General features: G+C 63.2%; 106 protein-coding genes, 2 tRNA genes, 6 pseudogenes and 1 other annotated feature (1 of these 115 running past the window's edge). Of the genes and pseudogenes, 62 read left to right on the forward strand and 52 right to left on the reverse strand.

The window, feature by feature from the left end:
* Positions 1-87 precede the first annotated feature (87 nt).
* Positions 88-2892, reverse strand: coding sequence for a hypothetical protein (locus tag ESZ60_RS05530; protein WP_134679436.1), 2805 nt, complete (start codon positions 2890-2892; stop codon positions 88-90).
* A gap of 365 nt (positions 2893-3257) precedes the next feature.
* On the opposite strand from ESZ60_RS05530, the pseudogene ESZ60_RS21035 reads away from it, so the two are divergent.
* Positions 3258-3359, forward strand: a pseudogene (locus ESZ60_RS21035) (IS5/IS1182 family transposase); the annotation flags it as partial.
* A 326-nt stretch (positions 3360-3685) separates the two neighbouring features.
* On the opposite strand, the gene ESZ60_RS05535 reads toward ESZ60_RS21035, so the two are convergent.
* Positions 3686-3850 carry a type II toxin-antitoxin system CcdA family antitoxin gene (locus tag ESZ60_RS05535; RefSeq protein ID WP_134679437.1) on the reverse strand — a complete coding sequence of 55 codons (165 nt, stop codon included), beginning with the start codon at positions 3848-3850 and terminating at the stop codon, positions 3686-3688.
* 150 nt (positions 3851-4000) lie between these two features.
* Complete coding sequence (locus ESZ60_RS21240; protein ID WP_245155586.1) at positions 4001-5125, reverse strand: helix-turn-helix domain-containing protein; 1125 nt, start codon at positions 5123-5125, stop codon at positions 4001-4003.
* Positions 5126-5202: 77 nt separating this feature from the next.
* Between ESZ60_RS21240 and ESZ60_RS05545 the strand changes: the two genes are divergently transcribed.
* Genes ESZ60_RS05545 through ESZ60_RS05560 form a run of 4 tightly spaced genes read left to right on the forward strand, consistent with a single transcriptional unit; the run spans position 5203 to position 10602 of the window.
* Complete coding sequence (locus ESZ60_RS05545) at positions 5203-5922, forward strand: hypothetical protein (protein ID WP_134679438.1); 720 nt, start codon at positions 5203-5205, stop codon at positions 5920-5922.
* The gene (locus ESZ60_RS05550) at positions 5915-7855 is read left to right on the forward strand and encodes a Mu transposase C-terminal domain-containing protein (protein WP_134679439.1); all 1941 of its coding nucleotides are present in this window, start codon (positions 5915-5917) and stop codon (positions 7853-7855) included. The genes ESZ60_RS05545 and ESZ60_RS05550 overlap by 8 nt, the downstream gene beginning before the upstream one ends.
* A 3-nt stretch (positions 7856-7858) precedes the next feature.
* On the forward strand, positions 7859-8818 hold the full coding sequence (locus ESZ60_RS05555) for an ATP-binding protein (RefSeq protein ID WP_134679440.1): 960 nt from the start codon (positions 7859-7861) through the stop codon (positions 8816-8818).
* Positions 8815-10602 (forward strand): TniQ family protein, encoded by a 1788-nt coding sequence (locus ESZ60_RS05560; protein ID WP_167620072.1) that lies wholly within the window; start codon positions 8815-8817, stop codon positions 10600-10602. Before ESZ60_RS05555 ends, ESZ60_RS05560 begins: the two co-directional genes overlap by 4 nt.
* Before the next feature lie 19 nt (positions 10603-10621).
* Here ESZ60_RS05560 and ESZ60_RS20700 read toward each other — a convergent pair whose 3' ends face one another.
* On the reverse strand, positions 10622-10771 hold the full coding sequence (locus ESZ60_RS20700) for a hypothetical protein (protein WP_167620073.1): 150 nt from the start codon (positions 10769-10771) through the stop codon (positions 10622-10624).
* A gap of 33 nt (positions 10772-10804) precedes the next feature.
* Between ESZ60_RS20700 and ESZ60_RS05565 the strand changes: the two genes are divergently transcribed.
* From ESZ60_RS05565 to ESZ60_RS05585, 5 genes and pseudogenes are all read left to right on the forward strand, one after another.
* Positions 10805-11059 carry a hypothetical protein gene (locus ESZ60_RS05565; RefSeq protein ID WP_134679442.1) on the forward strand — a complete coding sequence of 85 codons (255 nt, stop codon included), beginning with the start codon at positions 10805-10807 and terminating at the stop codon, positions 11057-11059.
* A 189-nt stretch (positions 11060-11248) separates the two neighbouring features.
* Positions 11249-11800, forward strand: a complete 552-nt coding sequence (locus tag ESZ60_RS05570) for a hypothetical protein (RefSeq protein ID WP_134679443.1) — start codon at positions 11249-11251, stop codon at positions 11798-11800.
* 96 nt (positions 11801-11896) lie between these two features.
* Positions 11897-12802: a zinc-dependent alcohol dehydrogenase family protein gene (locus ESZ60_RS05575; protein WP_134679444.1), complete on the forward strand. Its 906-nt coding sequence runs from the start codon at positions 11897-11899 to the stop codon at positions 12800-12802.
* Between the two features lie 101 nt (positions 12803-12903).
* Positions 12904-14081 (forward strand): annotated as a pseudogene (locus ESZ60_RS05580) (IS3 family transposase).
* An 88-nt stretch (positions 14082-14169) separates the two neighbouring features.
* Positions 14170-14272, reverse strand: a sequence feature (AL1L pseudoknot).
* 674 nt (positions 14273-14946) lie between these two features.
* On the forward strand, positions 14947-15657 hold the full coding sequence (locus tag ESZ60_RS05585) for an outer membrane protein (protein ID WP_245155587.1): 711 nt from the start codon (positions 14947-14949) through the stop codon (positions 15655-15657).
* A 9-nt stretch (positions 15658-15666) separates the two neighbouring features.
* Here the strand turns inward: ESZ60_RS05585 and pdeM are convergent, their stop codons facing one another.
* Genes pdeM through ESZ60_RS05610 form a run of 5 tightly spaced genes read right to left on the reverse strand, consistent with a single transcriptional unit; the run spans position 15667 to position 21801 of the window.
* Complete coding sequence (gene pdeM / locus ESZ60_RS05590) at positions 15667-16371, reverse strand: ligase-associated DNA damage response endonuclease PdeM (protein ID WP_134679446.1); 705 nt, start codon at positions 16369-16371, stop codon at positions 15667-15669.
* A complete protein-coding gene (locus ESZ60_RS05595) occupies positions 16368-18767 on the reverse strand; it encodes a ligase-associated DNA damage response DEXH box helicase (RefSeq protein WP_134679447.1) in 2400 nt (799 codons plus the stop codon). Before ESZ60_RS05595 ends, pdeM begins: the two co-directional genes overlap by 4 nt.
* The gene (locus ESZ60_RS05600; RefSeq protein ID WP_134679448.1) at positions 18764-20308 is read right to left on the reverse strand and encodes a cisplatin damage response ATP-dependent DNA ligase; all 1545 of its coding nucleotides are present in this window, start codon (positions 20306-20308) and stop codon (positions 18764-18766) included. The genes ESZ60_RS05595 and ESZ60_RS05600 overlap by 4 nt, the downstream gene beginning before the upstream one ends.
* Positions 20305-21294 (reverse strand): ligase-associated DNA damage response exonuclease, encoded by a 990-nt coding sequence (locus ESZ60_RS05605; RefSeq protein WP_134679449.1) that lies wholly within the window; start codon positions 21292-21294, stop codon positions 20305-20307. Before ESZ60_RS05605 ends, ESZ60_RS05600 begins: the two co-directional genes overlap by 4 nt.
* Positions 21295-21324: 30 nt before the next feature.
* On the reverse strand, positions 21325-21801 hold the full coding sequence (locus tag ESZ60_RS05610; protein WP_134679450.1) for an Lrp/AsnC family transcriptional regulator: 477 nt from the start codon (positions 21799-21801) through the stop codon (positions 21325-21327).
* Between the two features lie 91 nt (positions 21802-21892).
* On the opposite strand from ESZ60_RS05610, the gene ESZ60_RS05615 reads away from it, so the two are divergent.
* Positions 21893-23296, forward strand: coding sequence for an aminotransferase class V-fold PLP-dependent enzyme (locus tag ESZ60_RS05615; RefSeq protein ID WP_134679451.1), 1404 nt, complete (start codon positions 21893-21895; stop codon positions 23294-23296).
* Here ESZ60_RS05615 and ESZ60_RS05620 read toward each other — a convergent pair.
* Positions 23274-23978, reverse strand: a complete 705-nt coding sequence (locus ESZ60_RS05620) for a helix-turn-helix transcriptional regulator (protein WP_134679452.1) — start codon at positions 23976-23978, stop codon at positions 23274-23276. The genes ESZ60_RS05615 and ESZ60_RS05620 overlap by 23 nt on opposite strands.
* Positions 23979-24038: 60 nt before the next feature.
* Between ESZ60_RS05620 and ESZ60_RS05625 the strand changes: the two genes are divergently transcribed.
* Complete coding sequence (locus ESZ60_RS05625; RefSeq protein WP_134679453.1) at positions 24039-24632, forward strand: glutathione S-transferase family protein; 594 nt, start codon at positions 24039-24041, stop codon at positions 24630-24632.
* On the opposite strand, the gene ESZ60_RS05630 is transcribed toward ESZ60_RS05625, so the two are convergent.
* From ESZ60_RS05630 to ESZ60_RS05640, 3 genes are all read right to left on the reverse strand, one after another.
* Positions 24587-25507 (reverse strand): DMT family transporter, encoded by a 921-nt coding sequence (locus tag ESZ60_RS05630; protein WP_134679454.1) that lies wholly within the window; start codon positions 25505-25507, stop codon positions 24587-24589. The two genes, ESZ60_RS05625 and ESZ60_RS05630, sit on opposite strands and share 46 nt — an antisense overlap.
* 137 nt (positions 25508-25644) lie before the next feature.
* On the reverse strand, positions 25645-25944 hold the full coding sequence (locus ESZ60_RS05635) for an HU family DNA-binding protein (RefSeq protein ID WP_134679455.1): 300 nt from the start codon (positions 25942-25944) through the stop codon (positions 25645-25647).
* Positions 25945-26098: 154 nt separating this feature from the next.
* Positions 26099-27583, reverse strand: a complete 1485-nt coding sequence (locus ESZ60_RS05640; RefSeq protein ID WP_425331306.1) for an AMP nucleosidase — start codon at positions 27581-27583, stop codon at positions 26099-26101.
* Between the two features lie 96 nt (positions 27584-27679).
* Between ESZ60_RS05640 and ESZ60_RS05645 the strand changes: the two genes are divergently transcribed.
* Both ESZ60_RS05645 and ESZ60_RS05650 read left to right on the forward strand, forming a co-directional pair.
* Complete coding sequence (locus tag ESZ60_RS05645) at positions 27680-28666, forward strand: LLM class flavin-dependent oxidoreductase (RefSeq protein ID WP_134679456.1); 987 nt, start codon at positions 27680-27682, stop codon at positions 28664-28666.
* Complete coding sequence (locus tag ESZ60_RS05650) at positions 28663-29514, forward strand: SDR family oxidoreductase (RefSeq protein WP_134679457.1); 852 nt, start codon at positions 28663-28665, stop codon at positions 29512-29514. The genes ESZ60_RS05645 and ESZ60_RS05650 overlap by 4 nt, the downstream gene beginning before the upstream one ends.
* Here ESZ60_RS05650 and ESZ60_RS05655 read toward each other — a convergent pair.
* From ESZ60_RS05655 to dapF, 7 genes are all read right to left on the reverse strand, one after another.
* Entirely contained in the window at positions 29511-30266 is a 756-nt protein-coding gene (locus tag ESZ60_RS05655; protein WP_134679458.1) for a COG3650 family protein, read from the reverse strand. The genes ESZ60_RS05650 and ESZ60_RS05655 overlap by 4 nt on opposite strands.
* Before the next feature lie 8 nt (positions 30267-30274).
* Entirely contained in the window at positions 30275-32200 is a 1926-nt protein-coding gene (gene dxs, locus ESZ60_RS05660) for a 1-deoxy-D-xylulose-5-phosphate synthase (protein WP_134679459.1), read from the reverse strand.
* Between the two features lie 22 nt (positions 32201-32222).
* On the reverse strand, positions 32223-33086 hold the full coding sequence (locus ESZ60_RS05665; protein WP_134679460.1) for a polyprenyl synthetase family protein: 864 nt from the start codon (positions 33084-33086) through the stop codon (positions 32223-32225).
* A complete protein-coding gene (locus ESZ60_RS05670) occupies positions 33086-33322 on the reverse strand; it encodes an exodeoxyribonuclease VII small subunit (RefSeq protein ID WP_134679461.1) in 237 nt (78 codons plus the stop codon). Before ESZ60_RS05670 ends, ESZ60_RS05665 begins: the two co-directional genes overlap by 1 nt.
* Positions 33319-34236 (reverse strand): histone deacetylase family protein, encoded by a 918-nt coding sequence (locus tag ESZ60_RS05675; RefSeq protein ID WP_134679462.1) that lies wholly within the window; start codon positions 34234-34236, stop codon positions 33319-33321. The genes ESZ60_RS05670 and ESZ60_RS05675 overlap by 4 nt, the downstream gene beginning before the upstream one ends.
* 189 nt (positions 34237-34425) lie before the next feature.
* Positions 34426-35691: a tRNA (N(6)-L-threonylcarbamoyladenosine(37)-C(2))-methylthiotransferase MtaB gene (gene mtaB, locus ESZ60_RS05680; protein ID WP_134679463.1), complete on the reverse strand. Its 1266-nt coding sequence runs from the start codon at positions 35689-35691 to the stop codon at positions 34426-34428.
* The gene (gene dapF / locus ESZ60_RS05685) at positions 35688-36515 is read right to left on the reverse strand and encodes a diaminopimelate epimerase (RefSeq protein WP_134679464.1); all 828 of its coding nucleotides are present in this window, start codon (positions 36513-36515) and stop codon (positions 35688-35690) included. The genes mtaB and dapF overlap by 4 nt, the downstream gene beginning before the upstream one ends.
* Before the next feature lie 98 nt (positions 36516-36613).
* Here dapF and ESZ60_RS05690 point away from each other — a divergent pair.
* From ESZ60_RS05690 to ESZ60_RS05725, 8 genes are all read left to right on the forward strand, one after another.
* Positions 36614-36689: transfer RNA gene (locus ESZ60_RS05690), tRNA-Lys, on the forward strand.
* Between the two features lie 54 nt (positions 36690-36743).
* Positions 36744-36819: transfer RNA gene (locus ESZ60_RS05695), tRNA-Lys, on the forward strand.
* Positions 36820-36932: 113 nt separating this feature from the next.
* The gene (locus ESZ60_RS05700) at positions 36933-38330 is read left to right on the forward strand and encodes a cryptochrome/photolyase family protein (protein ID WP_134679465.1); all 1398 of its coding nucleotides are present in this window, start codon (positions 36933-36935) and stop codon (positions 38328-38330) included.
* A 67-nt stretch (positions 38331-38397) separates the two neighbouring features.
* On the forward strand, positions 38398-38976 hold the full coding sequence (locus tag ESZ60_RS05705) for a DUF1269 domain-containing protein (RefSeq protein WP_134679466.1): 579 nt from the start codon (positions 38398-38400) through the stop codon (positions 38974-38976).
* A 45-nt stretch (positions 38977-39021) separates the two neighbouring features.
* The gene (mtgA, locus tag ESZ60_RS05710) at positions 39022-39780 is read left to right on the forward strand and encodes a monofunctional biosynthetic peptidoglycan transglycosylase (protein WP_134679467.1); all 759 of its coding nucleotides are present in this window, start codon (positions 39022-39024) and stop codon (positions 39778-39780) included.
* A 63-nt stretch (positions 39781-39843) separates the two neighbouring features.
* Entirely contained in the window at positions 39844-40533 is a 690-nt protein-coding gene (gene fzlA, locus ESZ60_RS05715) for an FtsZ-binding protein FzlA (RefSeq protein ID WP_134679468.1), read from the forward strand.
* Positions 40514-41557, forward strand: coding sequence for a tRNA epoxyqueuosine(34) reductase QueG (gene queG / locus ESZ60_RS05720; RefSeq protein ID WP_134679469.1), 1044 nt, complete (start codon positions 40514-40516; stop codon positions 41555-41557). The genes fzlA and queG overlap by 20 nt, the downstream gene beginning before the upstream one ends.
* Positions 41554-42498 carry a DMT family transporter gene (locus ESZ60_RS05725; protein WP_134679470.1) on the forward strand — a complete coding sequence of 315 codons (945 nt, stop codon included), beginning with the start codon at positions 41554-41556 and terminating at the stop codon, positions 42496-42498. The genes queG and ESZ60_RS05725 overlap by 4 nt, the downstream gene beginning before the upstream one ends.
* 6 nt (positions 42499-42504) lie before the next feature.
* Here ESZ60_RS05725 and ESZ60_RS05730 read toward each other — a convergent pair whose 3' ends face one another.
* The 9 genes from ESZ60_RS05730 to cysQ all read right to left on the reverse strand — a co-directional run bounded on the left by ESZ60_RS05730 (position 42505) and on the right by cysQ (position 52777).
* Positions 42505-43899: a sulfotransferase gene (locus tag ESZ60_RS05730; RefSeq protein WP_245155588.1), complete on the reverse strand. Its 1395-nt coding sequence runs from the start codon at positions 43897-43899 to the stop codon at positions 42505-42507.
* Positions 43899-45620 carry a beta-1,6-N-acetylglucosaminyltransferase gene (locus ESZ60_RS05735; protein ID WP_245155589.1) on the reverse strand — a complete coding sequence of 574 codons (1722 nt, stop codon included), beginning with the start codon at positions 45618-45620 and terminating at the stop codon, positions 43899-43901. Before ESZ60_RS05735 ends, ESZ60_RS05730 begins: the two co-directional genes overlap by 1 nt.
* Positions 45617-46648: a glycosyltransferase family 2 protein gene (locus ESZ60_RS05740; protein WP_134679472.1), complete on the reverse strand. Its 1032-nt coding sequence runs from the start codon at positions 46646-46648 to the stop codon at positions 45617-45619. The genes ESZ60_RS05735 and ESZ60_RS05740 overlap by 4 nt, the downstream gene beginning before the upstream one ends.
* A 6-nt stretch (positions 46649-46654) precedes the next feature.
* On the reverse strand, positions 46655-47923 hold the full coding sequence (locus tag ESZ60_RS05745; RefSeq protein WP_134679473.1) for a glycosyltransferase family 4 protein: 1269 nt from the start codon (positions 47921-47923) through the stop codon (positions 46655-46657).
* On the reverse strand, positions 47913-48911 hold the full coding sequence (galE, locus tag ESZ60_RS05750) for a UDP-glucose 4-epimerase GalE (RefSeq protein WP_134679474.1): 999 nt from the start codon (positions 48909-48911) through the stop codon (positions 47913-47915). Before galE ends, ESZ60_RS05745 begins: the two co-directional genes overlap by 11 nt.
* Entirely contained in the window at positions 48912-49802 is an 891-nt protein-coding gene (locus ESZ60_RS05755; RefSeq protein WP_134679475.1) for a UTP--glucose-1-phosphate uridylyltransferase, read from the reverse strand.
* A gap of 147 nt (positions 49803-49949) precedes the next feature.
* Positions 49950-51158 carry a glycosyltransferase family 2 protein gene (locus ESZ60_RS05760; protein ID WP_134679634.1) on the reverse strand — a complete coding sequence of 403 codons (1209 nt, stop codon included), beginning with the start codon at positions 51156-51158 and terminating at the stop codon, positions 49950-49952.
* Positions 51158-51958 (reverse strand): 3-deoxy-manno-octulosonate cytidylyltransferase, encoded by an 801-nt coding sequence (locus ESZ60_RS05765; protein WP_134679476.1) that lies wholly within the window; start codon positions 51956-51958, stop codon positions 51158-51160. Before ESZ60_RS05765 ends, ESZ60_RS05760 begins: the two co-directional genes overlap by 1 nt.
* A gap of 21 nt (positions 51959-51979) precedes the next feature.
* Positions 51980-52777, reverse strand: coding sequence for a 3'(2'),5'-bisphosphate nucleotidase CysQ (cysQ, locus tag ESZ60_RS05770; protein ID WP_134679477.1), 798 nt, complete (start codon positions 52775-52777; stop codon positions 51980-51982).
* Positions 52778-52896: 119 nt separating this feature from the next.
* Here cysQ and ESZ60_RS05775 point away from each other — a divergent pair, with 119 nt between their 5' ends.
* From ESZ60_RS05775 to uvrC, 11 genes and pseudogenes are all read left to right on the forward strand, one after another.
* Positions 52897-53718, forward strand: a complete 822-nt coding sequence (locus ESZ60_RS05775; RefSeq protein WP_134679478.1) for an ABC transporter permease — start codon at positions 52897-52899, stop codon at positions 53716-53718.
* A 196-nt stretch (positions 53719-53914) separates the two neighbouring features.
* The gene (gene dnaK / locus ESZ60_RS05780; protein WP_134679479.1) at positions 53915-55828 is read left to right on the forward strand and encodes a molecular chaperone DnaK; all 1914 of its coding nucleotides are present in this window, start codon (positions 53915-53917) and stop codon (positions 55826-55828) included.
* Positions 55829-55911: 83 nt separating this feature from the next.
* Entirely contained in the window at positions 55912-57072 is a 1161-nt protein-coding gene (dnaJ, locus tag ESZ60_RS05785) for a molecular chaperone DnaJ (protein ID WP_134679480.1), read from the forward strand.
* Positions 57073-57132: 60 nt separating this feature from the next.
* Positions 57133-57915 carry a RadC family protein gene (radC, locus tag ESZ60_RS05790; protein ID WP_134679481.1) on the forward strand — a complete coding sequence of 261 codons (783 nt, stop codon included), beginning with the start codon at positions 57133-57135 and terminating at the stop codon, positions 57913-57915.
* A 208-nt stretch (positions 57916-58123) separates the two neighbouring features.
* Entirely contained in the window at positions 58124-58696 is a 573-nt protein-coding gene (petA, locus tag ESZ60_RS05795) for a ubiquinol-cytochrome c reductase iron-sulfur subunit (protein ID WP_209021246.1), read from the forward strand.
* Between the two features lie 10 nt (positions 58697-58706).
* Entirely contained in the window at positions 58707-60029 is a 1323-nt protein-coding gene (gene petB / locus ESZ60_RS05800; protein WP_134679483.1) for a cytochrome b, read from the forward strand.
* Positions 60030-60659: 630 nt separating this feature from the next.
* Positions 60660-61394: pseudogene (locus ESZ60_RS21770) on the forward strand (cytochrome c1); the annotation flags it as partial.
* Positions 61395-61506: 112 nt separating this feature from the next.
* Positions 61507-62382 (forward strand): ribokinase, encoded by an 876-nt coding sequence (locus ESZ60_RS05810; RefSeq protein WP_134679485.1) that lies wholly within the window; start codon positions 61507-61509, stop codon positions 62380-62382.
* Positions 62383-62422: 40 nt separating this feature from the next.
* Positions 62423-63220 carry a S49 family peptidase gene (locus ESZ60_RS05815; RefSeq protein ID WP_134679486.1) on the forward strand — a complete coding sequence of 266 codons (798 nt, stop codon included), beginning with the start codon at positions 62423-62425 and terminating at the stop codon, positions 63218-63220.
* A 106-nt stretch (positions 63221-63326) separates the two neighbouring features.
* Positions 63327-64073: an SDR family oxidoreductase gene (locus ESZ60_RS05820; protein WP_134679487.1), complete on the forward strand. Its 747-nt coding sequence runs from the start codon at positions 63327-63329 to the stop codon at positions 64071-64073.
* Between the two features lie 304 nt (positions 64074-64377).
* Entirely contained in the window at positions 64378-66249 is a 1872-nt protein-coding gene (gene uvrC, locus ESZ60_RS05825; protein ID WP_134679488.1) for an excinuclease ABC subunit UvrC, read from the forward strand.
* 13 nt (positions 66250-66262) lie between these two features.
* Here uvrC and ESZ60_RS05830 read toward each other — a convergent pair whose 3' ends face one another.
* A complete protein-coding gene (locus tag ESZ60_RS05830) occupies positions 66263-66925 on the reverse strand; it encodes a ZinT family metal-binding protein (RefSeq protein WP_209021247.1) in 663 nt (220 codons plus the stop codon).
* A 138-nt stretch (positions 66926-67063) separates the two neighbouring features.
* Here ESZ60_RS05830 and pgsA point away from each other — a divergent pair, with 138 nt between their 5' ends.
* The 4 genes from pgsA (at position 67064) to ESZ60_RS05850 (ending at position 69402) form a co-directional block, all read left to right on the forward strand.
* The gene (gene pgsA, locus ESZ60_RS05835) at positions 67064-67693 is read left to right on the forward strand and encodes a CDP-diacylglycerol--glycerol-3-phosphate 3-phosphatidyltransferase (protein WP_134679490.1); all 630 of its coding nucleotides are present in this window, start codon (positions 67064-67066) and stop codon (positions 67691-67693) included.
* Positions 67689-67934, forward strand: a complete 246-nt coding sequence (gene moaD, locus ESZ60_RS05840; protein WP_167620078.1) for a molybdopterin converting factor subunit 1 — start codon at positions 67689-67691, stop codon at positions 67932-67934. The genes pgsA and moaD overlap by 5 nt, the downstream gene beginning before the upstream one ends.
* Position 67935: 1 nt before the next feature.
* Complete coding sequence (locus tag ESZ60_RS05845) at positions 67936-68370, forward strand: molybdenum cofactor biosynthesis protein MoaE (protein ID WP_134679492.1); 435 nt, start codon at positions 67936-67938, stop codon at positions 68368-68370.
* Between the two features lie 75 nt (positions 68371-68445).
* The gene (locus ESZ60_RS05850) at positions 68446-69402 is read left to right on the forward strand and encodes an acetyl-CoA carboxylase carboxyltransferase subunit alpha (RefSeq protein WP_134679493.1); all 957 of its coding nucleotides are present in this window, start codon (positions 68446-68448) and stop codon (positions 69400-69402) included.
* A 57-nt stretch (positions 69403-69459) separates the two neighbouring features.
* On the opposite strand, the gene ESZ60_RS05855 is transcribed toward ESZ60_RS05850, so the two are convergent.
* The gene (locus tag ESZ60_RS05855) at positions 69460-70728 is read right to left on the reverse strand and encodes a 4-aminobutyrate--2-oxoglutarate transaminase (RefSeq protein ID WP_134679494.1); all 1269 of its coding nucleotides are present in this window, start codon (positions 70726-70728) and stop codon (positions 69460-69462) included.
* Between the two features lie 120 nt (positions 70729-70848).
* Between ESZ60_RS05855 and ESZ60_RS05860 the strand changes: the two genes are divergently transcribed.
* Positions 70849-71568, forward strand: a complete 720-nt coding sequence (locus ESZ60_RS05860; protein WP_134679495.1) for a rhomboid family intramembrane serine protease — start codon at positions 70849-70851, stop codon at positions 71566-71568.
* Here ESZ60_RS05860 and mnmC2 read toward each other — a convergent pair.
* Entirely contained in the window at positions 71542-72219 is a 678-nt protein-coding gene (mnmC2, locus tag ESZ60_RS05865; RefSeq protein ID WP_134679496.1) for a tRNA (5-methylaminomethyl-2-thiouridine)(34)-methyltransferase MnmC2, read from the reverse strand. The genes ESZ60_RS05860 and mnmC2 overlap by 27 nt on opposite strands.
* A 45-nt stretch (positions 72220-72264) precedes the next feature.
* On the opposite strand from mnmC2, the gene ESZ60_RS05870 reads away from it, so the two are divergent.
* Positions 72265-73281, forward strand: coding sequence for an NAD(P)/FAD-dependent oxidoreductase (locus ESZ60_RS05870; protein WP_134679497.1), 1017 nt, complete (start codon positions 72265-72267; stop codon positions 73279-73281).
* Here ESZ60_RS05870 and ESZ60_RS05875 read toward each other — a convergent pair.
* The gene (locus ESZ60_RS05875) at positions 73265-73774 is read right to left on the reverse strand and encodes an NnrU family protein (protein ID WP_134679635.1); all 510 of its coding nucleotides are present in this window, start codon (positions 73772-73774) and stop codon (positions 73265-73267) included. The two genes, ESZ60_RS05870 and ESZ60_RS05875, sit on opposite strands and share 17 nt — an antisense overlap.
* 90 nt (positions 73775-73864) lie before the next feature.
* Here ESZ60_RS05875 and ESZ60_RS05880 point away from each other — a divergent pair, with 90 nt between their 5' ends.
* A complete protein-coding gene (locus tag ESZ60_RS05880) occupies positions 73865-74425 on the forward strand; it encodes a DUF4202 domain-containing protein (RefSeq protein WP_134679636.1) in 561 nt (186 codons plus the stop codon).
* A complete protein-coding gene (locus ESZ60_RS05885; protein WP_245155590.1) occupies positions 74418-75107 on the forward strand; it encodes a sirohydrochlorin chelatase in 690 nt (229 codons plus the stop codon). The genes ESZ60_RS05880 and ESZ60_RS05885 overlap by 8 nt, the downstream gene beginning before the upstream one ends.
* 35 nt (positions 75108-75142) lie before the next feature.
* Here ESZ60_RS05885 and ESZ60_RS05890 read toward each other — a convergent pair whose 3' ends face one another.
* The 6 genes from ESZ60_RS05890 to ESZ60_RS05915 all read right to left on the reverse strand — a co-directional run bounded on the left by ESZ60_RS05890 (position 75143) and on the right by ESZ60_RS05915 (position 81385).
* Positions 75143-78235, reverse strand: a complete 3093-nt coding sequence (locus tag ESZ60_RS05890; RefSeq protein WP_134679498.1) for a valine--tRNA ligase — start codon at positions 78233-78235, stop codon at positions 75143-75145.
* A gap of 61 nt (positions 78236-78296) precedes the next feature.
* Complete coding sequence (locus ESZ60_RS05895; RefSeq protein WP_134679499.1) at positions 78297-78965, reverse strand: glutathione S-transferase family protein; 669 nt, start codon at positions 78963-78965, stop codon at positions 78297-78299.
* Complete coding sequence (locus ESZ60_RS05900; RefSeq protein ID WP_134679500.1) at positions 78965-79597, reverse strand: glutathione S-transferase family protein; 633 nt, start codon at positions 79595-79597, stop codon at positions 78965-78967. The genes ESZ60_RS05895 and ESZ60_RS05900 overlap by 1 nt, the downstream gene beginning before the upstream one ends.
* Positions 79598-79600: 3 nt before the next feature.
* Positions 79601-80236, reverse strand: a complete 636-nt coding sequence (locus ESZ60_RS05905) for a YceI family protein (protein WP_134679501.1) — start codon at positions 80234-80236, stop codon at positions 79601-79603.
* Positions 80233-81021 (reverse strand): VOC family protein, encoded by a 789-nt coding sequence (locus ESZ60_RS05910; protein WP_134679502.1) that lies wholly within the window; start codon positions 81019-81021, stop codon positions 80233-80235. The genes ESZ60_RS05905 and ESZ60_RS05910 overlap by 4 nt, the downstream gene beginning before the upstream one ends.
* Before the next feature lie 10 nt (positions 81022-81031).
* A complete protein-coding gene (locus ESZ60_RS05915; RefSeq protein WP_134679503.1) occupies positions 81032-81385 on the reverse strand; it encodes a DUF1428 domain-containing protein in 354 nt (117 codons plus the stop codon).
* 90 nt (positions 81386-81475) lie between these two features.
* On the opposite strand from ESZ60_RS05915, the gene ESZ60_RS05920 reads away from it, so the two are divergent.
* Positions 81476-82189, forward strand: a complete 714-nt coding sequence (locus ESZ60_RS05920) for a winged helix-turn-helix transcriptional regulator (protein WP_134679504.1) — start codon at positions 81476-81478, stop codon at positions 82187-82189.
* On the opposite strand, the gene ESZ60_RS05925 is transcribed toward ESZ60_RS05920, so the two are convergent.
* Positions 82123-82605, reverse strand: a complete 483-nt coding sequence (locus ESZ60_RS05925) for a peroxiredoxin (RefSeq protein WP_134679505.1) — start codon at positions 82603-82605, stop codon at positions 82123-82125. The two genes, ESZ60_RS05920 and ESZ60_RS05925, sit on opposite strands and share 67 nt — an antisense overlap.
* A 76-nt stretch (positions 82606-82681) precedes the next feature.
* Between ESZ60_RS05925 and ESZ60_RS05930 the strand changes: the two genes are divergently transcribed.
* Both ESZ60_RS05930 and rsmD read left to right on the forward strand, forming a co-directional pair.
* Positions 82682-83881, forward strand: coding sequence for an NAD(P)/FAD-dependent oxidoreductase (locus ESZ60_RS05930; RefSeq protein WP_134679506.1), 1200 nt, complete (start codon positions 82682-82684; stop codon positions 83879-83881).
* Positions 83881-84447, forward strand: a complete 567-nt coding sequence (gene rsmD, locus ESZ60_RS05935; protein WP_134679507.1) for a 16S rRNA (guanine(966)-N(2))-methyltransferase RsmD — start codon at positions 83881-83883, stop codon at positions 84445-84447. Before ESZ60_RS05930 ends, rsmD begins: the two co-directional genes overlap by 1 nt.
* On the opposite strand, the gene ESZ60_RS05940 is transcribed toward rsmD, so the two are convergent.
* Positions 84444-84875 carry an Lrp/AsnC family transcriptional regulator gene (locus ESZ60_RS05940; RefSeq protein ID WP_134679508.1) on the reverse strand — a complete coding sequence of 144 codons (432 nt, stop codon included), beginning with the start codon at positions 84873-84875 and terminating at the stop codon, positions 84444-84446. The two genes, rsmD and ESZ60_RS05940, sit on opposite strands and share 4 nt — an antisense overlap.
* A 137-nt stretch (positions 84876-85012) precedes the next feature.
* Between ESZ60_RS05940 and ESZ60_RS05945 the strand changes: the two genes are divergently transcribed.
* On the forward strand, positions 85013-86170 hold the full coding sequence (locus ESZ60_RS05945; RefSeq protein ID WP_134679509.1) for a type III PLP-dependent enzyme: 1158 nt from the start codon (positions 85013-85015) through the stop codon (positions 86168-86170).
* Between the two features lie 42 nt (positions 86171-86212).
* Complete coding sequence (locus ESZ60_RS05950; RefSeq protein ID WP_245155591.1) at positions 86213-87262, forward strand: DUF2235 domain-containing protein; 1050 nt, start codon at positions 86213-86215, stop codon at positions 87260-87262.
* Positions 87263-87265: 3 nt separating this feature from the next.
* Here ESZ60_RS05950 and metF read toward each other — a convergent pair whose 3' ends face one another.
* Complete coding sequence (metF, locus tag ESZ60_RS05955) at positions 87266-88129, reverse strand: methylenetetrahydrofolate reductase [NAD(P)H] (protein ID WP_134679510.1); 864 nt, start codon at positions 88127-88129, stop codon at positions 87266-87268.
* Between the two features lie 91 nt (positions 88130-88220).
* On the opposite strand from metF, the gene ESZ60_RS05960 reads away from it, so the two are divergent.
* From ESZ60_RS05960 to ESZ60_RS05980, 5 genes are all read left to right on the forward strand, one after another.
* Complete coding sequence (locus ESZ60_RS05960) at positions 88221-89144, forward strand: LysR family transcriptional regulator (RefSeq protein ID WP_134679511.1); 924 nt, start codon at positions 88221-88223, stop codon at positions 89142-89144.
* A gap of 75 nt (positions 89145-89219) precedes the next feature.
* Positions 89220-90323, forward strand: a complete 1104-nt coding sequence (locus ESZ60_RS05965) for an MlaE family ABC transporter permease (protein ID WP_134679512.1) — start codon at positions 89220-89222, stop codon at positions 90321-90323.
* Positions 90320-91087, forward strand: coding sequence for an ABC transporter ATP-binding protein (locus tag ESZ60_RS05970; RefSeq protein WP_134679513.1), 768 nt, complete (start codon positions 90320-90322; stop codon positions 91085-91087). The genes ESZ60_RS05965 and ESZ60_RS05970 overlap by 4 nt, the downstream gene beginning before the upstream one ends.
* A gap of 4 nt (positions 91088-91091) precedes the next feature.
* The gene (locus ESZ60_RS05975) at positions 91092-92351 is read left to right on the forward strand and encodes an MlaD family protein (RefSeq protein WP_134679514.1); all 1260 of its coding nucleotides are present in this window, start codon (positions 91092-91094) and stop codon (positions 92349-92351) included.
* Between the two features lie 8 nt (positions 92352-92359).
* Complete coding sequence (locus ESZ60_RS05980; RefSeq protein ID WP_134679515.1) at positions 92360-92992, forward strand: ABC-type transport auxiliary lipoprotein family protein; 633 nt, start codon at positions 92360-92362, stop codon at positions 92990-92992.
* Positions 92993-93032: 40 nt separating this feature from the next.
* Here ESZ60_RS05980 and ESZ60_RS05985 read toward each other — a convergent pair whose 3' ends face one another.
* Positions 93033-94127: a transglutaminase-like domain-containing protein gene (locus ESZ60_RS05985; RefSeq protein ID WP_134679516.1), complete on the reverse strand. Its 1095-nt coding sequence runs from the start codon at positions 94125-94127 to the stop codon at positions 93033-93035.
* A 451-nt stretch (positions 94128-94578) separates the two neighbouring features.
* Here ESZ60_RS05985 and ESZ60_RS21040 point away from each other — a divergent pair.
* A pseudogene (locus ESZ60_RS21040) lies at positions 94579-95034 on the forward strand (ABC transporter substrate-binding protein); the annotation flags it as partial.
* Positions 95035-95046: 12 nt separating this feature from the next.
* A pseudogene (locus ESZ60_RS21045) lies at positions 95047-95635 on the forward strand (integrase core domain-containing protein); the annotation flags it as partial.
* A 963-nt stretch (positions 95636-96598) separates the two neighbouring features.
* Here ESZ60_RS21045 and ESZ60_RS20705 read toward each other — a convergent pair.
* From ESZ60_RS20705 to ESZ60_RS21830, 8 genes and pseudogenes are all read right to left on the reverse strand, one after another.
* Positions 96599-96772: a hypothetical protein gene (locus tag ESZ60_RS20705; RefSeq protein ID WP_167620074.1), complete on the reverse strand. Its 174-nt coding sequence runs from the start codon at positions 96770-96772 to the stop codon at positions 96599-96601.
* A gap of 148 nt (positions 96773-96920) precedes the next feature.
* A complete protein-coding gene (locus ESZ60_RS05995; protein ID WP_134679517.1) occupies positions 96921-97148 on the reverse strand; it encodes a hypothetical protein in 228 nt (75 codons plus the stop codon).
* 1046 nt (positions 97149-98194) lie between these two features.
* A complete protein-coding gene (locus ESZ60_RS06000) occupies positions 98195-98581 on the reverse strand; it encodes a hypothetical protein (RefSeq protein WP_134679518.1) in 387 nt (128 codons plus the stop codon).
* Positions 98535-99110, reverse strand: a complete 576-nt coding sequence (locus tag ESZ60_RS06005) for a hypothetical protein (RefSeq protein WP_134679519.1) — start codon at positions 99108-99110, stop codon at positions 98535-98537. Before ESZ60_RS06005 ends, ESZ60_RS06000 begins: the two co-directional genes overlap by 47 nt.
* Before the next feature lie 832 nt (positions 99111-99942).
* The gene (locus ESZ60_RS06010; RefSeq protein WP_134679520.1) at positions 99943-100425 is read right to left on the reverse strand and encodes a CHC2 zinc finger domain-containing protein; all 483 of its coding nucleotides are present in this window, start codon (positions 100423-100425) and stop codon (positions 99943-99945) included.
* Between the two features lie 306 nt (positions 100426-100731).
* Complete coding sequence (locus tag ESZ60_RS06015) at positions 100732-100920, reverse strand: hypothetical protein (RefSeq protein WP_134679521.1); 189 nt, start codon at positions 100918-100920, stop codon at positions 100732-100734.
* 1913 nt (positions 100921-102833) lie between these two features.
* The gene (locus ESZ60_RS06020) at positions 102834-103805 is read right to left on the reverse strand and encodes a tyrosine-type recombinase/integrase (RefSeq protein ID WP_167620075.1); all 972 of its coding nucleotides are present in this window, start codon (positions 103803-103805) and stop codon (positions 102834-102836) included.
* Positions 103806-103958: 153 nt separating this feature from the next.
* Positions 103959-104123, reverse strand: a pseudogene (locus tag ESZ60_RS21830) (DUF6538 domain-containing protein); the annotation flags it as partial.
* A 283-nt stretch (positions 104124-104406) separates the two neighbouring features.
* Between ESZ60_RS21830 and ESZ60_RS06025 the strand changes: the two are divergent.
* The 9 genes from ESZ60_RS06025 to ESZ60_RS06065 all read left to right on the forward strand — a co-directional run bounded on the left by ESZ60_RS06025 (position 104407) and on the right by ESZ60_RS06065 (position 111135).
* Positions 104407-105669 (forward strand): tyrosine-type recombinase/integrase, encoded by a 1263-nt coding sequence (locus ESZ60_RS06025; RefSeq protein WP_134679523.1) that lies wholly within the window; start codon positions 104407-104409, stop codon positions 105667-105669.
* Positions 105642-106235 (forward strand): hypothetical protein, encoded by a 594-nt coding sequence (locus ESZ60_RS06030; RefSeq protein WP_134679524.1) that lies wholly within the window; start codon positions 105642-105644, stop codon positions 106233-106235. The genes ESZ60_RS06025 and ESZ60_RS06030 overlap by 28 nt, the downstream gene beginning before the upstream one ends.
* A 90-nt stretch (positions 106236-106325) precedes the next feature.
* Positions 106326-106499 carry a helix-turn-helix transcriptional regulator gene (locus tag ESZ60_RS06035; RefSeq protein ID WP_134679525.1) on the forward strand — a complete coding sequence of 58 codons (174 nt, stop codon included), beginning with the start codon at positions 106326-106328 and terminating at the stop codon, positions 106497-106499.
* 12 nt (positions 106500-106511) lie between these two features.
* Positions 106512-106745: a hypothetical protein gene (locus ESZ60_RS06040; protein ID WP_134679526.1), complete on the forward strand. Its 234-nt coding sequence runs from the start codon at positions 106512-106514 to the stop codon at positions 106743-106745.
* Positions 106742-107008, forward strand: coding sequence for a hypothetical protein (locus ESZ60_RS06045; RefSeq protein WP_134679527.1), 267 nt, complete (start codon positions 106742-106744; stop codon positions 107006-107008). Before ESZ60_RS06040 ends, ESZ60_RS06045 begins: the two co-directional genes overlap by 4 nt.
* Positions 107005-107892 (forward strand): DUF7146 domain-containing protein, encoded by an 888-nt coding sequence (locus tag ESZ60_RS06050; protein ID WP_209021248.1) that lies wholly within the window; start codon positions 107005-107007, stop codon positions 107890-107892. Before ESZ60_RS06045 ends, ESZ60_RS06050 begins: the two co-directional genes overlap by 4 nt.
* Positions 107889-109334, forward strand: coding sequence for a DUF3631 domain-containing protein (locus tag ESZ60_RS06055; protein WP_134679529.1), 1446 nt, complete (start codon positions 107889-107891; stop codon positions 109332-109334). The genes ESZ60_RS06050 and ESZ60_RS06055 overlap by 4 nt, the downstream gene beginning before the upstream one ends.
* Positions 109334-109621 carry a hypothetical protein gene (locus ESZ60_RS06060; RefSeq protein WP_134679530.1) on the forward strand — a complete coding sequence of 96 codons (288 nt, stop codon included), beginning with the start codon at positions 109334-109336 and terminating at the stop codon, positions 109619-109621. The genes ESZ60_RS06055 and ESZ60_RS06060 overlap by 1 nt, the downstream gene beginning before the upstream one ends.
* Before the next feature lie 311 nt (positions 109622-109932).
* Positions 109933-111135 (forward strand): phage major capsid protein, encoded by a 1203-nt coding sequence (locus tag ESZ60_RS06065; RefSeq protein WP_167620076.1) that lies wholly within the window; start codon positions 109933-109935, stop codon positions 111133-111135.
* Between the two features lie 813 nt (positions 111136-111948).
* On the opposite strand, the gene ESZ60_RS06070 is transcribed toward ESZ60_RS06065, so the two are convergent.
* Positions 111949-112073, reverse strand: the 3' end of a protein-coding gene (locus ESZ60_RS06070) for a DUF3892 domain-containing protein (RefSeq protein ID WP_134679532.1). It continues 166 nt past the right edge of the window; only the last 125 of its 291 coding nucleotides appear in the window; its start codon lies off the right edge, out of view; it ends in the stop codon at positions 111949-111951.

The raw sequence follows: 112073 nt of genomic DNA on the forward strand, positions 1-112073 counted from the left end.
TGGCTATGGACTTACAACAACGAGCGCCCCAACATGGGCATCGGCGGCATCACACCCGCCCAGAAACTGAAAATGGCTGCCTGAGGTCTACTTCTGCGCCCCGTTAAAACGGGGAGGATTACCGACGCACCTGCTTCTCACATCCACATTTACGCCCTTCATTTCACTCTTGTCTTTGGCCATTCGCGCAAGTTTTCGGAACCCGCTTTTACCTTCGGTGACGAGTGCATTATCTATGTCTCCCTCAAGCGCTGCTTGGATGCTTGCCATGACCTCTTCCTCCGTGTCCTCATCGCGAATTTCCGATGACACGAAGACGATTAGCTCTGGCTTATTCTGCACCGCACTCGTGACGATGAAATCATAGGTGAGTGAGCCAGACTTCTTCCCATGCTTCGCAGCGTTGTAGAGAACAACATAGAGCGCATCATACACAAGCTGATATGCCCCACCCGAAAGTGTTATCTCTTGCTTGGGTGAATTATCATATAATGGTTGGTAGTCGCCGAAAGCCTCTTGGACCTCAGACATCACAGCATCGAACAGCAGAAGGAGTGGGGCCGATGGAGAGAGGTTGGTCGGTTGTTTGAACCAACTTACCACAATGCGAAAGCGTTCATCCACGAGATGCCCTAGTTCTCGAACAAAGTTTCGGCCAATTGCCTCGACTGCTCCTGGCAATACTCGCCTCAGGTCTGAAGCGTTGCCCCAAGAGTGACGGCAGTTCCCAACATGGTCCCTGATGCGCTTCAAGTCCAACTCTGCCATCCGCCAGCAATAACTGTAAAGTAATGCATTGACGCTGGGATAGGACTGAGTGCTGTCAAAGGTATCGATTATGTCAATCATCGCCGCGCGAACAATGTCGGCTCTGTCTTTTCTGAAAATATCAGTATCCAAGAGTCCCTTTGGCTTCTTGCTGGAATGTACTTGCAGATACTCAGCGGCGAGGTGGTCGATTCCCGAAACGTAATTCAGATACCAAGTATCGAAAGCATGTTTGAAGTCGTCATTCTCGAATAGTTGGGCAAATCTCTGATCCGCTCTCAGTGTCGCAACTGGGCTAGCCATGACACCTTTCAGTGTTCCGTGGCGTATTCTTCGTCCCAGATAGGATGCTATTCCGAAAATTGTGTTTGCGCAGAACTCCTTATAGGCCTCGCCAATTACGAGTGCCAGTCGGCGCTCCGGGGTGTCTTGATGCGGCAGTTCTGCGCTGGCTTCCTTCAGAAGAAGGAGGTTAAACGCTATCGCAACCTTAAGCCGCAAGACGCCACTTATCTCAACGAATAGTCGGTCATGGACCCATTCAATGAAGCGACTTGGATCGACATATATACGAGTATCGTCTATCTCGCCGCGAAGTTTTTTGAGTTTGAGGTCGACGCGAAGCGCATTCGCCCTCTGAGCATAGACGGGCTGGTCTCTGTTCTTTCCATACCACTCGTGTAGTGCAGCTCTGGCCTCAAAGAAGTCGTCAGTTTCTTTGTAGATTCTGAAAAGTTGACTTAAGAATGTCTCGTCGCACAGTTCATACACGAAGTCAGCTGCTGCTGGCGCGATTCCCTCAAGGAAGTCGAGAAATTTGACCAGATTTCCATCAAATCTTGAAAGCAAAATACATTGAAGCAGCCGTCTTAGGACGAATGTGTCTGAATCACGTCGAGACTTCCGTGAAATCAAGCAGGTTACGATGAAAGACTTTAGATCGTCCTCCTCCTCCTTAGAAAAGGCCTCAAGGTAGAGCCTATTTCCGATGTTGGCGAGGTCTCTAGTTTTGTTCATCAACTCTAGGAACTCTTCCGCGGTGGCTTTGGATCGACCCTCTGTCCGCTCAAGAACGTATAGGAAGGCAATGGTGCGGACGAAGGTCCCGACGTGACTTGGATCATAGATGTCGAGTCGGAGAGGATCTTTACTGTTCGGGACAAGAAGGTCTTGGACGGATTTTATCCTCGAGAAATATCGACTCTTGTATGAAGCGGCATCAAACGAACTCGCTCTAGCGACATCCGCCGCCATCTCCCTATCGGAGAAGTAGGGGTCGACAGCATTCCGGAACTGAGCGATCTCCTCGTGCTCGATCCACGTGATGCTTCGCCTGTAGAACATGTAATCGTCCGCGCAGAGAGGCTCGAACTCTGCACGGTGGGCGACGAAGAGACTTCGCCATGTGCTAGAAAGCGTTTCGGTTAGAAGTTGCGCTGCCGCTTCTTCACGACTTGATGAGAGCTTGAGCTTGACATTCAAATATTGAATGCAGAAGTAAATTACGGCATCTACGAGGGAATACTGAGAGAAGCTCTGGAGTGTTGAGAGTCGTTCCTCTGATGTCTCGGCAAAAGGGGTGTGGACGAATCGGGCAATGTCCCTTGTGAATTGATTATCCTTACCGCGATCTTTGATGGCGTGAACGCCCTTTTTAATTGTGAACGTCTCGTAGCTCTCACCCAGCGTGTCCAATAGCAAAACTACGATCAAATTCTTGCGCTCCATCCCGCTCGTGCGTAGGTGCTCTACGCAAAATGCGTGTGCGTCGCCGGACGTGTCACTGATGGTCGCGACCAGCGATATCCTCCGCAGGAGCGCGAACGAGTATCCATACTCCTGATAGATCGTCTTCATCAGCTCAGTTGCTGACGTGAGCTCGTCGGCAAGGATGAAATCGTCTATTGCTCTAAGCCCTGAAAGAATCTTGGATATGGCTTCATAGTTGCGGGTGACGCGTAGCCGTAGGGCGGTGAGTTCGTTCTCGATGGCTTGGGGCGTAAGGCGGATATACTTTTCGAAGTTCGGCGGCGCCTTAGGGAATTCCGGCGGGAGGGAAAGATGCGAATATAGCGGGGCTTCCCTCAGAAGGTTTTCGACGGCCCCGCACTCTTGTGCGGTCATCAGCTTTCGCAGATTATTGTGGGCGGTGATTTGTGACGCATTGTGCGACCGGTCCTGCATCGCACGCAACAGATTCTTGACTTTCGGCCTAAGCAACACTAACCCCTATCGAATCTTATGAGCCGGTTTCTCGCAGCCCTTTGTTGCGCTGCAATCTAACGTGACGCACTTTGCGCGTCACTAATGAACCGCATTAGGTTCAGGGCTTCGCTAACGGGGGTGTTTTCGTCAAGCGGTTTGGCGCACAGATGGTCAGCCGCTGTAGCGGGGCATCTCCTTCTTTGTGCACATAGCTGACGGAGAGGTGGCCTTCTGCTTTGGATCCCCCGGGTGCATACTTCGTTCCGTGGGGTAATCTGACCTTGCCCCGTGATCCCGATCGCCAGACCGCCGAGATCCACATCCGCATCGCGATCATGAACCGCGCCTCGGCCCTCGGCAGGGCCGAGATCGAGGCCGTTGCCTGAAGGTGAACGGGGAAGGGCATCGTTTGCCCGACCGGCCATTTGTCCAACACCCAGAGGCGCCACCGCGGTGCCGCAAGGGGACAATGTCCTCCCATTTCCGCGCGGCGGACAGTTCTGAGAAGGTGCCCACCTCGCTCTCGCAGTCGTGGGGATAAGTTCCCGCCGCCGGCACCGACGCGCGCTCGAGCGGGTCACGTGCATTCGGATGATCAGATTATAGCGAACTTCACCCATCCCTGCGGCGCATATGGGGGGCTGCCTCTCGACGTCACTCAGGCGAAAGCGCCGCCCGACACTTCGTCGCCATACATGTTCAGCTGAAACGCTTATTCAGCGCCGCCCCGTCCGCTTTGCAGGCGATCGATCGATGCCAGCCCGATATCAGCGCCGGGAATGCCGTTTTCTTCGATATACTTGGCTTCGGCGGCAAGCGCGGCCTCATTCTCACGAAACCATGCGGCTGCCCGCTCCTTGGCGCTTTCTGATGTCATGTCAGTGCCCTCGATGCGAGATCCTGCACTGACAACTTTAGCGGGTGCGCGCGTGCGATGGAAGGTACTGTGGGCTGGGTGCTGCAGCAGGTGAACAGGGCATCGAGATGCTTGGCTGGCGGAGCCCGGGGGTTGACCAACGCGACCAAGTCACACCTTGCGTCGTGGAGAGGGCCGCTTGCGGGAAGTGCGTGACTTGGGGCCGTCCAACTCGTCAAGCGTTCGAGGCGGTGCAGGCGGAAAGAGGCTATGAAGCCGGTCAGTGACCTCCAGCACATCACAGATCGCCAGCAGACTCGCGAGGGTAACCTCGCCCGAGGTTTCAAAACGCCGAATGGCCGACAACGGCACCCCGCTGCGTTCCGCCAGGTCCTGCTGCGATAGATTGAAACCGAGCCGTCGCGCCCGCGCGCTTGTGGCCAGTTCGATTGCCGTCAGGGGCTCCTTCCGGAGCGGCCATTCCGGCTCAACCATCGTCAGGGCGCCAGCCCCATGCTCATCATCCTCGAACAGCGCGAAATTGACATTCATCATGTGAGCATCGGCCCGCAGAGCGACCAACTCATCCATCGAATCTCGCCACGATCCTGCAACGATCAGCAGCATTGCCGGAAACTGACGCGCTGATAATCCCAACCGCCCGAGCACGTCCATCAAGTAGCGGCGATGCAGTTTCTGACGCGATTGCTTGATCTGGATTGCCATGACGACCTGGCTCCCAACCATTACCAGGAGGTCTGCGCCACCATCCCCCGAGGAGCCTGCATCCTCGATCCTGGCATTCGCCCCGAAGCCAAGCACTTCAATGTTTTTTTGAAGATAGGAATGTACCGATCGTACGAAACGTTCCGCCTGCCAGAAACGCTCGTGCGCGGCGAGCCCACGACCGCCAGACTCCTGCTTCGCAGCTTCAAGCGCAGCCTTGAGTTCGTCGCGGTTGATTTGGCCAGAAATAAACCTCGGCTGCATGCGTCTGGCTAAGCCACTGTCAATGCGCCAAATTTGGGCGAACAAAAGCAGGCTCACCATACTCACAGGCGAAACTTCCGTCACATCCGTTTCCGGGAAGTGCGCTGCGTACCAACGTTCTGCCGCGAGAGGGTTTCGTAGGCTTGCCACCTGAACGCCGCGCAATCGCGCGACTTCACGCAGCAGGTCGTCGGGATTCTCGAAACCGTAGCCCGAGCAGTTCCGCATCGCAATGCGGAGGGCTTTGGCAAATGTGAGCCAATCGGTTTTGGAGGCAATCTCGCGAAGGGAGGCGTCTGAAATCATGCGGTGAGCATAGCAACAAACGGCTCAGAGAGTCGGGCGATCTGTGTTAGTATCGCTAACGGAAAGGGTGGCGCAAAATGCGCATCGACAGCAAGGCAGAGCCGGTGGCCCGGCGCATCCATAAGCGCGGCATGAAGAAGAAGGCGCATTGGGTTGCGCCTCCTAAATGCAAGGGGCTGATCCAGACCGAGAGCCGGCTGGAGGCGAGTGCCGCCATCGCCATCGGTCTCGATCCAAGGGTCACATCCTTCCGCCCCCAGCCCGCGAGTTTCGACCTCGCCACCGGTCGAAAATATCGCTCTGCCAAAGCCCTTTCGGAGGCGACCAGCGGTAAAGGGCGATGCTACACGCCCGATTTCGAGGTCAAGCTGGGCAGGGCCATCGTCTATGTCGAAGTGAAGCACTCCGCCCTGATCAGGAAGTACCCCGACACGCTCCTGCTCCCACGGATGTTCGCAGGCTTCGGCTGGAAACTCATCCTGGTCGATGAAAACCTGCTCTGCGATACCTTCGTGCAGAATACGCGGCTGATATGGCCATGGTACGGTCACGCTGTCGCCGACCAGACCGTCCAGGCGCTTCAGGAGGAGTGCCGAGAGCCGCGGAGCTTCGCGTCTCTCACCGAGGGCGGAAGAACTCAGGCGGACATCCTTTCCCTGCTCGCCAGCGGCCATTTGGCAACCGATCTTGCCGGTGCGCGATTGAACTCGAGATCCCTCATCATCACAGCCGCCGGCGTTGCAACGGATCTGATGCGCCTGCCCTTCCCGATCACTGCGGAGAAGCCCCATGCTTGATTTTGACGGAACTTCCCAAGCACCGATGGCCTTCGTCGCGCGCAAGGGTGCCCACGTCCTTCTGCGCTGTGGCGATGGAGCGGAGGTCGAGGTCGAGTACGATCGATACCGCGAGATGATCGCCAATGGCCAAGCCCTTCGGCCAGGTGACGACGGGAACTCTCCCCCGATCCATGACGAGCATGCTCGCAACTACCAAGCAATGATCCAGCATGCGATCACCCGCGACAAGCAACTTCGCCGCAGCGGTAGAAGTGCAAAGGAAGCGCATCGGGTCCTCAGCGAAGAATTGAGATCTCATCCAGTTTTTGCAGCCTATGCGCCGGCCATGTTCAGCCTCCGGACACTGCAAAACTGGAAGACGAAACTTGCCCGCGAGGGCAAGGCGGCGCTCACGCCCAAATTTGCCGAACGTGGCAATCGGGGCGCCCGATACGACGAGCTTTACAGGAAGACTGTCTTCGATGTCCTTGAGCGAAACTACTTGCAGAATGACAGGCTGGCGATCTGGAATATCGTGCCCCAGGTAAGACGAAAATACGAGGTGGCCTGCAAGGCAGAAGGCCGGGAACCCGGCAATTGCGATCGACGCTGTCTCGAAGCGGTCATTGCGACGATCCGTGCCGATGACGTCGTCTCGGCAAGGCACGATTCGCAGACCAGCAAGAAGTTCCTCCTGCAATCCCAGTTCTATCACCGCGTCCATGCGCCGCTGGACCTTGTCGAAATCGACTGCACGAAGGGCGATATCCATCTCGCCGATGCGAAGGGAAATTGTGTCGGCAGGCCTTTCATCTGTGCAGCGGTATGTGCGGCGACCGGATTTCCTTGGATCCGCGCCTCACTCGACGCACCGAACGAGACCCTTGTCATCCAGACGATCAGGGATGTGATGACAATGCGCGGCTGCGAATACTTTGATTTTCACGAAATACCACCAGAGAATCGCATTGAAGCATTCGGCACGCCGAAGGTCATTTCTACCGATCAGGGAAGTGAAAACAGCGGCAGCAATCTCAACGTCGTCGTTGAGAACGCCCATATCGAATTTGCCAAGAACATACCCGGATGCCCGGAGAAGAAGCCCTTCGTCGAGCGGTTTTTCCGGGAGTTGAACCGATTCCTGCAGACCCTCCCTGGATCCAGCCACTCAAAGGATCTGCCCAACCGGCAGCGAACCGCCAAGGGCATGAAGGAGGCCACGCTCACGCTGGACGAGTTGCAGAAGATGCTCGTCCTCTGGGTCTATAACAGCTACATCCACAAGATCCGGCGACTGATCCATTCCCCTCTTCGGCAGGCCGAATCGCCAGCTGCAAGCTGGAATCGGCTGGCCAGGGAGGTGACGTATCCCAGTTCACCGCGCGACCTTGACGCGATCTTCATGATCGAGTCCAGAAATCGAAAGGTGCATTCCTACGGTATCGCAGTCGGCGGCATCCATTATCACTCCTCGGAGTTACGTGACCTCATCGGCCAGCACGGCATCGGGACCAACGTCACGATCCTCCATGACCCCACGAATTCCGGCCACATCATGGTCAAGGACCCTTTGACCGGACAGTACTTCGCGGTTCCAGCAAAGGCCGATGAGGCTACCGGTGTCAGCTTGGAGGAAGGCAAGGCGCGCCGCAAAGCCGATCCTGCCGCGAAAGAGAAAGATCGCCAGGCACGTGAGTATGCCGCTGATCTCGCGGACAATGGCCAGAACATGGCCAAAGCCCGCGGCAAGGCCAAACCTTCCCGGGCTCTCAAGGACATCCGCAAAGCCGAGCAACGCCGGCAGCGGCACAAGGAAATCAACGCGACCCGGAATTCGGGGCAGGATTCATCCAAGACTTCCGCGATCGACAAGGCGAACCGATCTACCCCGAGACTGCCGATCCGCCTGCAGAGCAGCCTGCCGGAGATCGACAAGGTCCATCAGGAGTAGAAAATGAAGACTGCGAACCCCACCCCGCTCATCCGCCATGGCGCATTTTGCGACGCGGAACAGAGTATCCGGGCGCATCTCGCCACGTGCCCTCCCGGGCAAGGCAGCATCATCCCCTTGCTGGGCCCGACGCGCGTCGGCAAGTCCGAGCTTATTCACCGCCTGATCGAGACGTCGCCACAAGGAAAATCTCTGGCGCCGCAGAGGACGTTCGCCCGAGTCGATGTGCCCGCATCTGTCACTGCGCGGGGGCTCTATGCCGCCATCCTCTCTGCCCTCGGCTACAAGAGCGGTTTCTCGGAGCGGACGAACGACCTTCGCGACAGGCTGTTTCGCGTGATCGACAGCTTTGGCATCGAGGTCATCGCACTCGATGAATGCAGCCGCATCGTCGAAAAGGCATCGAAGCTTGGCATCGGCGCCGCCGCGGACTTGTTCAGGTCCATCGCCGATGGAACCGGGGCTTCGCTGATCCTGTCCGGGCTTCCGAAGTTTCAGGCCGCCATCGATCATAATGAGCAACTGCGTGACCGGGCCACCAGCACCGTGCTGTTCAAGCCCTATGACTGGCAGAACGACGATGATCGAGACGCGTTCGTGGGCACCGTACAGGTGGTGCTGAACAATCTCGAAACTTCCGGCATCCGGGTAGACCTCGATGTCGAGGACTTCGTCCGTCGTCTGTACGGCGCCTCGGGCGGGAGGATCCCGGTCATCACCAGGCTTGTGGGCGCCAGCCTGGCCGACACCCCGTCAGCGATCCGCCTTGCCGATCTGCGCCGTGGTGCCGCGGCGATGCAACAATCGGGAATTCGGGTCTCATCCTTCTTCGAGTCCAATGAGCCGGACGAGACAGATCTCGTCCGATCCTACGCAATCGTCATGCACGAGGCAGGTCTGAATTTCGAGCTGTCGACGGATGTCGGGTTGAAGGCCTATTGGGACATGGAGATGTCGTCGTGAAGCTGGTGACCACGCCCCTGCCCGAAGAGAGCCTGGACGGCTTCCTGCGCCGCCACGCTGAAGCCGAGTTCCGGGATGAAGTCGGGGATCTGCTGCGCGGCGTCGGCTTCGACTTTGGCCGGCCCCTGATTGAGCGCGCCTCTGAACTCGAGCAACTGCTAGACCTGCCCGCCGGAACACTCGATCCCATGCTGCCAAGGGCATCTTCAAAAATCCCCGGGCTGACATGGGGCTTCCAGCGGCGGCATTCGGCCCCGGTCTGTCCCGAATGCCTTGCCAGCGGAAATCCCCGCCACCAGGCATGGCAGCATTGCTTCGCCACCGCCTGTCCCGAGCATGCGCTGGTTCTCGTGGATTTCTGCCCGATCTGCGCCGAGACGATGCAGCCCGGTCATGGCGGCCACGCAACCTGCCGCTGTGGGCACTATCTGACCCACTGCAGGCGCGAAGCCGCCAGTGACTGGGAGGTCGCGGTTTCCGCGTTGATCGCAGGGCAGATGCATCCGAGCCGGGGCAGCCTGCCGCCCTCGCTCACCTTCCAAACGCCGTCCGATATCAGTTCCTTCCTGCTCTTCCTCATCGCAAGCCAGACCGCACCCGTCACCGGGAAACATGGCAAGATCGTCCTGCCGAAGACTGTCGAGCAGGCCCGCGGCCAACTGCGCAGCATCGAGCCTCTGCTAAGCAACTGGCCCGAGGCATTTGAGCAGGATGTCTCCTTGCGCCTGCGACAGAGTGATCAGGAAAAAGCCTCGGCCCCTGCACGGCTGGGCAAGTGGTATCAGCGCTTCATGCGCTTCCGGCATCCGGCCTACCGGGTGTTCCATCAAGCCTTCGAGCAGGTCGTTCGCCAGGAATTCGACGGCAGGTATTTTGGTGCTCCCCAAGCCTCGCGCTCCGTGGACAGGCGCTGGATCAGCGCTGCCGAGGCAGGGCGGCGGATCGGTATCAGGGCCGGACGCATCGTCGAGGCAGTCGCGGCAGGGGCCATCGCAGGCAGAACCTTCACGAGTGGCTTCGGACACCGCCACACGACCATCGATCTGGAAACCGTCGAGTCCATCATCACCAACCGCCAGCGCTTCATCGACAAGACCCACGCACGGGATTTCCTCGGCATTTCGCGCAAACAATACGATCTGCTTGCCGAGGCCGACATATTTGCCGCGAGCCTACCGAAGGAGCTGCCGCCGCTGGTCGATGGGCCACATGACTTCGATGCGCTCGAGGCCATGGTGGCTGGCATCGCGAAGAACGCGACCCCCGTCCCCGGAAAGACGATCGCGCTGCAAGACCTCAACCTGCGCTACACGACCGATCGGTCGGGTCTCACCTCCGTCTTTCAGGCCATCGCCGAGGGCGCCCTTCCCCCGTGCCCTCACAGCATCTCCGGCGCATTCGGCAAGTTCCGGTTCCCGCTCGAGGAAGTTCAGATGCTGCTGGGCAAGGCCAGACGCGGCACCGGGCTGACCGTTCAAGAACTTGCACGGCAGACCGGCTGGAAGGAGCAATGTATTTCGGGTTGGTGCCAGCAGGGTCTGATCGAGCACGAGACCACAGAACATGCTGGCGGGCTGAAGCGCGTGATCAATACCGCCGCACTTGCCCGCTTCCAGATGGCCTACGTCCCGGTATCCGTCCTCGCGCAGCAGGCCGACACATCATCGCGCAGTATGCTAAAGAAGCTCGCGGGAAAGGAGATCCAGACGACGGGCGCAACTCAGGATGGAACCGCCTGGCGCGGCCATCTGGTCGCGATGCCCGATCTGGCGAAACTCATCTAAAAGCATTGAAATTAGATAGTTAGACGTCGTCGCCGTCGCCGCTCATTCTCATGAACTCCTCCAGCATCTCGCGACGGTGACGATTTTCCCGAGACAGGCCGACTAGAAGACGCGCGAGCGGCCAACAGCAAAGCACCGTTACGGTGATCGCGGCGAGGATGTTGAGCATGGCGACTCCCCTTGTGCTGTGCCAGTATAGCACATGACCCTGTCAGACGCAGCTGATCGCTCCATCACGCATCGCCGCGAGCTCATAGCCAAGCTCGGCGAAATGCTCCCGGGCTTGGAACTTGTCTTGATGGCGTATGAGGAATACGACCCATGGGTGATCCTCGACATCTTGCTCGCGCCCGACAGCGCCTTGGGTGGACGAACATTGCTCGAAGCAATTCAAGAGGGCGATGAGCGAGCCATTGCCCGGCATATCGCCCAAGCGAGGGGCGACGGGTTCGCTTAAGCAGCCAGGGAACGCCACGCAAAATCGGGATTCTGGGCGGCATGCATTCCTGCCGATCCAGGCCGGAGGATCCGGAACCCGCAGGCTCCGACCCAGCTAGTCCGATCCACTTACGCCCGACGTCAGCGGCACACGGCAAAGCGGGTATTCAACAGGTTGCGAGAGGACCAAGGCTTCACCGGCGGCTACATGATCATCAAGGGCTATGTCCGGGAGCGAAAACAACGCAGCCAGAAGTGCGTTCAGCGTGGCGACTCGCCTTGCCCTGTGAGACTATGGCACATGACCCAGTCAAAAGCCGCTGATAGCTCCATCACACATCGCCGCGAGCTCATAGCAAAGCTTGGCGAGATGCTTCCGGGCCTCGACCTTGTTTTGATAGCGCATGAAGACGACGATCCATGGGTGATCCTGAATATCCTGCTCGCCCCCGACAGCGCGCTGGGTGGGCGATCATTGTTCCAAGCGATCCAAGAGGGCGATGCCAGAGCCATTGCCCGCCATGTTGCCGAAGCGAAAGGGTACGGGCCCGAGACCAAACCGAAAACTGCGCGGGTCAAATTCGGAATTCTGGCCGGAATCGTGCCGCCGCCGCCCACCGCGTTTTTCGAGGACCTTGATCCCGCAGATTTTGCCCAACCTAGTCCGGATCGTTCAATCCCAGACCCCAACTCAAAAATTGCTGCAAAAGCAAAGTCGTCAGTTCGACCGCGGGCGAAGAAATCAACTGAGCAAAACTAAGTTATTGATAATTAACATATAAATTGCGGTCATAGACGCGCAACTTTATGCGCTAAGTCCGCGCAACTTTATGTGCGAAGTAGGGTGGCTAAGTCATTGATTTTACGTAAACGACGCGCAACTTTACGCGCTACCCTTCAGTTCCGCCGCAACAATTATATCGAGAAGGCGGAACTGCCCTCGCGCCTTGGCTTCGAGGCCTCGGGCCGGGTGACGGCACTTGGCGAAGGGGTCGGCGGTTTCCAGATCGGCGACAGGGTCTGCGTCGTACCCGGCGCGCCGCTCGGGGCCCATGGCACCTGCGCGGACTGGGTCAATGTTCCGGCCTCGCGCGTCCTGCCTTGCCCGGCAGGGCTTAACGACGCAGAGGCCGCCGCGCTCTGGATGTCCTATGTCACGCCCTACGGCGCGCTGATCGAGATCTGCCGGATCCGCGCAGGCCAGCATGTGCTGATCACCGCGGCAAACAGCACTGTGGGACTGGCCGCGATCCAGATTGCCCGCGCGGTCGGAGCTTTCCCGATCGCGACCGTCCTCAGCGAAAGCCTGCGCCAGCCGGTGCTGGAAGCCGGGGCCGGGGCGGTGATCGTGATGGAAAGTGAAGATCTGGCCCAAGGCCTCGCCTGGGCTTCTCCGGTTGGCATCGACGCGGCCTTCGATGCAGTCGGCGGCCCTCAGGTCGCACAGATCGCCGAAGCGATGCGCCCGCGTGGAAGCATCGTCATTCATGGCGCGCTGAGCCCGGAGCCGACGCCTTTCCCGCTGAAGCTCGCCCTGCGCAAGAACCTGTCCCTGCGCGGCTATTACTACACCGAGGTGACCGACGACCCGGAGGCCCTGAGCCGGGCGCAGGACTTCCTCAACAAGGCCATCACCGCAGGTCATGTGGTCCCGAAAATCGATCGCAGCTTCGGTCTGGAGAATATCGCCGAGGCCCATGCCTATCTGGAAAGCGGGCGACATTTTGGGAAAGTCGTGGTCCTAACGCAGCCAGGAAAATGATTGCTTTCCCTGCACCGCCGCCGAGGGGCTGAGGTCGCCGTTTGAATAGCCCCATATTTTGTGGACGCCTTCTTCGCTAATTTTGAGGCAAGGAGGCCATGATGGGCACGGGCAATTTCACTGACGACTTCAAGCGCGATGCTGTCGTGCAGATCACGGAACGGGGCTACCCGGCGAAGGATGTTTCGGAGCGGCTCGGCGTCAGCACGCACGCGCTCTATGCCTGGAAGCGCAAGTTCGCGAAGGCGATGTCGGGTGACACGGAGAAGGATGCCGAGATCCGTCGGCTGAAGGTGAGCTGGCGCGGGTGTCGGAGGAGCGCGACATCCTAAAAAAGGCCATCGCGTATTTCGCCAGGGATGCAAAGTGAGATACGCGTTCGTGGCCGAGCATCGAGGTCAGTTTTCGGTGCGGGCGATGTGCCGCTGCCTGCGTATCCAGCCGAGCGGGTTCTACGCGTGGCTGAAGACACCGCTGAGCCAGCCGGCGCAGGAAGACAGGCGCCAGACCGAGCTACTGCGTAAGGCTTGGGCGGAGAGCGGCAAGGTCTATGGCTACCGCAAGCTGCATGACGATCTGGTCGAACAGGGCTAAATCATCTGTCCGAACCGCGTTTCCCGGCTGGCGCAGCTTGCGGGGATCAAGGCACAGATCGGCTACAAGCGCCGCCCCGGCAGCTATGGCGGCAAGCCGTCGGTCGTGGTCGACATCGAGCCGGTGAACGCCACCGGTTCGAGAGAACCGGCGAGGGCTCGACCGGCAGTTTGATGTCGAGGTTCCGGACAAGGCTTGGGTAACCGACATCACCTACATCCGGACGCAAGAGGGGTTCGCTTCCCTCGCGGTGGTCATCGACCTGTATTCCCGGCGCGTGGTCGGCTGGTCGATGCAAAGCAGGCAGACGACAGATGTCGTTTTGCAGGCGCTGCTCATGGCTGTGTGGCGGCGAAAGCCGAAGAACAAGGTGCTGATCCACTCGGATCAGGGCAGTCAGTTCACCAGGATGGATTGGGCTGCGTTCCTGCGCGCCAACAATCTGGAGCATTCCATGAGCCGCCGTGGCAACTGCCATGACAACGCCGTTGCCGAGAGCTTCTTCAACCTGCTCAAGCGCGAGCGGATCAGGCGCAGGACTTACCGGAACCGCGAAGACGCAAGGCGGGACGTGTTCGATAACATCGAGATGTTCTACAACCCGAAGCGCAAGCATGCGAGGAACGGGATGCTGTCGCCTGTCGAGTTCGAGCGGCAGCAGATGATGAGACGTGAAGGCGTCTAAGAAACTCGAGGCTATTCACTGGGCCTGCGTAAAACGTGACTTCTTCATCGGAACGCCATCCTTCATCCTGCCGTTCGTAGCAGATGGAAGAGGCGATCCGCAGCAAACCACAGATCGGCTCGCCCACATGCGAAATTCGATGCGCCTCAATAAACCGCCGACCGTCGGTCGAGCTCCGCCATCGCAAGGCGATCACGTCATGCCACCGGTTAAAGTGGCGAGATCGACGCGCTCGCCTGACGAAGAATTTCGTGCGCCCGACGCAACTCCCGGCTCTCCCCGTCCAGCGCCTTCACCTTCTCGGCCATTTCGGTTGGGATGCCCGCGCTTGCCGCTGTCGCCCTCCGCCTTCCTGGCTCCCTCGTTCAGGTCAGGGGCGCACAGCCGATCTTCGCGGAAATCGACCTCACTGCCTGCCACCGCGATCCGCGTTGACCTTGGTCAACGGGGACCGGCCGCTATGCGCGGTCACGAACGTCAGGGAAAACTTGTTCTCGCGGATCGGCAGTGTCTCACGCGGCGCCATCCACCGGGTGATATTCAAAATTCCCCTGGATCACTCGCCTCTGGGAAATTTGAATCAGAAGCCAGCCAGAGCGCGAATCCCGCGCGTGCTCGGGCGTGACTCAGGATTGACCACTTTTCTGGAGGCAGGCCAGATCAAGTGCGAGATTTGTGCAAAAACACCATTTCTCGACAATCTTGCCACATCGGCAAAAGATTAATTTGCACGGGCAAAGATTAACGCTTGGATTTCGCGCGGACGGGTAGTTTTCTTCTTCGTAGCTGGCGCGAATTGCCGCCTGGCATTCTGGATCGCCCGGTCGACGGATCGGCGCATTGCCCTCTGGAGAAGAAAATGAGCATGAAGAAGATCACTGTAATGGCGACCTCCCTCACTCTCGGGGCGAGTGCCGCCGCCTATGCTGGTGGTTACACGCCGCCTGTGACAGAGCCCATCATAGCCCCCGTCATCGAAGAGCCGATCGCCGATTGGTCCGGCGGCTATTTCGGCGGTACGCTGGGCTATGCATTTGGCGGATCGGATGAGGTCGGCATCAGCGACAGCACGGACACGCTCCTGGGCAATATCGGCGAAGTCGAGGTCAATGGTGCCAATATCGGCCTGCGGGTCGGTTATCGCTGGCAGCGCGACAAATGGACCTTTGGACCGGAGCTTGGCTATGAATTCGCCGATATCCGGGATGAGACCAGCGCGGATATCGTCGTCGACGGCGATTCCGTGAACATTGGCGCGGATGCCAAGGTCGAGAATATCCTGGCCCTGCGCTTCAAGACCGGCTACATCGTCCGCCCCGACACCATGGTCTATGGTATCGCCGGCTGGGCGCGGGCGAGCGTCGATTACGAGATCTACGACACGGATGTCAGCTATGACGCCGATGGCTACATCGTCGGTCTGGGCGTGGAACGGATGATCAACGACCGGATGTCCGTCACAGGCGAATGGGAATATGCCGATTTCGGCAAGGAAACTCTCGAGGCCGAGGGCCTGAGCACCCGGGCCACGATGGATTATCACAACTTCAAGATCGGTGTGAACTACAAGTTCTGATCGGTCTGATCACCGCAAGCCGGGGCGCCATTGGCGCCCCTTTTTCGTGTTCCAACCGGACGCATCCCCCCGGATCGGCAAGGCATGGATCTGTCGGCCGCAAGCCAGCGCCAGCCCCTCGGGCACCAGCCGCCGCAATGCCGGGTCGTCATAGGGCAAGCCGCCGGTGTAGGCCCCGAAGGCGGGAAGGATAAGGTGCTGATCTCCGACAAGAAATGTTCGTTTCCTTTCACCTGCAAGGCGTAGAACGGGATGGAAATGGCCCGATATGTCCGGACCATCGCCCGAAACCGCCTCATGTCGCAGCAGGACAGCGCCGAGGTGAAACACCGCCTCGGCCTCACCCGGATGCCCCTCCGGGCAGGACGGGTCATGGTTGCCGCAAAGCCAGAGCCAGTCCCGCCCATGGGCCAATCGGCCAAGGGCGTGACGGATGATCGGATCCGCCTGGCGGCCCGCAAGATCGTCGTCGAACCCGTCGCCCAGGCTGACGATTCGCAAGGGATCAAGCGCGGCGACCTCCTGGCCCAGCCGATCCAGCGTGGCGATGCTTTCATAGGGCGGCAGCAAGGGACCGCCGCGCCGCGCCATGCGCTCGGACTTGCCCAGATGCAGATCGGCGACCAGCAGCCAGCGGCCTTCGGGCCACCACAGCGCGCCCGAAACCCGTGCCTCAAGGCGCAGGCCGTGAAAATCAAAGCGCCAGCCAGTCATGCAATCTCCATCAATCCTGCCGCACGCATCAGGGTTTCGGCCTCGATCCGGGCCAGCCTTTCGCGACCCTCGCCCCGGATCGGGACCTTGCCGACCTCGATCAGCAGCGGCGCGGCGAGGGGCGAGACCCGCTCAAGCATGAGGTGTTCGCGACGTGGGGAACGCGCGAGCATTTCCTCGATCCGGCCGAAATCGACAAGGCCGCGCCCGGCTTCCTCGGCGGTCACCCGCAGCATGAGGTGATCGGGGTCGTATTTCCTGAGCGTATCGTAAAGAATATCGCTGGAAAACGTCGCCTGCCGCCCCGATTTCCGCAGCCCCGGCATGTTACGCTGGATCAGGCCCGCCACGATCGCGACATTGCGGAAGGTCCGCTTCATCACCGCATTCCCGGCCAGCCAATCCCCCAGACCTGCGCGCAGTCTTGCCGTCTCGAGCAGCGGCGCGGGATCGAGCAGCGGATCCATCGACCAGATGAGCAGCGCGTAATCGGTTGAAAGAAAGCCCAAGGGGCCAAGCCCCTCCTGCTCCATTTCGCGGGTCAGAAGCAGTCCGAGGGTCTGCAAGGCATTGCGCCCGGCAAAGCCGTAAAGCGCGAAATGCCACAATCCCGCATAGGGAAAGCTTTCCGACAATAGCAGCCCCGGCTCGGGCAGTCGCGAGATCTGGCTTTGCAGGGACAACCAGTCGCGGGTCTGGACCGGCAGGCTTGCATGTCGCGCCGGATCCCCGATCAGCGCCAGAACGCGATGGGCAAGCTGGGTCGACATGGCCAGCTTAACGCCGGAATAGACCGCGATCTTGGGCTGGGCATTGGGCTGGGGCGAGACCTCGATCACCATCTCGCGCATCGCATCCATCCTGACCACCCGACCGCCGATCAGGAAACTGTCGCCCGGCGAGAGGCTGGCCGCAAACGCCTCTTCGACCTCGCCCAGAGGTGCGCCGCCGCGGCCACGCAGCCTGACACGGACCATCTCGGCCTCGGTGATCGTGCCGATATTCATCCGCAGCAGCCGGGCGGCGCGTGGGTCGCGCAATTGCCACAGCCCGTCGCGCAGCATCAGCCGCTGCCAGCGGTCATAGGCCCGCAGCGCGTAGCCTCCGGTCGCCGCGAAATCGAGGCAGGCATCGAAATCCGCGCGGGCGAGCCCGCGATAAGGCCCCGCACTCGTGAACTCGGAGTAGAGACTGTCGGCGTCGAACGGCCCGGCACAGGCGGTCAAAAGGATATGCTGGCACAGCACGTCCAAAGGCCCCGGCCCGCGCGGCTCGCCGTCCAGGTCGCGCGCCCGCACGGCCTCAAGCGCGGCCACGCATTCGATCTGCTCGAACCGGTTCGCCGGCACGATCCGCGCCTTTGACGGCGCATTGTAGCGATGATTGGCGCGACCGATGCGCTGGACGAGCCGTTTCACGTTCTTGGGCGCGCCAACCTGAATGACAAGGTCGACCGCGCCCCAATCGATCCCCAGATCAAGGCTGCCGGTGGCGACGACCGCGCGTAACTCGCCCGCGGCCATCGCCGCCTCGACCCGTGCGCGGCTTTCACGGGCCAGACTGCCATGGTGGAGGCCGATCGGCAGGTTCTCGTCATTCTCGGCCCAGAGCGCCTGAAAGAACAATTCGGCCTGCGCGCGGGTGTTGATGAAAATGATCGTGGTGCGGGCCTGCCGGACCGCGTTCAGGACTTCGGGGATCGCGTAATGCCCCCCTCCCCCGGCCCAGGGCGCGGGCCGCGCCGTCGGCAGCATGGCGATATCGGGATCGGGGCCGGGATCGGCGAGGATGACCTCGACCGGGGCCTCTCCGGCCATGAAACGCGCCAGCGATGCGGGATCCTCGACGGTGGCCGAGAGTCCCGTCACCCGCAGCCCGGGGGAAAGCCTGCGCAGCCGCGCCAGGCACAGCATCAGCTGATCACCGCGCTTGCTTTCGGCCAGCGCGTGAAGTTCATCCAGCACCACCCGCCGCAGCCCGCCAAATATCTTGGGCGCTTCGGGATAGGACAGCATCAGGGCAAGGCTTTCCGGCGTCGTGAGCAGGATCTCGGGCGGATCGGTCCTCTGGCGGCGTCGCTGCGTCTGGCCGGTATCCCCGGTTCGGTCCTCGATCCGGATCGACAGACCAAGATCCGCGACGGGACGGGCCAGATTGCGGCCGATATCCGCCGTCAGCGCCTTGAGCGGCGAGACATAGAGCGTATGCACCGAGCCCCTTGTCGTGGCCTGGCGCAGTTCCACCAGCGAGGGCAGGAAACCGGCCAATGTCTTGCCCCCGCCCGTGGGCGCTATGAGCAGCCGATCCCCTTCGGCTGCCAGCAGGGCCAATTGATGCGGATGCGGTTCCCAGCCTTGCCGGGAAAACCAGTCCTGAAATGCGGCCGGAAGCGTCACAGCATCGCCTCCAGCGTGGCAAGGTGGTCGGCCTCGGCGGCGGGCTTGTCCCAGCGGATGCGACTGATGCGCGGAAACCGCATCGCCACGCCGGATTTATGGCGGGTCGAACGGTTCAGACCTTCAAAGGCGACCTCGACCACCAATTTTGGCGAAAGCTGGCGCACCGGGCCGAAACGCTCGGTTGTGTTGGCGCGGACAAAGCGGTCCAGCTCGCGCAGTTCCGCATCGGTGAAGCCGAAATAGGCCTTGCCGACGGGAACCAGTTCCGCGCCATGCCACAGGCCAAAGGTGAAGTCCGAGTGGAAACCCGACCGCTTGCCATGCCCGCGCTGCGCATAAAGCAGCACCGCATCGACGACCATCGGGTCGCGCTTCCACTTGAACCAGGGACCGCGCGGCCGACCGGCCAGATAGGGGCTGTCGCGGCGCTTGATCATGACGCCCTCGATCACCGTGGCGGGCGGATCGGCGCGCAGCGCGGCAAGCTCGTCCCAGGTCGTGAAATCGAGCAATGGCGAGACGTCTATCCTTGCGCCCAGATCGAGGTTTTCCAGCAGGTTCCGCCGGATATGCAGCGCTTCGGGCCGCAGATCCCGCCCCTCCCACAGCAGGACATCGTAAAGCCGCAGGCCTGCGGGATGGCTGGCCAGCAGCGCCTTGCCCACCGCCTTGCGGTTCAACCGCTTTTGCAGATCGCCGAATGGCGCGATCTCGGCATCGCGGCGGACCAGCAGTTCGCCGTCCAGCGTGCCTTCGAAATCCATCGCCTCGATCACATCGGGAAAGGCATCGGAAATATCCTCGCCGGTGCGCGAATAGAGCCGCCGCACGCCCCCCTCACTCGCCGCCTGAACGCGGATGCCGTCCCATTTCCATTCCGCGAAATAATCCTGTGGAGAAAGCGCGGCCAGTTCCTGCGGATCCGTCGCCGTGGAAAGCATCACGGGACGAAAGGGCGCAAGGGCGGCGGAATCGGGTCTCGCGCCGCCCGCGATCCAGCCGAACAAGGGACCGTAAGGCGGGGCGAGCCCGTGCCAGATCTCTTCGATCTCGGTGACCGACGGACCGCCCATCCCGGCAAGCGCCATCCGCGCCATGCGCGCCGAGACCCCCACCCGCAGGTTTCCGGTCGCAAGCTTGAGAAAGGCCAGACGCTCGGACGGGCCGAGCCGGTCGAGCATGGCCGCGATCACTCCGGGCAAGGCCGCCTTGCCCGTGCCCTGCAAGAGGGCGACGGCCGTGGACAAAGGCGGATCGTCCTGCGCCCCTTCGGGCCAGATCAGCGCGATCGTTTCAGCCAGATCGCCCACGAAATCATAGCTCAACGCCAGAAGCTGGCTGTCCACCCGCTCTGCCGCCAAGCCGCGCAGCAGGCTGGGGGTGACGGTGCGCAATTGCAGGTCTCCGGTCAGCGCCGCGAGCGCCCAGCCCCGGTCGGGATCGGGGATCCGCTCCAGATAATGCTGCAAAAGCTGCAATTTCGCGTTGCGCGCAGGGGTGAAGGCCAGCCGTTCGAGCAATGCGGCAAAGGCTTTCATTCCGCCTCGTCCTCATAGCCCACCAGCCGCAAGGGCCGGGCGGGGATCTGGGCCATTTCGCACCAGCGCATGACGCCGTCTTCCGCGCCATGCGTCACCCAGACCTCAGCGGGCGCGAGCTCGCTCAGCGTGGCGGTCAGGGACGGCCAGTCGACATGATCGCTGATGATCAAGGGCAGTTCCACGCCGCGTTGACGCGCCCGCGCCCGCACCGCCATCCAGCCCGAGGCAAAGCCGATGACGGGGTCGCGGAACCGCTGCACCCAAAGGCTCGCGAATGCCGAAGGCGGGGCCAGAACCAACTGGGCGGGCACCTGATCCGCCGTCGCGGGGATCAACTCTCCCAGCGCCACGCCCTGCGCGATGTAATAGTCGCAGATCGCCTGCAACCCGCCATGGATCGCGATGGGCGCGTCATAGCCCGCCTGCCGCATCAGCGCGAGCACATGCTGCGCCTTGCCAAGCGCATAGGCCCCGATCAGATGCGGTCGATCGGGAAACTCGTCCATGCTCGCGATCAGCTTGGCGATCTGACTGGCCGGATCGGGAAAACGAAACACCGGCAGGCCAAAGGTCGCTTCGGTGACGAAGACGTCGCAGTCCACGGGCTCGAACGGGGCGCAGCTTGGGTTTGGGGCGCGCGCGTAATCCCCCGACACGACGATGCGGCAATCCCCCGCCGTGACCGAGATCTGCGACGAGCCCAGCACATGGCCCGCCGGATGGAAATCGACCTCGACGCCGCCGATACGCTGCGGCCCTGCGGCGATCTGCGTGGCGGCGGCGAAATCGGGGCCCATCCGTAGCCGCATGATGTCCAGCGTCTCGGCCGTGGCCATGACAGCGCCATGACCGGAGCGGGCATGATCGCTATGGGCATGGGTGATCAGGGCGCGTTCGACCGGGCGCAGCGGGTCGATGTGAAACCCGCCCTCGGGGCAGTAGAGGCCGGCTTCGGTCGGGCACAGGAGGGATTGCGCGCGCATCTTTCCAAGGTCCAGAGCATGTCATGCAAATCAACCAGGCGCGACCAGCGGCCGCCCCTCGAAGATCGGTTCCATCGAGAAAACGCCCGTCACGCGCTCGAGGTCCATGCCAATGATCAGACGTTTGTAAAGCGCGTCATAGCCGGCCATGCCCTGCGTCACGGCCTTGGCCATGTAATCCCATTCGCCGCCGATGCGATGGAATTCGATGATCTCGGGCTGGGCCTCGATCCGGGCGCGGAAACGTCTGGCCCAGGAATCGTCGTGATGCCGCGTGCGGATCATGATGAAGACGGTCAGGTCCAGGCCCAAGGCGGCCCCATCGACGACCGCGCGCCTGCCCTTCAGGATACCGGCCTCGGTCAACCGGCTCATGCGCCGCCAGCAGGCATTCTGCGACAACCCTACGCGATCGGCCAGATCGCGCTGCGACAGATCGGCATCCTGCTGCAGAAGCGCCAATAGCTTGTTGTCAATTTCATCAAAATTCTGGGACTTGCTGCGCATCTGACAACCATTTCTTGGAAAACCCTGCAAAAAGCAAAATGCTTATAGCAGGAACAAGGATCAAGATGGCGTGAGATCACGAGAACGAACCATGCCGCCATTCCAAAGCTTTATCGAACGTCTGGGCAACGACCCGCTGAACACCATCCATCAGCATCTGATCGGTCGCGATGCCGTCATCCGGGGGCCGTTCGGGCCGCGTCCGCTGATCTATGCGGATTACATTGCCTCGGGCCGGGCGCTGCGTCCGCTCGAGGACTGGGTGATCGAGAATGTCCTGCCCTGGTATGCAAACAGCCATACCGAGGCCAGTCATTGCGGCGGCATGATGACCCGGATGCGCCGCGCCGCGCGGGCCGAGATCGCCCGACTGACGAAGGCAGGGCCGGAACATGCCGTGATCTTTACCGGTTCGGGGGCGACGCAGGGCATCAACAGGCTGGTCCATCTGCTCGACGCTGGGCCGGGCATCACCGTGCTGATCGGACCCTATGAGCATCATTCCAATATCCTGCCCTGGCGCGAAAGCGGCGCGCAGGTCATCGCCCTGCCCGAAGCCCCGTCAGGCGGGCCGGATCTGACGGCCCTGCGGGCGGCGCTGGCAGAGGCACAGGGACCGGTCATCGGCGCATTTTCTGCTGCTTCCAACGTGACCGGGATCCTGACCGACGTGGCGTTGGTGACCGCGATCCTCAAGCAGGCAGGCGCGCGCGCGGTCTGGGACTATGCGGGCGGCGCGCCCTACCTGCCGATTGACATGGGGCTGGGGATGGATGCCATCGTCGCCTCGCCGCACAAGTTCATCGGCGGACCCGGCGCGTCTGGCGTCTTGATCCTGCGCCGCGAGGCGGTCGTGGCGCAGCGGCCCAGCCTGCCCGGCGGAGGCACGGTGCGTTTCGTCTCGCCCCTCGGGCAAGATTACGCAACATCACTCGAGGCGCGGGAAGAGGGTGGCACACCGAATGTCGTCGGAGACATCCGCGCCGCGCTGGTCTTTCTGACCAAGGAGGCGGCAGGACAGTCCGGAATCGAGGCCAGACATGCGCAATGGCTGCGGCTGGGTCTGGACCGGCTGGGGGACCATCCCCGGATCGAGTTGCTGGGAAATCCCGATGCCCCCCGCCTGCCCTTTTTCAGCTTCCGCATCCGCGACGGACAAGGCGGTTTCATCCATCAGCAGCTCGCCACCCGGATGCTTTCGGATCTGCACGGAGTTCAGGCGCGCGGCGGCTGCGCCTGTGCCGGGCCCTATGTTCACGATCTGCTGGGGCTGGACGCTGCGGCCTCCGATCGGATGCGCGCGGCGATCCTCGCCGGAGACGAACATGAAAAGCCGGGCTTCGTGCGGCTGAACCTGTGCTGGGCCGCACCGCGCTCCGAGATCGAGGCCATTCTCGCAGCCGTGATCAGCCTCGCGGATCACGGGCCAGATCATCTTGCACAATATTCCTGCGACCGCGCGACCGCGATCTTTACGCCCGTGGCGGCGGAATAGCGCGCTCTTTCGCAAGATATTCGCGCAGCAAGGCGACGCGGCGCGGCCGGAAACTGGTCGCGCCACGCTCCATGAGCCGGATCCGCGGCACATGAAAGACGCGGAAATCGTCGCGCAGGCGGCAATGCGCGAGCAGCATCACGCTCTGGTCGCTGTAGCTTAGCCCCAGCGGCCAGATCTCGCGCCGGCTGTGGTGGTCCCGAAGATCAAGATACTCGATCACCAGACTATGCTCCTCCCACAAAGACTGGCGCAACAGGGTCATGTCCACCCCCGGCACGGGGCGCGTCGCCCCCACGGGCCGGAACAGGCGCATCGTCGCATGCATGGCGTGGCGTCCCTGCGACTCGGGCAAGGTCGCGATGATGCGGGCCATCGCGTCTTCGCCCGCGCGGCTCAGAACCTCGTCCCCCAGCCCGCGCAGGCCCGAGACCGCAAGAAGCAATGCCTCGATCTCGAGCCGAGAAAAGCTTTGCGGCGGCAAGGCCGGATCCTCGGTCAGCGCATAGCCCACGCCCGCCTCGCCGTCGATCAGCGCACCGCCCGCGCGCAGGGTCGCGATGTCACGGTAAAGCTGGCGCAGGGAAACGCCGGTCTCTTGCGCCAGCCGCGCAGCCGTCACCGGCGCAGGCAGGCGGCGCAGGGCATCCATCAGTCGCATCAGCCGGTCGGTGCGGGACATGCTGCCACCTTTTGTCAGCAGGCTCGGCGCATCCTGACCTTATCGCAACAGGAGGCCAAGATGCTAACCCTATACCATGCGCCGCAGAGCCGCTCGGATGTCATCGTCGAACTGATCGAGGAAATGGGCATTCGCGACAAGGTCACGATCCGGCAGGTGACGATCCCGCGTCAGGATGGCTCGGGCGGGCGCGATCCCGCCAATCCGCATCCCGAGGGCAAGGTTCCCTATCTGGTGAATGGCGAGGACCATGTCCGCGAGCGCGGCGCGATCATCACCTATCTGACCGACATGTTCCCCGAGGCCGGCCTTGCCCCGCTGCCCGGAGATCCCAGGCGCGGGGCCTATCTGGCCTGGCTCTTCTGGTATCAGGGCGTGCTTGAGCCAGTCGCAATCTTTCAGTTCGCGGAGTTGGAGCATCCCGTCCTGACCGCGACCTTCCGCGATTACGACACCGCACTCGCCGAATTGGACGAGGTCCTGCGCCGCCAGCCCTGGCTGCTTGGCGATCGGTTTTCGGCGGCAGATCTGCTGATCGCGGGGCCTTTCAACTTCTTCAAGGATCAGATGCGCTCGACCCCGGCCATCGCGGAATGGGTGCAGCGGGTCTATTCGCGCCCGGCCATCGCCCGCGCAGCCGAGGCGGTCGCCTGAGGGCCTTCGACCGGCAACCTGGCCAGTTGCACCATGAGGATGCCCGCCGCGACGATCAGCGCCCCGATCACGTCCGAGACACCAAAGCGCTCGCCCAGCATCGCCGCGGCAATGACCACGCCAAAGATCGGCGAGAGGAAATGGAAGGTCGCGGCCCGCACCGCGCCAACGCGACCGACCAGCAGGAACCAGATCCATGTCGCGCCGATCCCCGGCGCAAGGACGGTGTAAAGAAACGCCCACAGCAAGCGTGCATCCCACTGGATCGGTCGGCCCCATTCCATGAGAGCCGCGGGAATAGCCAGCGTGACGGCCCCCACCGCCATCTGCGCCGCGACAATGGTCATCATGTTGCGACTGCCGCCGACGCCCCGCGCGGCAAGGGTCGCAGCCGCCAGGGCGACGACCGCCACAAGGCACATCATCATGCCCGGCACATTCAGGCCATGTTGCAGCCGGATCCCCATGATCAGGCAGACGCCGATCACCCCCAGCACCAGTCCCGCCACCGCCATGGGGCGCAGCCTTTCGCGGAAGAAAAGCCATCCGAGGAATGCCACCGCCAGCGGCATCATCGAGGCGATGATCGCAGCGGCCGAGGCCTCGACCTGTTGCATCGCGATCCAGTTCAGCCCCAGATACAAGGCGTTCTGGCAGATGCCAAAGATGATGACGGTTTTCCACTCGTTCCGGCTGAGCCGCAGGCTTTGGCCCATGGCCAGCGCCATCGGGACGGCAATCACCGCAGAAAGGGCAAACCGCAGCACCAGCGCGGTCAGCGGCGGCGCGGCCATGACGATGATCCGGGTGGTGGTGAAGGCCGAGGACCAGAACAGGGCGAATCCCACCCCCATGGCAATGGCCCGCAAATCCATGTCCGCCCCCGCGTCAAGCTGCCCCGGACTGGCTACCATACGAGGGGGTATGTGCAAGTCAATTCCTTGGCAGGTCCCCGGACATGAAAAAGGGGCCGCGCAAGCTGCACGACCCCCTCAGCGGATCAGTCCTGAAATCAGGCGTTGACGCTGTCTTTCAGCGCTTTCGCGATGGTGATCTTGACCACCTTGTCGGCGGGCTTGGTCATCATTTCCTGGGTCTGCGGATTGCGGACCTGACGCTCGGGGCGGGCGCGGCAAGCGACTTTGCCGATGCCCGGCAGGGTCAGAGCGCCGCCCTCGGCGACGGTCTTGGCGACGACGGCCGAAAGCGCGTCCAGCGCAGCGGTGGCAGTTTTCTTGTCGCTGCCCATTTCTTCGGCCAGCGTGGCAACCAGCTGGGTCTTGGTCATCGGTTTCGAAGCGGCCTGAGCCATAGTCTGTCTCCTCGTTGTTTCCCGTTCGGGAAATTTTCGAACGCCACCTTGGCGGCATGATTTCCGCTACACAAGCTTTTTGACGTGGGTGCAAGCCAATTTTGGCCATTTATCCCCAGCAAACGCAGCGAAACGGACCGGCGTCCACCCGGAATTACAGGAAGGCGGTCTCGTTGAACGAGCGCAACTTCCGCGAGTGTATCCGATCGAGCGGAGTTGCCCGAAGCTTCTCCATCGCCCGAATTCCGATCAGCAGATGGTTGGCGACCTGCGTCCGGTAGAAATCCGTGGCCATCCCCGGTAGCTTCAACTCACCATGCAGCGGCTTGTCCGAGACGCAAAGCAGCGTGCCGTAGGGAACCCGGAAGCGGAAGCCGTTCGCCGCGATGGTGGCGCTTTCCATGTCGAGCGCAACGGCGCGCGACTGCGACAGGCGCTGCACCGGGCCGGACTGGTCGCGAAGCTCCCAGTTGCGGTTGTCGATCGTGGCGACGGTGCCCGTCCGCATGATGCGTTTCAGCTCATAACCATCCAGCTGCGTGACCTCGGCCACGGCCTCTTGCAGGGCCACCTGTACCTCGGCCAGAGCCGGGATCGGGACCCAGATCGGCAGGTCGTCGTCCAGAACGTGATCTTCGCGCAGATAGGCATGTGCCAGCACGAAATCGCCAAGCGACTGGCTGTTCCTGAGGCCAGCGCAATGGCCGACCATCAGCCAGGCATGCGGCCGCAGCACCGCGATATGGTCCGTGGCCGTCTTGGCGTTCGACGGCCCCACCCCGATATTCACCAGCGTAATCCCGTCGCCATCGGGGCGCTTCAGGTGATAGGCGGGCATCTGCGGCGTCTTGGCCCCGGTGACCAGCAGATCCTCGGGGCGTTCGAGGATCTGGTTCCCCGGCGCGACGAACTCGGTATAGCCGGAATCCGGGTCGCCGAGGGCGCGGCGGGCAAAGGCCTCGAACTCGTCCACATAGAACTGGTAGTTCGTAAACAGCACGAAATTCTGGAAATGCTCGGGCAAGGTCGCGGTGTAATGCGAGAGCCGCGCCAGCGAGTAATCCACCCTTTGCGCGGTGAAGGGCGCAAGCGGCTGGCTGCCATCCGGGTTCGGCCCCGAAGTGCCGTTCACGATGTCATCGTTCATCGTGTTCAGGTCCGGCACGTCAAAGACATCGCGCAGCGAAAAGGCCAGCACACCTTCCTGCGGCACGTTCAGGTCGCTTTGCGTCGCCACCGCGAAATGCACCGGCATCGGCGTGTCACTGTCGCCCACCGCGATTTCGACGCCGTGGTTTTTCATCAAGAGTCCGATCTGCTCGGTCAGGTAGCCGCGGAACAGATCGGGCCGCGTCACCGTCGTCGCATAGCTGCCCGGCAGCGCGACATGGCCGAAGGAAAGCCGCGAATCCACCTTGGCATGGCTTGTCACGATCATCCGCAATTCGGGATAAAAGGCGCGATAGCGCGCCTTGGGCGGATCGCCTTTCAGCGTCGAAAGAAAGCGGTCGAGCAAGAAATGCGAGGCCCGCTCGTATAGCTCGATCAGCTTCTCGACAGCTTCTGCCGCATCGCTGAAATAGGCTTTTCCGGCGGGTTCCGGCGTCTCGAGAGGCAATAGCCGGCGGTCGGTCATCATGCGCGCTGCTCCTGTTTTAAGAAACTCTGGCATTGCGACCGGGGACTGGCAAGCGCCGTCGGGCCGCCCTATCTGGCACCCAAAGGAGTATTTCCGATGCAATTTTCGATACTGGATCTGGCGGTTGTCGCAGAGGGCTCCGATGCCCGTAAGGCTATCGCCAATTCCGTCGCGCTGGCGCAGGCCGCCGAGGGCTGGGGTTATCACCGGTTCTGGCTGGCCGAGCATCACAATATGCCGGGGATCGCCAGCGCCGCGACTGCGGTGCTGATCAACCATGTCGCCGCCCAGACCAAGACAATCCGCGTCGGCGCGGGCGGCGTGATGCTGCCGAACCACGCGCCGCTGGCGATCGCCGAGCAATTCGGGACGCTTGCGACCATCCATGGCGACCGCATCGATCTTGGCCTTGGCCGCGCCCCCGGCGGGGACGGCGCGGTCATGCACGCGCTTCGCCGCAGCATGTCGCGCAACGAGGATTTCCCGAATGATGTGATCGAGCTTCTGCGCTATTTCGGCCCGGCCCAGCCCGGCGCGACGGTCGCGGCCCATCCGGGGCAGGACACCAATGTCCCGGTCTGGATCCTCGGCTCGTCGCTTTACGGCGCGAGCTTGGCCGCGGCACTTGGCCTGCCCTATGCCTTTGCCAGCCATTTCGCGCCCGGCGATCTGGATCAGGCCGTGCCGCTTTACCGCGAGCGCTTTCAGGAAACGCCCTTTGGCAGCCGCCCGCGCTTCATGCTGGCAGTGAATGTCATCGCCGCCGAGACCGATGCCGAGGCGCAGCGCCTGCGCACGAGCCAGATGATCAGCTTTGCCCGGCTGCGCACCGGGCATCCCGGCCTCCTGCCCCCGCCGGTCGATGACATCCACGCGGCGGTTCCGGCCGCTATTTTGCCCGGCGTCGAGCATGCCCTGTCGGTCAGCGCGGTGGGCGCACCCCAGACGGTGGCGGCGAGACTCGAGGACCTGATCGCCCGCTACCGCCCGGATGAATTGATCCTTGTCGGCAATATCTATGACCAGAAGGCGCGGCACCGTTCCTTCGAACTCGCCGCCGAGATCCTGCGGGCGCGCGGATGAGGGCGCTGGTCCTTGGTCATGGCTATAGCGCGGGATTCCTGACCCCGCTTCTGTTGGCTGAAGGCTGGGAGGTCACGGGCACGACCCGTGCCCATCCCGAGCGTGTTGCGCAGAGCGGCGCGCGCCCGATGCTTTGGCCCGGCCATGAGGCAACCATCAGAGAAGAGATTGCCCGCGCCGATGCCATCCTGATTTCGGCCGGGCCGGGACAGGGCCACGACCCCGCCCTGGCGGATTTCGCCGAGGACATCGCCCAGGCCAAGCCGCTTTGGCTGGGCTATCTTTCGACGACCGGGGTCTATGGCGACCATGCGGGCGGCTGGGTGGATGAGGAAACGCCCCTGACGCCCTCGACCAAGCGCGGCCATGAGCGCGTCGCGGCTGAAACCGCATGGCAGGCCTTGGCCCACGCGCATGACCTGCCGCTGCATATCTTCCGTCTGGCCGGGATCTATGGGCCGGGGCGCGGGCCTTTCGCCAAGGTACGTTCTGGCACGGCGCGGCGCATCGTGAAGCCCGGTCAGGTCTTTTCGCGCATTCATACCGAGGATATCGCACAGGTCCTACTGGCCTCGATCAAGGCCCCGCGCCTTGGCGCGATCTACAACCTATGCGACGACGACCCTGCCCCGCCCGAGGCGGTCATCGCCCATGCCGCAGAGCTACTGGGCCTGCCTCTCCCGCCGGAGGAAGACTTCGCCACGGCCGAAATGACGCCGATGGCGCGATCGTTCTACGCGGAAAACAAGCGGGTCTCGAACGCACTGATCAAGCGCGAGCTTGGCATCAGTCTGCGCTATCCCGATTACCGCAGCGGCTTGGCGGCGCTGCTCGCCGCCGAGGCCTAGCGCGCGAGCGTGCAGCAGCCGGTCAGCATCCGCGAGGGCGTCTCCGCGCCGTCGAGAATGACCGAGATCGCAAGGCCATAAGCCCGGTCCGACATGCCGTCCCAGCATTGCGCGGGGCGGACAAAGCCAGTGAGGCGACCCTTGTCATCACCCGCGATCAGTCCTCGGGTCGGCTCGCCCTCGATGCCGCGATCCATGACGCGGCGCAGTTCAAGCTGGCGATCCTCGTGATCCGGCTCGGAAAAGACCACGCCGGATTTCGCCGCCTTGAGCGACCAGAAGGGTTCGGTCCCGGCGCAGCTCAGACTTTGCGGCAGGGCTTCGGTCTGCCAGACGCCGGTCTCGGGCTTGAGGAAGCGCAAGGCGACCCAGCCGCTTTTCTCGCCGACATTGACCTTGCCCCATTTCCCTTCGGGATCGCGGGCGATCAGCTCGACCCCGGTCGCGGTGGCGGGCAGGGTCGCGATGACCTTGGCCTGTCCGTCCGGGCGCTCGCGCACATTCAGCGTGTCCCAGGTCTCGACGACAGTGACATCATAGAGATTGGGCAGGTATTCCGGCGGTTTGGCCGCGGCGGGCGCAGGCGCGGGGGCCGCGGCGGCGGGCTCGGCTGGCTTTGCCTCGACGGCCGCCTCCGGAGCCTTGGGCTGTTCTGCCGCGTTCGGGGCCGGTTGTGCTGGCGCGGAGGGGTCTTGCGCCAAGGCCGAAAGCGGTGCGCTCAGGGCAAGCCCGGTCAACAGGATTCGCAGCATCTTCAACCTCACGCGCGTTTCGCCACGGCCACGTTCAGAACCTCCAGCACCTTGGCCTTGATGTCGGGGGCGGACATGCGCGCCTCGCGATACATGGCCTCGGGGCTTGCATGGTCGATGAACGTATCGGGAAGCACCATCTGGCGGAAGCGCAGCCCTTTGTCGAACACGCCCTCATCGGCAAGAAGTTGCGCGACAAGGCTGCCGAAACCGCCGACTGCGCCCTCTTCGATGGTGATCAGCGCCTCATGCGTGCGGGCAAGGCGCAGGATAAGATCGCGGTCGAGGGGCTTGGCAAAGCGGGCATCGACCACGGTCGGCTGCACGCCAAGGGCCAGAAGTTCCTCGCGCGCACGCATGACCTCGGCCAGGCGCGTGCCAAAGGACAGGATCGCGACGCGCTTGCCCTCGGCGATGACACGGCCCTTGCCGATCTCCAGCGGCTCGCCGCGTTCCGGCATCTCGACGCCCATGCCCTCGCCGCGCGGGTAGCGGAAGGCGATCGGGCCCGCATCGTGGGCGGCGGCGGTGGCGACCATATGCACGAGTTCCGCCTCATCGGCAGCGGCCATGACGACCATGCCGGGCAGGTTCGCGAGGAAGGCGATGTCATAGGCTCCGGCATGGGTCGCGCCATCGGCACCGACCAGCCCGGCGCGGTCGATGGCGAAGCGCACCGGCAGGCGCTGGATCGCCACGTCATGCACGACCTGATCGTAGCCGCGCTGCAGGAAGGTCGAGTAGAGCGCGCAGAAGGGTTTCATCCCCCCCGCCGCAAGGCCCGCCGCATAGGTCACGGCATGCTGCTCGGCGATGCCCACGTCGAAGCAGCGGCGCGGGAAGCGCTCGGCGAAAAGGTTCAGGCCGGTGCCGTCCGGCATGGCGGCGGTCACCGCCACGATCTTGTCGTCGCGCGACGCCTGATCCAGCAGCGCGCGGGCAAAGACCGAGGTATAGCTCGGCGCATTTGACTTGGCCTTGGCCTGCGTGCCGGTCGCCACGTCGAATTTCGCCGTGGCATGGCCCTTGTCCGAGGCGCGCTCGGCCGGGGCATAGCCCTTGCCCTTCTTGGTCACTGCATGGATCAGCACCGGGCCGGTCGCGCGTTCGCGCAGCGTGCGCAGAAGCGGCAGAAGCTGGCTCAGGTCATGGCCATCGACCGGGCCGACATAGGAAAAGCCCAGCTCCTCGAAAAGCGTGCCGCCGATGGTCATGCCCTTGAGCATCTCCTTGGCGCGGCGCGCGCCCTCTTGCAGGGTCGGCGGCAGGAAGCCCACCGCGCCCTTGGCCATGGCCTTGAGGTCCTGCAGCGGGCGCTCGGCGTAAAGCCGGGTCAGGTAGCGCGACAGCGCCCCGGTCGGCGGCGCAATGGACATTTCATTGTCGTTCAGCACGACGAACAGCCGCTTGCCCAGATCGCCCGCATTGTTCAGCGCCTCGAAGGCCATGCCAGCGGTCATCGCGCCGTCGCCGATCACCGCGATCGCATCGCCCGGATCGCCGCCAAGTTCGCGCGCCATGGCAAAGCCCAAAGCCGCGCTGATCGAGGTCGAGCTATGCCCCGCCCCGAACGGGTCATAGGGGCTTTCCGAACGCTTGGTAAAACCGGAAAGCCCGCCCTCGGTGCGCAGGGTGCGGATGCGGTCGCGGCGTCCGGTCAGGATCTTATGCGGATAGCATTGATGGCCGACATCCCAGATGATCTTGTCGCGCGGGGTTTCAAAGACCGCATGCAGCGCCACTGTCAGTTCGACGACGCCCAGACCCGCGCCCAGATGGCCGCCCGTGCAAGAGACAGCCGAGATCGTCTCGGCGCGCAGTTCGTCGGCAAGCTGGATCAGCTCGCGGTCGGTCAGAGCCTTCAGGTCCGAGGGCAGGCTGACACGGTCAAGCACCGGCGTCGCGGGGCGGTCGGGGTGATCGGTCTGGCTCATGGCTGACCCTTTCGTCGGAAATTCAGGCGTCGCGTTCGATGATAAACCGCGCAAGCGCGCGCAGGTTTCCGGCATTTTCGCCATAGGGTTCAAGGGCGGACTCGGCGGCACGGACCAGTTTTCGGGCCTTGTCCTGCGCACCATCCAGCCCCAGCAGCGACACGAAGGTGGCCTTGTTCGCGGCACCGTCCTTGTTCAGGCGCTTTCCGGTCTGATCTTCGCTGCCGGTCACGTCAAGGATATCGTCCTGAATCTGGAAGGCCAGACCGATATTGCGGGCATATTCGGTCAGAGGGGCGGCGTCCTCACCAGCCATGAGCGCCCCGGCCGTGGCCGAGAAGACGATCAGCGCGCCGGTCTTGGCCCCTTGCAGGCGCTTGATCGCCACGAGGTCGAGCGGCTGAACGGCGTTCTCGGCGGCGATGTCGAGGGCCTGTCCCCAGACCATGCCCCGCGCGCCGACCGCCTCGGCGAATGCGCGGATCAGACTGATGCGGGTCTCGGGGCCGCCGATCTGCGCCTCGGTCAGAAGGCCGAAGGCCAGCGTTTGCAGCGCGTCCCCGGCAAGGATCGCGGTCGCCTCGGACCATTGGATATGACAGGTCGGCAGGCCCCGGCGCAAATCGTCGTCATCCATGGATGGCAGATCGTCATGGACGAGGCTATAGGCGTGCAGCGCCTCGACCGCCGCCGCGACCGGCAGCGCATCGCGGTCGGACAGGCCGAAGAGCCGCGCCGATTCCATGACCAGAAACGCCCGCAGCCGTTTGCCACCGATGCAGGCATAGCGCATCGCGTCGGTCAGTTCGCCCGGCGGCAGGTTGGCCATGGCCTCGTCGAGCGCGGTCTGGACCTGCGCCTTCACATCCTCAAGTCGGGCTTGCATCACAGCCCCTCGACGGGAACCGTGCCCACCGGCTGACCATTGGCCGCGAGGGTGATCTTCTCGACCCGCTCCTCGGCGGCGCGCAGCACCTTGTCGCAATGCGCGCGCAGAAGCGCACCGCGTTCGTAAAGCTTGATCGATTCCTCGAGCGAGGCCTCGCCATGCTCGAGCTTGCCGACGGTCGCCTCCAGCTCGCGCATCGCCTCTTCGAAGGACATGTTTTCGATCTCGGTCATGGCGACGTCTCCCTCAGAACCTGGACATGGGCGCGCGCCGAGCGGCCCAGAGCCGCAAGATCATAACCACCTTCGAGCACCGATACCACAGGGGCCGAACATGCGAGCGCCGCGTCGCAGATCATCCGCGTAATCGCCGCGAAATCGGTGTCATCCCATAGAAGCGAGGCCAGCGGATCATCGGCATGGGCGTCGAACCCCGCCGAGACGAGGACGAGTTGCGGCTGGAACGCGCTCATCCGGGCGCAAATCTCCTGCCATGCCGCCCGCGCGACAGTCCCATCCGAGCCCGCCTGCAGGGGCACGTTCAGGATCTGGCCATGCGCGCCGCGCTCAGTTGCCCCGCCGGTGCCGGGATAGAGCGGGTATTGATGGGTCGAGGCGAAAAAGGCGCGCGGCTCGTTCCAGAGCAGGTCCTGCGTGCCATTGCCGTGATGGACATCGAAATCAAGGACCGCGACCCGGTCGAGCCCGTGATGATCCAAGGCCCGCTGCGCGCCAATGGCGATCGAGTTGAAGATGCAGAACCCCATCGCCCGCGCGCGCTCGGCGTGATGGCCGGGGGGGCGCATGGCAACAAATGCGCTGCCCGCCTCGCCCGCGAGCACCGCATCCACCGCCGCGCAGACGCCGCCGACGGCATGGGATGCGGCTTCGAGACTGCCCGGCGACAGGTAGGTGTCGGCATCGAGCATGGTCCAGCCCTCGCTCGGCAGCTTGCGCCGCACCATCGAGAGATAGGCCGGTGGATGGCAACGCAGGATATCCTCATCCGTGGCGTCGGGGGCCTCGCACCGATCCAGCTCGAGTCCGGCCAACGCGTCGATCACGGCGTCAAGCCGTGCCACGCGTTCCGGATGGCTGGGTGGCGTAACATGCCGAAAACCCGACGGATGTGTATAAAGAAGCGTCATGCCAAAACGATTAGAAGGCACTTCCCGACCGGGCAAGTGATAGTTCCGCGACCTGCCGAAATGGACGGGTCGGGCTTCGGGGATTGCCTATCCCTGACGCATCACCCGCGCAGGATGTGCGGGGCCGGGGGATGCCCGGCCGCCGGATCCGGCGCGCCGGACGCGCGCGCAGGATCGGATGGAGAGGCTTCAGGCCACCAGGCGTTGGCCGTCATGCCCGAGAATGGCCACCTCGATCAGCGAGCCCTCGGGCATGTCGCGGTCGAAGGCGACCTCGGTGAAATGCTCGGTCCGGGCGAGGCGCGGGCCTTCGGTCAGAACCAGGCGGGTCTGCCCGACCTGCGCCTCAAGATGCGAGACCAGCGCGGCGTCGCCCTTGGCGCGCAGTCGGGCGGCGCGGTCCTTGATCGCGGGACCGGCGACGCGCGGCATGCGCGCGGCGGGCGTGCCCTTGCGCGCCGAATAGGGGAAGACATGCAGGAAGGTCAGGCCGCAATCATCGACCAGCTTCAGGCTGTTCTCGAACATCTCCTCGGTCTCGGTCGGGAAACCGGCGATGATATCGGCGCCGAAGACGATGCCGGGACGCAGCTTGCGGGCATCCTCGCAGAAGCGGATGGCGTCGTCGCGCAGGTGGCGGCGCTTCATCCGTTTCAGGATCATGTCGTCGCCCGCTTGCAGCGACAGGTGCAGATGCGGCATCAGCCGCGGCTCGCTGGCGATGGCGAGCATCAGGTTCTCATCGGCCTCGATCGAATCGATCGAGCTGATGCGCAGGCGCGGCAGGTCGGGCACCAGCCGCAGGATGCGCATGACCAGATCGCCAAGCTTGGGCTGGCCCGGCAGGTCCGCGCCCCATGAGGTCAGGTCGACCCCGGTCAGCACCACCTCGTTGAAGCCGCGATCGCGCAGGCGCTTGATCTGGTCCACGACCACGCCCGCCGGGACCGAGCGCGAATTGCCCCGGCCGTAAGGGATGATGCAGAAGGTGCAGCGGTGGTCGCAGCCGTTCTGGACCTGCACATAGGCGCGGTGGCGGCCGAAGCCGTCGATCAGGTGGCCGGCGGTCTCCTTGACGGACATGATGTCATCGACCTGCACCTTTTCGGTCTCGCCGATCAGGTCGGGGGCCTGAATGCTGGCCCATGTCTGGGGCTGCATCTTTTCATGGTTGCCGATGACGCGTGTGACCTCGGCCATGGCGGCGAAGGTCTCGGGCTCGGTCTGGGCCGCGCAGCCGGTGACGATGACCGGCGCGCCCGGATTCTCGCGCGAGAGGCGGCGGATTTCCTGACGCGCCTTGCGCACGGCCTCGGCGGTCACCGCGCAGGTATTCACGATCACGGCGCCTTTCAGCCCCGCGGATTCGGCCATTTCGCGCATGGCCTCGGTTTCATAGGCATTGAGACGGCAACCCAGCGTCGCAAAGACCGGGGCCTGAGACTGATCGGTCATGAGCGCCAGACCCCGTCAAAGACATGCGCGGTCGGGCCGGTCATCCAGACCCCGTCCTCGCGCCAGTCGATTTCCAAGATGCCGCCGGGGACATTGACCTTGACCTTGCGGTTCGTCAGGCCGCGCCGTGCCGCCGCGACGACCGAAGCGCAGGAGCAGGAACCCGAGGCCAAGGTGATGCCGGTCCCGCGCTCCCAGATGCGCAGGATGATCTCGTCCGGCGAGACGATCTGCACCACTTCGATATTGGCTCGCTCGGGATATAGCGGATGATGCTCGTGGATCGGGCCGAAATTCTCGAGATGAACCGCCGCCACATCCTCGACGAAGAAAGTCATATGCGGGTTGCCCATGCCGGTCGCGACCGGGTCGCCCGCGATCGGCAGATGCAACGTATCGATATCTTCGGCCAACGGGATCCGGGCCCAGTCCAGCACCGGCTGCCCCATATTCACGCGGGTCAGACCATTGCCGGCTTCCTCGGCGATCAGCACGGCGTGATCGGTCGCAAGCCGCAAATCCCGCGCCCCCGATTCGTCCAGAAGATAGCGCGCAACGCAGCGCGTGGCATTGCCGCAGGCCGCCGAAACCGAGCCGTCGCTATTGTAAAAGACCAGCCGCGCATCGGCATCCTTTGCGGGCAGGATCACGGCCAATTGGTCGAAACCAATACCGAAATGCCGATCCGCCATCGCCGCGATCACATCGCGATCGGGCTCGGCGCCGGTCTGGCGACCGTCGATGACGACGAAATCATTGCCGAGCCCATGCATTTTCATGAAGGGCAAAGCGGCGCGGGGGGTAAACTGCGGCTGCTGATCCATGCCGGTCACATACGCTTGGCGGGAAGAATTTTCCAGAGGCCGTGATTTTTTCGCTTGACCCCATCAGCCACCGACACTAGTTAGCCGCCCTGTGCAGTGGGCCCGTAGCTCAGTTGGTAGAGCAACTGACTTTTAATCAGTGGGTCACAGGTTCGAATCCTGTCGGGCTCACCATCACATACCAAAGGCTTGGGCCGCGATGCCCGAGCCTTTTGTGTCTTCATACGTGGGCCCGTAGCTCAGTTGGTAGAGCAACTGACTTTTAATCAGTGGGTCACAGGTTCGAATCCTGTCGGGCTCACCATTCTTTCCTGAAAATCCGTTCGCGCGACCGGCTGGCTGCCCAATTTACAGAGCCGGGCCGGAAACCCTTATCCCTTGCCGGGGTTCACTTGCTGGTAAGCAAGCGGGAACGGCATGGCTGCAACTCTCTTCTGGATCTGCCGGGATTTCCGGATCCGTGACAATCCATCCCTTTGTGCCGCTGCAAACGAGGGGCCCGTGCTGCCGGTCTTTGTCATCGACCGGGCATTGATGGCTCAGGGCGCGGCCAGCCGATGGCGGCTTGCCCGCGCCCTGAAGGCCTTTGACGCCGAATTGCGATACAGATTGGGCCAAGGCGTCCTCGTGCTGCGCGGCGAGCCCGAAGAGGTTCTGCCCGCCCTTGCCGCGCGACAAGCCGCACGGACGATCCACGCCAGCGACTGGCCCTGCCCCGCGATGCGGCAAGCCCAGGATCGCCTGAGCAGCCGGCTGGACGGCGTGGCATTGCATCTGCATCCGGGCCATCTGCTGATCCATCCGGCCGCCCTGCGCAGTACCACGGGCGGGACATATCGGGTCTATAGCGCATTCGCCCGATCCCTGCGCAATATCGGGCCGGATCGCCCCTGCCCCGCGCCGACCCTGCTGACCCTCGCAAGCGACAGGCCCGCCGGAGAGGATGTCCAGACCCTCGACCTCGCGCCGGACCTCTATTCGGGCGAGGCAGTTCTTGAACGCCATGCCCTGCCCGCAGGAGAGACTGCGGCCTGGCAGGCCTTGGGGGATTTCATCGACCGGCTGGCAGGCTACCAAGCCGGACGGGACCGCATCGACCGTCATGCGACCTCTTGCCTTTCCGAAGCGCTTGCCCTGGGCGAGATCAGCCCCCGCAGCATCTGGGCCGCCATTCAACAATCCCATGCGCATTCCGGTGACGCGCAGAAATTCCTATCCGAACTGATCTGGCGGGAATTTGCCTGGCATTTGCTGATCTCGTTTCCCGCGATGGCCCAGCGCCCCTGGCGCGAGGAATGGGCTGCATTTCCCTGGCGCAACCGGGATCCCGCCTTCGAGGCCTGGCGGCAGGCCCGCACCGGCATTCCCCTTGTCGATGCCGGGCTGCGCGAAATGCGTGTGACGGGACGGATGCATAATCGCGCCCGGATGGTCTGCGCAAGCTATCTGACCAAGCATCTGCTGATCGACTGGCGGCAGGGGCTCGCGCATTTTGCGGACAGCCTGACCGACTGGGACCCGGCGGCCAATGCGATGAACTGGCAATGGGTCGCCGGATGCGGCCCGGATGCCGCGCCTTTTTTCCGTATCTTCAATCCCTTGACGCAGGCAAAGCGTTTCGACCCCGAGGCGCGCTACCAGCGACGCTGGCTTTTGGGCCATCTCGGAAGCGACAGCGACGCGGCGCGCGATTACTTCGACACCCTGCCTTCGGACTGGATCGTGCCGCAATGCTATGACGCGAAGGAGGCGGCCGAGGATCTGGCCTCGGGCCGCCGCGCCGCCCTTGCGGCCTATGAAGGGATGCGGGTCTAGGAACGTCTCGGCGGCCAGTCGCGTTCGAAAGGGCGGAAGACGCATGACCCATTTCAAGGAGTCCTTCATGTCCGACCTGCTAGTCATTGCCTTCGACGACGAGGCGACCGGTTTCGAATTGCGCAGCGAACTCGTCAAACTGCAAAAGGAATATCTGATCCAGCTCGAGGATGCCGTCGTTATCACCCGGCCCGCGGCCGAGGATATCCAACTGCATCAGGCGGTGAACCTGACCGCCGCCGGTGCTTTGGGCGGCGGCTTCTGGGGCACACTGGTCGGGCTGATCTTCCTGAACCCGCTGATCGGCGCCGCAGTTGGGGCGGCCTCTGGGGCGATCGCGGGCCGGTTCACCGATATCGGCATCAATGACGATTTCATGCGCGAGCTTGGCCAGTCGATCCCGCCGGGCGGTTCGGCAGTCTGCGTCCTGCTGCGCAAGATGACCGCGGACAAGGTTCTGGCGCGTCTCGAAAGTTTCAAGCTGCGCGGGCGGGTGCTGCAAACCTCGCTGCCCGACGATCAGGAGGAGAAGCTGCGCGAGGCCTTTGCCGGGGGCAAGCTGGGCAGCGCGCTTGGCATTCCAGCTGCAGATCCGGCGCCTCGACCGGCCGCCCCCACCGCGACGGAAGGCCCCGAACAGATCTAGCCACAGCGCTTGACGCATGGATTTGGGCATGAGAGGACGCCTTTCATGCCCCGGTCCAGCGACAGCCTTGCAGGAAACCCTAAGCGCGCCGCTGGAAACGCCCGGCGCGGTGGCCCCCTGCGTCGGCTTGGCCTCTGGCTATGGGCATGGGCGCGATGGCTTGGCCTGCGCTTCCTTGCCTTGATGTTCGTGCTGGTTTTCGTGTTCTCCTTCGTCAATCCCCCGACAAGCTGGACGATCCTGACGGGCACGCGCGCGTTTCCGGGCACGGCGCGGGAATGGACAAGCCTGTCCGAGATTTCACCGAATATGGTGCGGGCGGTGGTCGCCGCCGAGGACGCAAATTTCTGCAAGCATTGGGGTTTCGACATGATCGAGATCCGCCGCGCGATTGCCTCGGGATCAAGCCGGGGGGCCTCGACGATCTCCCAGCAGACCGCGAAGAACGTGTTCCTCTGGCAGGGCCGAAGCTGGCCGCGCAAATTGCTGGAAACGACCTATACCCCGATGATCGAGGCGCTGTGGTCCAAGCGGCGCATCGTCGAGGTCTATCTGAACCTCGCCGAATTCGGCCCCGGCGTGTTCGGCATCCATGCCGCCGCCAAATATCACTTTGGCACCACGCCGGACAAGCTCGGCACAAGGCAAGCGGCGGCGCTGGCCGCTATCCTTCCCGCCCCCAAGACACGCAAGCCGCAGACCGGCTCTGCCCGCACGCGGGCAATCGCCGCGGGCGCGGCCACGATCCGCGCGGATGGGCGCGATTCCTGCCTGCGGCTGGCGCGGCCGGGCCAAGCTGGTTGAAACCGTGAAATTCCAAGCGTATCACACAAGCAGTCCGCGAATTTCCCCCGGTGTTTCCCCCAGATGAATACGTCCTCTCCGAATTCCACCATCAGGCTTTACCACATCTCGCTCTCGCCCTATTGCCGCAAGGTGCGTCTGGTGCTGGCCGAGAAACGGATCGAGGTCGAGCTTGTCGAGGATCGCTATTGGGAGCCCGGCTCCGAGATCATGCGCCGCAACCCGGCGGGCAAGCTGCCGGTGCTGCGCATGGATGGCCGCCTGCTCGCCGAAAGTCAGGCGATCTGCGAATATCTCGACGAGCGCTATCCGACGCCCGCGCTGCTGCCCTCTTCGGCGGCCGACCGCTACGAGGTGCGTAGGCTCTGCTCATGGTTCGACGACAAGTTCGCCAATGAATGCACCCGCCCGGTGATGAATGAGCGGGTCTGGAAGAAGGTCATGCGGCTCGGCTATCCGGATTCCCGCACCGTCAAGGCTGGCCTTTCGGCGATCCGCTACCATATGGACTACATGAAGAGCCTGCTCGAACATCGCCGCTGGCTGGCTGGCGACGTGATGACGCTGGCAGATTTCGCCGCCGCCGCGCATCTGTCCTGCCTCGACTATATCTCGGACGTGGATTGGACCCATTCCGCCGAGGTGCAGGAATGGTACGCCAAGATCAAATCCCGCCCGGCTTTCCGAAGCCTTCTGGCGGATCATCTGCCGGGGGTTCACCCGGCACCGCATTATGCCCTCTTGGATTTCTGACCCCGTAGAAATTCGTTCCCGGCTTGAGGAACAATCACGGGCCGAGGGTTTCTCGGCCCTTGGCATTTCTGCGCCTGACGCCAACCCCGAACTGCCCGAGCGGCTGGCGGAATTCCTTGCGCAAGAACGCCATGGCCAGATGGAATGGATGGCCGAGCGCACGCATTGGCGCGCTGCCCCCGACGCGCTTTGGCCCGAGGCGCGCTCGGTCATTATGCTGGCCGAGCTTTACACGCCCGAGCATGACCCGATCGAGGTGCTGAAATATCCCGACCGCGGCGCGGTCAGCGTCTATGCACAGGGCAAGGATTACCACGATCTGGTCAAGAAGCGGCTGAAACGTTTGGGCGGTTGGCTGGTGAGCCAGACCGGCTGCGAGATCAAGGTTTTCGTCGATACCGCCCCGGTGATGGAAAAGCCCTTGGCGCAGGCGGCGGGTCTGGGCTGGCAGGGCAAGCATACGAACCTGCTGTCGCGTCAGCTTGGCAGTTGGTTCTTCCTCGGCGCGATCTTCACAACGCTCGACCTGCCAAAGGACGCGCCCGAGCGGACCAATTGCGGCTCGTGCCGGGCATGTCTGGACGCCTGCCCGACCGGGGCCTTCCCCGCGCCCTACCAACTGGATGCGCGGCGCTGCATTTCTTACCTGACGATCGAGCATAAAGGCCCGGTCGATCCGGAACTGCGCCCGCTCATGGGCAACCGGATCTATGGCTGCGACGATTGTCTGGCCGCCTGCCCTTGGAACAAATTTGCCCAAGCCGCGACCGAGCTGCGCTATCACGGACCGCATGGCGCGCCGGCTTTGGCCGAGTTGGCCGGTATGGACGATGCTGCGTTCCGCGCCCGCTTCTCGGGCAGTCCGATCAAGCGGATCGGGCGCGACAGGATGGTGCGCAACTCTCTTTACGCCATCGGCAATTCGGGGCTTGCACATCTGCGCCCGGTGGCCGAAGCCTTGCTGAACGATCCCGATCCGACTGTTGCCGACGCAGCCCAATGGGCCTGCCAAAAGTTGTCATGATCCATCACACGCCTGAAAGTCCGCTGCGCGGCATCCTTCTGAAATGCATCAGCGTGGTGGTCTTCACCATCATGGCCTCGCTGATCAAGGCGACCTCGGAGGCGGGCTTGGGCGTCCCGCCCGGCCAACAGATCTTCTTCCGCTCGCTTTTCGCCATTCCGGTGATCCTGATCTGGCTGATCTGGCGGCGCGAACTCAGCGTCGGGCTAAAGACCTTTCGCCCGATGGGGCATTTCTATCGCGGCGTCGTCGGGACCATGGCGATGGGCATGGGTTTCTGGGCACTATCGCTACTGCCCTTCCCCGAGGTCACGGCCATCGGCTATGCCGCGCCGCTGATGACGGTAATTTTTGCCGCGATGTTTCTGGGCGAAGAGGTCCGGCTGTTTCGCCTGAGCATGGTGGTGATGGGCCTCTTGGGCGTGGTCATCGTCTTGTCGCCGCGTCTGACTGCAGGGGCGGAACTGGATCCCGGGCAGCAACTCGGCGCGGTCGTTACGCTGACCGGGGCTGCCTGCACCGCCATGGCGATGATCTTTGTGCGCAAGCTCGTGCAGGAAGAACGCACCTCGGCCATCGTCTTCTGGTTCTCGGTGACCTCGACGCTGCTGAGCCTGCTTACCCTGCCCTTTGGCTGGGTCATGCCCTCGCCCGGCACGCTCGCTCTGCTGATCACCATCGGGCTATTGGGTGGGCTTGGGCAAATCCTGCTGACCTCGGCCTATCGCTATGCCGATGCCTCGCTGGTCGCGCCTTTCGAATATGCCTCGATGCTGCTGGCGCTGCTGATCGGCTGGTTCGTCTTTGACGAGGCCCCGACCATGGTGATGCTGGCCGGGGCTGCGCTGGTGATCACGGCGGGGATCCTGATCATCTGGCGCGAACGCCAGCTTGGCCTCGAGCGGAACCGGCAGCGCAAGGCGATGACGCCGCAGGGCTGAGCCCGGCTACGGTTTGCCGCCGAATCCGAAGGCCACGTAATCCCGCAGATAGGCGCGCTTCGCCGCGCCCCGCAGTTTCTGATCGTCAAGGAAATCCGGAAACCGCTCGGGCGCGGGCGGATCGACGGGGCCGTTCACCCCGGCCGAGCTGGCGAGCCAGGGCAGATCGCGGGCCAGTTCCTCTTCGCGCAGAACCATGTCGGGCGCGCCAAATCGGGAAAATCCGGCCAGCAATTCGGACTGGCTCGCCCAGCCGGGATGGACCGGCAGCGAGGTCTGGCCATTCAGGTTGCGACGCAGGAAATCCAGGAAGGCGTCGAATAGCTCGACCCTGCGCGTGTCCGTCAGGTCTGCAAGTTCGGGATCGGGCGGCAGGGCGACGCGATGGATCTCGCGCAGGGTTTGCCGCAATTCCGGGTTCGATTGTTTCAGCATCGTCTCAAAGGCGCGCCATGCCCGGTAAAGCGGATGACGTAGAACGGTGAAGCTGCGGTGACCGGCATGGTCGCGCTTCCATTGCCGCAACTCATTCTGGTTCACGTCAGATCGCGCCGCACCGAATCCCCGCAGCCAGGCGCTCACGCGCTCGGTCGGGCCGCCGCGCATGGGCATGAAAATCAGCCCCCTGCCCGCCTCGCAAATCTGGAACGATGGGACGGCAGGACCCCGGCGGGGTTCGAAATTCGGGATCTTGCGCAGCATGAACGGATCAAGCCGGGCAAGAGATGCCTCCATCTCGGCGAAATTCGTCACCTTGTCGGAGAGTTCGCGCGGGTTTTGCGGCACCTGATCGCTCGCGGGTTCGACCCGTTCCAGATCGGTGCGGCCCAGCCAATGCAGAAGCCCCGTCATCACCCCCACGTCGCGAAGATCCTCGTAACCGAGCCAGAAAGCCGATTGCCCGCTGACCTGCAAACGGTGCTGCACCTTGAGATGGAATTCCTCGACCTCGGAGGTGACCTGCCGGAATTCCTCGACATCGAAATGCGTGGCGGCGGGGATCGGGGTCTCGGTCTCGTTCAGCTTCCACTGGTTGGTGGCCCGCGCCAATGCGGTCGAAACGAAGCTTTCCACCGGATTGCGCGTCAGGACGATCTTGGCGCAGGACCGGTCATCCATGATCGCGTCAAAGACCCGCGGATCGTGATCGTGGAAATAGCGAAACCCCGGCAGATGGTTGGGTTTGTCAAAGATCGCGCGCAGCAGGACCATCGGATCGGCATCACGCTCGGCCTTGCTGACGCCCTTCAACTCGTCCTTGTCGGGCCAGCCCATCATGTAGGGGTTGAAGGCCTCGCCGAAACAGGTGACGCGTTTGAGCCCGTTCAGCGTGGCTTCGAGCAGGTTCGAGCCCGTCCGCATCTCGGCAAAGATCACGAAGCGCGAAAACCCTGGCTGCATCAGATCCGGTCCCTTGTCATCGCGGCGTCGGCCGCAGGAAAATCGCCCATGAGTTGCGGTTTCAGCCCGGCATTGCGCAGGCGCTGCAAGAACCGCCCCATGCCGGCAATCTCGCGCATCTGCGGCAGGTTTGCAGCCGCTTCCGGATCACCCCCGAGTTCGCGCAGGACATTGCGCAGGATGCCCGCAGGTCTTGCGCAGAAATCGCCCAGATCCCAGATCCCCGTCCGCGCCTTGAGCCAGACCGAGTTCAGGACCTCGATCTGGGCCAGTTCGATCCTTTGCAGTCGTGCGGCGGCCCTGCGGATATCGTCAAAGGGCATCCCGGAATGCAAGAGCGGCACCGCCCAGGCCCCGGTGATCACAAGGATGCGGGCATTCGGGTCTGTCGCCATGAACCAGTTCAGGCTTTGCGCGTCGCGCGGGCTGAACTGCATCACCTGCATCCGGCCCGAGATGCGGATCAGGTTCGAGATGAAGCCGCGTGGATCGAGATCGCGCAGGGCGGCACTGTCCGAGAGCCCGCCGGGTCCGATCTCGCCCCGGCCGAGGAACTCGACCCGCTCGGCTGCCATGACATGGCCATGCACATCCGCATCTATCCGCTCCGAAAGCCAGCTTTCGAAATCGGGGAACAGGTCCGAAAATCCCTGCATCACCACATAAGGCCCCGAGGTCTTGCCGTTTTCCTTGTCCCGGAGCGGGAAGCGGCTCTGCATGTAGAGCCCGGGCCGACCCAGCCTTCTGCGTGCCACCGCTTGGGAAAAGATGCGTTCGACCCGCTCGGGCTGGGGCTCGGCGGGCGAAGGCTCGCCCTGCAGCGGGCGCGGGAAATGCGACAAGAGCGCGGATGCCTCGGGCCAGATCTTGCGCGCCACGAAGCAGCGCGATTCCTCGAGCAACTGCCGGTGGTCATTGTAGAATACATAGGGCTTGCCCTGTTCGTCGAACTTGGCAAGCGTTAGGGAGCGGCTTTCGATCCGGGTCGAATGGCGCCGCACAAGGGTCTGGAAATAGCTCTCGTCGGGGATCCAGACATGATTGAAATACCGGTCGAACTCGTCGCGGCGGTGATCGGTCAGGATGCTGTTCAGGGTAGGCCGGGTCAGACACCACCATTGCGAGCCCAGATGGGGAACCAGCCCATCCGGAATGCGCCGGGACAGGTTCCAGCGCCGCTGGAGATCGACCAGCCGGTCGAACAGCTTCTTGTTGCGGCGAAAGCCGATCGGAAAGCGCAGGGTAAAGCGCTCCTCGTTCAGCCCGCCCATGGTCCAACCCACATCCTCGGCCGTGACGCTCTCGATGAAATCCCGGTTGGGATGCTGTGCCAAAAAAGCCAGCAGATCCGCCACGGGCCGCAAGGGCAGGCATGTCCCAGAGACGACCATGACATGGGTCACGTCCTCGAACCGGTCCAGCATCAGTTCGGCCGCGTCCAGCGTCGCCCGGACCAGGCTGAACCGGCCCCATTCGCAGGCCTGACGCCGTGAAAAGACGATGTCGCCATGCGCGGCCAGATCGCTGCGCATGGTCGCCACCTCATCGGCATGGACCTTGGCGTCGATATGGACGACAAGCGCCGCCCCGCCCCTCGCCCAGATCTCGGCCATGCGCGTCGCGAGCGGCAAGGCGGTATGACACAGCATGATGATGCCAAGGCGGGGGCCGCCGGCCTGTTGCTGCGGGCTGGCCGCAATCTCGAACGGGCGCTGGTTCATGCCCAATTCCCCTTCGAGATCAGCCCGAGATCCTCGAGTTGGCGCCAGCCCTCGTAGCGGCGCGATTCCGGGCACCAGAAATCCTGCGCCTGGTTCAAACCCGAATGATAGGCCATGTATTCCTGACTGTCCGCATAATGCTGGCGACGCTCCAGTTCCTCGGCGGATTTGCCGACGAAGGTCGAAAGAAACTTGGCATGTAGCAGACAGCCCGAAGCCTTTTCGCCGCCATCCTCATCATAGACGACATTCAGCGATCGCGGCAGTAGCATATGCGTCGAACTGGCATAGGCATAGCCGCGCTCCCAGCGCACCAGCGGGATCTTGTTCAGCGCCGGGCTCTTTTCAGGCTCGTCCCGGAAAAACACGCGGCTTCTCGGTCCGCCCTGAATCCACAGATTGGTATATTCCGCATTCTTGCGGATCGTGTAATTCGCCGGGTCGAACCAGGCCGCGATCTGGAACGGATCCTGCCCCTCGCGATAGGATTGCTCGTCCAGCCCTCCCTTGGGATACATGTCGAGCAGCATCGCGGAAAAAGATTTGATCGCCGAGGCATCCAGCCAATCCGTCAGCGCCCTGAGCGGGCGGGTATCGTGATGCGGATAGACCAGGAACTCGTCGGGATCGACGGTCAGGCACCAATGCCCGCGCCCATAGCGGAACAGCAGCCAGTTCAGCCAATCCATGCCGAAGCGCGAATCCTTGTAACTGGCATTCGTCGTCCAAAGCGAGACATCTGGCTCTTGGGCCAGATATTCGGCACCGCCATCGGTCGAGCCATTGTCGACGATCAGGAAATGCTGGACACCTTTCTGGCGATAGTAATCCAGAAAATAGGGCAGCCGGACCTTTTCGTTCCGCATCGACATGAACAGCAGGATGTCCCGGCCGCGAATGCGTTTCGTACGGTCAGAGATCGGCCTGAGCCGATGGCGACGCCGGATCGCCCGCGCCAGAAGCCATTGTCGGCGGGCGCGAAGGCGGAACTTTCTGCGAAACGTCCTGAAAATTCGCGACACGGTCATTCTTCGCTATTTTCGAGTGGCATATCCCGGCAGCTGGCGGGCACGCAATCCTTCGATCACGCAACCGCGCACAAGATCGAAATGTGATTGCCATTGGGGCACAGTCAGCGGCGAAAGCCGCAGCGGCAGCGCGCCTGCAAGCAACGACACCGAGCCCGCCCAGGCCCGGTGATCGTCGGCAGAGAGGTAGCGCGCATAATCGCCCAAAATCTCGCGTGCGACGGGCAATGGGCTGCAGATCACAGGTACGCCACGTGCTGCCGCTTCGGTCAGCGGCAGGCCGAATCCCTCGGCACGGCTGGGCATCAGCAAGGCATGGCAACGATCAAGCAGCGCCGCGACTGCAGCGTCGTCGAGCCCGGAAAGCTCGCGCACCGCGCCATTCGGTGCAAGGCGGTCTAGGCGGGCGAATGTCTCGTGGTTCTCCCAGCCCCGGCGGCCGATGATGAAAAGGCGTGGCAGACGGGCAGCGGGAAGCCTTCGGGCCAGTTCTTCCCATGCATCGAGCAGCAGCGCATGATTCTTGCGGGGTTCGATCGTTCCCAGTGTCACGAAGAAGGGCCGCGACAGGTCCAGCCCCTCTGGCAGCCCTGAGGGATCGGGCGGCACGAGCCGCGTTCCGATGGGCGCTGTCGTCACGGCGGCCGTCTCGGCAAGATGCAATGCCTTGCGCCAGCGGATGAGATCGGCGCGGCTCGCCTCTGAAATGCTGAGCAGCCCGTCAGCCTGCGAGACCGAGCCCGCGAAGCGTTCGCGAAATCTTTCGGACTGGCCCTTGCGCGTGAATTCCGGGTGGTCCAGCGGGATCGTGTCATGGATCATCAGAACACGCAGCAAGGGATCAAGCCTTGCCCAGAGCCGCTTGTCCAGATTGCTATGGCCGACATTCAGATAGGCGAGGTCCGGACCCATTCGCCGAAGGGCTTCGTCGGCGATCCCCCGCCCGGTCCGGTCGCTCGTCAAGAGCGCCATCTCTCGAAGAAGCGGCTCTGCACGCATCGCGGCGCTGGTTCTGCCACGCCAGCGGTCGAGCATCGCCGCCTTGGGCAGATCGGCCATATCGCCGTCCAGCCATTGCCGGATCCTGTCACCTGCATGGGCCGGAAGCAGCAATTGTGCCCGTCGGGCGCGGGCCAGCAAAAGATGGGGGGTCGCGGTAACGGAAAGATGAGCCAGCCATTCCGCCTCGACTCGGTCGATTCCGGTGGCTGGCCCTCGTCCCAGGCGCGAGATCAGGCGCGATACATCCAGCAGGAACGCCGGTTCAGCGCTCATATCCGCCGTTCTGGTGCCAGCGCCAGGCGTCCGCGATCATCTGCGGCAGCGTCGAGCGCGCGGGGGTCCAGCCCAGGACCGAGATCGCCTTTTCGCTGCCCGAGACCAGCTTGACGGCGTCGCCTCCTCGACGGGGCCCCTCGATCATCGGAACCGGGCGATTGGTGACATGACGCGAGTGATCGATGACCTCACGCACCGAGAAACCGTTCCCGGTCCCCAGGCAGAACACCTCCTGGGTGCCGTCCGGAACCTGTCCGCCCAGCAGATGCTTGAGGCCCAGCACATGCGCATCGACCAAATCCATGACATGGACATAATCGCGGATGCATGTCCCGTCCGCCGTCGGATAGTCGGTGCCATGGATGGTCAGCGCGTCCCGCTTGCCGTCGATCGCGTCGAGGATCAGCGGAATGAGATGGGTCTCGGGCTGATGAAACTCGCCCACTTCGCCCTCGGGATCGGCACCCGCCACGTTGAAATAACGGAAAATCACCGAGCGCAGCCCGTCCGAGGCGCCGAAATCACGCAGCATGTCCTCGATCGCGCGCTTGCTCGCGCCATAGGCGTTCAAGGGCGTCTGCGCCGTCCCTTCGTCCAGCACGACCCCATCATGATCGCCATAGGTCGCGCAGGTCGAGGAAAAGACGAAGTTGCGAATGCCTGCGGCCAGCGCCGCCTCGATCAGGTTGAGCGAGGCCGAGACATTCCCGCGCCAGTATTTTCCCGGCTCGCGCATCGCCTCACCCACCTGGCTCAGCGCCGCGAAATGCATCACCGCAACCGGCTTGTGACGGGACAGCACCTCGTCGAGCCGCGCGCGATCCATCAGATCGCCCTGCTCAAAGGGCCCGAATCTGACGGCATCCTGCCAGCCGGTGCAGAGATTGTCATAAGTGACCGGGATGAACCCGGCATTGCGCAGCGCCTTGCAGGCATGCGAGCCGATATAGCCCGCGCCGCCCGTCACCAGAACCGTTTGAGACATTTATTCGGCGGCCTTCCGGATCGACATCACATCGGCCAGATATTCGCCGAACTCATCCTTGAGTTCTTCGCGCGCGAGGCCGAAGGCGACCGTTGCTTGCAGGAAACCCGCCTTGGAGCCACAATCGAACCGCTGGCCGCGGAAGCGCAGGCCAAAGACATCGCGGCCTTCCTCGATCTCATCCGCGATCGCATCGGTTAACTGGATCTCGCCGCCCGCACCCTGTTTGAGCTTGTTGAGGTTTTCCATCACGCTCGGGGCAAGGATGTAGCGCCCGATCACCGCGAGGTTCGAGGGCGGGTTCTCCTTGGGCTTCTCGACCATGCCGCGGGCGCGGACGATCGCGCCCATATCCTCGGCCACGTCGAGCACGCCATAGGATTTGGTCTTTTCCATCGGGACTTCCATCGTGGCAACCATGGTGCCCCCGGTTTCCTGATAGGCCTCGATCATCTGCTGCAGGCATGGCGGCTCGCCCATGATCACGTCATCGGTCAGGATTACCGCAACCGCTTCGTCATGAACCAGGCGCCGCGCGCACCAGACCGCGTGGCCCAACCCAAGCGCCTTGTGCTGTCGGACATAAGCAATTGCTCCGGAATCCATATTGGTCGAGCGCAGCAATTCCAGCAGATCAATCTTGCCGGATTTCTTCAGACTGGATTCCAATTCATGCGAATGATCGAAATAATCCTCGAGCGCACCCTTGCCGCGCGAGGTGACAAAGATGAATTCCTCGATCCCTGCGGCGCGCGCCTCGTCAATGGCATATTGAATCAGGGGACGGTCAACCAAGGTCATGATCTCCTTGGGAACGCTTTTGGTCGCCGGCAAAAAGCGGGTTCCCAATCCTGCGACGGGGAAGATTGCCTTTGTTACTTTGCGACTCATGGATCTGGTCTCCTGATTTCTGCCCGGTCCGGCAACATTATCGCCCTTTGTCGACGGTTGCACAACAACACCCAATAACGCGGAGCAGTTAGACATGTTTCCGATAAAATCTTCTGTGGCAAGAAGAACCGGCAGTTTTCCGCACAGTCAACGCTGCAATGCAGCAAAATGTACATATTCCCGTTCCGCACGCTGCTCCCGTGACAAGAGCATGACCGTCGGATCGCCCGGAAGCGAGCTGCCCCATACCCCGCCGACCTGCTCCCACCAGCCCTCGGGCCGCAGGACCCGACGATGCGGCAGAAAGCTTGGCGAAAAGAGGATAATCGCGACCGGTTGACCGTCGGCCACGGCCCGCGCCGCCCTTTCCCGAAGCCGAGCGGCTTGCCAGTGCCAACCAGACAGGAACAAGGCAGACGCGCGGCGCGACGAAATCGGCAAAAGCGGCGGCGGCTCGTCCCTGTCCCATATCGGCACGGGGGGCGGGCCGGCGGACCGGGCCTCGTTCATTCCCTGCTCAAGGCTCGCAAGGATGGGCGCGACACGAAACGGATCCAGCCGTCCGGCAACCATTTGCCGCAAAAGGCGCTTGCGCTGCGCATCGGCCAGCCAAGCGACCGATCCGCCATGCCTTGCCGCGAAAAAACAGGTCGAGCGACCGATGGCGCGCAGATCATGAGGAACGCCGACCGCAGCGCGCGACGCGCCGGGCGCCAGGCCATGAACCACCTCGGCTGCGGGGACCACCGCCGTCAGCCCGTCCGGCCGATGACGCGCCAGGCGCATATTCACGTCGCTTTCGTCCAGGTGATAGGCAAATGCCGGGTCGAATCCCCCGATCTCGACAAGGGACGACCTTCGGAAGGCGCAATTCGTGCCAAGCGTGCTGACCGGATTGCCACGCTCGGGGGGCAGCAGCCGCGTTTCGGTCAGCTCGATCGGATAGCAGCGGCCTGAAGGCGTGATCCGCTCGGCGCGGACCTGCCAGGAAAGGCCATCTGGACCCCGCGTGAAGCCAGTGGCCGCGACAACCCGCAGGTCGACAAAAGGCGCGCAAAGCGCCCTCACCCAGCCCGGTCCGGCCACCGCATCGTCGTCGATGAAAAGCACGATCTCGCCCGCCGCCCGAGCCAGTCCCGCATTGCGGGCCGCCGAGATGTTCGGCAGGTCGAAGCTGACTCGCTTGAGGTCAAGATCAGGGCGGGTGCCGACAGCATCTGGATCCGCGACCAGCACCACCTCGAAACACGGATGGTCCTGCCGTGTCAGGGCCGCAAGGCAGCGGCTCAGCTCAAGCGGCCGGTGGCGCGAGACGATGACGACCGAAGCCGACAGCGCCTCGGCCCCGCCATTCATCACGCAATGCCCATGCGCTGCATCATTGCCTCGAGTTTGGGGACGTCAGAGGGGTTGTTGAGCTCCCAGAACTCACGGCCCCGCGCCTCGACTTCGACGCAGAGCACCTTTCGGCCACGTTCGAGAAAACGAAGCTGTTCGAGCCCTTCGAGGGATTCCAGCCGGCCTTCGTCCCAGGTCGCATAAGCGGCCAGCGCTTCGGGACGATAGGCATAAACCCCGACATGGTGAAAGACCGGCGTCGGGTCGCTTGGGCCGAACTCGGCGGCAGCGAAAGGTATCACTTCCTTTGAGAAGTAAAGCCCGCGCCGGTCATGGCCGAAAACTGCCGTCGTCCCGCCGACACGCCCCGCCACGCGATCGGCGATCAGTTCCGAGCGCATCGCGCCAGAGCAACGCAGCACGGGGGTCGCGACATCGGCCCCGGCATCCTCGCGCAGACCGCGGACCAGCTCTTCGACAAACCATGCCGGCGTGAGGGGAGCGTCGCCCTGAAGGTTCACGACGAGTTCGGGGCAGATGCCCAGATTGGCGACCGCCTCGGCGCAGCGCTCGGTGCCGTTGCGCGCGGTGGTCGAGGTCATGGCGACCTCGGCCCCGAAGGCCTCGGCATGGTCGCGGATGCGGGCATCGTCGGTCGCGACAATGACGCGGTCCACCCCAGCGACCTCGCGGGCCGCCTGCCAGCTGCGCCGGATCAGACTGAGCCCTTCGCCGGTCGCACCGCGCAATTCGACGAGCGGCTTGCCGGGATAGCGGGTCGAGGCGTGACGCGCCGGGATGACGATGACGACAGACATTCTCAGTTCAGCCTTTATGTTTCAGTTCTTGACCAGCAGCACGCCCGGCGCGAAGGCGATGAAAAAGGGATTCTCAAAGCCCGGCTTGCCGTATGTCAGCGCGGAATGGTCGTCAAATCGCACCACCTCGCCGCCCGCACCGCGCAACACCGCGTCCCCGGCGGCCGTGTCCCATTCCATCGTCCGGCCGAGCCGCGGATAGAGATCCGCCTCACCCGTGGCAACGAGACAGAATTTCAGCGACGATCCCGCCGAGGTCATGTCTCGCACGGCATAACGGTTGATATAGTCATCGGTGGCCGCGTCGCGATGGGATTTCGAGGCCACCACCATGAGGCCGCGATTATCAGGCATGGAGTTGACGCCGATGGCATGGACTTCGCCCGGCTTTTCGCCAAACGGACCCTTCTCCTCGACCGCACCGCCATTTGCCGTGGTATAGAACAGCCTGCCCTTGGCTGGAGCATAGACCACGCCAAGCTTGGGCACGCCATCGACCACATAGGCAATGTTGACCGTGAAATCCCCGCGCCGCTGCACGAATTCCTTTGTGCCATCGAGCGGATCGACGATCAGAAAGGTCGAAAGACTTTGGCCATGGGTGGCGGCCTGTTCCTCGGTCACCAGCGGAATATCGGGAAAGGCCGCGCGCAACCCCTCCGAGATCAGCGCATCCGCAGCCTCGTCGGCCTCGGTCACCGGCGAGGCGTCGGATTTCGCCCGGACCTCGAAATCCTCGGCGTCATAGATGCGCATGATCTCGTCCCCCGCCTTCAGGGCGAGGCGACGCATCTCGGTAATCATTTGATGAAACGGCATTGGCTTTCCCTTTGTGCAGGGTGTGCAGAACGATTGAAGGCGATACCCGGTTTTCTTATGATGCCACAGAAATCGCGGGGCAAGCGCCGCAACCTCATGTTCCCGTATCAGAGGCAAAGATGTTCGTACAGCGTCGCAACCGCAACATGCTTGAGGCCGCATTCACGACCTTTGCGCTGATCTACCATGTCACGGTCAACAATCTGCGCAAGCAAGAGCGCAATCCGATCATCGGGCTGGTGATGACCGTTTTGCGCGGCGTCACGATGATTGCGGGCTTCTACCTTTTCTATGCCATTCTGGGCATTCGCGGCTCGCCCATCCGTGGCGATTTCGTGCTTTATATCATGTCCGGCATCTTCATGTTCCAGACCCATACGACGGCGATCGGCGCGGTCGCGGGGGCCGGCAGTCCCATCAACAACATGACAAAGCACGATCCGCTGAACACCGCGGTGCTGATGTCGGCGGCCGCGCTTGCCGCGCTGTATCGGCAGACGATCGCGGCCTTTACCATCCTGGCGATCTATCACTATTTCATCGAGCCGGTTCACATTGAAAAGCCGATTGCCTGCTACGGGCTGCTGTTGCTTTCCTGGTTCAGCGGCTGCTGCATCGGCCTGCTGTTTCTGTCGCTGCGAGTCTGGTGGCCGCAAGGCGGATTGGTCGCGACGAATGTCTATCAGCGCCTGAACTTGGTCTTTTCGGGCAAAATGTTCGTGGCCAATACCCTGTCCACAGCAATGCTGCATACGTTCTCGTGGAACCCATTGTTTCACATCATAGATCAGACACGTGGCGTAGCCTTTATCAACTATTCGCCGCGCAATTCCTCGCTGACCTATCCGCTTTACTGCATGGCAGCGCTTTTGATGATCGGCCTGATGGCCGAGTTCGTGACGCGGAAATCCATTTCGGTCAGTTCGCTGGCCGGGCGCTGACCTCGGCCTTCGGATAGATAAAATCGCGTCCGATCGGCCCGAATTCAATCTTCTGCGCTGCTTGCAGGCGGTTTCGGGCCTTCCTATATAGCCCCAAGAGTTTGGAGGGCATGTCCTCCGGTCAATCCAGGGATCGGGCTTCGGGTGCCTCTTGAGGACCTGAGACCCATGAAATCGCCGCAAGAAAGGTTATTGAATGTCTAAAGTCATCGGCATCGACCTCGGAACCACGAATAGCTGCGTCGCCATCATGGACGGCAGCCAGCCGAAGGTCATCGAGAATTCGGAAGGCGCACGCACCACGCCGTCCATCGTCGGTTTCACCGATAGCGAACGTCTCGTCGGCCAGCCGGCCAAGCGCCAGGCAGTCACGAACCCGTCGAATACCGTCTTCGCCGTCAAGCGCCTGATCGGCCGCCGCACCACTGACGCAGAAGTCGAAAAAGACAAGAAACTCGTCCCCTATAACATTGTCGATGGCGGCAATGGCGACGCATGGGTCGAGGTCCGTGGCGAGAAATACTCGCCGAGCCAAGTTTCCGCCTTCATCCTGCAAAAGATGAAGGAAACCGCCGAATCCTATCTGGGCGAGCCGGTCACGCAGGCCGTCATCACGGTTCCGGCCTATTTCAACGACGCCCAGCGTCAGGCGACGAAAGACGCCGGCAAGATCGCGGGCCTCGAGGTTTTGCGCATCATCAACGAGCCGACCGCCGCCGCACTGGCCTATGGCCTCGACAAGAAAGATTCGAAAACCATCGCCGTCTATGACCTTGGCGGGGGTACCTTCGACATCACCATTCTGGAAATTGACGACGGCCTCTTCGAAGTGAAATCGACCAACGGGGACACGTTCCTCGGCGGCGAAGACTTCGACATGCGCATCGTCAACTACCTCGCCGACGAGTTCAAGAAAGAGCACGGCGTCGACCTGACCAAGGACAAGATGGCCCTCCAGCGCCTGAAAGAGGCCGCCGAGAAAGCCAAGATCGAACTGTCCAGCTCGTCGCAGACCGAGATCAACCAGCCGTTCATCTCGATGGACAAGGACTCGGGCACGCCGCTGCACATGGTCATGAAACTGACCCGCGCCAAGCTGGAAAGCCTCGTCGCAGACCTGATCAAGCGCACCATCAAGCCGGTGCAGGACGCGCTGAAGGATGCGGGTCTGTCGAAAGGCGATATCGACGAGATCGTTCTCGTCGGCGGCATGACCCGGATGCCGAAAGTCATCGAAGCGGTCAGCGAATATTTCGGCAAAGAGCCCCATAAAGGCGTGAACCCGGATGAAGTCGTGGCGCTTGGCGCGGCCATCCAGGCCGGCGTGTTGCAAGGCGACGTCAAGGACGTGGTCCTGCTCGACGTGACGCCCCTGTCGCTGGGCATCGAGACGCTTGGCGGCGTCTTCACCCGCCTGATCGACCGCAACACCACCATCCCGACCAAGAAGTCGCAGATCTTCTCGACCGCCGAGGACAACCAGAACGCCGTCACCATCCGCGTCTTCCAGGGTGAGCGCGAAATGGCTGCCGACAACAAGCTGCTCGGCCAGTTCAACCTCGAGGACATCCCGCCGGCCCCGCGCGGCATGCCGCAGATCGAGGTGACCTTCGACATCGACGCCAACGGCATCGTGTCCGTCAGCGCCAAGGATAAAGGCACCGGCAAAGAGCAGAACATCACGATCCAGGCTTCGGGCGGTCTGACCGACGAGGATATCGAGAAGATGGTCCGCGACGCCGAAGCCAATGCCGAGGCCGACAAGCAGCGCAAGGAACTGGTCGAAGCCCGCAACCAGGCCGAAAGCCTGATCCACTCGACCAAGAAATCGCTGGAAGAGCATGGCGACAAGGTCGACGGCTCGACCGTCGAAGTCATCGAGCTCGCCATCGGTGCGCTGGAAGATTCGCTCAAGACCGACGATGCCGGCAAGATCAAGGGCGGCATCCAGAACCTGATGGACGCCTCGATGAAGCTCGGCGAGGCGATCTACAAAGCCAGCCAGACTGAGGGCGGCGAAACCGGTGCGGCCGAGAATGAGCGGGCGCGTGACGATGACGACATCGTTGATGCCGATTTCGAAGACCTCGGCGAAAACAAGCGTAAGTAAGCGCATGTAACCCCAACGGCCGGCCCGCAGCGCAAGAATCGCGCGGGCCGGCTTTCTCTTGAAGGACCCCGGACGCGATCGACATGGCGAAACGTGACTATTACGAAGTGCTGGGCGTGACTCGGGGCGCCTCGGCCGACGAGATCAAAAAAGCCTATCGCACCAAGGCAAAACAGCTTCACCCCGACCGGAACAAGGACTGCAAGGTCTCGGAGGAATCGTTCAAGGAAGTGAACGAGGCCTATGACTGCCTGAAGGACGACCAGAAAAAAGCCGCCTATGACCGTTTCGGCCATGCCGCCTTTGAAAATGGCGGCGGCGGTTTCTCGCGTGGCGGCAATGGCCAAGGCGATTTCGGCTCGGCTTTTGCCGATGTCTTCGAGGATCTCTTTGGCGACATGATGGGTCGCCGCGGCGGCAATGGCGGCGGGCGCTCGCGGGCGAGCCGCGGCCAAGATCTGCGCTACAACCTGCGCGTCACGCTGGAAGACGCTTTTACCGGCGCGCAGAAGACCATCAACGTGCCCGGCTCGGTCGCTTGCGGCTCGTGCAAGGGCACCGGCGCCGAAGGCGCGGTCGAGCCGACCACCTGTCCGACCTGCTCGGGCATGGGTCAGGTCCGCGCGAGCCAGGGCTTCTTCACCGTCGAGCGCACCTGTCCGACCTGTAACGGTCAGGGCCAGATCGTCAAGAATCCCTGCAAGGAATGCCGCGGCGCGGGCCGGATCGAGAAAGAGCGCACGCTCTCGGTCAATATTCCGGCAGGCGTCGAGACCGGGACCCGCATTCGCCTTGCCGGCGAGGGCGAGGCCGGGATGCGCGGTGGCCCCTCGGGCGATCTCTATATCTTCATCGAGGTCAAGGACCACGCGATCTTCATCCGCGACGGGCGCATGCTCGCCTGTCAGGTTCCGGTCAGCATGGTCACGGCCTCGCTGGGCGGAGAGATCGAGGTTCCGACCATCGATGGCGGGCGGTCGCGCGTCAAAGTGCCGCCGGGCACGCAATCGGGCAAGCAGTTGCGCCTGCGTGGCAAGGGCATGCCGCCCTTGCGCCACGGGCCGGGGATGAATGGCGAAGCCGGAGATATGCTGATTGAACTCGCGGTCGAAACGCCGGTCAACCTGACTGCCCGTCAACGGGACATCCTGCGCGAATTCGAGGCGATTCAAGCCGATAACAGCCCCCAGACCCAAGGCTTCTTCCAGAAGATCAAGGGCTTTTGGGACGAGATGAAGGGCTGAGAATGACAGCGACGGGCCGGATTAACGGCCCGTTTACCGCCAGGATGGCAGATTGCGGGCATGAGCCCGAATCGCGCCTTTCACGAAGCCCCCTTGCCGCTTTTCACCGCGGCAGAGCCCCTGCATGCCGATGACGAGGCAGGACTGGCCGCGATTCCCGCAGGTCGGCTGCCCAGCTATCTGTCCGACCATCGCAAAAGGCTGCGCGAGCGCTTCATTCAGGGCGGGCCCGAGGCCATGCCCGATTACGAATTGCTCGAACTTGTCCTGTTTCGCGCGATCCCCCGGCAGGATGTGAAACCCTTGGCCCGGCTTCTGATCACGCATTTCGGCGATTTCAACCGCGTGCTTTCAGCCCCCATCCAACGACTCGGCAAGGTCCAAGGGGTCGGCCCCGCCGTCATCCAGGAACTCAAGATCGTCGCCGCGGCGGCGCAGCGTCTCGCCCGCTCGCGGGTGATGCACCGCCCCGTGCTGACCAGTTGGGACGCGCTGCTCGACTATTGTCACACGGCCATGGCGCATCGCGAGATCGAGCAGTTCCGCGTCCTCTATCTCGACCGCAAGAATGTGCTGATCGCGGATGAAGAGCAGGCGCGGGGAACGGTGGACCATGTCCCGGTCTATCCCCGCGAGATCATGCGCCGGGCCCTGGAACTGTCGGCCAGCGCACTGATCCTTGTCCACAACCATCCCTCGGGGGATCCGACGCCGTCACAGGCCGATATTTCGATGACCGGACGGATCGCTGCCGCGGCCGAGGTCATGGGAATCACTATTCACGACCATCTCATCATCGGAAAGTCGCGCGAACTGAGTTTTCGCGCCGAGGGGCTTTTGTGAGCCCGGCCACGCGCCCGAGCGTCGCGAAACGTCCTGACCCGCAGCGAAAATCCCACACATTGGCCGGGTTGCGACAAGGGGGCTTCCCCCCCGCGCTAGACTGACAAAAAATTGACCGCTACAAACCCGCGAGGGAGGGGGAAGTGACGATCACGGCCCCACTCTGTCGTATCGCCCCTTTTTCGGGGCAAGAATGGAGATCAGACCCGTGTCCCACGCAGACGACCACGCAGGAGACAGCGGTGCCACCCGGAGGGACTTCCTCTATTTCGCGACCGCCGGTGCCGGCACCGTCGCGGCCGGCGCTGCCGCCTGGACCCTTGTCAACCAGATGAACCCCTCGGCCGACGTCCAGGCGCTCGCCTCGATCCAGGTCGATGTCAGCGGCGTCGAGACCGGCACGCAGCTTACGGTCAAATGGCTGGGCAAACCCGTGTTCATCCGCCGCCGGACCGAATCCGAGATCCAGCAGGCTCGCGAAGTCGAACTTGGCCAGCTCATCGACCAAAGCGCCGAGAATGAGAACAAACCCAACGAGCCCGCGCTGGACCAGAACCGCACGCTGGACGAGGCCGGCGAATGGCTGGTGATGCTGGGTGTCTGCACCCATCTGGGCTGCGTGCCGATCGGCGATGGCGCAGGCGATTTCGGCGGCTGGTTCTGTCCCTGCCACGGCTCGCATTACGATACGGCGGGACGCATCCGCAAAGGCCCGGCGCCGCAGAACCTGCATATCCCCGTCGCCGCCTTCGTCAACGAAACCACCATCCAACTGGGCTGAGGAGGCGCATATGGCCGGAATTCCCCACGACCATTACGAGCCGAAATCGGCACCCGAGAAATGGCTGCACCGTCGTCTGCCGATCATCAGCCTGCTTTATGACACGATCCTGATCCCGACCCCCAAGAACCTGAACTGGTGGTGGATCTGGGGCATCGTGCTGGCTTTCTGCCTCGTGTTGCAGATCGCGACCGGCATCGTGCTGGTGATGCATTACACGCCGCATGTCGATCTGGCCTTCGCCTCGGTCGAACATATCATGCGCGACGTGAATGGCGGGTATATGCTGCGCTATCTTCATGCAAACGGCGCGTCTTTGTTCTTCTTCGCCGTCTATATCCACATCTTCCGCGGGCTCTATTACGGCAGCTACAAGGCCCCGCGCGAGGTCACCTGGATCGTTGGCATGCTGATCTATCTGATGATGATGGGCACTGCCTTCATGGGCTATGTGCTGCCCTGGGGACAGATGTCCTTCTGGGGCGCGACCGTCATCACCGGCCTGTTCGGTGCGATTCCCGGCATCGGCCAGTCGATCCAGACCTGGCTTCTGGGCGGACCGGCGGTCGACAATGCGACGCTCAACCGGTTTTTCTCGCTGCATTACCTGCTGCCTTTCGTGATCGCGGCCCTGGTCGTCGTCCATATCTGGGCCTTCCACACCACCGGCAACAACAACCCTTCCGGGGTCGAGGTGCGCCGCACGTCGAAAGAGGAAGCCAAGAAGGACACCCTGCCCTTCTGGCCCTATTTCGTGATCAAGGATTTCGTCGGCCTCGCGATCGTTCTGGTGATCTTCTTCGCGGTCGTCGGCTTCATGCCGAACTATCTGGGCCACCCCGACAACTATACCGAGGCAAACCCGCTCGCGACGCCCGCACATATCGTGCCGGAATGGTATTTCCTGCCCTTCTACGCGATCCTGCGGGCCTTCACCGCCGATGTCTGGGCGGTGCAGCTGGTGAACTGGCTGTCCTTCGGCATCATCGACGCCAAGTTCTTTGGCGTGTTGGCGATGTTCGGTGCCATTTTGGTGATGGCGCTCGTGCCTTGGCTCGACACGTCGCGCGTGCGCTCGGGTCGGTTCCGGCCGCTGTTCAAATGGTGGTTCTGGATCCTCGCCGTCGACTTCGTCGTGCTGATGTGGGTCGGCGCCATGCCTGCCGAGGGGATCTATCCCTATATCGCGCTGGCCGGAGCGGCCTATTGGTTCGCCTATTTCCTGGTGATCCTTCCTCTCCTCGGCATTATCGAGAAGCCTGAACCGATGCCATCGACCATCGAGGAAGACTTCGACGCCCATTACGGCGCCAAAACCCATCCTGCCGAGTAAGGAGAGGCAACAATGACCCTGAGAAACCCGTCGCTCACGGCTGTTGCGCTGACCCTTGCCTTGGCAGGGGGCGCCGTGGCGCAGGACGCATCGACCGCGCCCGGCACCAGCGCGCCGGCCGGATCAAGCTATCACAGCGGCACGGCGACCGACACGGCAGCCGGCATCCCGGCCCCCGCCGCGCCGTCCCCCGCTGGGGCTGCGGTCACCGCGACCCCGGCCCCCGAGCCTGCCACGGAACCGGCACCGGCACCGCAGGCAGCGCCTGAGGCCCCCGTTGCCGAGACCGCAGCACCGGCGGCTGCGGTCGAAGCCGAAGCCCCTGCCGCAACGACCGAAGCACCGGTCCCGGCGACCGAGCCGCCCGCAGCAGAGGCCGAGGCCCCTGCTGCGGCATCCGAGCCGATGACCGCCGAAACGGAGGCAACCGCCCCGGCACAGCCCGCTCCGGAGGTGCCTGCCGAGGCTGCGTCTGCCGCGGAGCAACCCGCTCCGGCCTCTGAAGCCGCGCCCGCGGAAGCCCCGGCTGCGGCCGAACCGGCCCCTGCCGAGTCCGGCGAGGCCGCAGCGGCGGAGGAAAGCAGCGCCGAGGCCGCGCATGACCCGGCCGCTGGCGCACATGAAGAGGCTGCGGCGGGTCATGCCGCGCCGCATATCGAGGATATTTCCTTCAGCTTCGAGGGGCCGTTTGGCAGCTATGACCAGTTCCAGCTGCAACGCGGCCTGCAGGTCTATACCGAGGTCTGCTCGGCCTGTCACGGTTTGCGCTATGTGCCGCTTCGCACATTGGGCGATGCCGGCGGTCCGGGCCTGCCCGAGGATCAGGTTCGCGCCTATGCCGCGGGACTGGACATCACCGATGCCGAAACCGGCGAAGATCGGCCCCGTGCGCCGACCGACCATTTCCCCACCGTTTCGGGCGAGGGCATGGGACCGGACCTCTCGCTGATGGCCAAGGCCCGGGCGGGCTTTCATGGCCCCTACGGCACCGGCATCTCGCAGCTTTTCCGCGGCATAGGCGGGCCGGAATATATCCACGCCCTTCTGGCCGGCTATGACGGAGAAACCAAGGAGGAGGCAGGCAGCACCTTCTATCACAATGCCGCCTTTGCCTCGGGCTGGATCAAGATGCCCCCGCCCCTGAGCGACGGACAAGTCACCTACGAGGACGGGACTGAGGCGACGGTCGATCAGATGGCGCGCGATGTCTCCGCCTTCCTGATGTGGACCGCAGAGCCCAAGATGATGGACCGCAAGCAGGTGGGCATGGTCTCGGTGCTGTTCCTGATCGTTCTGGCCTCGCTGCTCTATCTGACGAACAAGAAACTGTGGTGGCCCATCAAGCACGGGCGCAAGCCCGACTGATCTGCCGCAAATGCCTTTGAGACGCGCCCTTCGGGGCGCGTCCTTCATTTCCGCCGCTGGACAAATCCGGCGGCCCCGGGCCAGATAGCGGGCCAGACCAGGGGAAACGGCGATGACGATCTATAATCTCGGCTCGATCAACATTGACCATGTCTACCGGCTTGCCGAACTGCCGCGTTCGGGCGAGACGATCCATTCCCTGGCGCTGTCGCATGGGCTGGGCGGAAAGGGCGCCAATCAATCGGTCGCGGCGGCCCGTGCCGGGGCCCGCGTGGTCCATCTGGGCGCGATGGGCCCGGGCGATGACTGGGTGATCGCGCGGCTGCAGGATGCGGGGGTAGATACGACCGGGATCGCCAGGCTGCCCGACACCGCCACCGGCCACGCCATTATCCTGGTCGACGAAACGGGCGAGAACTCGATCATCCTGCATGGCGGGGCGAACCGCGCGCTGAATGCCGAGACACTGGTCCGCGATCTGACCGGGATCGGGCCGGGCGACATTCTTCTCATGCAGAATGAAACCAATCTTCAGGCCGAAGTCGCGGCCCAGGCCCGCGAGGCAGGCGCGACGGTGATCTATTCCGCGGCGCCGTTCGAGATCACGGCGCTGCGCGAAGTGCTGCCGCATGTCTCGATCCTCGCGATGAACGAAGGCGAAGCCGCACGGACCTTCGCCGCGCTGGGGGACACGCTTCCGGTTCAGGGGCTGCTGGTCACGCGGGGCGCGGAGGGCGCGGAATATCGTGATCTGCTGCGCGGCGAGACGTATCGCCAGCCGGCCTTTCCCGTCACCGCATTGGATACGACCGGGGCAGGAGACTGTTTCGCCGGTTGGTTCGCCGCCGGCCTCGCCCGGGGCGAGGACGTTTCGACGGCACTGCGCCATGCCGCGGCGGCGAGCGCCCTGCAGGTCAGCAAGCACGGCGCCGGTGACGCCATGCCCGAGCGCGCCGAGGTCCTTCGATTTCTGGGCGAGCAGCCATGACCGCTTGCCGCCCCTGCTCCTCATTCCTATCTGAAAGCGCATGAAACTTTCATTCCTGAACCGCCCACCCCGCGTCGCCGTTATCCGCCTACAGGGGGTCATCGGCGCAGGCGCGCGTGGCGCGAGCCTGTCGGATGCCGCTTTGGCCGCGCTGTTCGAACGCGCCTTCAAGCGCCGCAAGCCCGCCGCCGTCGCGCTGGTCATCAACTCGCCGGGCGGCTCTCCGGTGCAATCCAGCCTCATCGGCGCGCGGATCCGCCGCCTTGCCGAGGAACAGAAAGTCCCGGTTCACGCCTTTGTCGAGGATGTCGCCGCCTCAGGCGGCTATTGGCTGGCCTCGAGCGCGGATTTCATCTGGGCGGATGACAGTTCGGTCCTGGGATCGATCGGCGTGATTTCGGCCGGATTCGGGTTTGCCGAACTCATTGCCCGGCACGGCATCGAGCGCCGCGTCCATACGGCCGGACAGTCGAAATCCATGCTCGACCCATTCCGCCCCGAAAAGCCCGAGGATGTCGAACGTCTGAACCGGTTGCTGCTGCCGATCCACGCGGCCTTCAAAGAGCAGGTCCTGGCCCGCCGAAAGGACCGGCTGGCCGAAGGGCGCGACCTCTTCAACGGCGAGATCTGGACCGGCCGCGAGGCGGTGGAACTGGGCCTGGCCGACGGCATCGCACATCTCGTGCCCAAGATGCGCGAGCTTTACGGCAGCAAGGTCCGCTTCCTGACTTATGGCCAGCGCAAGCCCCTGCTGCAGCGCTTTGGCCTATCCGCCGAGGATGCGATCGGCATGATCGAAGAGCGCGCGGCATTCGCGCAATTTCAGGCGAGGGGCTGATGATCAAAACGGTTCTTCTTTGCCTGCTCATCATCATCGCGCTGGCACTGGCCGCCGGCCCGGGGGTGCGCCGAATCATCGCCCGCCTGTTGGGCATCCCGCGCCGATGACGGCTTTGGTCACCGGGGCATCCCACCGGATCGGGCGCGCGCTCGCGCTCGAACTGGCCAAAGAGGGGCATGACGTCGCCATTCACTATCACGTCTCCGAGGGTGCCGCCGAGGACACGGCCTCTGCCGCGCGGGCGCTCGGGGTGCGTGCCGAAACCTTTCGCGCCGATCTTCTGGACCTCGACCAGGTCGAGGGCTTGATCCCGCGGATCGGCGAAGAGATGGGTCCGCTGACCGTTCTGGTGAATAATGCATCGATCTTTGAACCGGATACGATCCGCGACGCCACCCGCGAAAGCTGGGACCGCCATATCGGTTCCAATCTGCGTGCGCCGCTGATCCTGATCCAGGCCTTTGCGGCGCAACTGCTGCCCGGGATGCGGGGACAGGTCATCAATCTGATCGACCAAAGGGTCCGAAAGCCCACCCCGCAATTCATGACCTATTCGCTGGCCAAGGCCGGATTATGGTGGCTGACCCGGACCACGGCCCAGGCTCTGGCCCCCGCCATCCGCGTCAACGCGATCGGACCCGGCCCGACCTTGCAAGGCAGCCGCCAGACGCCGGGTGATTTCGCCCGGCAGCAGGCCTCGACCTTGCTCGAGAATGGCGCATCGCCCCAGGACATCCGCGCGGCGCTGAGCTATCTTCTGCGGGCCGAGTCGGTCACCGGCCAGTTGATCTGCGTCGATGGCGGCCAGCATCTGGCCTGGCAGACACCCGATATCGGGCTGGCAGAGTAAGGAACGCGGGTTTTCGGGCGCGACAAGTTGTCCACCTTTTCCATGCCCGTCGCAATAAGTTCACGATTCTGCCAGCAAATTCATGTAATTGTTGCGCTGATAAAAAATATCTAGAAAAAATAACGCGTTACAAAACTGCGTAAAATTTGCGCAAGTCGAGGAATCCCCAAGAAACGCTTGCTCAACACAGCTTCCCCCCAAGGTCGCCCACAGAGTTATCCACATATTCCGTGGACAGGATTCTGCTTGAAATTAACCCGATGAACTTGCAGCCGCGCATGGGAATCATTTCATTTGACAGGCCATGACTGATTCCATCTCTCCCGAATTGCCCGCCAAGACCGGGCAGCCGCTGATCCAAGACTATCTTCGCACGCTTGACGCCTCGCCGGGGGTCTATCGGATGCTCGATGCCCAGGGCGCGGTGCTCTATGTCGGCAAGGCCCGCAACCTCAGGGCGCGGGTCTCGAACTATGCCCGCGGCACGGGTCATTCGGCGCGGATCGCGCGGATGATCCGCGAAACCTGCGCGATGATGTTCCTGACGACCCGGACCGAGACCGAGGCTCTGCTTCTGGAGCAGAACCTGATCAAGCAGCTCAAGCCCCGCTACAACGTGCTCTTGCGCGACGACAAGAGCTTTCCGAACATCCTTGTCGCCAAGTCCCATCCCTTCGCCCAGATCAAGAAGCACCGCGGCGCGAAATCGGAAAAGGGCGACTATTACGGCCCCTTTGCCAGCGCCGGAGCGGTGAACCGAACGCTGAATCAGTTGCAGCGCGTCTTTCTGCTGCGCAGCTGCACCGACGCGACATTCACCAGCCGGACCCGGCCCTGTCTGCTTTACCAGATCAAGCGCTGTTCGGCCCCCTGCACGGGGCGGATCGGGCTAGAGGATTACAGCGCGCTGGTGGCGGATGCCGAACTGTTCCTGCGCGGCAAGTCCACCCGCATTCAGGTCGATCTGGCCCGCGAGATGGCCGTGGCGGCCGAGGCCATGGAATACGAACGCGCCGCCGCGCTGCGCGACCGCATCAAGGCCCTGACCGCCGTGCAATCGGTTCAGGCGATCAACCCGCGCGGCGTCGCCGAGGCGGATGTCATCGCGCTGCATCTCGAGGGCGGACAAGCCTGCGTGCAGGTCTTTTTCATCCGCGGCAATCAAAGCTGGGGCAATCGCGACTTCTATCCCAAGCTCAACGGCGTCGAATCCGCCGATGAGGTGATGCAGGCCTTTCTGGCGCAATTCTATGACGGCAAGATCCCGCCCCGGATGATCCTTTTGTCACATGGCATCGAGGATCCGGATCTGATGGCCGAGGCGCTGTCGGAAAAGGCCGGACGCAAGGTGGTTCTGGGCGTCCCTCAGCGCGGCGAAAAGGCGGAACTGGTGGAAAACGCCCTGCGCAATGCGCGCGAAAGCCTGGCCCGGCGCATGTCGGAAACTGCGGCTCAGGCGCGGCTTCTGGAGGGTCTGGCCGATGCCTTCGACCTGCCCGCCATCCCGCAGCGCATCGAGATCTATGACAACAGTCACATCCAGGGCACGAATGCCGTGGGCGGCATGGTCGTCGCCGGCCCCGAGGGCTGGATCAAGAGCCAGTATCGCAAGTTCAACATCAAGGGCACGGAGATCACCCCCGGCGACGATTTCGGCATGATGAAAGAGGTGCTGACCCGCCGCTTCACCCGCCTGCTGAAAGAGGATCCCGACCGCCAGAGCGATGCCTGGCCGGACTTGCTGCTCATCGACGGCGGCGCGGGTCAGGTTTCGGCAGTGCATGAGATTATGGCCGAGATGGGGGTCGAGGATATCCCCATGGTCGGCGTCGCCAAGGGCGAGGATCGCGACCATGGCAAAGAGGAGTTCCACCGTCCCGGCCAGCGCCCCTTTGCCCTGCGGATGAACGATCCGGTGCTGTATTTCGTCCAGCGCCTGCGCGACGAGGCGCATCGCTGGGCCATCGGCACGCATCGCGCAAAACGCGCCAAGGCCACGATGGCCAATCCGCTGGACGAAATCGCCGGTGTCGGCGCATCGCGCAAACGCGCCCTGCTCGCGCATTTCGGCAGCGCCAAAGCGGTCAGCCGCGCCGGCCTTGCCGATCTGGTCGCGGTCGAGGGCATCAGTGCGGCGCTGGCCCAAAAGATCCTCGACCATTTCCAGAAGGGCTAGGGCAGCACCGCCCTCAGTGGGCAAGCATCTCCTCGAGGATCTCGCCCCCGCTCAAGACACTGGGGTAATAGGTCGGCCAATTGGTGACCTCGTCGAGCAGCCGGGCACGGTCATCGCCCCAATAGAGGTGAAAATGCCCGGCATCCGTGGGCGCAATCGCATGATCGCTGAACTGGATATAGGCCGGGGCCTCGCTGTCTCCCGAGGCTTTGCGGAAAATGTAGCGCACGCCCCGATTGCCCGCCTTATAGGTCAGGATCTCGTGCCCATCATCGACGTAATGCCCGGAGAGCGCCCCGCCGTCGCGGTAAAATGTCACCCGGCCCTCCTTGATCACGATGCGTTCGACGTCGGTTCGATAGCCGATCTCGTAATATTCGGCATATTGCTCGGCTGTTTTCTCGCCCTTCTTGGCCTTATGCGCCATGACCGGAGCAAGCGTTCCATCCTTCAGCAAGGGATAGACCGATTGCCAGTCCCCCTCCCAATCCGTCAGTTCGCGACTCTGGACCTGTGCCTCATCGAAATGACCCCGGTAAACCGCATCCTGCCCATGCTGATGGTCGTGCTCATGCGCGTGGCTGTGCTCATGCCCGTGATCCGTGCTATGGGCGATGCCCTGCCCCGCCGCCAAGACCGTGCCGCTCAGGAAAGCCGCGCCCAGGATTGCGGTCATCTTGCCTGCCATTTCTCATCTCCAGTTTTGTAATGTTATTACATCACCATCCCTTAAGCGGTGGCTCATGGGATGACAAGGCCGTTCCTGCGGCCGCGCCCCCTTCCCCCCGCCCGAACAAGCGCCTAGATTGCGCGCATGCGCTGGACCTTGCCCAATCTTCTGACCGTTCTGCGACTTGCGGCCGCGCCGCTGGTACCGCTGATGTTTCTGTTCCTCAGCCGGCCCTTCGCGGATTTCGCGGCGCTGGTGCTGTTTCTCGTCGCGGCCATCACCGACTGGTTCGACGGCTACCTTGCCCGAGCCTGGAGCCAGGAAAGCCGATTCGGCGCGGCCATGGATCCGATCGCCGACAAGGCGATGGTCATTATCGCCGTCGTGGTCATCACCGGCTATTCGGGGATGAATCCCTGGCTGATCCTGCCCTCGACCGTGATCCTCTTTCGCGAGGTCTTCGTCTCGGGGCTGCGCGAATTCCTCGGCGACAAGGCCAAGCTTCTGAAGGTCACCAAGCTTGCCAAGTGGAAAACCACCGCGCAGATGACCGCGATTTCCGTGCTGTTCCTGGGAACCGGGCTCAATTACATCGACGTCGGCCAGCCCCCGCGCGTGGGCGAGACCAGCCTGCCCTGGTCCGACAAATGGTCCGACCTTGCCACGCAATGCGGCCTCTTGCTGATCTGGATCGCCGCCGTGCTGACCGCGATCACCGGCTGGGATTACTTCGACAAGGCCCGCCCCTTCCTCAGGGATCCCGATGGTCATTGACGTGCTCTATTTCGCCTGGTTGCGCGAGCGCATCGGCCATCCCCGCGAGCGGATCGAGACCGAGGCCGTGACCGTGCGCGATCTCGTGGCCCAGCTCGCGGCCATGGATGACTGGCACGCGAGCGCGCTTTCGGACCTGAAGGCGGTGCGCGTCGCCGTCGATCAGGAACTGACCGATCTGGACGCGCCGCTGGCGGGCGCGCGCGAAATTGCCTTCTTTCCGCCGATGACCGGGGGCTGAGATGCCTGCGCGCCTGCAAGCAGAAGCCTTCGACCTTGCCACCGAGTTGCAGGGATTCGGCAGCGGTGCGGGCGCGGTGGTGACCTTCTCGGGACTGGTCCGGGGTGAGGATGGCCGCCTGACCGGGCTCGAAATCGAGCATTATCCCGGCATGACCGAAAAGGCGCTCGAGAGCTATGGCCTCGAGGCCGCCCGCCGTTTCCACCTGAGCGACTGGATGATCATCCATCGCCACGGCCGGCTTGAGGTAGGCGAGACGATCATGATGGTCGCCACCGCCGCCCGGCATCGCGCCGCGGCCTTCGAGGGTGCCGAATTCCTGATGGATTGGCTGAAATCCCGCGCGCCTTTCTGGAAGCGCGAAATCACCGCCGATGGCCCCGGCCAATGGGTCGAGGCCAAGGATACCGACGAGGACGCCCTGTCCCGCTGGTGAGGCGCAAGTTGCATTCCGTCGGCTGGACGATCATATAGGGCGCGAACCCGACCGGATGACGACGCGGAGCCCTGAATGACCTATCTCGAGTTCGAAAAGCCTCTTGCCGACCTGGAAGGCAAGGCCGAGGAACTGCGCGTGCTTGCCCGCAAGGGCGAAGGTGTGGACCTTGAAAAAGAGGCGGCGGCACTCGACAAGAAGGCCGAGGACATGCTGCGCGACCTCTACAAGCAGCTTGATCCCTGGCGCAAGACGCAGGTCGCCCGCCATCCCGAGCGCCCACATTGCCGCGACTATATCGCCGCCTTGTTCAGCGAATATACCCCGCTCGCCGGCGACCGCGCCTTTGGCGAGGATCATGCCGTCATGGGCGGCCTTGCCCGCTTCCGTGACGCGCCCTGCGTGGTGATCGGCCATGAAAAGGGCAATGACACCAAGTCGCGCCTGACCCACAATTTCGGCATGGCCCGCCCCGAGGGCTATCGCAAGGCGATCCGCCTGATGGATATCGCCGACCGCTTCCGCCTGCCGGTGATCTCGCTCGTCGACACCCCCGGCGCCTATCCGGGCAAGGGCGCCGAGGAACGCGGCCAGTCCGAGGCGATTGCCCGCTCGACCGAGAAATGCCTTCAGATCGGCGTGCCGCTGGTCTCGGTGGTGATCGGCGAGGGTGGCTCGGGCGGCGCGGTCGCATTCGCCACCGCGAACCGCATCGCCATGCTCGAACATTCGATCTATTCGGTGATCTCGCCCGAAGGCTGCGCCTCGATTCTGTGGAAGGATGCCGAGAAGATGCGCGAGGCCGCGCATGCGCTGAAGCTGACCGCGCAGGACCTGAAGAAACTCGACGTGATCGACCGCATCATCCCCGAGCCGATGGGCGGCGCACAGCGCGCCCCTGCCGAGGCCATTGCCGCCGTCGGCAATGCCATCGCCGAGATGCTGGCCGAGTTCGAGGGCAAGAAGCCCGCCGAGATCATCAAAGATCGTCGCCAGAAATTCCTGAACATGGGCTCGAAGGCGCTGGCCTGATCACCCGCCCCATCGACATGAAGAGGTCCGGCCCTTGGGTCGGACCTTCTCGTTTCTTCAGCCACGCGCGGCGCGAATCGCATCCTCAAGAATGGTCAGCGCCTCGTCGAAATGCGCGTCCGGGATGGTCAGCGGCGCGAGGAAACGGATCACATTGCCGTAGACCCCGCAGGTCAGCAGGATCAGGTGGCGCGACAAGGCCTCTTCGCGGACCCGGTTGGCCATTTCGGGATTGGGCCTGTCGCTGCCCGCGACATAGAATTCGACCGCGTTCATGAAGCCGGGGCCGCGAATATCGACGATCTCAGGAACATCGTCGCGCAGGCCGGCAAGGCGCTGCTTCAGGCGCTGACCAAGGCGCGTCGCGCGCTCGCAAAGCCCCTCATCGGCGATCACATCCAGCACGGCATGAGCGGCAGCGACGGCCAGCGGGTTCCCGGCATAGGTGCCGCCCAAGCCGCCCGGCGCGGGGCTGTCCATGACCTCGGCGCGCCCCGTGACCGCGCTGATCGGCAGACCGCCGCCCAAGCCTTTAGCCATGGTGGTCAGATCGGCGGCGACGCCGTGATGCTCCATCGCGAAAAGCTTGCCGGTGCGGGCGAAACCGGTCTGGACCTCATCGGCGATCAGCAGGATCGAATATTGGTCACAAATCTCGCGTAGACGCTGGATGAACCCTGTCGGGGCCTCGTAGAAGCCGCCCTCGCCCTGCACCGGCTCGATAATGATCGCAGCGACACGGGCCGGGTCGATATCGGCCTTGAAGAGCCGATCCAGCGCGGACAATGCCTCGGCCTGCGAGACCCCATGCAACTCGTTCGGGAAAGGCAGGTGCCAGACATCGTTCATCATCGGCCCGAAACCCGCCTTATAGGGCTGGACCTTGCCGGTCAGGGTCATGCCCATGAAGGTCCGACCATGGAAGGCCCCCGAGAAGGCCACGACCCCGGCGCGCCCGGTGTAATGCCGCGCAATCTTGATGGCGTTTTCGACCGCCTCGGCCCCGGTCGTGTAAAAGGCTGTTTTTTTCGGCCCGTCGCCCGGCACGGCGGCGTTCAGACGCTCGGCCAATGCCACGTAGTTTTCGTAAGGCACGACCTGATGGCAGGTATGGGTGAAACGGTCGAGCTGCGCCTTGACTGCTTCGATCACGCGAGGATGACGATGCCCGGTATTCACCACGGCGATGCCAGCGGCGAAGTCGATATAGCGATTGCCGTCCTTGTCCCAGATCTCGGCATTCTCGGCACGTTCGGCATAAATCTGCGTCGTCATGCCGACCCCGCGTGAGATAGCAGCGTTCTTGCGGTCCGTCAGGCTGGTCATGGCGCTCTCCCTCATGGAATCGGGGCGATGCTACAAGGGCTCTTCGCGCCGGAACAGGCCCGCTTGCACGGCGCGGCCCCTTGCGTCACCTTGAGGCATGACCAGCGAAGGGCCGCCTCGATGTTCCCGATCCGAGACCACAATCCCTCTCTGACCACGCCTTACGTCCGGAACGGGCTGATCTTTCTGAATGTGGTCCTGTATCTGCTGACCGATCCGATGCTGGGCGGCATGACCGAGCTTTGGGACAGGCTCGCGCTATACCCGGCAGCGGTGATGCATGGGGAGCATGAATGGGGTTTCCTCACCCATATGTTCCTGCATGCCGGGCTGATCCATCTGGGCGGCAATATGCTATTTTTATGGGTGTTTGGCGATAATCTGGAAGATCAGATGGGGCATATCGGCTTCCTGATCTATTACCTGGCCTGCGGTTTTGCTGCAGCGGCAGGACAGGTCTGGGCCGCGCAAGAAAGCACCATCCCCATGGTCGGGGCCTCGGGCGCGATTGCCGGGGTGATGGGCGGCTACCTGCTGCTTTTCCCAAAGGCCAAGGTCGATGTCATCGCCATCATCATCATCATCATCAAACGCTTCACCATCCCGGCATGGGTGTTGCTGCTGGCATGGTTCGGCTTGCAGCTTTTCTCAACCGCGATGGGGCAGGATGATGGCGTGGCCTATATGGCCCATGCCGCCGGTTTCATCGGAGGCATCTTGCTGGCCGTCCCGGTCTTTCTGCGCCGGGGCGGGCCGGAATTCTGGAAGCTGACGCAGGGACGGCCGCTTTATCAGCCGATCAACTACACGCCCTCACGCATCCCCGAGGTCCGGCGCTAGCACGCCCCGGCTCATATGGCGCTTGCCCGCAAAACCGGGCGCGCGCTCGACCGTGAACCCCGCCGCGCCAAGCGCCCGGCGGACATGGCCTGCGGCGGTATAGGTCGCGAAGGTTCCGCCCGGCGCGGTGTGACGACCAACCTCAGCCATCAGGTCCTCACCCCAAAGCTCGGGGTTCTTCGCGGGGGAAAAGCCGTCAAGGAACCACGCATCCGCCTTGCCATCCCAAGCGGGAAGCGCATCGCGGGCATCGGCCTCGATGATCTCGGCCTGAACCTGCCCGACGGAAAAGCGGCGCTTGGACCAGCCTTCCCGAAGCTGCGCCGAGAGCTCCGCCAGTTCCGGAAACGCCTCCTGTGCGCGGGCAAGCTCATCATGGCTCATCGGAAATGCCTCGAAGCTGGTGAAGCGCACCGGAACGGTCGCGATCTGCGCCAGCGCCAGCAAATTCAGCCCGGTGCCGAAACCCAGCTCCGCGACATGAAAACCTTCGTACAGCCGCTGCGGCAGGTCGTTCCCGGCCAGAAAGACATGGCGCGTCTCATTCAACCCGCCATTCAGGCTGAAATAGGGATCGTCGAAGCGGCGCGAGACCGGGATCGCCCCGTCGCGCCAGTCCAGATCGGCGCTGCTCTGGTCGTTTTCGCCCATAAACGCTAACTCCTTTTGGCAGGCAGATGGACATGGGGTGTCGGAATGGCAAGTGCAAAACTGACCGTGGCCGGGGCGGGGATCTTTGGCCTGTCCTGCGCATGGGAGCTGATCCGACGCGGCGCCGAGGTGCGCGTCTATGAGGCCGAGCGCATCGGCGCAGGCTCCTCGGGCGGGCATGTCGGTGCGCTAGCCCCCCATGCCCCCGAAAACTGGAACCCCAAGAAGCAGATTCAACTCGACGCCCTGATCGCCGCCAAGGACTGGTGGGCCGAGGTCGCCGAGGCCGGCGGCGAGGACCCCGGCTATGCCCGCACCGGCCGCATCCAGCCCGTCGCCGCAGGGGCCGAGGCCCGCCTTCGCGAGCGCATCGCGGATTCGCATCTGAACTGGCCCGATTGGGCCGGGATGGAACTGACAGACTCGCCGCAAGGAAAGCTGATCCCTCAATCCCCTTCGGGCCTATGGCTGGTCGACCGCCTGACCGCCCGGATCAGCCCGCGCCGCGCCGGGGCGGCGCTCGCCGCCGCGATCCGCGCCAAGGGCGGCGAGATCATCGAGTGCACGCCCGCCCCCGACGCCCCCGCCATCTGGGCCACCGGAGTCGCGGGCCTCGCGCCCTTTGGCGGCAATGGCGTCAAGGGCCAGTCGGCGCTGCTGGCATTCAACGCGAGCGACCAGCCGCAGGTCTTTGCCGACGGGCTGCATATCGTGCCGCATTCGGATGGGACGGTGGCGATCGGTTCGACCTCGGAACGGGACGTGACGGATCTCGGGACCGACCACCAGCTTGACGAATTGATCGCCAAGGCGCGCGCCTATTGCCCCGCCTTGGCCGATGCCCCGGTCGTGGATCGCTGGGCGGGCATCCGTCCGCGCGCGAAATCCCGCGCCCCCATTGTCGGCGCTTGGCCCGGCCGCCCCGGCCATTATGTCGCGAATGGCGGCTTCAAGATCGGCCTTGCGATGGCCCCTGCCGCCGCCGGGATGCTGGCCGACCTGATCCTTGAAGGCCGCGACAGCATCCCCGAGGGCTTCCGCCCGCCTATGGCAGTGGACTGACGCCGATCACCAGCGGATGCAGGTGGAAAAACGCGGCCCAAATCAGCAGTGCCGCAGCGATCCGCCTCCAGCCTAAATGGATCGAGACGCCCCTGCGCAGCCCGATGGTAATGCCAAACAGAGCGTAAAGCAGCAGCAACCCGAACAGGATGGCATGAGCCAGATCGCCATTGGCAAGCAGATGTGCGCTGGCCCAAAGCGACGCCCCTCCCATCACGCCCGCCATCCCCAGGGTGCAGGCCAGCAGAATCGCGATGGGCATCACGATATTCACCAGCCAGCGCATCCAGCCCAATTGCGGCCAGATCTCGACAAAGGGCGCGCGGCCCGCCGCGATCACCAGCCAGTAAAGCAAAGCCAGCGACAGCAGGCTGTAGCCGATCAGATACGTCCTCCGCCCGAACCGCGCGGACAGCGGCTCGCGAAACCGCGCCGGAATGACGTGCGAGCCGAGAAAGAACGCCAAGGCGAGTGCGAATTCTGCCCAATCCATGACCGGCACGCTAGCTGCGCCTTTGCGTGCCGGCAATCCTCGTTGACGCCGCAGGCTGTCGCGACACAATAGAGGAAAACGAGGATGACCATGACCCGCCTTCAGACCGCTTTCGACGCCATCGACAAGGCAAATTCCGCCGACCCGACCCTGACTGACGGTCAACCCGAGGCGCTGCTTTACGGCCAGCGCATGACCGCCGAGCAGGCGGCGCTCTACCCCGACGCCTCCGAGCCGCTGCAGATCGCCTGCCGCGGCCAGCATGTCGAACGATGGCTGCTGCCGCGCAAAGACTTCCCGATGGACCGCCCCGGCTACCTCGCTTGGCGGACCGAGCAGGGTCGCCGCCATGCCTCTCGCATCGCCGGGATCATGCGCGAGGCGGGCTATGGGGATAACGACGTGGCCCATGCCGAAAAGATGCTGACCAAGCAGGGCATCAAGCGCGACGGCGACGTGCAGGCGATGGAGGACGTGGCCTGCTTCACCTTCATCCGCTGGTATCTTGGTCCCTTCGCCGAGGGCCGCGACGCCGAGGAATTGCAACGCATCGTCGAAAAAACCGCCCGCAAGATGTCCGAATCCGCCCGCGCCAAGGCGCTCACGGAATTCGCGATCCCCGAACCCTTCGCCGCCGCCTTCCGTGCCTGAGGCGCTGCCCCCAAACGCCCTTATCGTCGCCCACGGCCAGCCGGGTGATCCCGGCCCGCAGCAGGCGGCGGTCGAGGCGCTGGCCGCCGAAGTCGCCCGCCACCTGCCCGAGGCCCGCGTGCGCGGCGCGACCCTCGCCATGCCCGGCGCGCTGGACATCGCGGTCGAGGCCGCGCTGATCTATCCGATGTTCATGGCGACAGGCTGGTTCACCCGCAGCGAATTGCCGCGCCGCCTCGCGCTGCTCGGGGCGGATAAGGCCCGTATTCTGCCGCCCTTCGGCAGCGATCCGGGTCTGCCGGGTCTTTGTCGCCGATTGCTGGCGCAGGCGGCGAAGGCGCAGGACTGGCCACTGGCGGGCACCCATATCCTGATTGCCGCGCATGGCTCCGGCCGCTCGCGCGCGCCTTTCGAGGCCGCACAGAAAATGGCCCGCGACCTCGCGCCCCTCAGCGTCACCTGCGGTTTTGTCGAGGAAGCGCCCTTCCTCGCCGACGCCGCCCGCGATCTGCCCGCGCGCGCGATCTGCCTGCCCCTTTTCGCCACCCGCGCCGAGCATGTCACCGACGACCTGCCGGAGGCGCTAACGCAGGCGGGCTTCAAGGGTATCACCCTGCCCCCGGTCGGGATGAGCCCCGAAGTCCCGCGCATGATCGCGGAAACGATAAGGGCCGCGCTGTAACGCGCGGCCCCCATCACAATCAGCCGTAGCCAGCCTTACATCGCCGCAAGCTGCGCCAAAGCGGCGCGGATGCGAGCGATATCGTCCTCAAGCGCGGTCAGCTTCTCGCGGGTTTCCTCGATCACTTCGGCTTCCGCATTCTCGACGAATTTCGGATTGCCCAGACGGTTGCGCAGGCCCGAGGCGTCTTTCTCGGTCTTGGCGACGGATTTCTCCAGACGCGCAGTCTCGGCCTTGACGTCGATCATCTCGCCAACCGGCAGGCCGAAGCTGGCCCCGAGCGCCGCGACCGAGATCATGCCCGGACCCATCGCGCCCTCGGCGGGCGGATTGACGCGGGCCAGACGCTCGATCAGCGGGCCATTGGCGGCCAGCGCGGCACGGGCAGCCGCATCCGCCTCGGTCACGATCAGATCGGGACGCGCGCCTGCCGGAACGCCGATCTGGGCGCGGGCCGAGCGGATGTTCTCGATCAGCGAGATCACCCAGTTCATCTGGCGGTCGGCCTCGGCGTCGATCAGCTCGGCGCCGAATTCCGGCCAGTCACCATGCACCAGCATTTTCGAGCGATCGCCGGTCAGCGCCCAAAGCTCTTCGGTGACGAAGGGCATGATCGGGTGCAGCATGGTGTAGCACTGGTCCAGCACCCAACCCATTGTGGCTTGAGTTTCCTCGCGGAACTCGCCGTCGAAAAGCGGCTTCGAGAACTCGACATACCAATCGCAGACCTTGCCCCAGACAAAGGCGTAAAGCCCGGTCGCGGCATCGTTGAAGCGATAGGTCGCCAGCGCCTCGTCGGTCGCGATGCGGATGCGGGCGACCTCGCCGATGATCCAGCGGTTCACGACATGGCTGGGCTCGGGACGGGCCACGCCACCTTTCACGCCGTTCATCTCGGCAAAGCGGGTCGCGTTCCAGATCTTGGTGACGAAGTTGCGGTTTGCCTCGACATGCTTCGGCCCCAGCTTCGGGTCACGACCCATCGCCGCCATCGAGGTCAGCGTGAAGCGCAGCGCATCGGCGCCGAATTCGTCGATCAGCGTCAGCGGGTCGATGACGTTGCCCTTGGACTTGGACATCTTCGCGCCCTTCTCGTCCCGGACAAGGCCGTGGACATAGACGGTGCGGAAGGGCACGTCGCCAACGACGGCAAGCTGCATCATCATCATCCGGGCAACCCAGAAGAAGATGATGTCGAAGCCCGTGACCAAGGTCGAGGTCGGGAAGTATTTCGCCAGTTCCGGCGTCTGTTCCGGCCAGCCCAGCGTCCCGATCGGCCAGAGGCCGGACGAGAACCAGGTGTCGAGCACGTCGGGATCGCGCCAGACCGGATAGACCAGCTTCGTCGGGTCTTGCGTCAGGTTGTAATCGGCCAGCGCCTGCGCGAACAGATCGATCGCAGCCGCGCGATCGGCGACCTCGACGATGCGGCTGATTTCCAGCGGTTGCGGCGCGCCCGCGATGCTGTCGCGGAACTGCTCGACCACGCCTGCGAAATTCGGGGCGGCGTGGTGGATCTCATCGCGATGGACAAGGCCCTCTTCGAGCAGGGCGAAGATTTCGACATCGTCCAGCGCGCCATCTTGGTCGTCATCGACCTGACCCTCAAGACGCAGGTCAAGACCATACCAGACCGGGATCTGGTGGCCCCACCACAATTGACGCGAGATGGTCCAAGGTTCGATATTTTCCAGCCAGTGGAAATAGACCTTCTCATGCTGCTCGGGCAGGATACGGGTCTTGCCGCTGCGCACGGCGTCCAGTGCCGGGCCGACAATCTTGGCGGTATCGACGAACCATTGGTCGGTCAGCATCGGCTCGATCACGACGCCGGAACGGTCGCCGAAGGGCTGCATGATCGGCTTGCTCTCAACCACCGGGCGGCGTTCGAGATGCTCGGCCCCGGTTTCCTTGTCGAGTTCTTTATGCAGATAGGTGACGGCCAGACCCTCGGCATTGATTTGCTCGATGACCAGCTTGCGGGCCTCGTAGCGGTCGAGGCCGCGCAGTTCCTCGGGGACGAGGTTCACGTTCGAAACATCGCCGACATCCTCGCCACGCGCGGCACGGGTCGCGATTTCGGCGCTTTCCTCGTAGGACAACCCGTCTTGGCGCATCGCGCCTTTGGTATCCATCAGCGCGTAAAGCGGGATATTGTTGCGGGTCGCGACGCCATAGTCGTTGAAGTCATGCGCGCCGGTGATCTTGACCGCGCCCGAGCCGAAATCGGGATCGGGATATTCGTCGGTGATGATCGGGATCAGGCGGCGCAGCGCCTTGGGACCGACGGGGATCTCGACCAATTGGCCGACGATCGGGGCATAGCGGGCATCGTCCGGATGCACGGCAACCGCGCCGTCGCCCAGCATGGTTTCCGGACGCGTGGTGGCGATGCTGATATAGTCGCGGGTCTCGCGCAGGGTGACGTTGCCGTCATCGTCGCGCTCGACATATTCATAAGTCGCATTGCCCGCGAGCGGGTATTTGAAATGCCACATATGGCCGGGAACCTCGCGGTTCTCGACTTCCAGATCCGAGATCGCGGTCTCGAAATGGGGGTCCCAGTTGACCAGCCGCTTGCCGCGATAGATCAGGCCCTTTTCATACATGTCCACGAAGACCTTGATGACGGCATCGTGGAAATTGCCCTCCTCACCCGCCGGCGCGCCCGGCGCACCCGACATGGTGAAGGCATTGCGCGACCAGTCGCAGGAGGCGCCGAGGCGCTTCAACTGGTTGATGATCTGCCCGCCGGATTCCTGCTTCCAGCGCCAGATCTCGTTGGTGAAATCCTTGCGGTCCCATTCGCGGCGCGGCGGCTTTCCTTCGGCGGCCAGCTTGCGCTCGACGACCATCTGGGTCGCGATACCGGCATGGTCCTGGCCGGGCTGCCACAGCGTGTCAAAGCCGCGCATGCGGTGCCAGCGGACAAGGATGTCCTGCAGCGTGTTGTTCAGCGCGTGGCCGATATGCAGGCTGCCGGTGACATTCGGGGGTGGGATTACGACCGAGAAGCTCTCGGCCCCCGGCTTTGCATTGGCACCCGCGGCGAAAGCGTCGCTTGCCGCCCATTCACCCGCGATCCGCGCCTCGGCGGAACTCGCGTCGAAATTCTTTTCCATGGCCATACTGGTCACCCCTTTGATCGAAAAAGGGGATAGCGAAATGCAGTCAAAAGGCCAAGAGGCGCTAGGTCAGGAAGCGTGCCGGAATGAGGTCCTGAAACGGGAACCAGCCCAGATAGGGTAGCGCGTCGATGCGGGCGCGGTGGAACGAGGGGCGTTCAAGCAGGCGCTCGAAATAATCGGAAAGCGCGGGATAGTCATCGAAGGGACGCAGGATGCCTGCGTAGAAGAGCGAGGGCGATGCGGCGCATTCCACCACACCGTAATCCCCCAACGCCCATTCCCGCCCGGTCAGATGCTGGTCCAATGCGGCATAGGCAAGGTCCAGCTTGCCATGCGCAAAAGCCGTGACCTGTGGCTCGGCCCCCTCGGCCATGAAAAGCCGGGCATCGACGATCTGCTGCATCACCTGCATGATCTGAAAATCAAAAAAACGCGCCCATTGCCGCGCCAGCAGGGCCTGATCCGGGTCCTGCGGCAATAACCTATGCGGGCCCGGATAATGGCGGTCGATATATTCGATCATCACCGAGGATTGCGACAGGATCACTCCGCGCGCGCTGTCCTGCAGCCCCGGCATCCGGCCCATGGGCTCGATCGAGGCCATCAGGGCGCGGTCGTCGTCCTTGTCCAGATCGATCTGGCGGAAGGTAAAGGGCACGCCGGTTTCGTAAAGCGCAATCAGGACCTTCTGCGAATATGAGGACAGTGGATGGCCATAAAAGGTCAACATCACGCGGCCTCGGCGAAATGCTCCAGCTGCGCGGCATGGGCGCGGCGGAAGGCGGGGCGGGCGAGGATCGGCTCGGCATAGGCGCGCAAGGCGGGATAATCGCCAAGGTCGCCAAAACTGTCGACGCCCCGGATGATATCCGCCATCAGGATATCCGCCACCGTAAAGCGGCCCGCCGCGATGAAGGCGCGTCCCTCGATCACGGGTACAAGCTGCTTCAACCGTTCATGCAGCCGCGGACGCGCAAGACTGGCGGCGTTTTCGTCCTTGTCGAAGAGCTTGGCGAGAACATAGCTCATCACCACAGGTTCAAGGCTGTTCAGCGCGGCGATCAGCCATTGCTGCGTCTCGGCCCGCGCCTTGCGTTCGCGCGGCATGAGCGCTTCGTGATCCTCGCCCAGATAAAGCAGGATCGCGCCGCTTTCGAACAGGTCGATCTGGCCGTCCCGCAGAATGGGGATCTGGCCAAAGGGCTGGCGTGCAAAATGCTGGGGGGTCTTTTGCCGCACCGGAGTGGTCTCGATCCGGTAGGCAAGACCCGCCTCTTCGCAGGCCCAGCGGATCCGCAGATCACGCACGAAGCCGCGCGCGAAATCCGGAACCCAGTCATAGGTCGTGATGACAAGCGTCATGAGTCATTCCTTTCGAGCGAATTCCGCGTCGATCGAAATCAGGATCGGCTCGGTGAAGAATGCGTTGAGGCCGTAGGCCTGCGGGTCGATCCGCGTTTCGGCGCTGATGCCGATCAGGTCGCGGATCACGGGATTGCCGTTCTCGTCGCCGGTGAAGCCCCTGCCCGCGCCGATCAGTTCGACATCGAATGTGGCAGGATGGGTCCGACCCATCAGGGTCAGCGGTCCCGAAACCCGGCCCGTCGTCTCGCTGTCGCGGGCAAAGCTGTCCGAGACAAAGGTCGCCTTGGGATTTTCTGCGACATTGAAGTAATCCGTGCCGCGCAGGACATCGGCAAAGCCTTCGACCGGGCTGTTGACCGAGGCGACATCTACCTCGATGGTGAGCGCGCTGGCCTCGGGAACGTCGGGGTTCCATTCCAGTGTTCCGCTGGCTTTCTCGAAGCGGAACACGCTGTAGGAAAAGCCCAGATGCAGAACCCGGGCGATGATACCCGTGTGATAATGATCCAGCGCATAGGTCCCCGCACCTGCCGCGCGATAATCCTTCTGTCCATGCGGCACGTCCGACGGCTTGTAATCCTGCGCCGCCAAGGGGGCGACGCAGAGGGCCAGCACAAGGCAGGTCGTCCGGATCATGTCGAGACGTCCTTGGGTCCGACCACCGAGAAATGCGCACCCTGCGGGTCGCGGAAGAAGGCGATATAGGCGTCGCCCGGAACCTGAACGGGTCCATGCAACAATTCGCCCCCGCCCGATTTGATGCGCTCGACCGCGGCATCTACGCCGTTCACGCCGAAATAGGGCAGCCAATTGGGAACCGGCGAATTCCCCAGCCCCATCATCCCGCCGATATCCCCGCCATTCCACGAGAAAAGCTGATAGGTTCCCATCTCGCCCATGTCGACCGGCGTGGATTTCGTCCATCCGAAAAGCTCGGCATAGAAATCGAAGGCCGCCGAAGGGTCCGAGGACATCAACTCGACCCAATTGCCGTGGCTTTCCTTGTTCTGGTTCCAGGCCCCGGAATCAGCCGGGGGCTGGGGCTCCATCCCCAAGGGTTGCAACACGCCAAAAGCCGCGCCTTGCGGATCGGAAAGTACCGCGAAGCGCCCCGTGCCGGGAATGTCGGCGGGTTCGACAAAGGCCTTGCCGCCCAATGTCTTGACCTTGGCGGCGGCGGCATCGGCATCGTCCACGTCGTAATAGACCAGCCAAAAGGGCGGCATGCCCGCGCGCTCATCGGGCAACTCCATCAGGCCCGCGACCATGTCCTCGCCATGGCTCGCGAGATGATAGGCAAAGCCGGGGACATTCGCATCGCGGGTCTGCCAATCGAACACCTTGCCGTAGAAGGCCTCCGCATCGGCCAGCGCGCCCTTGGCGGTCGAAAGCTCGAACCAGCATGGTTTTCCGTGATACATGGCCACCCCCTCAGTTGACGTCGACGATGGGTTCGAAGCCGCCCCACATCATCCTCATGCCGTCAAAGGGCATCTCGCCCATTTTCGACATCTCGGGATCGGACATCATCTTTTCATAGGCGGCGTCGGCCGTGGCCTTGTCCGGCCATTCCACCCAGGAAAACATCACCGTCTCGTCCTCTTTGGCTTTGGTGGCCATGTGGAAGTCGGTGACCTTGCCATGGGGCACGTCAACGCCCCAGTTCTCGACCATGCGCAAAGCCCCTACCTTCTTGAAATAGGGCCAGGCCTTGATCGCGTGATCGACGTATTTCTGCTTGTTCTCGGTCGGCACAGCCAGAAGAAAACCGGAAAAGTAAGTCATCTGTCGTCCTCCTCTCACGGCGTTGAAAAACACCGGGTGAGTCGAAGCGTCTCAGTTGCAGTTGTAAAAAGCAACTGTTAATATGAAAACATGACTGACATCGGCCAATCCCCGCGACTCCGCTATGACGAGGGCTGCCTTGGCGCCCACGCCCTGAATTTCATTGGAGACCGCTGGGCGCTTCTGGTGGTGCGCGAATTGATGTTCGCCCCCAAGCGCTTCCAGATGATCCGCGCCGGAATGCCCGGGATCACCGCCAGCGTGCTGACGCAAAGGCTGGCGCAACTGGTCCAGTCGGGGATCGTCGCCCATGACGAGGTGCTCGCGGTTTACAGCCTGACCGATCTGGGCAGGAGCTTGCATCCCCTGCTGACCGAGCTTTGCCGCTGGGCGCTGCTGCTGCCGGGCCATGATCCGAAGAAATTCATCTCGGTCTCGGCGCTGATGATCTCGATTTCGGCGACGGTGGACCGGGCAAGGGCAGCGGGCTCGCAGCTGCGGGCGGGGTTCCTCTCGGGGACCGAGGGGTTTGAAGTCACCCTGTCCAAGGATGGCATGCCGCAGGTCCGCACCACCCGAACACCGACGGGGGATTTCGTCCTTGAGGGCGGCGGCAATGCGCTCGCCTCGGCAGTTTACGGCCCGCCGCCTGCGGCCTTGGCGGCTGCGGGGCGGATTGCCCTGCACGGCGACGTCGCCGCCGCGCAAGAGTTTACCAGCTACTTCAGCCTCAGGCCTCAGACCAGATCCAGCAGCGACTCGCCCGAGGATATCGTGCAGGCCCCGGCGGCCTCTTCGACCTGAAGCTCGGTCACGACGCCGGCATCGACCAGCATCGCATAGCGCTTCGAGCGGCCATTGACCCAGCCCGCGCCCTCGATGTTGAGGCCAAGCGCCTTGGTGTAGCTGCCATCGGCATCGGCCAGAACCTCGATCCCGGCGTCAGCCGCGCCGGTGGCTTTCGACCACGCGCCCGCGACGAAGGGGTCGTTGACGGTGATGCAGACCACGCGCGAGACGCCTTTCTCGCGGAACTTGTCGGCGTTCTTCACGAAGCTCGGCATATGGCTGTTCGAGCAGGTGGGGGTGAAGGCACCGGGGACGGCAAAGATCGCCACTTTGCCCTGCGCCAGTTCGGCGGTGTCGACCTCGGCCGGACCGGCTTCGCCGAGTTTGAACAGTTTGCCGGCGGGCAGCGTGTCGCCTTTCGAAATGGACATGCGCGTTCTCCATGAATTGCATCAATGCGGGGCGGACTATAGGCTGCGCGCCTTGGGCAGACCAGAAGGGCTTGGAATGAATATCGTGATCCTTGGCGCGGGGCAGGCGGCAGCCTCGATGGCAGCGAAATTGCGGGCGCTGGGGCATGAAGGCGCGATCACCGTGATCGGCGACGAGCCCGCGCCGCCCTATCAGCGCCCGCCTTTGTCCAAGGCCTATCTGCTGGGCGAGATGGATCTGGACCGCCTGACCCTGCGCGGCACAGATTGGTGGGACGAGCACGGCATCACCCTGCGCCTCGGCGAATCCGCGACCGCAATCGACCGCGCCCGCCGCATCGTCGTCACCGACAAGGGCGAGGTCGCCTATGACGCGCTTGCCCTGACGCTGGGGGCGGCGCCGCGCCGCCTGCCCGAGCGCATCGGCGGCCATCTCGCGGGCGTCCATGTCGTGCGCAACCTCGCCGATATTGCGGCGGTGAAACCGGCTCTGGTCGAGGGTCGCAAGCTGGTGGTGATCGGCGGCGGCTATATCGGTCTTGAGGCGGCAGCCGTGGCCCGCAAACTTGGCCTCGAGGTCACTCTGGTCGAAGCCGCGCCCCGCATCCTAGGCCGCGTCGCCGCGACCGAGACCGCCGACATGATCCGCGCCCTGCATCTGTCGCACGGCGTCGAGATCATAGAGGGAACGGGTATCGAGCGCATCACCGGAGAAAGCGCCACCACGGGCGTGACACTTTCGGATGGCCGCGAGATTGCCGCCGATCTGGTGATCTGCGGCATCGGCGTCACCCCCGAAACCGGTCTGGCCAAGGCCGCTGGGCTCGCGCTCGACAATGGCATCGCCACCGATGCGCAGGGCCGGACCTCGGACCCGGCGATCTGGGCGGCGGGCGATTGCGCGAGCTTCCCCGCCCCCGACGGCCAGATGCGGCTGGAAAGCGTCGGCAATGCCATCGACATGGCCGAGGCAGTCGCCGCCAACATTCTGGGCGCGGGCAAGAATTATGTCCCGAAACCGTGGTTCTGGTCGGATCAATTCGACGCAAAACTGCAGATTGCGGGCCTGAATGCGGGTTACGACCGCGTCGTGACACGGCCCGGCGCAGGCACGCATGGCGGCTCGGTCTGGTATTATCGCGGCGACCGGCTGGTGGCCGTCGATGCGCTGAACGATGCCCGCGCCTACATGATCGGCAAGCGGCTGATCGAGGGCGGCAAATCCCCCGCGCCCGAGGCCGTGCTTGAAGCCGCCGACCTGAAGGCGCTGATGTAATGCGGATCATCGGTGGCAATCTGCGCGGGTTGAAACTTGCGGATGTCGGCGCGGGCGATGCCGCGGCGCATCTGCGCCCGACGACCGACCGCGTGCGCGAGTCGATCTTCAACCTGCTGGTCAATGGCACGCATGGCAATCCGATCCCGAATGCGCGGGTTCTGGACCTGTTTGCGGGCACCGGAGCCTTGGGCCTCGAGGCCCTGTCGCGCGGGGCGTCCCGCGTGGCCTTTGTCGATGATGGGGTCACGGCACGGGCGCTGCTTCGGCAGAATATCGACAAGGCCCGCGCCATGGGCGTGAGTGATGTCTGGCGGCGCGATGCGACCAAGCTCGGAGAAAATCGCGGGCCGGGATTTGACCTGATCTTCCTCGATCCGCCCTATGGCAAGGGTTTGGGCGAATTGGCGCTGGAATCCGCCAGGACCGGAGGCTGGATCGCCCCCGGCGCGATGATCGCCTGGGAGGAATCCACCCCTCCGCCCGCCCTCGCGGGATTCGAGCGCATCGACCAGCGCAAATATGGCGACACGGTCATTACGCTGCTGCGGCTCGAAGCGCCCTAGATCGCGCGGTCCAGCTTCGTGGACAGGTGGATCAGGCTCTCGCTGGATTTGACGCCGGTCAGGCTGCCGATCTGATCCAGCACATCGTCAAGCTGGCTCGTCGAAGTGGCGGCCAGTTGCAGCAAAAGATCGACCCTGCCGCTGGTCGTATGGATGCGCTCGACCTCGGGCAGGCTGCGCAACCGCGTCAGGATACCCGCTTGGGCGCGCGGCTCGATGGTCAGAAGGCAGGTCGCGCGGATCCGGTTCTCGCGCGCGGCATCGCCCAGCCGCAGCGTGTAGCCCGCGATCGCGCCGGTGGTCTCCAGCCGCTCCAGCCGGGCCTGCACGGTCGAGCGCGCCACTTTCAGACGCCGCGCCAGAACCGCCACCGATTGCCGCGCATCCTGCGCGAGATGGGCCAAGATGCCCCGATCCAGCTCGTCCAATCTCACTCCTGTCGAAACGACGAAATTTTCGTCGAATTAGCATGATTCACGCGCGATTCCATCCCAATGACTCATCACTTTGTCAGGATTCGCGCGCAGACTTAATGTCGCGTGATAGATAAGGGAGGGCACGGCCAATGGGTTTGACCGAGGGACGCGGACCACGGGCGGTATGGACCGATCCGGCCGAGATCATTCGCCTGCATGCGCCCCAGCATCCCGTGATGGTCTTTGACCCCGCCGCGCTGCGCGCCACGGTCTCGCGATTCCTGCACGGGTTTCCGGGGCTGGTCACCTATGCCGTCAAGGCCAATCCCGATGAGCGCCTTCTGCGCCATCTGGTCAAGGCCGGTATTCGTGGCTTCGATGTCGCCTCGCCCTATGAGATCGACCTGATCGCCCGCGTCGCGCCCGAAGCCGCGCGGCACTACCATAATCCAGTCCGCGCCCCTGATGAAATCCGCCATGCGGTCGCTGCCGGCATCCGGTCCTTTTCGGTCGACAGCGGGACCGAACTGGCAAAACTGCTGCCCCATCTTCGTGCGGGCGAGGCCGAAATATCGGTGCGGTTCAAGCTGCCTGTGCGGGGAGCGGCATATGATTTCGGCACGAAATTCGGTGCCGATCCGGCGCGCGCCGCCGAACTGATGCGCGCCGCCAGCGAAAAGGGCCATCTGGTCTCGATGACCTTTCATCCCGGAACGCAATGCAAAGATCCGCAGGCATGGCAGAGCTACATCCATGAGGCCGCCCGGATCGCGGCGGCAGCGGGCATCCAGCCGCACCGGCTGAATGTCGGCGGCGGCTTCCCCTCGCATCGAGCGGCCGGGAAAGCGCCCGATCTCGAGGCGATATTCAGCGTGATCGCGCAAAGCACGATTGCGGCCTTTGGTCCCGCCCGGCCGCTGCTTGTCTGTGAGCCCGGCCGCGCGCTTTGCGCCGACGCCTTTTCGCTGATCACCCGCATCAAGGCGATCCGGGAAGATGGAAGCGTCTTCCTGAATGACGGGATCTATGGTGCATTGGAGGAATTTCCCCAGATCGGCGCGCTGGAACGTATCGAGGTGATAAGCCCGGACGGGCATCGACGCACGGCCCCAGCGTCGGCCCGGATCGTTTTTGGCCCGACATGCGATTCGCTCGACATGCTGGCCCGGGACATGCCACTGCCATCAAATATCCGCGAAGAGGACTTTGTGATTTTTCATGGGGCAGGTGCATATTCAACCGTCACGAATACGCGTTTCAATGGCTTTGGACAGATCACGCGCCTGACGGTGCGTTCGCTTTTCTGACCTAACAATGGGTCGGCAATAAATACATGCTAGGTTGGGGCCATGGATTCAGACGTCAAAGCCCTTTGCCAGGTGGTGCTGATGGACGGCACCTTCGCCTCGCTGACCGAGGGACAGGATTCCTCGATCGCGCGGATTCATGCGCTGCTGAGCACCGGGCAGGACCGGGTGCAGATCCATTACGCGCCCGGCCAACAGTGGGCCGCCTGGCGGACCTTGCCGCAACTGGTTTCGGGACAGACGCTGGATCAGAATATCCGCTCGGCCTATGGCTGGCTCTCGCGGCATTGGAGGCCGGGCAACCCGCTGTTCTTTTTTGGCTACTCGCGGGGCGGGATCGGCATCTGCGCCCTGGCCGAAATGATCGAGACCGTCGGGCTGCTGCGTTCCGATGCGGCCAGCGACGCGAATATCGCCACTGCCTGGGCCAGATACCGCCATGGCGCGCAAGCGGCACTGCCGTCGGATTGCTGCCATGACCACGTCCCGATCCGCATGGTCGGCCTCTTGGATACGGTCATGTCCCTGGGCATCCGGCTGCCATTGCTCTGGTCGGTGACCGAGCCGGGTTTCGACTATGCCAAGGGACGGTTGGCCGGCAATGTCTCGCAAGGCGTTCATGCCCTGGCGCTGGACGAAACCCGCCGCGCTTTCGAGCCGATCCTCTGGCAGGACGTCGAGAGCCGGACCGAACAGATGTGGTTTCGCGGATGCCATGCCGATATTGGCGGACAGTTGGGCGGGATGGAAGCTGCGCGCCCTCTGGCCAATCTGCCGCTGGTCTGGCTGCTCTCGCGGGCGCAAGAGGCCGGGCTGCCCCTGCCCGAGGGCTGGGCGCAAGCCCATCCCTGCGACCATGAGGCGCCTCCGGTCGGATCCTGGTATAAATGGGGCAAGGCCTTTCTGATGCGCGGTCCGCGCGAGGCCGGGCAGAATGACAGCGAGGCGCTGCACCCCTCGGTGCCGCGCCCCTATCCCGGCCCGGCGCGGTTGCATGGAAAACTGGCTCATGCCGCCCGCGTGCGGCGGCCGCCTTTCTCGCGCCTGCGCATCGGCAATGCCCGCGGAAACGATCCGGAAGCCGCCCTGTGAGGATCAGGCGGCGTCCGAAATCGCACCCTTGGGAGCAACCCCCAGCGCGGCGCAGACCTTTCTGACCAGTTCCGGCTTGTTCAACGTATAGAAATGCAGCCTATCGACGCCTCCCGCGACAAGCTCTTCGCAAAGCCGGACGCAGACATCCAACGCAAGCTGCGCCTCACCGGCTTTGCCGACTTGGGCAAAGGCCTCTTCGGCCCAGGCCGGAACCGTAGTGCCGCAACGCTCGGCGAAGCGGCGCGCGCCGGCCCAGCTTTGAATGGGCAGGATGCCGGGGATGATCGCGGCGGTGACGCCCGCCCGCTCGCATTGGTCGCGGAAGCGGAAGAAGGTCTCGGCATCGAAGAAGAACTGAGTGATCGCGCTGGTCGCGCCGGCATCGGACTTGCGCTTCAGCCAGGCCACATCGGCGGCGGTATCGGGGCTGTCCGGATGGGGTTCGGGATAGGCGCCGCAACGGATCGTCATGTCGCCCCGCGCCGCGATCGCCTCGATCAGTTCGACGGAATTGGCGAAACCGTCGCGATGGGGGATGAAGCGGTCCTGCCCCTGCGGCGCGTCGCCACGCAGAGCGACGATTTCATGCACACCCGCCGCCGCGTAATCGGCGACGATCTGCAGAGTTTCCTCGCGGGTGGCATCGACACAGGTCAGATGCGCCGCGACATTCAGCCCGTAATGGGTGGCGAGCGCGGTCACGGCCTCATGGGTCAATTGCCGGGTCGTGCCGCCCGCGCCATAGGTCACCGAGACGAAATCCGGCTGCAGAGGCGCGAGCGCGCGCGCGGTGTCCCACAGCCGGAACGATTGGTCGAGATTCCGCGGCGGAAAGAATTCGAAGCTGACGGCGGGCGTGGTCATGGCGGATGTCCTTTTGTTGCGGGACTTGTGACACGCGCCATGACGTGAGACAAATTCATAATCCTCAAGATCGTGATGAGTTTCATTCAAGATGCACCTCGAGCTTCGGCATTTGCGCAGCCTGCGCGCCATCCATGAACAGGGCGGTCTGGCCCGTGCCGCCGAGATGCTGAACCTGACGCAATCGGCCTTGTCGCATCAGATCAAGGGGCTGGAGGAACAGGCCGGGGTCGAGTTGTTCCTGCGCAAGACGAAGCCGCTGCGCCTCTCGGCCGCGGGGATGCGGCTCTTGCGCACCGCCGAGCAGGTGCTGCCGCTGATCGACGCCGCCGAATCCGAGTTTCGCGCCGTCGAGCTTGGCCGCGCCGGGCGTCTGCATGTCGCGATGGAATGCCATCATTGCTTCGACTGGCTTTTGCCGGTGCTGGACCAGTTTCGCCGCGCCTGGCCCGAAGTCGATCTGGATATCCGCAGCAGTCTGGCGCTGAAGGCCCTGCCCGCCTTGGTTCGGGGTCAGGTCGATCTGGTGATCTCCTCGGATCCCGAGGAAATGGCGGGCGTGACCTATCTGCCGCTCTTCGACTATGCGCCGACCATGGTCGTGCCTGCCAATCACCCGCTGGTCGCCAAGGGCTATGCCGAGCCGCAGGATCTCGCCGGTGAGACGGTCATCACCTATCCGATGGACCGGGCGCGGCTGGACGTGTTCTCGCAATTCCTCGACCCTGCCGGGATCGAGCCCGCGCATCATCGCCAAGTTGAGCAGACGGCAGTCGCCCTAATGCTGATCGCCTCGGGGCGCGGGGTCGCGGTCATGCCCGACTGGGTGCTGCGCGGCCATGCCGGAAACCCAGAGCTGGCGCTCTTGCCGCTGGGTCCGCAGGGCATGCTGCGCCGCCTTTATGCCGCCGTACGCGAGGACGATCTGGGCCAGCCCTATATGGCCCATGTCCTGCGCCTTGCCCGGACCGAGCCGGTGCGGATGATGCGGGCGCTGTCGCAAAGATTGACCTGAGACCCGTGCCCCTTGGCCAGAAAATTGACATTGCATGACAATCGCGGATCAATTCCCGGCAGAGAGGGACCGCCGATGGCAGACGCGATGAAAGATCTGGACCGCGAGCATCACCTGACGCTCGCCCTTGATGGCGAAACATTGCGACTGTCCGGCGCGTTCTCGGTCTGGACACTGCCCCTTCTGCCCGACCCCTCCACGGTCCGCACCATTCGCTGTGATCACCTGACCCGCTTCGATACCGCCGCCGCGTGGTATCTGGCGCAGGGCATGACCCATGGCATGAGCATCGAAGGTCTCACGGCCATGCAGCAGGGCTTGCTTGACACCGTCACCGCCAGCCTGCCAAAGCCCGAGGCCGGTGCGGACGTCGGAACGATCTGGCGCAGGCTGGCGCTCACAACCGGGCAGCATGTCCTGCGTGCCGGAATTTTCCTGCGCGAGATCGCGGAATATCTGGGGCGGTTTCTTGTCGCGCTGCTGCGGGCGATACGTCATCCTTCGGATTTCCGGCTGACCTCCTTTGTGCATCATTGCCAGGAAACCGGATTGCGCGCGGTCCCGATCGTCACGCTGATGTCCTTTCTGATCGGGATCGTTCTGGCCTTTCAGGGGGCGGTGCAGCTTCGTCAGTTCGGCGCCGAAGTCTTTGTCGTCGATCTCATCGCCATTTCCATCCTGCGCGAATTGGGCATCCTGCTGACCGCCATCATCGTCGCGGGACGGACCGCATCGGCCCTGACAGCCGCGATCGGGTCGATGAAGATGCGCGAGGAAATCGACGCGATGCGCACGCTGGGGATGGACCCGGACATGGTGCTGATCCTGCCCCGCGTCTTGGCCTTGGTGGTGACGCTGCCGATCCTTGGGCTGATCGCGAATGTCGCCGGGCTGGCCGGTGGCGCGTTGATGACCTGGTTCGAACTGGGGGTGTCGCCCTCGATGTTTCGCTATCGGCTGGTGACCGAAACCGATGTCTCGAACGTCATCGTCGGTCTGGCCAAGGCCCCGGTCTTTGCGCTGGTGATCGGCATCATCGGCTGCCATGCCGGAATGAAGGTCGGCAAGGACGCGGAATCCCTGGGTGCGCAGACCTCGACGGCGGTGGTCAATGCCATTTTCGCGGTGATCGTGATGGACGCACTGTTCTCGATCTTTTTCGCCGAGGTCGGGCTATGAGCGAAAACCTCATCGAGGTCCGTGGCCTGACCACCCGCTTTGGCAGCCATACCGTCCATGACGGGCTGGATCTGGATCTGCGCCGGGGCGAGATTCTGGGCGTGGTGGGCGGCTCTGGAACCGGCAAGTCGGTGCTGTTGCGCGCCATTGTCGGGCTGATCAGGCCCGCTGCCGGTCAGATCCGGGTGCTGGGACAGGATGTGTCCGATTTGACGCCGCTGGCGCGCGAGGCGCTCGAGCGGCGCTGGGGGGTGATGTTTCAGGATGGCGCGCTGTTCTCGGCGCTGACCGTGCAAGAGAATGTCGAGGTTCCGCTGCAGGCCGTCCCTGACCTTGATCCGCGACAGCGCGCTGGCCTGGCGCAACTCAAGGTCGCGATGGCGGGCTTGCCGTGGCATGCGAATGACAAATACCCCGCCGAGCTTTCGGGAGGGATGAAAAAGCGTGCCGGGCTTGCACGGGCCTTGGCGCTGGACCCCGAAATCGTCTTTCTGGACGAACCGACGGCAGGGCTGGACCCGATCGGGGCCGATGCCTTCGACCGGCTGATCGTGGGTTTGCGCGACGCGCTGAACCTGTCGGTCTTTCTTGTCACCCATGATCTGGATACGCTTCATGCCTGTTGCGACCGGGTCGCGGTCCTGGCGGAAGGCAAGGTTCTGACCAGCGGCACGATGGCCGAAATGCTGGATGTGGACCATCCTTGGGTCCGCGAATATTTCCACGGTCCGCGCGCACGCGCCGCCAGCGCCGGGAAGGGCTGAGAGCATGGAGACAAAGGCCAATTTCGTTCTGATCGGTGCCTTTACCATCGCCGGTTTCCTGGCGCTTCTGGGTTTCCTCGTCTGGTTCGCCAAGATCGAACTGAACCGCCAATTCGCCTATTATGACATTTATTTCAGCGAGGTGTCGGGCCTTGGGTCATCCTCGGACGTAACCTTTGCTGGGCTGTCCGTCGGCAATGTCGTGGATATGCAGATCTCGGACGATCCGAACGGCGCGGTGCGCGTCCGCGTCGAGGTCGCCGAGGATACCCCCATCCGCACCAATTCCCGCGCCTCGATCGAGATTCAGGGCGTCACGGGCGTGGCGAATGTGGCGATCACCTCGGGCACGGTCGATGCGCCGCTTTTGCGCGGCGTCAATCCGGGAAGCGTCGCGGTGATCCCGGCCAATCGTTCGGCCTTTCAGACGCTCAGCGATCAGGGCCCCGAGATGATCTCGCGCCTGAATACAGTGGCCGGGCAGTTGACGCAGCTTCTGGGCGAGGAGAACCAGAACCGGGTCAGCACAATCCTGGACAATGTCGAACGCTCCAGCGCCAATCTGGACAAGGCGCTTGCCGATGTGACCGGAGCCACCGAGGCCATTGCCTCGGCCGCCGCCGATATTTCGGGCTTCGGGACGCAACTCGAGGATCTGGGGGCGTCGGCGCGGACGACGCTTGGCCATGCCGATGCCGCCCTGATCTCGGGGACAAGCACGCTGGACGAGATGCGGGATTACCTGTCGGGGGATCTGCGTCGGCTGACCGGCGATCTGAACAAGACGGCAACCGCGCTCAGCGCAGATCTGACGCGGCTGACCGACCGCGCGGGCGGCTCGATGGACCGTCTCGACGCGGCGCTTGAGAGTGGCGGCAGAACCCTGGCCTCGGCCGAGCGCGCCTTTGACGGGGCCGACCGCATGATCAATGCCGAACTTGGACCTGTCGCCACGGACCTTCGCGCCAGCCTCGCCACCCTGAACACGGCCCTGACCCGCGTGACCGAGGACATCCCCGAGATCACCGCCCGTCTGCGCAATGCCGCCGACAGCGCCGAGGGCGCGTTTTCCGGCCTTGCGGCGATGCTGGACAGCGCCCGCGCCCCAGTGCAGGCTTTCACCCGTGACGGCCTGCCGCAATTCACCAATATGGCCCGCGACTTGCGCTCTTTGGTGCAGAACGTGAACCAACTGGTCAACGCGCTGAAACGTAACCCGTCGCAGATCATCACCGGGCCGCGCACGCCCGAATTCCGCCGCTGAGAGGTGCCATGTCCCGCCTGCTGCCCCTGATCGCCCTGAGCCTGAGCGCATTGCTTCCCGGTTGTGCCGCGATCTCGAATCTTTCGGGCGGAAATGATCTGGAGGTCTTCGAACTGCGCCCGCTGGATGACACGCCCAAGCGCTGCGGCCGAGGCCGTCTGACCGAACTGGTGATCGAAGAGCCCAAATCGCGCGGCACGCTGAATACTGAACGCATCATGATCCGGCCCTCGGCGATCCAGACGCAATACCTGCCAGATGCGCAATGGGGCGATACCGTCCCGATCACCCTGCAAAACCTGCTGGTGCGGGGCTTCAGCGCCTATGATGTCTTTACCCATGTCGGCCGCGCGCCGCTGGGCATGGGCGGCGATTACGCCCTGATCAGCGAAGTGCAGGATTTCAACGCCGAGGTCGCGGGCAGCGGCGCGATCATCCGGCTTCGTGTCGATGCCCAGCTTGTCAGCGAAATGGAGGCAACGGTCGTTTCGCGGGCGTCCTTCACCGCGACCACGACCGCGAAATCGACGCGCAGCGCCGACCTGATCCCCGCCTTCGACACGGCGGGGCAGCAGCTTCTGGCGCAGATGACGGATTGGGGACTGCGCGGCATCGGGGTCAATCCCGCCTCCTGCCGCTAGGGAAAAGGGGCCGGTCGGACCGGCCCCCCCGTTTTACCGATCAGACGACGCTGATCTCGTAAGTAAATGCCTTGGCATCCAACTCATTCACGATCTCTCCGCCGATGCTGGCCTGCGGATACATCATGAAGGGCAGGTTCTGGTCGCGGCCCGGCAGTTTCAGATCCTCGGCCGTGTTATAGGCGACCCAGTTTCCTTCCCAATTGCCGAAAAGCGCGGCGTTGACCTGATTGACCAGCGGGTCATGCGGATCCTTGATCCAGGTCTCGGTCTCGGCGCGCATGACCTTGAGCACATCCGCCGGGTCCATCGCGACCCAGCCATAGCCCGACAGCCAGACCTCGGCCCGGCAATGCTGCGCCCCGGTAATGGTCGCGCTATTCGCGCCAAGCTGCTTGTAGCCAAAGGCCGAAGGCGCGACCCGCACCCCGAACACGTCCCGCGCCGGCACGCCCGAGGCGCGGGCAAGGCCGACGAAGAGCCCGTTCAGATCGGCGCATTTGCCGCCCAGACCGGCTGTGGTCAGGGTCGCGACATTATCGCCCGGACCGCAGCCGGGGGTGTCCATGTTGCGATAGCAGTTCGAGACGATCCACGCATAGATCGCCCGGACCTTCTCGACATCGGTCTTGGCGCCTGCGGTGATCTTGGCCGCGGTTTCGGCGACGACGCCCTCGAGCGGCTTGTAGCTCGAGGGTTTCAGCGCGGCCTGCAGAACCGCGGCATCCTCGGTCACATCGCTCGTTTTGGACCAGTCGATGCTGCGGTTGCGGGTCTCGACACTGCTCAGCAGTTCCAGATGCGGCGCGCCGCCATTCTCAAAGGTCGCGTGCAGGAATTTCGCGCCGCTCGGATCGGTCACCAATTCGGCCGAGGTCGCGTTGCCGGTCCAGCTGTTGCCCAGGCTGCGCTGGTAATCCGAGGTGACAGAAGGCACCGGCAGCCAGACCTGCGCGGCGCCGTGACCTTCGGGCAGGGAAATCACGGTCCGGGTCTGGAACTTGCGCCAGTCGCTGGCGACCGGCGCATAGGGCCGATCACCGGCATGGGCCTGTCGGACAAGACCGCCCAGCATCGGCGCCGCTCCGGCCAGAAGGGCGAGCTTGAGCACATCACGACGGGAATTCATTGACATCGGAAGACCTCATGGGTGGCTGTTCGTGGGATGGCTTCCACATCTCCCAGCCTAGTCGCTCTCGGATTATGCGACAACAGAAACACATGCCCAGGCCACCGTCCTGTCAGCAGATACGCCGTCGCCCGAACTCGGCTTTTGGTTGAGCGAGCGCGGTGGCGGCAACTTCACTGAAATATCACCGAAGTCTCGTCTTGCTGCACAGTCCGGGCGCAAACCCTGCGCGACTTCACGGAACGCCAAAAACTGCGAGAGGGAAGAATTCGGAGCCGCAGCGCGCGCGCTGATCCTGCCGCGCGGGCTGCGCGCCCAAGGCCCGCGCCGCGAGATCACCATCGCGGTGCAGATGATCACCAACAACAACACGCTCGACATCTGGAACGAGCAGTCGAACGTGGGCGAGCGCGTGTTTTTCCCCAATCTCTGGGAAGGGCTGATTCTGCGCGACTGGATGGGCAATCAGGGTCCGGTGCCGGGACTCGCGACCGAATGGAAGCGGCTCGACGATAAGACCATCGAGCTGAAGCTGCGTCAGGGTGTTCGTTTCCACAATGGCGACGAGTTGACCGCCGAGGATGTCGTCTTTTCCTTCTCGGACGAGCGGCTGTTCGCAGGCACCGAACCGGCGGGCGGCAAGACTCTCTATGCAGAAAGCTTCAAGCCGCAATCGGCCAAGGAACTGCCGGCAAACGTGCCGGGCATCGCCCGCCGCCTCTGGCCTGCGCTGCGCGGGGTCGAGGCCGTCGACAAATATACCGTGCGCTTCCACAATGCGACGCCGGATGTGACGCTGGAGGGCCGCCTTTACGCCTTTGGTTCGCAGATCGCCAACAAGCGCGCCTGGACCGAGGCCGCGAGCTATGCCGATTGGGCTGCGAAACCCGTCACCACCGGCCCCTATATGGTCGAGGAATTCCCCCGGCTCTGGCTCAATGACGGGTCCTGTATCCGGTTGCGGCCAGAATATCCCGATCACGTCTGGTCCTACGATTTCGTGGAAAGCCGGACCCATGACGGAAGGAAGTTCCGCATGCTCAACCTCATAAATGAATACGCCAAGGAATGCCTGGCGATCCGGGTCGATCGGAAACTCAATTCGACCGATGACATTGACGTGCTCACTGACCATTTCATTCTGCGCGGCATACCGGCCCATATCAGGTCAGATAATGGACCTGAATTCATTGCTTTAGCTGTCAGAGACTGGATCGTCGCAGTCGGCGCCATAACCGCCTACATCGGACCGGGCTCGCCATGAGAGAACTGCTATTGCGAGAGCTTCAACGCCAGGTTGCGCGACAAGCTGCTCAACGGCGAGATCTTCTACACGCTCGCCGAGGCAAAGGTCTTCATCGAGACCTGGCGGCGCCACTATAACACGAAACGCCCCGCATTCCTCGCTGGGCTACAGGCCTCCGGCCCCCGAGATCCCGCAGTGGCCGGCTTCGCCATGCGGCTCAGCTACGCCGGCCACACCAGCCGTAGCCCCTAGACCCGTCATGCACTAAGATTGAAACCGGACCACCCTATTGGGGCAGGCCATGGGCGCCTCGGCTACGCCGCAAGATCACGAAGAAGCGCAGAAATGAAACAACAAACACAACCCATACACCCAGCTTGAAGGAAACCAAAATCGGGCCACGCAACGCGGCGCGAATAGACCCACGCCGACCCTTGCAGGAAGAACCTAGATTTTTAGGGCGCCCGATTAGGAAAGGTAACGCCCAGAGCTTTTCGCCCTGACCATAGCCGCGGCCCTCTACCCGCCCGGCCCGGCGCGGTATAGCGCAGGCGGGCTAGGCTCACGGATCTGTCGGCAAGATCGATTCGCCATGCCCCTAAGGTTCACAACCGCGACCGCCCCCGCGAGCAAGAGCGAGGAAACAAGATCGGCAAGCGCCGCGATGACCTTTGCCCTCATGTCGTCCCCATCACTTGCGGGCGATCGCGAGCGCCCGTTGCATTGCCCCCTCGAGCTGGGACTGCAAGGTCGTCTCGGCCCAATTGTGTAAGACGCCCTCGAACCTGAACCGCGCGAACAGATCGACGTTTTCGCATCAAACGCGAGGAGGCGGGAAAGCTTTGCACCCTTGGCCTCGTGCCGCTTGTAATCGCCCGGTTTCAGGCGGCCCGTCATGCGGGGCGATGAAGTATCCGCCGCCAACGCCCCGCTTACGTTGCTTGGCCCGCGTTTCCTTGGTCGAGTTTGCGCGCGACAAGGCTTGCGCCCCGATATTCGCGAGAATGCGTTGCATCTCGCCCCGCGAGACGTTGCCGAGTTGATCGCGCCTTGCCTTTGGCCTGGCGATGAACCCGACGATTCCGGCATATTTGGCCCGCCCCGACGATCGCCGAGGCCTTGGGCGCCGCCGGTCTCTTGCGTCTATAAATAGTGCCGGCCCCATGCCGGCAACATTCGCTAGATCGTGATAAACTGGCGCGACTTGCTCGCCGGCGAAAGTGAAACTCGTTCAAGGTTCAGTGCGTAGGTGGTCGAAAACCTCGACCATGTGATCGCGGTTTGCCACGATCAAATCCTTACCCATGTCATTGAGCGCGAGCAAAATGGCGAAGGGCAGCTGCACCAACTCAAGGTCGGAAAGTTCGCGCTTGCGATCGCGAATGTTGCTTTCGGTTCGCAGCATCCCGGTCGCCGAAATGAATTGTGCCCGATCAAATCTTGCGAGGACCGGGGCGCGATTGCGGGCGAAGGCACATCAACCGAACGACCCTAATCGCTCGAGCGCACCACTCCGACCATACCAAGGAACAGCCATCAACTCGGTTTTGCGGTCAAGCCCCTTTTTTCGCGGATCGCGGTTTTCGCCCCTCGACCTCGGCGGCAGTCAAGGGATCGACCAGCCCGAGCGCGTCGGCGATCCAGGTCGCGCCCTCGATCAACACCGCGAGGCTTAGCCGCCGGCGCGTCCCGTTGCTCGAGAATCGCAAAATCAAGATATCGCCGTCAACGCCCAGACCATCGAGCGCAACCTCCCGCAGGATCGCCCGACGCGTGATCACGACCGGGATCGGATCGCCGGCCCGACAGCCGAGGCGGCTCGCCCCCGGCTAGCCGGCCGCCCCGATTGCCGCCTCGATCCGGCGCAAGTGTCGAACTTGCGCGACCGTGTGCAACTGGCGCCCCTCTTTCGCTCCGCCGGTGACGCTGCAGGGCGCCGCATTGGGATCGGTCGCGCCGCCGGCCTCGACGTCCTCGACCGCCTTTGCATAGGCAAGCGCCGCCTCACGCAGCCGGGGCGAAATAGCCTCGAGGACGCGCGGTAACTCGCGCCGATAGGCGCGGACATGCTCGAGCCGGATCTCGCCGGCCGCGGCGTCGAAATAAGAGATTGCGACGGTCGCATGGACGCGCCGGGCGCGGCCGGTCCCGGCGCCCCCCGATCCGGTTTCTTGCGTTTCGGGACCGCGGCGAGGCCGGGCAGATCATCCCGCCCGCCAGTCATGTCCGACCCCCAAAAACCGGCCCCAGAGCCCCCAAGGGCAAAAGGGCGAAGTTTTTTCCCGTATCTATTACGTATAAAGAACGTTTTTGTGTTTTAGTCTCATGTATTTATATAAATATTGGAAAAAATGCCCTTTAGGCCTCAGAGGCTTGATAAGCTTGGCAAATTTCTCGTTATCCACAAGCAAACCTGCGCCCTTTTGGGGCAAGATTTGCGCCCTTTTCCGCCTTTTCGACCGTTCCCGCTCTCGACTCGTCCGCGGCCCGAAATTGCGACACTCTCCGCCTTTCGCTTCACAGCGGGCGCAGCCCGGCAAGTTTTTGCCCTTTCGCCTCTTGTTTCGCGCTCGAGGGGCGCAATCAGGCGGTTTTGCCCTTGCATGAAAACGCGGGGCGAGGCGCGGATTGGCGCGGCGAAACCTGCGGCCAAGGCCGCCGCCGGGGCGCGATCAGTAGAGCGGGCGATCATCGGTTTCCGACTCGGGCGGCGTCACGTTGACCTCTTGCAAACGGTCGCGAACGCCCTCGGTGGCCTTCCATCGGACGCCCCGACAAAACCATCGGCCGCCGTCCGTTTTCAGTTTCCGAAAGCCTTTTTCTTGCATCAGGTTCGCGAAACCTGATTTCTTGTATTTGGTCGCCCCAGGACGCCCGCCCGCTCGCGAATTAGCGCCGCCTCGACCTCGGACGGCGTTCGGCGTTCCGTGACCGGCTGGGATCGCAAGTTGACGCCGCGTGCCTTCATCCTCATCTTGATTTTCGGCGTCCGGTTAAAGGACAGGATCGGGACTGCCCGCGGCTTGTAATAGCATTCCGGTTTCCCGAGCGCCCGCGCCGGCCGCATGTCGCCGCCGGTCATTGCCTTGATTTTCTTTGCGCTCAATTCATCGGGTGCGGCAGGTTCGCTTGTGATCATCACGCGGCCGCCGGGAATATCGACCTCCTCAGGCGTTGCTTGCCCGGCCCCGGTTTGCGGCGTCACGATAAACATTTCGATTTTTGCACGCGGCCGTGTATCCGTCGCGCTCGCCCATCACGCCGGCAATCGCGGCCGTCACGGTCGATTTCCCGTTGCCGCCAGCGCCCCGGAACAACAGCGCTACTTGCGGGTCATTGCGACCGAATAGCAGCATCCCCATAGCGCGATGAAAGCAAGACCGGACCTCGACCGAGGGCAAGACCAGCTCGAGGAACGAAAGCCATTCGGTACAGGCCGCCGCGGGATCATAGGCGACGCCCGCGCAGCGCGTCGGCAGTGCGGCGCGATCATGCCGGCGCAACCATCGCCGGCGGATCGCGACCGCCTCGGCGTCATCGGTCAACCTCTCGAAACTGGCGTCGCGGGCGGCTCGCAGATCAAGGACGCTGTTCGGGCAGACAAAGCCGAAAGGATCGGCGTCGAGGTTGTCCATATCCTCGACTTGCATTGGCCCGGCCAGATGCAAGGCGGCGCGGATTTTCGAGTCATTCCCGCACTTGACCGAATGTTCTATCAGGCGTGCGAAATTGTCCGCGCGGATCGCGCCCTCGAGTCGCCGAAAGCCGGCCGAGGCTTGCCGATTTCATCCTAGATCCGGCGGCCGGCGAGGTCAGGATCGACCGGGACCGTCCACCACGCCGGCGCCTCGCGCCTCGACCACGCCACGCAAGCGCGAGGCAAGGCCGGGCGCGGCAAGGTCGCCTGTTTTGAAAGCATAGCGGGCGCCGTCCCACCCCCCCACCCCTTGCCTTGCCCGATAGCCATATCGGGACCGAACGCTCCCGCGATCCGCTCGGCGTTGCCCATGTCATCCTCTTGATAGTCGAGGCGCCTTTTCCGGCAGGACGACGTCGAGCGACCGGGGCGCGGGTTTTGTTGCGGCGCTCACATTTGCCCCAATGCCGCAAGGTCAGCATAATCGAGGCCGGCGGCCCAATCGTCGGGCGGCACGATCAGGCGAACCCGGTCGGCGGTTTTGAAAAGATTTGCGAGCGTCCGTTGACCGTGCCGAGCGGCCGAGGCCGGGCACCGGGATGACCCCTCTCCCAAGATCAGAAGCCGGCAACGGCGCCCGGCCGGCATCCAACCAGGTAAATCCGACACGCCGGGATCGAGGACGGCAGCGGCTCGCCATTCGTGCCGCGCCGCGGTCCTCGGCCGGCGGGATCGGCCGGCCCGGCAAGGGCGCCGAGCGAAAGCGCTGCCGTCCAATGCCGCCACCCCTTGCGCCGCATTGCCACGAGGACCGCGAGCGTCGGCTCGATGCCCTCCCCGACGACGACGCAATCGGATAGCGCGGCGAAGCGGATCGGACGGCCGTAAAGTCGGCCGGTTTTGACTAGCCATGCTTTCGGAATTTTCGACCCGTCCGGTTACCGGGCGCGGCCGTTCGACGCAATCCATGTCCGGTGAACGTCGCGGAAATCGCCGGCCGAGCCCGTTGCCTCGCAACGAAAGCAGCGGAACCAACCGCCGACGCCATTCGGTTCGACCAGATGGAAAGATGACGTCGCCTCGCGGTGAAAGGGACAGGGCGCCCAATAGCCGCCGCGGCCGGGGCGAGACTTTAGCGCATCCCATGACACGCCGGCCGCCACCGGGAGATCGCGAAAGGAAACCTCGGCTTTGACCTTGCCGATAGCGTTGTCATAGGACCCCCGCCGAGGCGGCGCAGGACAGGAAGGCGAGCCGGCGGCCGCGATCACGAGGCGGCCGGGTTGTAGCACGCGGCCGGACACGAACCGGGGCGCCGGCAGATCGGGAAAGGGCACGTGTTCGGAAAAGAGGATCGCCGCGTCGGCCGCGGTCGCGATCCAGTCAATTTCCGTGATCGCCAACACCCCGTCACGCGGCATGTCGAACCGCTCTTAGATGACGGGCCAGACCCACGCCTCGATCCGCTGATAATCGGGCAACAAGGCTTTCAACGGGGACACCTGATATACGGGCGGCGGATAACCGCCTCTCAATAGGCATTGACCGAATGCCCGGCGACCTTATCGCGGCCCTCGCCATGTCCGGTGAATCGGACAAGACGAGAAAAGCGCGGTCGCAATGTCGGAAAGGTTGGCGTCCTCGGCGCGAGGTGCAGAGAGGTCAAAAATATCCCCAGGCGGTCGCGATGATGTTGCGGCCAGGGCGAGGCTCTATCATGTCGAAAATCAGTCTTTGAAAAGCGGCCCCGGGGCAGGATCGGCCGGGGCGGGGCAATGCCACAGATAGACGCCGCGCAACTCGGCCGGCGTCTCGGACGCGAGGTCGGGAAACCCGACCACGAACGCCGGCCATGGCTCGGCACGGCAGGGCACGCAAAGCCGCGGCTTGTGCAATCTCGGCGGGCATTCGGTCATCCCGCCGGACCTTTGCCGAGGGCGCGAACGGCCGTCACGGTCAAGCCCGGATCGCGGTCGTCGTCATCCCGAGGCGCCGACCGGCGACGGCAAGCGGCAGGTCGCAGAGGACAACCGCGGCAAAAACCGCGGCGACGCGCCGCGAGGACCGCGCCGCGATCCGCTTGACTAGAAGGCGCCCGAGCGCCGCGTCGCCCGCCCCGATCCCGTTCGCTGCGAGTGCCGAGTCGACTTGACCCGGCCACAGCGCCGGCCTGCCGGCAGGGCGCAAGATCGCCTCGAGCAGGGCGGCGAGGTCGCCAGGATCGACGGGACGAGGCCGGCCGAGGGCGCGAGCGTCGCGCATCGCCTCGAGCGCGTCGCGGGCCCCGCCGCGTGATCGCGTAACGGATCGCGACGCGGCCGCCGGGGCGCCGTGTAATCCAGTCCCGCGTGACGAAGGCACGGACGGCATATGCGGGACGCGATAGCTTTCGCGGATCGCACCCCCGGCCGATTTTCGGGCAATGATCCCACCGGACCGCGGGGCGCGATTCCGAGGACGCCGCAAGGCTCGCACTAGCGCCGCAGTGTTGACGCGGCGTGCCGCTCGAGGTCGAGCGACAGATCGAGGCCAGAACTAAAGCCGGCCCCAGTCACAACGCCCCAGTCCGGTCAATCCCGCGAGTGAGGTCATCGAATGCGAGGCCCGTTTCGGTCAGTTTCGAGGCGAGGCGCCGGTCGTCGCTGCGGATCGCAATGCGGGCGCGGGAAAAACAGGATGGAGCCGAGGCGGAGCGCCCCGGAACGGGCGACCGCTGAACGGGCGCCGGTGGCGCGACCCGGCTGGTTATAGGGATTTGCGGGCGCATAGACGCACCCGCCGATAGCGTGAGTTTTTCCCATTGACTCTCGGCCTCAACGTCGGGCGAAGCGGCGCGAGGCCATGGCGCCGGGCGACGCTCTCGAGTAACGCCAAGATCTCCGGCTCGGGAGCGGCTTGACGAACGCGGATCAGGACCGGGCGTAAGAATGCCTTTTCCCAAGCGGGCGAGGCGACCGCAGCTTTCGCAGGCCGGCGGCCCTACCTCGGCCAGCCGGTCGAGCATTACCAAGGCGGCAAGACCCGATTGAATGACGGCGAAAGCCGCGTCCAGCCAAAGATCGGCGCCGACGTCGAGCCACAATGCGTCAATTTGCCCGAGGTCGGACGGCGAGCCGAGAACAGGAACTCAGCGCCGTTCATGCACCCGCTCCCTTTCCTCAAAGAATTTCTTCGCAAATCGTGCAATGGGCGCCCGTCGGCAAAAAGACCGATTGTGACGAGGCGAGGTCGAAACCCGCGGCCGCGTCATCAAAAGCAATTACACAAACCACATGGGCGGAGAATGCCGTGGGAGAGACCGCCGAACAAGCCAACTCAGCTCACGATAATTGGGTCTAGCGATCTCCTGCGCTATGCGAACGAGAAACTGCGAACCCGAGCAGCATGGTCTTTACCCACCGCAGCCCATGTAACCGCCGCTCTTTCTCCTTGTGCAGCGATAAATTCAGGCACGAGGGGGACATCGCGGGGCCCTCGCCAAGTATGAACGCGCCGCCTCGACCCTCGCTCGGCATCACGCCAGAGGCCGCAGGATCGTCGTCAAGGCCGCTTGATCGCCTCGGCCGGGGTTAAGCCCGCCCGGGCCATAAAGGCCGCCCATAGCGCGCACAGGACGCCCAAAAACGGACAGTTACACCCTCTCCGAAATCAACTCCGCCTGCGGCCCTTACAAGCCCGCGCCGCTCGCATCGTCCTTGGCAATGTCTTTGTGATCGGGGCGGAAGCGCGGCACTTCCTTTTTGAAATCCCGGCAACGGTAGCCTTTGTCGGCCGGTAGCGTTTCGCGTAGAAGCGCCAACCGACTGGAACACAAGGGGCGCCCCTTTCGTTATAGCGCGATCAGGGCAAGCGCCTTTCGCCGGAGCTCGAGCGAGCCACCCCGGCCATAGTCGGGTCGTTCGTATTTATGCCCCATCAACTCGGCCCGAATGCGGTCATCGACCCCGGCCTCGGTCAAGCGATCCTCGAACGAATGCCGCAGTGAATAGGCGGAATGCTCGGGCGTCTCGCGCAAGCCATTCTCGGAGAGGAACTTGTTAACAACCGCCGACCATGTATCCGCCCTGTCGCGATAGCGGGCGATCCCGCCCCGCGCGACAATCCGCCGCGCCGCCTCGAGCGAGACGCCGAGCAAAGGGATTTGCCGTGGCGAGGTTTGGGTTTTCAGGACGCGGCCGGCTTGCTTAGAAATGTCGATATGCGGCACGTTAGCGCCGAGCGCGAAACCCTCGGCCGTAAGCCCGACGATTTCGGACGGCCGGGCGCCCGTGTTGACCATGATAAGCAAGACGTCGCGGGCTTCGTCGTTCATTCGCGCGAGGGCGCCGGGCCTAAGAAGCTTGTCGCGGATGAACTGGACTGAGAACGGGACGCCCTTCGTTTTCGTCTTGACGCCCTTAAATCGCAATTTCGCGAACGGGTTTGGCAACTCGAGCGCGTGATATTCTGCCCAAGTCCGAAAGAGGTCGGAAATCGTGCCAATGTCTTTATTTGCGGAGTTAGGACCGACCTCGCCCGCCTTGATCCTCGCGGCCCATGCCTCGCGATATGCTTGCGCGTTCGCCCGCGAAATTTCCTTCATCGGCAGGTCGCCGCAAACTTTGACAAAGTTTGCGACTGCCCGGTCGCGGGTTGTCCGCCAGCGCGAAACTTGGGCCTCGGATTTGCCGGAAAGCCGCTCGACGGCCGCAAACTGGATCATTTCGGCAAGGGCCCCGGACAACGTGACTGCCGGCGCCTCTACTGCGCCAAGGATCGCGCCAGCCTCGACCAGCGACGCAAAGGACCCGTCTTTGCGCAAAAGCGCCTCGATCCGCGTCAAGACGTCCTCGACAGGCCCGGAAGAAATATCGACCGCTAACCGGAAGGTGAAGCCGCGGGCGGCTGCGAGGCGTTTCGCGCTTTCAAAGGCCGCTGCCGCGTCGCCCCCGCGGCCAGCTGCGAGCGCTTCCCAAAAAGCCACAAATTCGGCCTCGACCGCGGGCGCCTTTTCGCGCGCCTCACGCTCAGAATCCGTGAAAAGCGCCCGCGATACGCGCGAGCGCGAATCGACATGCGCGAACCGCTTCGGAACCTTTTTGACGAAATACCAATAGCCCCGATCCAGATACAAACCCACGCTAGCACCCGAAAGTTACGCCCTTAAGTTACGGGAAAAGTTACGGGATCGCAGCGGAAAAAATTTGAAAAAACACAAGAAACCCTGCATTTGCTGGCGTTTTTGCAACTTTTTATCGGAGATCTGGTGGAGCCGAGGTGCACCACCCTTGCGATTAGACAAGTCGCAATCAATCGCATCTTTAATTGTATATCAGACAATTAGGCAATCAGCGCGTAACTTCCCGTTGCGTCCAGTATCACCCATCCATTACGGCTTTCGATGGGTAGGACGTGAGTGCAAAATGCCGAAACTGGTTCCCGAACTCTCCCCCATCGAGGTCAAGCGCCTCTCGCATCCTGGCGCTGGCCGAAACAACGCCATGTTCGCGGTTGGCGGTGTCAGTGGCCTTTACCTGCAAATTTCTCCTAGTGGGGCGCGTAGCTGGATATTGCGCACGACCATAGGCAGCAAGCGCCGCGATTTGGGTTTGGGCAGCTACCCTGATGTTGGCCTTGCCCAAGCCCGTGAACGCGCCCGTGAGGCCAAGGATCAGGTCTGGCGGGGCATCGACCCAATCGAGGAACGGAAGGCTGCTAGGGCGGCTCTGGCGGCCTCCCAGAAGCGCGGCCTAACCTTCGCAGAAGCCTTCAACCGCTACACCGCCGCGAAACTGACGGAATTGGCGACAGACAAGGATCGTGTGCGCTGGCGGTCATCCATCGAGCGGTACGCCCTGCCCCATATCGGAGAGATGCTTGTGGACGATCTGGCTGTGCAAGACGTGCTGCGCGTTTTGGAACCTGTTTGGCACAACAGGACCGAGACGGCTTCGCGCGTTCGGGGACGGATCGAAGCGATTTTGTCCTGGGCTACTGTTGCAGGCCACAGAACGGGCGATAACCCGGCCCGCTGGCGCGGCAATCTTGACCAAATTCTGCCGAAACCCGGTCGCATCATGGACAAGGACAATCACGGCGCTATCGCACTGGATGAGGCAAGGGCATGGTTTTCAGACCTGCAAAAGCGCGACGGTATCGCCGCCCGAGCCCTGGAGTTCCTAACGCTATGCGCAAGCCGATCCGGCGAAGTGCGGGGCGCGACCTGGGACGAGATCGACGCGAAGGCGAAGATTTGGACGATCAGTGCGGAGCGGATGAAAGCAGAGCGGGAACACCGCGTTCCTCTGACTAAACAGGCGATGACGCTCATCGAAGCTGCACCGAAATTGGCCGACAGCCCTTACATCTTCGCGGCACCGCGAGGCGGTCAACTGTCAGACATGGCCTTATCCGCCGTCATGCGCCGAATGCAGGAGCATGAGGAGAAAGCCGGTCGTAAAGGCTGGCTCGATGCACGCTCGGCCCGTCCAGCTGTTCCCCATGGGCTGCGCAGCACTTTCCGAGATTGGGCGGCAGAGAGGACGGACTACCCGCGAGACATGGCGGAGATTGCGCTTGCACATACAGTCGGTAGTGACGTCGAGCGGGCTTATCGTCGTGGCGATCAGATGGAAAAGCGCAGGGCGATGATGGCCGATTGGGCGATGTTCCTGGGGGCGGCGTGATGCGGAGCGGATTTGTTGAACCCGTCCATCTCACGGCAAGCCAACGCGATGGCATCGGCACGGAACTTGGCCGCCGTCGCAAAGCAGTTTTCCACGATCCTGAACGTCAAAGCGCGTTCCTGCGGAGAGTGGAGAGCGCGCTTACGTATCTTCAAAACGTGACATCGGAAACTGAGTCAATCGATGCGGCCAGGGATAGGATTGCTCTGCTTCATCGGCGTCTATCAGATACCCTAGTCGTCATTGCGAAGCTGAATGCTAGCGAGCGCTCGTCGCTAAAGCCTAATGGCCGGGATGTACTTAGCTCCGTAGTATCGAACATTGAGGCACTCTTGCCCGGAGTGGAGGGCTTGCGACTAGCCTATGGCACACGCCCTTACACCAAGCCTGATGGCCGCACTCGCTTCATGGTCGAACAATTGGCCACAGCCTGGCGGAACTGCTTCGAAGAGATTCCGAGCAACAAAGCCGACGGCGCATTCTTTCAGGTGCTCAACGTGGTCCTGATAGAAACCGGCTTTGAGGAAATCGGGCGGGACGCGCTGCGCAGTCTTCTGAAACAGTAGGGCTAATCGAAAGAAAATCCGGCTTTGCCCGTCTGATTGGTGATGCGGGGTGAAAGCATCTTGGTCGTATCCGCAACAAGGGGATGCACCATGTATCTTTCCGATAAGCAAATTGCCGAACGCTACGGCGTCACCCGCCCGACCGTTTGGCGCTGGTTGAAATCCGACCCGACCTTCCCGAAGCCCATTTCCCTTTCGCCCGGCTGCACCCGCTGGAAGCTCGATGAAATCGAGTCGTGGGAAGCTGCACGTCGCGCGGCCTGAGAGGATCACAGCATGAACTTGAAAATGGAACGCCCCGCCGCCGCTGGCACGGCGAACGGGGCAAATATCGAAGCGGCTGGCTTCTCGCACAAACTCTACCCCGTGCAAGACGATGCCGCAACCGCCACCTTCACGCCGGTCGGCATCGCCGCATTGCGCGTGCTGCACCTCGTCAACCGCCACAGCCTGAACGCCGAGCAAGCCGCGATGATGGCGGGACTGATCTACGGGGAGGGCAGCGCATGACCGCCGACACGTTCCGCATTCCCATGGACGTGGCAGAGCATTGCCTGAAGGCAGCAAAAGCACTGACAGGCCACGCCGCCCGCCTGGACTATCTGCACACACTCTGGGCCGACGAAGACCCCGATCCCAAAAATGGTGCATTCTGGCACGTCCAGATCGCGCATCCCGAAGCGGCCAAATTGCGCGACAACCTGGATCAGATAGCGACCTTCATGAAATGGCTGGCCGAATTCTCGGAAACCGACGAGGAGGCGAGCGAGTGAACGCCCGTGAGATCGTCACCGCCCTGCGTGGTCGCCCCGGTCGCAATGGCGGGCTGTGCTTCTGCCCTTCGCATACCAACACCCGCACCCCGGCTTTGTCAGTGACGGATGGCCGCGACGGTCGCCTTCTGGTGCATTGCCATGCCGGCTGCCGCTTCGAGGACATCATGGATGCGCTGCGCGGTCTGGGGCTGGTCGAGGGCAAGGGCAGCTACACAGCGCCGTCGCCTGCTGAACTGGCCGCGATCCGCGAAGCCGAGCGGCAGGAAGCCCAGAAGCGCGCGGATCAGGCGTTGCGCTGCTGGAATGAAGCGGAGTCGATTAGCGGCACGCCCGCCGAACTTTACCTGCGCGAGTGCCGGGGCATCACTGCCCCCCTGCCGCCCACGCTGCGCTTCCATTCGGCAGCCTGGCACGGGCCGACCGCACAGCGCCTGCTCGCAATGGTGGCGCTGGTCGAGGGATTGGGTTTGCCCGCCGTGCATCGCACCTACCTGACCCCGCACGGCACGGCAAAGGCCGATGTCCAACCCGCCAAGATGATGTTGGGCGGGACCGCTGGCGGGCATGTCGAGGTCGCTAAGGCAGATGGGCCGCTGGTCGTTTGCGAAGGTATCGAAACCGGGTTGGCCCTTGCATCTGGTCTGTTGGCGCGTCCCGCGACGATCTGGGCCGCACTGTCCACCTCAGGCATGTCCGGCCTGATCCTGCCCGATGCACCTGGTCGCCTTACGGTCGCCACGGACGGCGACGAGGCGGGCACCAACGCGGGCAAGGCGCTCGCCATGAAAGCCAAGGCGAAAGGGTGGCAGGTGTCGCTGCTGCCCGCGCCGAACGGCCAAGATTGGGCCGATGTTCTCAAATCGAAAAGGGGCGCGGCATGAACGCCATGACCGACAAATTGCACCCCGCCGAAGTGTCCTTCGACGTGTCGCAACCCGAAGCGCGACTGGCCGAAATCGTGAAAATGTCAGCGCTCGATTATGAGAAGGCGCGCGAGAAGCTGGCCGAGGAACTGGGGGTGCGCGTGTCATATCTCGACAGGGCAATCGCAAGGATGCGGCCAAAAGCCGAAGATGAGGCGGATGATCCATTCGAGGACGTGGAACCCGCTGCCGATCCGGTGGACGGCGCGGCGCTGCTGACCGAGCTACAGGCGACAATCCTGCGGTTCTGCATCCTGCCGGAACACAGCGCGCCGCTGATGGCCGCTTGGGTGCTGCACGCTTGGGCGCATGACGGCTTCGATATCTCCCCGGTACTGGGTATCGTCAGCCCGGAAAAGCGATGCGGAAAGACCACGGCGCTTTCGGTCGTCTCGGCTCTGACGCCTCGCGCCATGCATGCGGTCAACATCTCGGCTTCGGTGCTGTTCCGGGTGATCGAGAAGTTCAAACCAACCGTGATGGTCGATGAGGCCGACACGTTCCTCGATGCCGACAAGAACGGCGATCTGCGCGGAATGCTGAACGGCGGACACAATCGGCTTTCCGCCTATGTCTGGCGCAGTCATGGCGACGACCATGAGCCTCGTCGGTTCAAGGTCTGGGCACCGAAGGTCGTGGCGAAGATCGGCAACCTGCCCGACACGCTGGAAGATCGGTCGTTGGTGGTCAGGCTGCGACGCAAGCGCGACGGTGAGAAGGTGGAGCGGTTCCGCGCCGACCGGATCAACGACTTCTTGCACCTGCGACAGAAAGCAGCGCGATGGGCCAAAGACAACGCCCTGACCTTGGCGAACGCTGATCCTCTGGTTCCCGAAGCCCTGCACGACCGTGCTCAGGACAACGCCCGTTGCATCTGCGCCATAGCCGATGTTGTCGGTGGTCACTGGCCGGTGACGATCCGCACCGCGTTGGTCGGGATGCATCAGGAGGTCGAGGCAGACGAACCACAATCTGCGGGCGTTCTGTTGCTGCGCGATCTGGCCGACATCTTTGAGGCGAAGCGGGCCGAGCGGATCGGGAGCACGGATCTCTTGAACGCCCTCTGCGCCTTGGAGGAAAGCCCGTGGTCCGAATGGCGCGGTGGTCGCCCCATCTCGACGCGCGGCATCGCGAAGCTGTTGAAGCCCTACGGCATCACTCCAGCGCAGGACCGGATCGGCAGCTTTTACCGCCCCACCGACTTTGCAGATGCTTTCAATAGGTATCTCTCAAAGGGGGCTGAAAATACCGCCACAAGCACCACAAGTGCCACACATGCGGCAACTGCCACTGAAAAACATAATAAAATCAATGCTAATGGCACTTGTGGAGCTTATGGCACTTATTCCGATGGTGGTGGAAGCAAGTCCCACAGTGGTGCTTGGGAACGCGAGATCTGATGACCGCTGCGGCTATCCTTCATGACCTGATCGGAGCCGGTGTCGAGTTCGAGACGGACGGGGAACGCATCCGCTGGCGCAACGCTGGCGGGCGCGTCACGAGCGATGTGGTCGAGGTGCTGCGGACCCACAAAGCCGAGGCCATCGACTATCTGATGGGCACCCCGGCTATATCGCACGGGCACGATAAACCGCCCCTGTCGCCCCGCATCGCCGCTGCCGTGCGTGCCGCCTTCGAGGACTACGCCGCGACCGACGATCCCTTCGACGCGAGGGCATGGGCATGACGGGGCATGTAAAGTCCAGGAGCGCCAAAGCAGGGAACCGCCGATGATAGTTCGCTTGTTTGTAAACACAGTTTTTCGCTTCTCACGCGCGCGCGAGGGACGAGCATTGCAATGGAGCACCTCAGCGAGTATTATAATACCGTCGATGTCGTACGCTTCGCGCTATGAGATCGGCCCGTCGGGAACTGTATGCTTCGCGCTGCAAAAGCCCTTCGACCGGAACTGAGGCCGGAAACCGCACGCCGAGCGCTGCGCGAGAGAACCCATCCTTACACCCGTGCCCTCAAAGGGCCGTTAATGGAGACCGCGCAATGACGCACTTCAAACCCAATACTGGAATCCTATCTGTCTACGCCTCCGCCGCATCGCCGAACGAGATTCTTGGTGACTTGACCGACGCATTTGCGGAGTTCAAGGCAAGGCAGAATGCCGAGATTGCCAGCATCCGTGGCGACCTCGACGCTATCAGCGCCAGAAATGTTGCCGCCGAAATGAACGGCAGTGGCGGCATGGCGGCGCGCCCCGGAAACATCCGCGACGAGCGAACCGCTCTGGCTGAGTTCGGGCGGTTCGGGCAGGTGAACGCGGCGCTGTCGATCGGTGGCGCTGGCGGCAACGATCTGACGGCAGGCGGGGCCGCTGTGTTCCCAGCTGTGTCCGAGCGGATCATGGTTCGCCAATTTTCCCAATCCGCAATCGCGAGATTGGCCCGCCTCGTCACCCTCACCGCAGGCGACCGTTTCGAGGAACCGCAAGACCTCGGCGAACCCGCAGCCACGTGGGTTGGTGAGAGCGATGCGCGTCCTGCCACCACTACGGCGACTTTCTCGCTGCTGTCTGTCACCTGCGACGAGCTTTACACGCTCCAGCCGATCACCCAAAGGCTGCTGGATGATAGCCAGTATGACCTTGGGCAGTGGCTCGAAGATCGCATTGCAGACAAACTGGCTCGCGCCGCTGGGTCTGCTTTCATGATCGGTGACGGCGACAAGAAGCCGTCGGGGATTGTCACCTATCCGCGTTCGTCGGAAGCCGATTCCGCGCGCGACTGGGGAACCATCCAGGCGCAATATACCGGCGCATCAGGAGCCTTCGGTACGGGCGGGGCCGACATCCTTGTGGATGCGGTATACAGCTTGCAAGGGCATTACCGGCAGAACGCCCGTTGGGTGATGAACAGCAAGACGCTGGCCGTTGTCCGCCGCATGAAAGACAGCGACGGTCGCTTCCTGTGGGCCGATTCGTTGGCTGCGGGCCAACCTGCAACGCTGCTTGGTTACCCCGTCGAAACCGACGAGAGCGCACCCGACATCGGCGCGAACGCTGCAGCCATTTGGTTCGGTGATTGGCAGCAAGCTTATGTGGTGGTTAGGAAGCCGGGGCTTCGCCTGCTTCGCGATCCGTACTCCAGCAAGCCGAATGTTCTGTTCTACGCCTACAGCCGCGTGGGCGGTGCCCTGCAAAACAGCGAGGCGATCAAGGCCATCGTGTTCGGCGTCGATCCCGACGCGTAACGAGAAAGGGTTGGGCGCACCCGGCTTGCCGAAGCGCCCGCGATAACTGGATGAGTGCGCTGCCCAGCCAGGCAAAAAACCTCCAGAAGGCACGGTGGTACTCCCCACGCGGTGCGGATCGTTACGCCTGAGGCTTTGGGTTGGGAACGATCATCGAGGGCGCACCTGTCGGAGCCGGGTGCGCCCATTCCTATTGGGCGGGGCCGTCATAAGTTCGAGACGTGCGTTGCCGGGAACCGCCGATGAGACTCGCCTATCAAAAACCGCGACAATTTTTGGTGGGGGTACCAAGAAGTCTGTAGCCTTTTGGCTCTGGCAACCCGCGTCGTACCCACGCGGAGATTTTTTCTCTCGTTTGAATTTCGACAGGTGCGGACCCTGAGAAATCCCAACGTTTGTGAACGTTTTTTAATTCGCACGAAATCAAAAGTGCGCGCGAGTTCGCACCTGCGTACGACTGCGGACCATCCTAGGAAACCTTTATGGAGGATTACCCCAATGACCGCACGCGATGACCTTTTGGCAATACCGGACGAGCATGCTTGGAGCCACACTCAGTACTTGTATCCCGCCCTTGCGAGGCGGCTTGGCCTAAGTGAGCGCTCACCATCAGCCGAGCGACAGTCATACTGGTGGCCTTGGTCAGGCAAAACGACCGCCTTAGCAGCCCTAGCGGGGCCACATAGGGGAGCCACCCCTAACCTGCCGGTTTGAGCGGTCAAGCTGTTTGCAGTTTCTCACTTTCCGTGCGGGAGTCGCGTCTTGCTTCGCAGAAAAAGCGACGCCGAATTGGCCCGGCGACGCTGAGTATAATTACTTGCACTCAAGCAAGCTGAGCAAGTTGTTTGGCTGGTCGCCATCGGCAGTAGTGCGAAGGTACTTTCTGCCCAAGGCGCTTTTAGCCACTACGACGTCCACCTTGTCGCCAGCCGGGCGCT

The organism is Paracoccus ravus (genome assembly GCF_004522175.1).
Taxonomy (GTDB): domain Bacteria; phylum Pseudomonadota; class Alphaproteobacteria; order Rhodobacterales; family Rhodobacteraceae; genus Paracoccus; species Paracoccus ravus.

Bases quoted from the DNA above. Each gene is read 5' to 3' on its own strand.
- ESZ60_RS05530 (WP_134679436.1), bottom strand. From the start codon at position 2,892: ATGACCGCACAAGAGTGCGGGGCCGTCGAAAACCTTCTGAGGGAAGCC.
- ESZ60_RS05535 (WP_134679437.1), bottom strand. From the start codon at position 3,850: ATGACATCAGAAAGCGCCAAGGAGCGGGCAGCCGCATGGTTTCGTGAG.
- ESZ60_RS21240 (WP_245155586.1), bottom strand. From the start codon at position 5,125: ATGATTTCAGACGCCTCCCTTCGCGAGATTGCCTCCAAAACCGATTGG.
- ESZ60_RS05545 (WP_134679438.1), top strand. From the start codon at position 5,203: ATGCGCATCGACAGCAAGGCAGAGCCGGTGGCCCGGCGCATCCATAAG.
- ESZ60_RS05550 (WP_134679439.1), top strand. From the start codon at position 5,915: ATGCTTGATTTTGACGGAACTTCCCAAGCACCGATGGCCTTCGTCGCG.
- ESZ60_RS05555 (WP_134679440.1), top strand. From the start codon at position 7,859: ATGAAGACTGCGAACCCCACCCCGCTCATCCGCCATGGCGCATTTTGC.
- ESZ60_RS20700 (WP_167620073.1), bottom strand. From the start codon at position 10,771: ATGCTCAACATCCTCGCCGCGATCACCGTAACGGTGCTTTGCTGTTGG.
- ESZ60_RS05565 (WP_134679442.1), top strand. From the start codon at position 10,805: ATGACCCTGTCAGACGCAGCTGATCGCTCCATCACGCATCGCCGCGAG.
- ESZ60_RS05570 (WP_134679443.1), top strand. From the start codon at position 11,249: ATGATCATCAAGGGCTATGTCCGGGAGCGAAAACAACGCAGCCAGAAG.
- ESZ60_RS05585 (WP_245155587.1), top strand. From the start codon at position 14,947: ATGAAGAAGATCACTGTAATGGCGACCTCCCTCACTCTCGGGGCGAGT.
- pdeM (WP_134679446.1), bottom strand. From the start codon at position 16,371: ATGACTGGCTGGCGCTTTGATTTTCACGGCCTGCGCCTTGAGGCACGG.
- ESZ60_RS05600 (WP_134679448.1), bottom strand. From the start codon at position 20,308: ATGAAAGCCTTTGCCGCATTGCTCGAACGGCTGGCCTTCACCCCTGCG.
- ESZ60_RS05605 (WP_134679449.1), bottom strand. From the start codon at position 21,294: ATGCGCGCGCAATCCCTCCTGTGCCCGACCGAAGCCGGCCTCTACTGC.
- ESZ60_RS05610 (WP_134679450.1), bottom strand. From the start codon at position 21,801: ATGCGCAGCAAGTCCCAGAATTTTGATGAAATTGACAACAAGCTATTG.
- ESZ60_RS05615 (WP_134679451.1), top strand. From the start codon at position 21,893: ATGCCGCCATTCCAAAGCTTTATCGAACGTCTGGGCAACGACCCGCTG.
- ESZ60_RS05620 (WP_134679452.1), bottom strand. From the start codon at position 23,978: ATGTCCCGCACCGACCGGCTGATGCGACTGATGGATGCCCTGCGCCGC.
- ESZ60_RS05625 (WP_134679453.1), top strand. From the start codon at position 24,039: ATGCTAACCCTATACCATGCGCCGCAGAGCCGCTCGGATGTCATCGTC.
- ESZ60_RS05630 (WP_134679454.1), bottom strand. From the start codon at position 25,507: ATGGATTTGCGGGCCATTGCCATGGGGGTGGGATTCGCCCTGTTCTGG.
- ESZ60_RS05635 (WP_134679455.1), bottom strand. From the start codon at position 25,944: ATGGCTCAGGCCGCTTCGAAACCGATGACCAAGACCCAGCTGGTTGCC.
- ESZ60_RS05640 (WP_425331306.1), bottom strand. From the start codon at position 27,583: ATGATGACCGACCGCCGGCTATTGCCTCTCGAGACGCCGGAACCCGCC.
- ESZ60_RS05645 (WP_134679456.1), top strand. From the start codon at position 27,680: ATGCAATTTTCGATACTGGATCTGGCGGTTGTCGCAGAGGGCTCCGAT.
- ESZ60_RS05650 (WP_134679457.1), top strand. From the start codon at position 28,663: ATGAGGGCGCTGGTCCTTGGTCATGGCTATAGCGCGGGATTCCTGACC.
- ESZ60_RS05655 (WP_134679458.1), bottom strand. From the start codon at position 30,266: ATGCTGCGAATCCTGTTGACCGGGCTTGCCCTGAGCGCACCGCTTTCG.
- dxs (WP_134679459.1), bottom strand. From the start codon at position 32,200: ATGAGCCAGACCGATCACCCCGACCGCCCCGCGACGCCGGTGCTTGAC.
- ESZ60_RS05665 (WP_134679460.1), bottom strand. From the start codon at position 33,086: ATGCAAGCCCGACTTGAGGATGTGAAGGCGCAGGTCCAGACCGCGCTC.
- ESZ60_RS05670 (WP_134679461.1), bottom strand. From the start codon at position 33,322: ATGACCGAGATCGAAAACATGTCCTTCGAAGAGGCGATGCGCGAGCTG.
- ESZ60_RS05675 (WP_134679462.1), bottom strand. From the start codon at position 34,236: ATGACGCTTCTTTATACACATCCGTCGGGTTTTCGGCATGTTACGCCA.
- mtaB (WP_134679463.1), bottom strand. From the start codon at position 35,691: ATGACCGATCAGTCTCAGGCCCCGGTCTTTGCGACGCTGGGTTGCCGT.
- dapF (WP_134679464.1), bottom strand. From the start codon at position 36,515: ATGGATCAGCAGCCGCAGTTTACCCCCCGCGCCGCTTTGCCCTTCATG.
- ESZ60_RS05700 (WP_134679465.1), top strand. From the start codon at position 36,933: ATGGCTGCAACTCTCTTCTGGATCTGCCGGGATTTCCGGATCCGTGAC.
- ESZ60_RS05705 (WP_134679466.1), top strand. From the start codon at position 38,398: ATGTCCGACCTGCTAGTCATTGCCTTCGACGACGAGGCGACCGGTTTC.
- mtgA (WP_134679467.1), top strand. From the start codon at position 39,022: ATGCCCCGGTCCAGCGACAGCCTTGCAGGAAACCCTAAGCGCGCCGCT.
- fzlA (WP_134679468.1), top strand. From the start codon at position 39,844: ATGAATACGTCCTCTCCGAATTCCACCATCAGGCTTTACCACATCTCG.
- queG (WP_134679469.1), top strand. From the start codon at position 40,514: ATGCCCTCTTGGATTTCTGACCCCGTAGAAATTCGTTCCCGGCTTGAG.
- ESZ60_RS05725 (WP_134679470.1), top strand. From the start codon at position 41,554: ATGATCCATCACACGCCTGAAAGTCCGCTGCGCGGCATCCTTCTGAAA.
- ESZ60_RS05730 (WP_245155588.1), bottom strand. From the start codon at position 43,899: ATGCAGCCAGGGTTTTCGCGCTTCGTGATCTTTGCCGAGATGCGGACG.
- ESZ60_RS05735 (WP_245155589.1), bottom strand. From the start codon at position 45,620: ATGAACCAGCGCCCGTTCGAGATTGCGGCCAGCCCGCAGCAACAGGCC.
- ESZ60_RS05740 (WP_134679472.1), bottom strand. From the start codon at position 46,648: ATGACCGTGTCGCGAATTTTCAGGACGTTTCGCAGAAAGTTCCGCCTT.
- ESZ60_RS05745 (WP_134679473.1), bottom strand. From the start codon at position 47,923: ATGAGCGCTGAACCGGCGTTCCTGCTGGATGTATCGCGCCTGATCTCG.
- galE (WP_134679474.1), bottom strand. From the start codon at position 48,911: ATGTCTCAAACGGTTCTGGTGACGGGCGGCGCGGGCTATATCGGCTCG.
- ESZ60_RS05755 (WP_134679475.1), bottom strand. From the start codon at position 49,802: ATGAGTCGCAAAGTAACAAAGGCAATCTTCCCCGTCGCAGGATTGGGA.
- ESZ60_RS05760 (WP_134679634.1), bottom strand. From the start codon at position 51,158: ATGAATGGCGGGGCCGAGGCGCTGTCGGCTTCGGTCGTCATCGTCTCG.
- ESZ60_RS05765 (WP_134679476.1), bottom strand. From the start codon at position 51,958: ATGTCTGTCGTCATCGTCATCCCGGCGCGTCACGCCTCGACCCGCTAT.
- cysQ (WP_134679477.1), bottom strand. From the start codon at position 52,777: ATGCCGTTTCATCAAATGATTACCGAGATGCGTCGCCTCGCCCTGAAG.
- ESZ60_RS05775 (WP_134679478.1), top strand. From the start codon at position 52,897: ATGTTCGTACAGCGTCGCAACCGCAACATGCTTGAGGCCGCATTCACG.
- dnaK (WP_134679479.1), top strand. From the start codon at position 53,915: ATGTCTAAAGTCATCGGCATCGACCTCGGAACCACGAATAGCTGCGTC.
- dnaJ (WP_134679480.1), top strand. From the start codon at position 55,912: ATGGCGAAACGTGACTATTACGAAGTGCTGGGCGTGACTCGGGGCGCC.
- radC (WP_134679481.1), top strand. From the start codon at position 57,133: ATGAGCCCGAATCGCGCCTTTCACGAAGCCCCCTTGCCGCTTTTCACC.
- petB (WP_134679483.1), top strand. From the start codon at position 58,707: ATGGCCGGAATTCCCCACGACCATTACGAGCCGAAATCGGCACCCGAG.
- ESZ60_RS05810 (WP_134679485.1), top strand. From the start codon at position 61,507: ATGACGATCTATAATCTCGGCTCGATCAACATTGACCATGTCTACCGG.
- ESZ60_RS05815 (WP_134679486.1), top strand. From the start codon at position 62,423: ATGAAACTTTCATTCCTGAACCGCCCACCCCGCGTCGCCGTTATCCGC.
- ESZ60_RS05820 (WP_134679487.1), top strand. From the start codon at position 63,327: ATGACGGCTTTGGTCACCGGGGCATCCCACCGGATCGGGCGCGCGCTC.
- uvrC (WP_134679488.1), top strand. From the start codon at position 64,378: ATGACTGATTCCATCTCTCCCGAATTGCCCGCCAAGACCGGGCAGCCG.
- ESZ60_RS05830 (WP_209021247.1), bottom strand. From the start codon at position 66,925: ATGACCGCAATCCTGGGCGCGGCTTTCCTGAGCGGCACGGTCTTGGCG.
- pgsA (WP_134679490.1), top strand. From the start codon at position 67,064: ATGCGCTGGACCTTGCCCAATCTTCTGACCGTTCTGCGACTTGCGGCC.
- ESZ60_RS05845 (WP_134679492.1), top strand. From the start codon at position 67,936: ATGCCTGCGCGCCTGCAAGCAGAAGCCTTCGACCTTGCCACCGAGTTG.
- ESZ60_RS05850 (WP_134679493.1), top strand. From the start codon at position 68,446: ATGACCTATCTCGAGTTCGAAAAGCCTCTTGCCGACCTGGAAGGCAAG.
- ESZ60_RS05855 (WP_134679494.1), bottom strand. From the start codon at position 70,728: ATGACCAGCCTGACGGACCGCAAGAACGCTGCTATCTCACGCGGGGTC.
- ESZ60_RS05860 (WP_134679495.1), top strand. From the start codon at position 70,849: ATGTTCCCGATCCGAGACCACAATCCCTCTCTGACCACGCCTTACGTC.
- mnmC2 (WP_134679496.1), bottom strand. From the start codon at position 72,219: ATGGGCGAAAACGACCAGAGCAGCGCCGATCTGGACTGGCGCGACGGG.
- ESZ60_RS05870 (WP_134679497.1), top strand. From the start codon at position 72,265: ATGGCAAGTGCAAAACTGACCGTGGCCGGGGCGGGGATCTTTGGCCTG.
- ESZ60_RS05875 (WP_134679635.1), bottom strand. From the start codon at position 73,774: ATGGATTGGGCAGAATTCGCACTCGCCTTGGCGTTCTTTCTCGGCTCG.
- ESZ60_RS05880 (WP_134679636.1), top strand. From the start codon at position 73,865: ATGACCCGCCTTCAGACCGCTTTCGACGCCATCGACAAGGCAAATTCC.
- ESZ60_RS05890 (WP_134679498.1), bottom strand. From the start codon at position 78,235: ATGGCCATGGAAAAGAATTTCGACGCGAGTTCCGCCGAGGCGCGGATC.
- ESZ60_RS05895 (WP_134679499.1), bottom strand. From the start codon at position 78,965: ATGTTGACCTTTTATGGCCATCCACTGTCCTCATATTCGCAGAAGGTC.
- ESZ60_RS05900 (WP_134679500.1), bottom strand. From the start codon at position 79,597: ATGACGCTTGTCATCACGACCTATGACTGGGTTCCGGATTTCGCGCGC.
- ESZ60_RS05905 (WP_134679501.1), bottom strand. From the start codon at position 80,236: ATGATCCGGACGACCTGCCTTGTGCTGGCCCTCTGCGTCGCCCCCTTG.
- ESZ60_RS05910 (WP_134679502.1), bottom strand. From the start codon at position 81,021: ATGTATCACGGAAAACCATGCTGGTTCGAGCTTTCGACCGCCAAGGGC.
- ESZ60_RS05915 (WP_134679503.1), bottom strand. From the start codon at position 81,385: ATGACTTACTTTTCCGGTTTTCTTCTGGCTGTGCCGACCGAGAACAAG.
- ESZ60_RS05920 (WP_134679504.1), top strand. From the start codon at position 81,476: ATGACTGACATCGGCCAATCCCCGCGACTCCGCTATGACGAGGGCTGC.
- ESZ60_RS05925 (WP_134679505.1), bottom strand. From the start codon at position 82,605: ATGTCCATTTCGAAAGGCGACACGCTGCCCGCCGGCAAACTGTTCAAA.
- ESZ60_RS05930 (WP_134679506.1), top strand. From the start codon at position 82,682: ATGAATATCGTGATCCTTGGCGCGGGGCAGGCGGCAGCCTCGATGGCA.
- rsmD (WP_134679507.1), top strand. From the start codon at position 83,881: ATGCGGATCATCGGTGGCAATCTGCGCGGGTTGAAACTTGCGGATGTC.
- ESZ60_RS05945 (WP_134679509.1), top strand. From the start codon at position 85,013: ATGGGTTTGACCGAGGGACGCGGACCACGGGCGGTATGGACCGATCCG.
- ESZ60_RS05950 (WP_245155591.1), top strand. From the start codon at position 86,213: ATGGATTCAGACGTCAAAGCCCTTTGCCAGGTGGTGCTGATGGACGGC.
- metF (WP_134679510.1), bottom strand. From the start codon at position 88,129: ATGACCACGCCCGCCGTCAGCTTCGAATTCTTTCCGCCGCGGAATCTC.
- ESZ60_RS05960 (WP_134679511.1), top strand. From the start codon at position 88,221: ATGCACCTCGAGCTTCGGCATTTGCGCAGCCTGCGCGCCATCCATGAA.
- ESZ60_RS05965 (WP_134679512.1), top strand. From the start codon at position 89,220: ATGGCAGACGCGATGAAAGATCTGGACCGCGAGCATCACCTGACGCTC.
- ESZ60_RS05970 (WP_134679513.1), top strand. From the start codon at position 90,320: ATGAGCGAAAACCTCATCGAGGTCCGTGGCCTGACCACCCGCTTTGGC.
- ESZ60_RS05975 (WP_134679514.1), top strand. From the start codon at position 91,092: ATGGAGACAAAGGCCAATTTCGTTCTGATCGGTGCCTTTACCATCGCC.
- ESZ60_RS05980 (WP_134679515.1), top strand. From the start codon at position 92,360: ATGTCCCGCCTGCTGCCCCTGATCGCCCTGAGCCTGAGCGCATTGCTT.
- ESZ60_RS05985 (WP_134679516.1), bottom strand. From the start codon at position 94,127: ATGTCAATGAATTCCCGTCGTGATGTGCTCAAGCTCGCCCTTCTGGCC.
- ESZ60_RS20705 (WP_167620074.1), bottom strand. From the start codon at position 96,772: ATGCTGCGAACCGAAAGCAACATTCGCGATCGCAAGCGCGAACTTTCC.
- ESZ60_RS06000 (WP_134679518.1), bottom strand. From the start codon at position 98,581: ATGTTTATCGTGACGCCGCAAACCGGGGCCGGGCAAGCAACGCCTGAG.
- ESZ60_RS06010 (WP_134679520.1), bottom strand. From the start codon at position 100,425: ATGCCGCGTGACGGGGTGTTGGCGATCACGGAAATTGACTGGATCGCG.
- ESZ60_RS06015 (WP_134679521.1), bottom strand. From the start codon at position 100,920: ATGACCGAATGCCCGCCGAGATTGCACAAGCCGCGGCTTTGCGTGCCC.
- ESZ60_RS06025 (WP_134679523.1), top strand. From the start codon at position 104,407: ATGCCGAAACTGGTTCCCGAACTCTCCCCCATCGAGGTCAAGCGCCTC.
- ESZ60_RS06035 (WP_134679525.1), top strand. From the start codon at position 106,326: ATGTATCTTTCCGATAAGCAAATTGCCGAACGCTACGGCGTCACCCGC.
- ESZ60_RS06040 (WP_134679526.1), top strand. From the start codon at position 106,512: ATGAACTTGAAAATGGAACGCCCCGCCGCCGCTGGCACGGCGAACGGG.
- ESZ60_RS06045 (WP_134679527.1), top strand. From the start codon at position 106,742: ATGACCGCCGACACGTTCCGCATTCCCATGGACGTGGCAGAGCATTGC.
- ESZ60_RS06055 (WP_134679529.1), top strand. From the start codon at position 107,889: ATGAACGCCATGACCGACAAATTGCACCCCGCCGAAGTGTCCTTCGAC.
- ESZ60_RS06060 (WP_134679530.1), top strand. From the start codon at position 109,334: ATGACCGCTGCGGCTATCCTTCATGACCTGATCGGAGCCGGTGTCGAG.
- ESZ60_RS06065 (WP_167620076.1), top strand. From the start codon at position 109,933: ATGACGCACTTCAAACCCAATACTGGAATCCTATCTGTCTACGCCTCC.